The sequence below is a fragment of the Aquabacter sp. genome (genome assembly GCF_965279295.1).
Classification (GTDB): domain Bacteria; phylum Pseudomonadota; class Alphaproteobacteria; order Rhizobiales; family Xanthobacteraceae; genus Aquabacter.
On sequence record NZ_CBDIHQ010000013.1, the window covers coordinates 55,869 to 167,500 of the forward strand.

General features: G+C 63.7%; 108 protein-coding genes and 1 tRNA gene (2 of these 109 cut by a window edge). 81 read left to right on the forward strand and 28 right to left on the reverse strand.

Annotation, left to right across the window (positions count from 1 at the left end):
• On the forward strand, positions 1-131 hold the 3' portion of the coding sequence (locus tag ADADO0_RS07280; RefSeq protein ID WP_511304460.1) for an HNH endonuclease. It extends 427 nt beyond the left edge of the window; 131 of the gene's 558 nt are visible here — the last part of the coding sequence; its start codon lies off the left edge, out of view; it ends in the stop codon at positions 129-131.
• Positions 132-156: 25 nt separating this feature from the next.
• Here ADADO0_RS07280 and ADADO0_RS07285 read toward each other — a convergent pair whose 3' ends face one another.
• Positions 157-651: a disulfide bond formation protein B gene (locus tag ADADO0_RS07285; protein WP_511304461.1), complete on the reverse strand. Its 495-nt coding sequence runs from the start codon at positions 649-651 to the stop codon at positions 157-159.
• A 222-nt stretch (positions 652-873) separates the two neighbouring features.
• Between ADADO0_RS07285 and irrA the strand changes: the two genes are divergently transcribed.
• A complete protein-coding gene (gene irrA, locus ADADO0_RS07290) occupies positions 874-1,419 on the forward strand; it encodes an iron response transcriptional regulator IrrA (protein WP_511304462.1) in 546 nt (181 codons plus the stop codon).
• 412 nt (positions 1,420-1,831) lie between these two features.
• On the opposite strand, the gene ADADO0_RS07295 is transcribed toward irrA, so the two are convergent.
• Positions 1,832-2,356 (reverse strand): SH3 domain-containing protein, encoded by a 525-nt coding sequence (locus ADADO0_RS07295; RefSeq protein ID WP_511304463.1) that lies wholly within the window; start codon positions 2,354-2,356, stop codon positions 1,832-1,834.
• Between the two features lie 145 nt (positions 2,357-2,501).
• Here ADADO0_RS07295 and ADADO0_RS07300 point away from each other — a divergent pair, with 145 nt between their 5' ends.
• The 7 genes from ADADO0_RS07300 to ADADO0_RS07330 all read left to right on the forward strand — a co-directional run bounded on the left by ADADO0_RS07300 (position 2,502) and on the right by ADADO0_RS07330 (position 8,584).
• On the forward strand, positions 2,502-3,503 hold the full coding sequence (locus tag ADADO0_RS07300) for a 2-hydroxyacid dehydrogenase (RefSeq protein ID WP_511304464.1): 1,002 nt from the start codon (positions 2,502-2,504) through the stop codon (positions 3,501-3,503).
• A 129-nt stretch (positions 3,504-3,632) separates the two neighbouring features.
• Positions 3,633-4,484, forward strand: a complete 852-nt coding sequence (kdsA, locus tag ADADO0_RS07305; RefSeq protein ID WP_511304465.1) for a 3-deoxy-8-phosphooctulonate synthase — start codon at positions 3,633-3,635, stop codon at positions 4,482-4,484.
• Positions 4,481-5,242 carry a 3-deoxy-manno-octulosonate cytidylyltransferase gene (locus ADADO0_RS07310; RefSeq protein WP_511304466.1) on the forward strand — a complete coding sequence of 254 codons (762 nt, stop codon included), beginning with the start codon at positions 4,481-4,483 and terminating at the stop codon, positions 5,240-5,242. The genes kdsA and ADADO0_RS07310 overlap by 4 nt, the downstream gene beginning before the upstream one ends.
• Before the next feature lie 93 nt (positions 5,243-5,335).
• Complete coding sequence (locus ADADO0_RS07315; RefSeq protein ID WP_511304467.1) at positions 5,336-5,779, forward strand: hypothetical protein; 444 nt, start codon at positions 5,336-5,338, stop codon at positions 5,777-5,779.
• A 28-nt stretch (positions 5,780-5,807) separates the two neighbouring features.
• A complete protein-coding gene (locus tag ADADO0_RS07320) occupies positions 5,808-5,957 on the forward strand; it encodes a DUF5989 family protein (RefSeq protein ID WP_511304789.1) in 150 nt (49 codons plus the stop codon).
• Positions 5,958-5,965: 8 nt separating this feature from the next.
• On the forward strand, positions 5,966-7,795 hold the full coding sequence (locus tag ADADO0_RS07325) for a carbamoyltransferase family protein (protein ID WP_511304468.1): 1,830 nt from the start codon (positions 5,966-5,968) through the stop codon (positions 7,793-7,795).
• 408 nt (positions 7,796-8,203) lie between these two features.
• A complete protein-coding gene (locus ADADO0_RS07330; protein ID WP_511304469.1) occupies positions 8,204-8,584 on the forward strand; it encodes a DoxX family protein in 381 nt (126 codons plus the stop codon).
• Between the two features lie 723 nt (positions 8,585-9,307).
• Here the strand turns inward: ADADO0_RS07330 and ADADO0_RS07335 are convergent.
• A complete protein-coding gene (locus ADADO0_RS07335; protein WP_511304470.1) occupies positions 9,308-10,072 on the reverse strand; it encodes an SDR family NAD(P)-dependent oxidoreductase in 765 nt (254 codons plus the stop codon).
• Between the two features lie 467 nt (positions 10,073-10,539).
• On the opposite strand from ADADO0_RS07335, the gene ADADO0_RS07340 reads away from it, so the two are divergent.
• The 15 genes from ADADO0_RS07340 (at position 10,540) to ADADO0_RS07410 (ending at position 27,165) form a co-directional block, all read left to right on the forward strand.
• Entirely contained in the window at positions 10,540-10,866 is a 327-nt protein-coding gene (locus ADADO0_RS07340) for a YtcA family lipoprotein (RefSeq protein ID WP_511304471.1), read from the forward strand.
• A 3-nt stretch (positions 10,867-10,869) separates the two neighbouring features.
• Positions 10,870-11,916, forward strand: a complete 1,047-nt coding sequence (gene mdtN, locus ADADO0_RS07345) for a multidrug transporter subunit MdtN (RefSeq protein ID WP_511304472.1) — start codon at positions 10,870-10,872, stop codon at positions 11,914-11,916.
• On the forward strand, positions 11,900-13,771 hold the full coding sequence (locus tag ADADO0_RS07350; RefSeq protein ID WP_511304473.1) for an FUSC family protein: 1,872 nt from the start codon (positions 11,900-11,902) through the stop codon (positions 13,769-13,771). The genes mdtN and ADADO0_RS07350 overlap by 17 nt, the downstream gene beginning before the upstream one ends.
• On the forward strand, positions 13,768-15,306 hold the full coding sequence (locus ADADO0_RS07355) for a TolC family protein (protein WP_511304474.1): 1,539 nt from the start codon (positions 13,768-13,770) through the stop codon (positions 15,304-15,306). Before ADADO0_RS07350 ends, ADADO0_RS07355 begins: the two co-directional genes overlap by 4 nt.
• A 672-nt stretch (positions 15,307-15,978) precedes the next feature.
• On the forward strand, positions 15,979-17,310 hold the full coding sequence (locus tag ADADO0_RS07360) for an LLM class flavin-dependent oxidoreductase (protein WP_511304475.1): 1,332 nt from the start codon (positions 15,979-15,981) through the stop codon (positions 17,308-17,310).
• A 43-nt stretch (positions 17,311-17,353) separates the two neighbouring features.
• A complete protein-coding gene (locus tag ADADO0_RS07365; protein ID WP_511304476.1) occupies positions 17,354-18,697 on the forward strand; it encodes an LLM class flavin-dependent oxidoreductase in 1,344 nt (447 codons plus the stop codon).
• Positions 18,681-19,466 (forward strand): ABC transporter ATP-binding protein, encoded by a 786-nt coding sequence (locus ADADO0_RS07370; RefSeq protein WP_511304477.1) that lies wholly within the window; start codon positions 18,681-18,683, stop codon positions 19,464-19,466. The genes ADADO0_RS07365 and ADADO0_RS07370 overlap by 17 nt, the downstream gene beginning before the upstream one ends.
• Before the next feature lie 31 nt (positions 19,467-19,497).
• A complete protein-coding gene (locus ADADO0_RS07375) occupies positions 19,498-20,487 on the forward strand; it encodes an ABC transporter substrate-binding protein (protein ID WP_511304478.1) in 990 nt (329 codons plus the stop codon).
• 133 nt (positions 20,488-20,620) lie between these two features.
• On the forward strand, positions 20,621-21,367 hold the full coding sequence (locus ADADO0_RS07380; RefSeq protein WP_511304479.1) for an ABC transporter permease: 747 nt from the start codon (positions 20,621-20,623) through the stop codon (positions 21,365-21,367).
• Complete coding sequence (locus tag ADADO0_RS07385) at positions 21,357-22,211, forward strand: ABC transporter permease (RefSeq protein ID WP_511304480.1); 855 nt, start codon at positions 21,357-21,359, stop codon at positions 22,209-22,211. Before ADADO0_RS07380 ends, ADADO0_RS07385 begins: the two co-directional genes overlap by 11 nt.
• A 332-nt stretch (positions 22,212-22,543) precedes the next feature.
• Complete coding sequence (locus ADADO0_RS07390) at positions 22,544-23,446, forward strand: ABC transporter permease (RefSeq protein ID WP_511304481.1); 903 nt, start codon at positions 22,544-22,546, stop codon at positions 23,444-23,446.
• Positions 23,443-24,228, forward strand: a complete 786-nt coding sequence (locus ADADO0_RS07395) for an ABC transporter permease (protein WP_511304482.1) — start codon at positions 23,443-23,445, stop codon at positions 24,226-24,228. The genes ADADO0_RS07390 and ADADO0_RS07395 overlap by 4 nt, the downstream gene beginning before the upstream one ends.
• Before the next feature lie 19 nt (positions 24,229-24,247).
• Positions 24,248-25,297 (forward strand): ABC transporter ATP-binding protein, encoded by a 1,050-nt coding sequence (locus ADADO0_RS07400; RefSeq protein WP_511304483.1) that lies wholly within the window; start codon positions 24,248-24,250, stop codon positions 25,295-25,297.
• Between the two features lie 15 nt (positions 25,298-25,312).
• Positions 25,313-26,341: an ABC transporter substrate-binding protein gene (locus ADADO0_RS07405; RefSeq protein WP_511304484.1), complete on the forward strand. Its 1,029-nt coding sequence runs from the start codon at positions 25,313-25,315 to the stop codon at positions 26,339-26,341.
• Positions 26,342-26,406: 65 nt separating this feature from the next.
• Positions 26,407-27,165, forward strand: a complete 759-nt coding sequence (locus tag ADADO0_RS07410) for an SDR family oxidoreductase (protein ID WP_511304485.1) — start codon at positions 26,407-26,409, stop codon at positions 27,163-27,165.
• Positions 27,166-27,182: 17 nt separating this feature from the next.
• On the opposite strand, the gene ADADO0_RS07415 is transcribed toward ADADO0_RS07410, so the two are convergent.
• Entirely contained in the window at positions 27,183-28,220 is a 1,038-nt protein-coding gene (locus tag ADADO0_RS07415; RefSeq protein WP_511304486.1) for a ketopantoate reductase family protein, read from the reverse strand.
• Between the two features lie 350 nt (positions 28,221-28,570).
• Between ADADO0_RS07415 and ADADO0_RS07420 the strand changes: the two genes are divergently transcribed.
• Positions 28,571-29,269 carry a GntR family transcriptional regulator gene (locus ADADO0_RS07420; protein ID WP_511304487.1) on the forward strand — a complete coding sequence of 233 codons (699 nt, stop codon included), beginning with the start codon at positions 28,571-28,573 and terminating at the stop codon, positions 29,267-29,269.
• 14 nt (positions 29,270-29,283) lie between these two features.
• Here the strand turns inward: ADADO0_RS07420 and ADADO0_RS07425 are convergent, their stop codons facing one another.
• From ADADO0_RS07425 to ADADO0_RS07435, 3 genes are all read right to left on the reverse strand, one after another.
• Positions 29,284-30,042, reverse strand: a complete 759-nt coding sequence (locus ADADO0_RS07425; protein WP_511304488.1) for an SDR family NAD(P)-dependent oxidoreductase — start codon at positions 30,040-30,042, stop codon at positions 29,284-29,286.
• A gap of 283 nt (positions 30,043-30,325) precedes the next feature.
• Positions 30,326-31,156, reverse strand: a complete 831-nt coding sequence (locus ADADO0_RS07430) for a transglutaminase-like domain-containing protein (RefSeq protein ID WP_511304489.1) — start codon at positions 31,154-31,156, stop codon at positions 30,326-30,328.
• 196 nt (positions 31,157-31,352) lie between these two features.
• Complete coding sequence (locus ADADO0_RS07435; RefSeq protein WP_511304490.1) at positions 31,353-32,141, reverse strand: EAL domain-containing protein; 789 nt, start codon at positions 32,139-32,141, stop codon at positions 31,353-31,355.
• Between the two features lie 361 nt (positions 32,142-32,502).
• Between ADADO0_RS07435 and ADADO0_RS07440 the strand changes: the two genes are divergently transcribed.
• Positions 32,503-33,366, forward strand: a complete 864-nt coding sequence (locus tag ADADO0_RS07440) for a transglutaminase family protein (protein WP_511304491.1) — start codon at positions 32,503-32,505, stop codon at positions 33,364-33,366.
• A gap of 358 nt (positions 33,367-33,724) precedes the next feature.
• Positions 33,725-35,053: an LLM class flavin-dependent oxidoreductase gene (locus ADADO0_RS07445; RefSeq protein WP_511304492.1), complete on the forward strand. Its 1,329-nt coding sequence runs from the start codon at positions 33,725-33,727 to the stop codon at positions 35,051-35,053.
• A 25-nt stretch (positions 35,054-35,078) separates the two neighbouring features.
• Here the strand turns inward: ADADO0_RS07445 and ADADO0_RS07450 are convergent, their stop codons facing one another.
• Together ADADO0_RS07450 and ADADO0_RS07455 are read right to left on the reverse strand one after the other, a co-directional pair.
• Positions 35,079-38,039: an autotransporter outer membrane beta-barrel domain-containing protein gene (locus ADADO0_RS07450; protein ID WP_511304493.1), complete on the reverse strand. Its 2,961-nt coding sequence runs from the start codon at positions 38,037-38,039 to the stop codon at positions 35,079-35,081.
• A 246-nt stretch (positions 38,040-38,285) separates the two neighbouring features.
• Positions 38,286-39,491 carry a lytic murein transglycosylase gene (locus tag ADADO0_RS07455; RefSeq protein WP_511304790.1) on the reverse strand — a complete coding sequence of 402 codons (1,206 nt, stop codon included), beginning with the start codon at positions 39,489-39,491 and terminating at the stop codon, positions 38,286-38,288.
• A gap of 345 nt (positions 39,492-39,836) precedes the next feature.
• Between ADADO0_RS07455 and ADADO0_RS07460 the strand changes: the two genes are divergently transcribed.
• The 12 genes from ADADO0_RS07460 (at position 39,837) to ADADO0_RS07515 (ending at position 54,734) form a co-directional block, all read left to right on the forward strand.
• The gene (locus tag ADADO0_RS07460; protein WP_511304494.1) at positions 39,837-40,811 is read left to right on the forward strand and encodes a YihY/virulence factor BrkB family protein; all 975 of its coding nucleotides are present in this window, start codon (positions 39,837-39,839) and stop codon (positions 40,809-40,811) included.
• A gap of 224 nt (positions 40,812-41,035) precedes the next feature.
• On the forward strand, positions 41,036-42,259 hold the full coding sequence (locus ADADO0_RS07465) for an ABC transporter substrate-binding protein (RefSeq protein WP_511304791.1): 1,224 nt from the start codon (positions 41,036-41,038) through the stop codon (positions 42,257-42,259).
• A gap of 328 nt (positions 42,260-42,587) precedes the next feature.
• Positions 42,588-43,574: a Bug family tripartite tricarboxylate transporter substrate binding protein gene (locus tag ADADO0_RS07470; protein WP_511304495.1), complete on the forward strand. Its 987-nt coding sequence runs from the start codon at positions 42,588-42,590 to the stop codon at positions 43,572-43,574.
• Between the two features lie 421 nt (positions 43,575-43,995).
• On the forward strand, positions 43,996-44,244 hold the full coding sequence (locus tag ADADO0_RS07475) for a hypothetical protein (RefSeq protein WP_511304496.1): 249 nt from the start codon (positions 43,996-43,998) through the stop codon (positions 44,242-44,244).
• A gap of 192 nt (positions 44,245-44,436) precedes the next feature.
• The gene (locus ADADO0_RS07480) at positions 44,437-46,497 is read left to right on the forward strand and encodes a hydantoinase/oxoprolinase family protein (RefSeq protein WP_511304497.1); all 2,061 of its coding nucleotides are present in this window, start codon (positions 44,437-44,439) and stop codon (positions 46,495-46,497) included.
• Positions 46,494-48,494: a hydantoinase B/oxoprolinase family protein gene (locus tag ADADO0_RS07485; protein WP_511304498.1), complete on the forward strand. Its 2,001-nt coding sequence runs from the start codon at positions 46,494-46,496 to the stop codon at positions 48,492-48,494. The genes ADADO0_RS07480 and ADADO0_RS07485 overlap by 4 nt, the downstream gene beginning before the upstream one ends.
• A gap of 86 nt (positions 48,495-48,580) precedes the next feature.
• Entirely contained in the window at positions 48,581-49,498 is a 918-nt protein-coding gene (locus tag ADADO0_RS07490) for a LysR family transcriptional regulator (protein WP_511304499.1), read from the forward strand.
• 40 nt (positions 49,499-49,538) lie between these two features.
• Positions 49,539-50,705 carry an ABC transporter ATP-binding protein gene (locus ADADO0_RS07495; protein ID WP_511304500.1) on the forward strand — a complete coding sequence of 389 codons (1,167 nt, stop codon included), beginning with the start codon at positions 49,539-49,541 and terminating at the stop codon, positions 50,703-50,705.
• A 92-nt stretch (positions 50,706-50,797) separates the two neighbouring features.
• Positions 50,798-51,577 (forward strand): ABC transporter permease, encoded by a 780-nt coding sequence (locus tag ADADO0_RS07500; protein WP_511304501.1) that lies wholly within the window; start codon positions 50,798-50,800, stop codon positions 51,575-51,577.
• Positions 51,574-52,425 carry an ABC transporter permease gene (locus ADADO0_RS07505; protein WP_511304502.1) on the forward strand — a complete coding sequence of 284 codons (852 nt, stop codon included), beginning with the start codon at positions 51,574-51,576 and terminating at the stop codon, positions 52,423-52,425. Before ADADO0_RS07500 ends, ADADO0_RS07505 begins: the two co-directional genes overlap by 4 nt.
• 57 nt (positions 52,426-52,482) lie before the next feature.
• The gene (locus tag ADADO0_RS07510) at positions 52,483-53,670 is read left to right on the forward strand and encodes an FAD-dependent monooxygenase (protein ID WP_511304503.1); all 1,188 of its coding nucleotides are present in this window, start codon (positions 52,483-52,485) and stop codon (positions 53,668-53,670) included.
• 38 nt (positions 53,671-53,708) lie between these two features.
• Positions 53,709-54,734 (forward strand): extracellular solute-binding protein, encoded by a 1,026-nt coding sequence (locus ADADO0_RS07515; RefSeq protein WP_511304504.1) that lies wholly within the window; start codon positions 53,709-53,711, stop codon positions 54,732-54,734.
• Between the two features lie 219 nt (positions 54,735-54,953).
• Here the strand turns inward: ADADO0_RS07515 and ADADO0_RS07520 are convergent, their stop codons facing one another.
• Both ADADO0_RS07520 and ADADO0_RS07525 read right to left on the reverse strand, forming a co-directional pair.
• Positions 54,954-55,769: an ABC transporter ATP-binding protein gene (locus ADADO0_RS07520; RefSeq protein WP_511304505.1), complete on the reverse strand. Its 816-nt coding sequence runs from the start codon at positions 55,767-55,769 to the stop codon at positions 54,954-54,956.
• Between the two features lie 25 nt (positions 55,770-55,794).
• Entirely contained in the window at positions 55,795-56,589 is a 795-nt protein-coding gene (locus tag ADADO0_RS07525; protein WP_511304506.1) for an ABC transporter permease, read from the reverse strand.
• Positions 56,590-56,895: 306 nt separating this feature from the next.
• Between ADADO0_RS07525 and ADADO0_RS07530 the strand changes: the two genes are divergently transcribed.
• From ADADO0_RS07530 to ADADO0_RS07555, 6 genes are all read left to right on the forward strand, one after another.
• On the forward strand, positions 56,896-57,534 hold the full coding sequence (locus ADADO0_RS07530; RefSeq protein ID WP_511304507.1) for a cupin domain-containing protein: 639 nt from the start codon (positions 56,896-56,898) through the stop codon (positions 57,532-57,534).
• 225 nt (positions 57,535-57,759) lie between these two features.
• Positions 57,760-58,692 carry an ABC transporter substrate-binding protein gene (locus ADADO0_RS07535; RefSeq protein WP_511304508.1) on the forward strand — a complete coding sequence of 311 codons (933 nt, stop codon included), beginning with the start codon at positions 57,760-57,762 and terminating at the stop codon, positions 58,690-58,692.
• Between the two features lie 49 nt (positions 58,693-58,741).
• Positions 58,742-59,062 (forward strand): nitrile hydratase, encoded by a 321-nt coding sequence (locus ADADO0_RS07540; protein ID WP_511304509.1) that lies wholly within the window; start codon positions 58,742-58,744, stop codon positions 59,060-59,062.
• Positions 59,052-59,345, forward strand: coding sequence for an SH3-like domain-containing protein (locus ADADO0_RS07545; RefSeq protein ID WP_511304510.1), 294 nt, complete (start codon positions 59,052-59,054; stop codon positions 59,343-59,345). Before ADADO0_RS07540 ends, ADADO0_RS07545 begins: the two co-directional genes overlap by 11 nt.
• A 17-nt stretch (positions 59,346-59,362) precedes the next feature.
• Positions 59,363-60,031 carry a nitrile hydratase subunit alpha gene (locus ADADO0_RS07550; RefSeq protein WP_511304511.1) on the forward strand — a complete coding sequence of 223 codons (669 nt, stop codon included), beginning with the start codon at positions 59,363-59,365 and terminating at the stop codon, positions 60,029-60,031.
• 45 nt (positions 60,032-60,076) lie between these two features.
• Positions 60,077-62,419, forward strand: a complete 2,343-nt coding sequence (locus tag ADADO0_RS07555) for an amidase family protein (protein WP_511304512.1) — start codon at positions 60,077-60,079, stop codon at positions 62,417-62,419.
• 107 nt (positions 62,420-62,526) lie between these two features.
• Here ADADO0_RS07555 and ADADO0_RS07560 read toward each other — a convergent pair whose 3' ends face one another.
• A complete protein-coding gene (locus tag ADADO0_RS07560) occupies positions 62,527-63,567 on the reverse strand; it encodes an alcohol dehydrogenase catalytic domain-containing protein (RefSeq protein WP_511304513.1) in 1,041 nt (346 codons plus the stop codon).
• A 275-nt stretch (positions 63,568-63,842) separates the two neighbouring features.
• On the opposite strand from ADADO0_RS07560, the gene ADADO0_RS07565 reads away from it, so the two are divergent.
• Positions 63,843-65,111, forward strand: a complete 1,269-nt coding sequence (locus ADADO0_RS07565) for an amino acid ABC transporter substrate-binding protein (RefSeq protein ID WP_511304514.1) — start codon at positions 63,843-63,845, stop codon at positions 65,109-65,111.
• Positions 65,112-65,510: 399 nt separating this feature from the next.
• Here the strand turns inward: ADADO0_RS07565 and ADADO0_RS07570 are convergent, their stop codons facing one another.
• From ADADO0_RS07570 to ADADO0_RS07580, 3 genes are all read right to left on the reverse strand, one after another.
• Positions 65,511-66,425 (reverse strand): manganese catalase family protein, encoded by a 915-nt coding sequence (locus tag ADADO0_RS07570; protein WP_511304515.1) that lies wholly within the window; start codon positions 66,423-66,425, stop codon positions 65,511-65,513.
• 119 nt (positions 66,426-66,544) lie between these two features.
• On the reverse strand, positions 66,545-66,766 hold the full coding sequence (locus tag ADADO0_RS07575) for a hypothetical protein (protein ID WP_511304516.1): 222 nt from the start codon (positions 66,764-66,766) through the stop codon (positions 66,545-66,547).
• 76 nt (positions 66,767-66,842) lie between these two features.
• Complete coding sequence (locus ADADO0_RS07580) at positions 66,843-67,772, reverse strand: LysR family transcriptional regulator (RefSeq protein ID WP_511304517.1); 930 nt, start codon at positions 67,770-67,772, stop codon at positions 66,843-66,845.
• A gap of 177 nt (positions 67,773-67,949) precedes the next feature.
• On the opposite strand from ADADO0_RS07580, the gene ADADO0_RS07585 reads away from it, so the two are divergent.
• The 3 genes from ADADO0_RS07585 to ADADO0_RS07595 are packed head-to-tail and all read left to right on the forward strand — an operon-like array spanning position 67,950 to position 70,481.
• On the forward strand, positions 67,950-69,002 hold the full coding sequence (locus tag ADADO0_RS07585; RefSeq protein ID WP_511304518.1) for an LLM class flavin-dependent oxidoreductase: 1,053 nt from the start codon (positions 67,950-67,952) through the stop codon (positions 69,000-69,002).
• Between the two features lie 2 nt (positions 69,003-69,004).
• Positions 69,005-69,520: a flavin reductase gene (locus tag ADADO0_RS07590; RefSeq protein ID WP_511304519.1), complete on the forward strand. Its 516-nt coding sequence runs from the start codon at positions 69,005-69,007 to the stop codon at positions 69,518-69,520.
• A gap of 28 nt (positions 69,521-69,548) precedes the next feature.
• The gene (locus tag ADADO0_RS07595; RefSeq protein ID WP_511304792.1) at positions 69,549-70,481 is read left to right on the forward strand and encodes an NAD(P)-dependent oxidoreductase; all 933 of its coding nucleotides are present in this window, start codon (positions 69,549-69,551) and stop codon (positions 70,479-70,481) included.
• Between the two features lie 214 nt (positions 70,482-70,695).
• On the opposite strand, the gene ADADO0_RS07600 is transcribed toward ADADO0_RS07595, so the two are convergent.
• Together ADADO0_RS07600 and ADADO0_RS07605 are read right to left on the reverse strand one after the other, a co-directional pair.
• A complete protein-coding gene (locus tag ADADO0_RS07600) occupies positions 70,696-71,334 on the reverse strand; it encodes an NrsF family protein (RefSeq protein ID WP_511304520.1) in 639 nt (212 codons plus the stop codon).
• Between the two features lies 1 nt (position 71,335).
• Positions 71,336-71,872 carry a sigma-70 family RNA polymerase sigma factor gene (locus ADADO0_RS07605; RefSeq protein ID WP_511304521.1) on the reverse strand — a complete coding sequence of 179 codons (537 nt, stop codon included), beginning with the start codon at positions 71,870-71,872 and terminating at the stop codon, positions 71,336-71,338.
• A 187-nt stretch (positions 71,873-72,059) separates the two neighbouring features.
• On the opposite strand from ADADO0_RS07605, the gene ADADO0_RS07610 reads away from it, so the two are divergent.
• The 4 genes from ADADO0_RS07610 to ADADO0_RS07625 all read left to right on the forward strand — a co-directional run bounded on the left by ADADO0_RS07610 (position 72,060) and on the right by ADADO0_RS07625 (position 74,626).
• Complete coding sequence (locus ADADO0_RS07610) at positions 72,060-72,347, forward strand: BufA1 family periplasmic bufferin-type metallophore (protein ID WP_511304522.1); 288 nt, start codon at positions 72,060-72,062, stop codon at positions 72,345-72,347.
• 76 nt (positions 72,348-72,423) lie between these two features.
• A complete protein-coding gene (bufB, locus tag ADADO0_RS07615; RefSeq protein ID WP_511304523.1) occupies positions 72,424-73,323 on the forward strand; it encodes an MNIO family bufferin maturase in 900 nt (299 codons plus the stop codon).
• Positions 73,320-74,090 carry an HvfC/BufC family peptide modification chaperone gene (locus ADADO0_RS07620; protein ID WP_511304524.1) on the forward strand — a complete coding sequence of 257 codons (771 nt, stop codon included), beginning with the start codon at positions 73,320-73,322 and terminating at the stop codon, positions 74,088-74,090. Before bufB ends, ADADO0_RS07620 begins: the two co-directional genes overlap by 4 nt.
• Positions 74,087-74,626, forward strand: a complete 540-nt coding sequence (locus ADADO0_RS07625) for a DoxX family protein (protein WP_511304525.1) — start codon at positions 74,087-74,089, stop codon at positions 74,624-74,626. The genes ADADO0_RS07620 and ADADO0_RS07625 overlap by 4 nt, the downstream gene beginning before the upstream one ends.
• A gap of 474 nt (positions 74,627-75,100) precedes the next feature.
• On the opposite strand, the gene ADADO0_RS07630 is transcribed toward ADADO0_RS07625, so the two are convergent.
• Positions 75,101-75,175 (reverse strand) — tRNA-Gly (locus tag ADADO0_RS07630).
• Positions 75,176-75,315: 140 nt separating this feature from the next.
• On the opposite strand from ADADO0_RS07630, the gene ADADO0_RS07635 reads away from it, so the two are divergent.
• Both ADADO0_RS07635 and ADADO0_RS07640 read left to right on the forward strand, forming a co-directional pair.
• A complete protein-coding gene (locus ADADO0_RS07635) occupies positions 75,316-77,187 on the forward strand; it encodes an aminopeptidase P family protein (RefSeq protein WP_511304526.1) in 1,872 nt (623 codons plus the stop codon).
• A 118-nt stretch (positions 77,188-77,305) separates the two neighbouring features.
• A complete protein-coding gene (locus ADADO0_RS07640) occupies positions 77,306-77,461 on the forward strand; it encodes a DUF3309 domain-containing protein (RefSeq protein ID WP_511304527.1) in 156 nt (51 codons plus the stop codon).
• A gap of 119 nt (positions 77,462-77,580) precedes the next feature.
• On the opposite strand, the gene aptA is transcribed toward ADADO0_RS07640, so the two are convergent.
• The gene (gene aptA / locus ADADO0_RS07645; RefSeq protein WP_511304528.1) at positions 77,581-78,933 is read right to left on the reverse strand and encodes an omega-aminotransferase AptA; all 1,353 of its coding nucleotides are present in this window, start codon (positions 78,931-78,933) and stop codon (positions 77,581-77,583) included.
• A 346-nt stretch (positions 78,934-79,279) separates the two neighbouring features.
• On the opposite strand from aptA, the gene ADADO0_RS07650 reads away from it, so the two are divergent.
• Positions 79,280-80,995, forward strand: coding sequence for a hypothetical protein (locus ADADO0_RS07650; protein WP_511304529.1), 1,716 nt, complete (start codon positions 79,280-79,282; stop codon positions 80,993-80,995).
• A 61-nt stretch (positions 80,996-81,056) separates the two neighbouring features.
• On the opposite strand, the gene hslU is transcribed toward ADADO0_RS07650, so the two are convergent.
• The 3 genes from hslU to ADADO0_RS07665 all read right to left on the reverse strand — a co-directional run bounded on the left by hslU (position 81,057) and on the right by ADADO0_RS07665 (position 83,816).
• Positions 81,057-82,364: an ATP-dependent protease ATPase subunit HslU gene (gene hslU, locus ADADO0_RS07655; RefSeq protein ID WP_511304530.1), complete on the reverse strand. Its 1,308-nt coding sequence runs from the start codon at positions 82,362-82,364 to the stop codon at positions 81,057-81,059.
• Between the two features lie 46 nt (positions 82,365-82,410).
• Positions 82,411-82,953, reverse strand: a complete 543-nt coding sequence (gene hslV / locus ADADO0_RS07660; protein WP_511304531.1) for an ATP-dependent protease subunit HslV — start codon at positions 82,951-82,953, stop codon at positions 82,411-82,413.
• 68 nt (positions 82,954-83,021) lie between these two features.
• Positions 83,022-83,816 (reverse strand): alpha/beta fold hydrolase, encoded by a 795-nt coding sequence (locus ADADO0_RS07665; protein WP_511304532.1) that lies wholly within the window; start codon positions 83,814-83,816, stop codon positions 83,022-83,024.
• A 271-nt stretch (positions 83,817-84,087) separates the two neighbouring features.
• Between ADADO0_RS07665 and hisB the strand changes: the two genes are divergently transcribed.
• From hisB to coaA, 7 genes are read left to right on the forward strand one after another with little or no spacing between them, the layout of a single operon-like run.
• On the forward strand, positions 84,088-84,681 hold the full coding sequence (gene hisB, locus ADADO0_RS07670; protein WP_511304533.1) for an imidazoleglycerol-phosphate dehydratase HisB: 594 nt from the start codon (positions 84,088-84,090) through the stop codon (positions 84,679-84,681).
• An 11-nt stretch (positions 84,682-84,692) separates the two neighbouring features.
• The gene (locus ADADO0_RS07675) at positions 84,693-85,172 is read left to right on the forward strand and encodes a DUF2628 domain-containing protein (protein ID WP_511304534.1); all 480 of its coding nucleotides are present in this window, start codon (positions 84,693-84,695) and stop codon (positions 85,170-85,172) included.
• Entirely contained in the window at positions 85,169-85,816 is a 648-nt protein-coding gene (gene hisH, locus ADADO0_RS07680; RefSeq protein ID WP_511304535.1) for an imidazole glycerol phosphate synthase subunit HisH, read from the forward strand. The genes ADADO0_RS07675 and hisH overlap by 4 nt, the downstream gene beginning before the upstream one ends.
• The gene (gene hisA / locus ADADO0_RS07685; protein ID WP_511304536.1) at positions 85,804-86,544 is read left to right on the forward strand and encodes a 1-(5-phosphoribosyl)-5-[(5-phosphoribosylamino)methylideneamino]imidazole-4-carboxamide isomerase; all 741 of its coding nucleotides are present in this window, start codon (positions 85,804-85,806) and stop codon (positions 86,542-86,544) included. The genes hisH and hisA overlap by 13 nt, the downstream gene beginning before the upstream one ends.
• Positions 86,545-86,551: 7 nt before the next feature.
• On the forward strand, positions 86,552-87,328 hold the full coding sequence (gene hisF / locus ADADO0_RS07690) for an imidazole glycerol phosphate synthase subunit HisF (RefSeq protein ID WP_511304537.1): 777 nt from the start codon (positions 86,552-86,554) through the stop codon (positions 87,326-87,328).
• A gap of 18 nt (positions 87,329-87,346) precedes the next feature.
• Positions 87,347-87,670 carry a phosphoribosyl-ATP diphosphatase gene (locus ADADO0_RS07695; RefSeq protein ID WP_511304538.1) on the forward strand — a complete coding sequence of 108 codons (324 nt, stop codon included), beginning with the start codon at positions 87,347-87,349 and terminating at the stop codon, positions 87,668-87,670.
• 23 nt (positions 87,671-87,693) lie between these two features.
• The gene (coaA, locus tag ADADO0_RS07700; RefSeq protein WP_511304539.1) at positions 87,694-88,662 is read left to right on the forward strand and encodes a type I pantothenate kinase; all 969 of its coding nucleotides are present in this window, start codon (positions 87,694-87,696) and stop codon (positions 88,660-88,662) included.
• A gap of 318 nt (positions 88,663-88,980) precedes the next feature.
• Here coaA and ADADO0_RS07705 read toward each other — a convergent pair whose 3' ends face one another.
• Complete coding sequence (locus tag ADADO0_RS07705; protein WP_511304540.1) at positions 88,981-89,325, reverse strand: hypothetical protein; 345 nt, start codon at positions 89,323-89,325, stop codon at positions 88,981-88,983.
• Positions 89,326-89,338: 13 nt separating this feature from the next.
• Between ADADO0_RS07705 and ADADO0_RS07710 the strand changes: the two genes are divergently transcribed.
• The gene (locus ADADO0_RS07710) at positions 89,339-90,361 is read left to right on the forward strand and encodes an RluA family pseudouridine synthase (RefSeq protein WP_511304793.1); all 1,023 of its coding nucleotides are present in this window, start codon (positions 89,339-89,341) and stop codon (positions 90,359-90,361) included.
• 116 nt (positions 90,362-90,477) lie between these two features.
• Positions 90,478-91,383: an RNA polymerase sigma factor RpoH gene (rpoH, locus tag ADADO0_RS07715; RefSeq protein WP_511304541.1), complete on the forward strand. Its 906-nt coding sequence runs from the start codon at positions 90,478-90,480 to the stop codon at positions 91,381-91,383.
• 72 nt (positions 91,384-91,455) lie between these two features.
• Here rpoH and cpdR read toward each other — a convergent pair whose 3' ends face one another.
• Positions 91,456-91,821 (reverse strand): cell cycle two-component system response regulator CpdR, encoded by a 366-nt coding sequence (cpdR, locus tag ADADO0_RS07720; RefSeq protein WP_511304542.1) that lies wholly within the window; start codon positions 91,819-91,821, stop codon positions 91,456-91,458.
• Positions 91,822-92,018: 197 nt separating this feature from the next.
• Here cpdR and ADADO0_RS07725 point away from each other — a divergent pair, with 197 nt between their 5' ends.
• Both ADADO0_RS07725 and hisN read left to right on the forward strand, forming a co-directional pair.
• On the forward strand, positions 92,019-92,906 hold the full coding sequence (locus ADADO0_RS07725) for an N-formylglutamate amidohydrolase (RefSeq protein WP_511304543.1): 888 nt from the start codon (positions 92,019-92,021) through the stop codon (positions 92,904-92,906).
• An 838-nt stretch (positions 92,907-93,744) separates the two neighbouring features.
• Complete coding sequence (gene hisN, locus ADADO0_RS07730) at positions 93,745-94,530, forward strand: histidinol-phosphatase (RefSeq protein WP_511304544.1); 786 nt, start codon at positions 93,745-93,747, stop codon at positions 94,528-94,530.
• Here hisN and ADADO0_RS07735 read toward each other — a convergent pair.
• Both ADADO0_RS07735 and ADADO0_RS07740 read right to left on the reverse strand, forming a co-directional pair.
• Positions 94,527-95,534, reverse strand: a complete 1,008-nt coding sequence (locus ADADO0_RS07735; protein WP_511304545.1) for an alpha/beta fold hydrolase — start codon at positions 95,532-95,534, stop codon at positions 94,527-94,529. The two genes, hisN and ADADO0_RS07735, sit on opposite strands and share 4 nt — an antisense overlap.
• Positions 95,535-95,623: 89 nt before the next feature.
• Entirely contained in the window at positions 95,624-96,031 is a 408-nt protein-coding gene (locus tag ADADO0_RS07740; protein ID WP_511304546.1) for a hypothetical protein, read from the reverse strand.
• A gap of 245 nt (positions 96,032-96,276) precedes the next feature.
• Between ADADO0_RS07740 and ADADO0_RS07745 the strand changes: the two genes are divergently transcribed.
• The 14 genes from ADADO0_RS07745 (at position 96,277) to trmB (ending at position 108,631) form a co-directional block, all read left to right on the forward strand.
• Positions 96,277-96,762 (forward strand): Hsp20 family protein, encoded by a 486-nt coding sequence (locus ADADO0_RS07745; protein ID WP_511304547.1) that lies wholly within the window; start codon positions 96,277-96,279, stop codon positions 96,760-96,762.
• Between the two features lie 167 nt (positions 96,763-96,929).
• Positions 96,930-97,490 carry a NifU family protein gene (locus ADADO0_RS07750; RefSeq protein WP_511304548.1) on the forward strand — a complete coding sequence of 187 codons (561 nt, stop codon included), beginning with the start codon at positions 96,930-96,932 and terminating at the stop codon, positions 97,488-97,490.
• Between the two features lie 99 nt (positions 97,491-97,589).
• The gene (tsaB, locus tag ADADO0_RS07755) at positions 97,590-98,273 is read left to right on the forward strand and encodes a tRNA (adenosine(37)-N6)-threonylcarbamoyltransferase complex dimerization subunit type 1 TsaB (protein WP_511304549.1); all 684 of its coding nucleotides are present in this window, start codon (positions 97,590-97,592) and stop codon (positions 98,271-98,273) included.
• Positions 98,270-98,773 (forward strand): GNAT family N-acetyltransferase, encoded by a 504-nt coding sequence (locus tag ADADO0_RS07760; RefSeq protein ID WP_511304550.1) that lies wholly within the window; start codon positions 98,270-98,272, stop codon positions 98,771-98,773. The genes tsaB and ADADO0_RS07760 overlap by 4 nt, the downstream gene beginning before the upstream one ends.
• 100 nt (positions 98,774-98,873) lie before the next feature.
• Positions 98,874-99,326, forward strand: coding sequence for a Fur family transcriptional regulator (locus ADADO0_RS07765; protein WP_511304551.1), 453 nt, complete (start codon positions 98,874-98,876; stop codon positions 99,324-99,326).
• Complete coding sequence (gene olsA, locus ADADO0_RS07770) at positions 99,323-100,249, forward strand: lyso-ornithine lipid O-acyltransferase (RefSeq protein WP_511304552.1); 927 nt, start codon at positions 99,323-99,325, stop codon at positions 100,247-100,249. Before ADADO0_RS07765 ends, olsA begins: the two co-directional genes overlap by 4 nt.
• A 124-nt stretch (positions 100,250-100,373) precedes the next feature.
• Positions 100,374-101,765, forward strand: a complete 1,392-nt coding sequence (gene miaB / locus ADADO0_RS07775; protein WP_511304553.1) for a tRNA (N6-isopentenyl adenosine(37)-C2)-methylthiotransferase MiaB — start codon at positions 100,374-100,376, stop codon at positions 101,763-101,765.
• Between the two features lie 72 nt (positions 101,766-101,837).
• Positions 101,838-102,857: a PhoH family protein gene (locus ADADO0_RS07780; protein ID WP_511304794.1), complete on the forward strand. Its 1,020-nt coding sequence runs from the start codon at positions 101,838-101,840 to the stop codon at positions 102,855-102,857.
• Between the two features lie 2 nt (positions 102,858-102,859).
• Positions 102,860-103,366: an rRNA maturation RNase YbeY gene (gene ybeY, locus ADADO0_RS07785; protein WP_511304554.1), complete on the forward strand. Its 507-nt coding sequence runs from the start codon at positions 102,860-102,862 to the stop codon at positions 103,364-103,366.
• A 22-nt stretch (positions 103,367-103,388) separates the two neighbouring features.
• Entirely contained in the window at positions 103,389-104,369 is a 981-nt protein-coding gene (locus ADADO0_RS07790) for a hemolysin family protein (protein WP_511304555.1), read from the forward strand.
• A 32-nt stretch (positions 104,370-104,401) separates the two neighbouring features.
• The gene (gene lnt / locus ADADO0_RS07795; protein WP_511304556.1) at positions 104,402-105,979 is read left to right on the forward strand and encodes an apolipoprotein N-acyltransferase; all 1,578 of its coding nucleotides are present in this window, start codon (positions 104,402-104,404) and stop codon (positions 105,977-105,979) included.
• Positions 105,980-106,080: 101 nt separating this feature from the next.
• A complete protein-coding gene (locus ADADO0_RS07800) occupies positions 106,081-106,497 on the forward strand; it encodes a helix-turn-helix domain-containing protein (protein WP_511304557.1) in 417 nt (138 codons plus the stop codon).
• Positions 106,498-106,596: 99 nt separating this feature from the next.
• Entirely contained in the window at positions 106,597-107,790 is a 1,194-nt protein-coding gene (gene metK, locus ADADO0_RS07805; protein WP_511304558.1) for a methionine adenosyltransferase, read from the forward strand.
• Positions 107,791-107,890: 100 nt separating this feature from the next.
• Complete coding sequence (gene trmB / locus ADADO0_RS07810; protein WP_511304559.1) at positions 107,891-108,631, forward strand: tRNA (guanine(46)-N(7))-methyltransferase TrmB; 741 nt, start codon at positions 107,891-107,893, stop codon at positions 108,629-108,631.
• A 180-nt stretch (positions 108,632-108,811) separates the two neighbouring features.
• Here trmB and ADADO0_RS07815 read toward each other — a convergent pair whose 3' ends face one another.
• On the reverse strand, positions 108,812-109,492 hold the full coding sequence (locus ADADO0_RS07815; protein ID WP_511304560.1) for a Fe2+-dependent dioxygenase: 681 nt from the start codon (positions 109,490-109,492) through the stop codon (positions 108,812-108,814).
• A 130-nt stretch (positions 109,493-109,622) separates the two neighbouring features.
• Positions 109,623-111,632, reverse strand: partial view of a TonB-dependent receptor gene (locus ADADO0_RS07820; protein WP_511304561.1) — the 3' portion only. Its footprint extends 324 nt past the window's final position; only the last 2,010 of its 2,334 coding nucleotides appear in the window; its start codon lies beyond the right edge, outside the window — the gene reads right to left on this strand; it ends in the stop codon at positions 109,623-109,625.

Below are 111,632 nucleotides of genomic sequence, written 5' to 3' on the forward strand. Positions count from 1 at the left end.
TGTGGCCGGCACAGATGCCGTTCCAGCCCTCGGTGCACGACCTGCACCAGAACGGGCGGCACTTTCCGCCCAATTATCTCCACCAGAGCTGGCTCGACTATCTCTACTGGGACACCGAACTGGAACCGTAACCGGCCTGTGGTTTGGCCGGTGGGCTCAGGCGCGCTTTCGGGGTTCGGTGGCACCGGAGATGGCGACAACCGCCAGCGCCAGCGCGATCAGTGCGTTCCATCCCGCCATCGAAATCCCGAACAGGCGCCACGCTGCTTCATCGCAACGCGGGACATGGGCTGTCTTCAGGGCGGACATAATGTCGCTGACCGCCACGGGCGCGGTGCCGCTGCAGGTGGTCGGCCCCTGCCAGAAATGCCACTCTATGCCTGCGTGAAATACAGCAACGCCCACATTCACCACCATGAGCGCGGCGAGGAGCCACAAGCAGAGGCGCGCCGCGCCGGCGCTTCCGCGCGTGGCGAGCACAATGGCGATCACGGACACGGGTACCGCCGCGTAATAGGGCAGGCGCTGATCGAGGCAGAGCGGACAAGGGGATAGCCCGACCACGAGCTGAAAGTACCATGCCGCCGACAGCGCGAAGATGGCGCCCAGCAACACGAGCAGGCCGGCGGTCAGCGGGGCGCGAAAATCCATCACCATCTCAAGGTCCAAGCTAGATAGGGCGGCGATAGCGCGGGGCGCCGGGGCTGTCGTGTCACAAGTAAGGCATTGAGCGCGTTGAGTTACATTGCACTAACTACAATCTATAACGGTGGCAATCGGAGGGCCGTCGCGCTATACGTCATACCAGCGATGCAATGATTGCTTGGCGGCTCGCGCTGCTCAAGTTGCATGTAATTGAGATTGTGGAAGACGATGAGCGACTTCACACGTACCCGGACTGTCCTCGGCGATGGCATTTCCGTGCGCAGCATCACGGTCGAAAGTGAGGCTGTTCTGCCGGTGGCGCAATTGCGCGATGTGTCCACGTCCCGCCGCACGGGCTGTCCTTTCCATGACGTGCGCGAAATGCTGCGCGATGTGGGGCTGCGCCCGACCCGCCAGCGCCTCGCACTGGGCTGGCTGCTGTTTGCCAAGGGCGACCGGCATGTGACCGCCGAAATGCTGCATGAAGAGGCGATCCGCGCCCGCTTCCCGGTTTCGCTGGCCACCGTCTACAACACCCTGCACCAGTTCACGGAAGTGAGCCTGCTGCGTGAAGTGGCCGTGGACGGGTCCAAGACCTACTTCGATACCAACTCTTCGGACCACTACCACTTCTATGTGGAAGGCCATAACGAGCTGGTGGACATCCCCGAGCAGGACGTCACCGTGGATCGCCTGCCGATCGCGCCCGAGGGCTTCGAGATCGCCCGCGTCGATGTGGTCGTGCGCCTGCGCCGGAAGACCGGCAAGGCCTGAGGCACCCGCATATTCTGGAGTTCGGAAGGCCCTTCTGCCACGCAGGAGGGCCTTTTTGCATCAGGGCCTTTGTGTCAGGGGCCTTTGCATCAGGGTCTGAGGCTGGGTCGCAGGCCGCCCGCCAGATAACCGGCTGCTATGAACACCAGGGCGATTGTCAGCATCGCGGCGAGGGTAAAGTGGAGGCTGCGGTCCGCGCCCTGAATGCCGCCCCCGACCAGCCGGACCAGGGTGAAAAGCCCAAAAGCTCCAAAAGATGCGGCAATCCAGAAGCAGATCAGGGAAATCTGGAGCAGGCCTGCCTCCTATCCACGCACAGCAATTGCTATGCGCGATATGGTTGTGCAGCCGCGCCTGATTGTCCATACGTCAATGGAGGTATCCGCAGAAGAAAGAAGCCCGCCCGCCGGCGCTAGTCGACCTTCTCGCCGGGATAGACGCCCCAGAGCTGATTCTGCTCCACGAAGCCGTCGAAGCCGGGGCCGATGAAGCGGCACCATTGGCCGTCACAGGATTTCAGCCCGCCGAGCACGCCGTGCTCCAGCCGCGCGGAGATGGCGGCATCGGCGCTGGCCTTGTCGCGCAGCGAGACCGTGCCGGTCTTCAGCCAGGGTGCCACCAGCGCGGTGCGGCGGCCCGAGAGGAGCGAGTGGTAGACCCAGCCCTCGGCGCCTTCGGAATCGCGGATGCGGCGCCAGGTCTCGAACTCGGCGGTGATCTCCACCGGAAGCCCGGCGCGGGCAAAAATCCAGGACACGTCCTGGTCCCGGTTGGGTCCGTTGCGCACGTTCACCTTGTCCGCCTTCAGCGAGACGAATCGCGGCACCGGCAGGCCGGTACCGGCATCGTCGCTCGCGGCCAGCGCCGGTCCGGCGAACAGAAGAAGAAGGAGCGCGATCGCACCGGAATGAAGGCCATGACGTCCCGTCTTCCGCATGATCCGCTTCGTCCTTTGCACGTTTCGTGACTTTCGTCTGCGCCCGGGCTTCGGCCCCGTCAAGGCCTGCGGGGCGATGCCCATTGTGTTTCCCCGGCTCTCTGATAGACGGAACGACAAGGGTTAATAAACGGGGAACGGAGCCATGGTGCGTCGCAAACCGCTCGTCGTCGTCACGCGCAAATTGCCGGACACGGTTGAGACGCGGATGCGTGAGCTGTTCGATGCGCGCCTGAACGTGGACGACGTGCCGATGGACGCCGCCGCGCTCGCCGAAGCGGTGCGGGTGGCCGACGTGCTGGTCCCCACCGTCACGGATCGCATCGACAACGGTATCCTGTCCCAGGCGGGTGAGAACCTGCGGCTGATCGCCAGCTTCTCCAACGGCATCGACCATATCGACGTGGCGAGCGCGCTGAACCGGGGCATCACCGTCACCAACACGCCGGCGGTCCTCACGGAAGACACCGCTGACCTGACCATGGCGCTGATCCTCGCCGTGCCGCGCCGCCTCACCGAGGGCGCGCAGGTGCTGGCAGGCGGCGACGAGGAGTGGAGCGGCTGGTCGCCCACCTGGATGCTCGGCCGGCGCATTCTGGGCAAGCGGCTCGGCATCATCGGCATGGGCCGCATCGGCCAGGCGGTGGCGCGGCGCGCGAAGGCGTTCGGCCTTCAGATCCACTATCACAACCGCCGCCGGCTGCCCCACGCCATCGAGGAATCGCTGGAGGCGACCTATTGGGAGAGCCTCGACCAGATGCTCGCCCGCATGGATATCGTCTCGATCAACTGCCCGCACACCCCGGCCACCTATCACCTGCTTTCGGCGCGCCGCCTGAAGCTGCTGAAGAAGGACGCCTATGTGGTGAACACCGCGCGCGGCGAGGTGATCGACGAGAACGCGCTGATCCGCATGCTGGAAGCCGGTGACATCGCCGGCGCCGGGCTCGACGTGTTCGAGCACGAGCCGGCGGTCAGCCCCAAGCTGGTGCGGCTCGCCAAGAACGGCAAAGTGGTGCTGCTGCCGCACATGGGCTCTGCGACCCTGGAAGGGCGCATCGATATGGGCGAGAAGGTCATCGTCAACATCAAGACCTTCATGGACGGCCACCGCCCACCGGATCGCGTCCTACCCTCCATGCTGTGAGGCTGGTTCCGTATTGCCCCTTCCCGGTTTAAGAAGAGCGCGCCTTGAGGGCGCCCTCTTCGGGACGCCCGTGACCCGCGCAGCAAGTGACACGCTTGGCAGCGTGCGGTTCAGGAAAGGGATCAAGACGTGACGCTTTCCCCCAATCCGGTGGTCCAGGTCGGCCCGGTCTCGTTTGGCAACCACCTGCCGTTCGCGGTGATCGCCGGACCATGCCAGCTTGAAAGCCGCGCCCACGCGCTGGAAGTCGCCGCCGCGCTCAAGGAGATCGCGGCCCGTGTCGGCTTCGGGCTGATCTACAAGACCTCCTTCGACAAGGCGAACCGCACCAGCGCCTCGGCCCAGCGCGGCCTCGGCCTGGAGCAGTCGCTGCCGATCTTTGCGGAAATCCGCGAAAGCCTCGGCCTGCCGGTGCTCACCGACGTGCATGACGCGGCCCAGTGCGCCAATGTTGCGCAGGCGGTGGACGTGTTGCAGATCCCCGCCTTCCTGTGCCGCCAGACCGACCTGCTTCTCGCCGCCGCCGCCACCGGGCGGGTGGTGAATGTGAAGAAGGGCCAGTTCCTCGCGCCCTGGGACATGGAAAATGTCGTCGCCAAGCTGGTAGGCGCCGGCAATCCCAACGTGCTGCTGACCGATCGCGGCACCTCGTTCGGCTACAACACGCTGGTGAGCGATTTCCGCGGCCTGCCGATCATGGCGCGCACCGGCGCGCCTGTTGTGTTCGACGCCACCCATTCGGTGCAGCAGCCGGGTGGGCAGGGGGCAAGCTCCGGCGGGCAGCGCGAATTCGTGCCGGTGCTGTCGCGCGCGGCGGTGGCGGTCGGGGTCGCCGGCCTGTTCATCGAGACCCACCCGGACCCGGACCATGCGCCTTCCGATGGGCCCAACATGTTGCCCCTGAGGGAATTCGAGCCCCTGATGCGCCAGTTGGTGGCGCTGGACAGGCTCAGCAAGGCGCAGCTTTCAGGCGCGGCATGAACCCGGTCATCCTCATTCCCGCGCGCCTCGCGGCCACCCGCCTGCCCAACAAGCCGCTGCTCGACATCAATGGCGAGCCGATGATCGTCGCGGTCTGGCGCCGCGCGATGGAGGCGGATCTCGCGCCGGTGTTCGTCGCCACCGACAGCACGGCCATTGCGGACGCAGTGCGCGCCGCCGGCGGCGCGGCGGTGATGACGCGGGCGGACCACCCCTCCGGCTCCGACCGCATCTTCGAGGCGGTGACGACCCTCGACCCCGATGGCCGCTACGATGCCGTCATCAATGTGCAGGGCGATCTGCCCACGGTTTCCCCCGACACCATCCGCGCCACGTTCGCCCCGCTGTACGACGCGGAGGTCGCCATCGGCACGCCGGTGGCGGTGATTACGCGCGACGAGGAGAAGATATCTCCCAACGTGGTGAAGATGGTCGGCACCCCGCTCGGCACGGGCGGGCGCTTCCGGGCGCTCTATTTCACGCGCAGCCCGGCGCCCTGGGGCGAGGGGCCGCTCTATCATCATATCGGGCTCTACGCCTGGCGCCGCGCGGCTCTCGCGCGCTTCGTCTCGCTTCCGCCCTCTCCGCTGGAGCGGCGCGAGAAGCTGGAGCAGCTTCGCGCTCTGGAAGCAGGCATGCGGATCGATGCCGTTGAGGTTGCAGAAGTTCCGCTCGGCGTGGACACGCCGGAAGATCTGGAACGCGCCCGGCAAATGCTTGGCACGACGCTTGGTACGATCCATGGCACGCAGAGGTGACTTTCCCCGGCGTTGACCCCTTGCCGTGCCTTATGCTACCCGCCGAAGCATGCTGGCGCAGTATATCCGTCGCTGGCGACCTGGGGCGCACCAATGTCTGAGCGGGGCAAATCCGGCGCGTTCGAGAGCTACTCGCGGGACCCGGACAAGCTGAAGAGTTCAGACCGCTCATTCGGGCGGGTCATGGCGGTGTTCCTCGCCATCGTCAGCAGCTTTCAGTACTGGCACGAGCGCACCCTGATCGCGACCTGCCTGCTGGTTGCCGCGCTGATTTTTGCCGGGCTCTCCCAGGTGTGGCCGACCTCCCTGCACCGCCTGAACCTCTTGTGGTTCAAGCTCGGGCTGCTTCTGCACCACATCGTCAATCCGATCATCATGGCGGTGATTTTCTATGGAGCGGTGGCCCCGACCGGCCTGCTGATGCGCCTGTTCGGCAAGCGCCCGCTTCCTCTCCATCCCGACAAGGATGCGCAGACCTATTGGATCGCGCGCGTTCCGCCGGGGCCGACACCCGAAAGCATGAAGCGTCAGTTCTGACGCGCGCTCCCTTTCCTGCGAGGACATGATGGGCTTTATCGCCGAACTCTGGGAATTTCTTCGCGTCCGCAAGAAGTTCTGGCTGCTGCCCATGCTCGTGGTGATGGCGCTTCTGGGCGGACTGCTGATCCTCGCCAAGGGCTCCGCCGTGGCGCCCTTCATCTACACCATTTTCTGAGGTCGCCCGTGCGCATCCTCGGCCTTTCGGCGCTCTATCACGACAGCGCGGCCGCCCTCGTGGTGGACGGAGAGATCGTCGCTGCGGCGCAGGAGGAACGCTTCAGCCGCCGCAAGCATGACGATCGCTTTCCCAGCAATGCGATCGACTATTGCCTCGCGGCGGGCGGCATCACGCTCGCCGACATCGACAATGTGGTGTTCTACGACAAGCCGTTCCTGAAGTTTGAACGGCTGCTGGAAACCTACGTCTCGTTTGCGCCGAAGGGCTTCAAGTCGTTCCGCATTGCCCTGCCGCTGTGGCTGCGCGAAAAGCTGTTCCAGAAGGATCTTCTGGCGAGCGAGCTGAAGGAGATGGACGCAAGCTTCGATGCCTCGAAGCTGCTGTTCACCGAACACCATCTCAGCCACGCCGCCAGCGCCTTCTTCCCCTCACCGTTCGAGGAAAGCCTGGTGCTGACCCTCGACGGGGTGGGGGAATGGGCGACCACTTCGGCCGCCATCGGCAAGGGCAACACGCTCGACATCTTCAAGGAAGTGCATTTCCCGCACTCCCTCGGCCTGCTCTATTCGGCCTTCACCTATTACACCGGGTTCAAGGTGAACTCGGGCGAGTACAAGGTAATGGGCCTCGCGCCCTATGGCGAGCCGCGCTTCGTCCAGACCATCCTCGACAATCTGATCGACGTGAAGGACGACGGCAGCTACCGGCTGAACCAGGATTATTTCGACTATTGCACCGGCCTCACCATGACCAACGCGCGGTTCGACGCGCTGTTTGGAGCACCGCCGCGCAAGCCCGACAAAGAGTTACTGACCCCGTTCCACATGGATCTTGCCGCCTCGGTGCAGAAGGTCACGGAGATCGTGGTGGAGAAGCTGGCGCGTGGGCTCCAAAAGGAGACCGGGCAGCGCAAGCTGTGCATGGCCGGCGGTGTGGCGCTGAACTGCGTCGCCAACGGCGTCTTGCACCGGCTCGGCATCTTCGAGGACATCTATGTCCAGCCGGCCGCCGGTGATGCGGGCGGCGCCGTGGGCGGCGCGCTTGCCGGCTACTACATCCACCACGGCCGGCCGCGCGTGTCGGGCGTCGACCGCATGCGCGGGTCCTATCTCGGGCCGCAATATGCGCAGGACGACATCGAACAGCGCCTGACGGCGGCGGGCGCGGTGTTCGAGGTGCTCTCCGAGGAGGAGATCGTAAACCAGACCGCGCAGGCGCTGGCCGAGAGCAAGGCGATCGGCTGGTTCCAGGGGCGGATGGAGTTCGGCCCGCGCTCGCTTGGCGCGCGCTCGATCCTGGGTGATCCGCGGTCGCCCGACATGCAGAAGACCTTGAATCTGAAGGTCAAATATCGCGAGAGCTTCCGCCCGTTCGCGCCGTCCGTGCTGCGCGAGACTGTGGCGGACTATTTCGAGTTCGACACCGACAGCCCCTACATGCTGATGGTCGCGCCGGTTGTTGAAAGCCGGCGCCTGCCCATGACGCCGGAACAAGAAGCTCTGTTCGGCATCGATAAGCTGAATGTCCCGCGCTCGGACATTCCTGCCGTAACCCATGTGGATTATTCGGCCCGTCTCCAGACCGTATCGGCCGACGTGGCGCCGCGCTATCACGCGCTGATCTCGCGCTTCCGCGACCTCACCGGCTGCCCGCTGGTGGTGAACACCTCGTTCAACGTGCGCGGCGAGCCCATCGTCAACACGCCGGAAGACGCCTTCCGCTGCTTCATGGGCACCGGCATCGAGGTGCTTGCCGTGGGCAATTGCCTGATGCGCAAGGAACAGCAGGACCCTGCGCTGAAGCTCAATTACGAGACTGCGTTCGAGTTGGATTGAGGCGCGGAGCGCCTTCCGTGCGCATCTGAGCCGGCCCCTCCATCGTGGAGTTCGGCCTGCACGTCGCCGCCGTATTCGTTTTCCGGCTCGGCCCGCCAGGACGGAAACAGACAGCCCGTCTGGTTTGCGTTGGATGAGAGCCGACCGCTCACGTTCTTTGCCGAGTGCTGTCTCATTGATTGGCAGGGGTGCGGAAAATCAGTGAGGGTTGGATCACAACAGACCCTTACGCTTTCCTGACGAGAAAGCCGTCAGCAGGGTGAAGGCCATCCACCCTAAGGCACTGCCGGTCATCCTCACCACGGCCCTCTTTGCTGTGAACCTTGTTCAGGCTATCCGGTTGTCGCCGCTTCGCGCCGAGAGGCACTGTCTGCTTCGCCCGGCTCGGGAATGAGAGGAACCTCGGATATGTCGAGTGACGCAGGGCTTTGGATGCTCGCGGTGGGCCGGGTGCTGCTCGGAGGGCTTTTCGTGTACGGCGGCCTTCGGCATTTCTTCGTCCTGGAGATGATTGTTCCAGCTTTAGCCGCTAGGGGAGTTCCGTTTCCTCGATGTGCACTTATCATCGGGAGCGCCTTCGAACTCGCCGCAGGTGCATTTCTAGCTTTGGGCATCTTGGTTCTACCGGCCGCTCTCGGCTTAGTGTGCTTCACCGTCGCCGCATCGGTGTTGCTGCTAAATTTCTGGGACATGGGTGCTGGCGCCGAGCGAGACACAGCAAAAAGCTTTGTACAATCTAACGTCGCAATTATCGGCGGGCTGTTGATTGCCGCCGCGACAGCGCTATGAGCAATGCCGGCCTAGGTTTCGAACCTACGCCTTGGTAGAGGGCCCTATGGTTACAAATGATCTTCCCGCTTGGCGAACAATTCTCAAGCTGATCAGCGGGGGAAAATGCACCGGAGGCGGCTTAGGCACGGGGACGTTATTTTACGCGTAAAGCTGCGATTGGCGTGCCGTAAATCGAGCGGCGAAAGATGCGCGCGGCTTCAGCGCAAGCATTGCACTATGCCGCCAGCGTTGAGGCACCTCAATTTTCAAAATTTTCATTCCACTTTGTGAGGAGTACGGCCGCCGATCGTCGGAGCGTCCGATAGGTCGGGCTCCGGATATCGACAGGAATAATTGCGCTATTCGCCCTCGCCCGCTTTGATAACGCTTGCAGGCTATTGCCGCGCAGGGGTCTGGAGGCTCATGGTCGGTTTCAGGATCAATAGCCCTTAGATGAGACAAACATATGGTTCTGTGCGAATTCACTCAGCAGGGTGATAAAGAAAAAGTGCTTATCAACCCAGCGCACATCGTGTTTGTTCGGAGCGCCGATCCCGGCTCTTACATAGTCACAACGGCTCTGAATTCATCCGGACGCAACCAGTTTTTCCTCGTGGATGAAACCCTTCAACAAGTCCGAGAAGGTGTGAAGGTCCGCGTAAAAGCGGGATAGCGTCGAGCCAGTCACCGTAGACTGGCGTATCCCAACTGGGGGATACGGCACCCGATCGGCACACTGAGTTACATGCCTGCGGTAAAGCCCTCGTCGATGAGGACCGTAGATCCGTGCATTGCTTTGGCATGGTCGCTCACGAGGAACACGGCCAGGTTCGCAATGTCCTCGGGTGAGGAATAGGTTCGCGGGCTTGGCGTCCGCTCGGCGATCGCATTGAGGAACGAGGCGAGTTCCGGCTGAGTGCGAATGTCCTCGTTGATGGGCGTGGCAGTATTGCCCGGCGCGATAGCGTTCACATTGATGCCCAGAGGCGCCAGTTCAAGGGCCAGCGAGCGCGTCAGCATCGTGATTGCAGCCTTCGTGGCGCAATAGACGGAGTATGTCCTGATACCCATCATGCCCGCACACGACGAGATATTCACCACCTTGCCAAACCGCTTCTCCGACATGGACGGGGTAAAGGCGGCAATGGAAAAAATGGTGCCCTTGAGATTTATGTCGATCATTCTCCCCACGTCTTCCGCGGGCGCACCAATCGGTGTGGGATAGAAGACACCGGCCGAGTTGACGAGAATATCGGCCCCGCCACTTTCGTCCGAAACCCGCTGCGCGAGGCGCTCCAATTCATCTGGACTTGCAACGTTCGCGACCGCGGCAATTGCCTTCCCGCCTGAACCATTGATGCTGTCACACACCGCTTGGGCCTTCGCCAAGTGCGAACTGGCAACCACATAAACAGTGGCTCCCTCTGCTCCGAGCCGATGACAGATCGCGGCCCCGATGCCCTGCGATCCACCCGTCACAACGGCGATTTTCCCATCTTGGCGCATGTTCTCTCCGGAATGCTGCGCCGCCTTTCTACACAATCGCGCTCTTTGACGCGATGATGCGCCTGCTGCTTGGGAGCTATCATGAAAACGATCCTGGCCGCCCTCTCCACCGGCGTAGCAATGGCGGGTACCTGCTCTGCTACGTCCGCCTCGGAAAACCGCGCGGGCGTATCAAGACAAGCCTCATGACAAAATGCACCAAGAACGCAGTCGGAGCGCCATGACCAAAGCCCGACAGCCCACTGTTGATCTCGCTGGCCCTCAGGCTTTCTTCACGGGCGTCACGCCGTTGAGTCCATAGCATTCGTCGGCGAGCCCAAGCGATAACCACCGTTCCCCTTGTGGCGACTCGCATTTCTGGATATCCCCGAGATGAAGCTTGAGGTTGGCAGGCGAATGTCTTCACCAAATGTCTGCCGCGTCCATGAAAGCTTCGATAGGAGCCATTGGCCTGGAAGGACAACCGGTTGCTGAAGCGTGCCGCCCCGCGCGGGTCCACGAGCAAGGGTGCCGACCTGTTCACCGGGCTGGCGCGCCCGCGAAACCTGATGTTCCTCGCCGCCATGCCGCTGGCCGGATGCTCACCCGCCGGGGCGCCATCGCTGTTCTTCTTCGGCGCCTATTTCCCATCCTGGCTCGCCTGCGCTTTCATCGCGATCCTCGCCACGATCGTGATCAGGATGCTGTTCGTGCGCCTCGGCATCGACGATGTATTGCCCGCGCGCCTCCCGGTCTATGTGTGCATTGCCGCCAGCATCGGCTTTCTCATCTCCCTCATCGGTTTCGGGCGCTAGCCGATGGATCACGACCCTTCCCATCGCAAACGCAGTATCGGCGCACTCGTCACCCTCATCGTGGCATTGGCGGCGGTAGTCCTGGGGTGGCGTTATCTGCGCACAGCGGAACTCAACCCGCTATCCGACGATGCCGTCATCACCGCTGATACCGTGACCATCGCCCCCTCGGTCGCGGGACGCATCGAGCGGTTCGCCGTCAAGGACAATGGCGTCGCGCGCAAAGGCGAATTGCTGCTTGCCCTCGATCCTCTCACCTATCGGCTGGCGGTGGCCCAGACGGCCGCCGATCTCCAGATCGCCGAGGCCGCCCAGGCGGACAAGCTGCGCGCCGTCTCCGCCGAACGCTCAAATGCCGCCATCGCCCATGAACAGGTCACGCGCGCCAAACAGAACCTGGACCTTGCCAGCCAGACGCTGGCGCGGCTCGAGCCGCTGCGGCCGAAGGGCTATGTGAGCGCCCAGCAGGTGGACGATGCCGCCACCGCGAAGCGCGACGCCGAGGTGAGCCTGAAGCAGGCGGTGCAGCAGGAAGCCGCAGCCAACGCACTGGTGAGCGACACCGCCGCCGCCGCCGCACTGGTCGCCGCGCGCCGGGCGGCGCTGGCCATCGCCGAACGCGCGCTGGCGGAGACCGAACTCAAGGCGCCGTTCGACGGCAAGGTGGTGGGGCTGGAGGCGGCGGCGGGCGGATATGTGCTGCCCGGCCAGTCGGTGTTTACGCTGATCGACACCGGCGCGTGGTTCGCGTCCGCCGCCTTCCTGGAAACTGACCTGCCGAGCATCCGCATCGGCGATTGTGCCACCGTCTACACCCTGGCCGACCGTGGCCGGGCCATCAAGGGGCGGGTGGAAGGGATCGGCTGGGGCGTGTCGTCGGAGGAATTGATCGCCCTGCCCCGCAAGATGCCCATCGTGCCCAAGACCCTCGAGTGGGTGCGGGTGGCGCAGCGTTTTCCGGTCCGCATCCGCCTGTTCGATCCGCCCGACGACCTGATGCGCATCGGCGCGTCTGCCACCGCGACCGTGCATCATGGAACCGGCTGCTGAGGCGGCATGGCGGGGCATCGCCCGCCAGGTCGTCCTGGATCTCCAGCCCTTTCCCGGCCGGTTCGGCATGGCTTGGCGGATCGCGCTGCTATGCGCGCTGGTGGCCGGCACCGCCATGGTCTTCAAGGTGCCGGAATCCGCCATCGGTTGCTATCTCATCATCTTCCTCGCCCGGCCCAACGGCGCCGAATGCGTGGGGCAGGCCATCGGCATCATCCTGCTGGTGAGCATCGTCGTGCTCGCCATGGCACCGGTGATCCAGGCCACCGCCGATACGCCGTTGCTGCGGCTTTCCGTCATCGCCGGCGTGTCGTTCGCTTTCGTGTTTCTCGGTTCGGCCTCCAAGCTCGGCGAGCAAAGCTCCATCGTGGCCTTGGTGGTCGCCTTCATCCTGACTTTGGTGGACCGCCTCCCGGCCGGGGAGATCGCGACACGCGGCCTGCTCTATGCCTGGCAGATGGCGGTCATGCCCATGGCGCTGATGATCGCCTTCTATCTGGTGCTCGGCACCGGCCCGCACACCCTCTTGCGCCGCACCGTGGCCGAGCGGCTCGGACGCGGCGCCGATGTGCTCGACGCGCCGCGTGAGGGCGCGCTGGACGATGCGCTGGCTGAGGGGCGGGCGGACAGCGACAAGCAGGTGCAACTCGCGGGCCTGTTCCACACCGTGCCTAACACCGCGCTCAAGTGGCTCTCGGGGGCATCCGAGAGCAGCTACCGTTTCCTCCTGGCGGTCGCGGCCTTGCCCGCGAGCCTGGCACCCGAGGCGCGGGCCCGGCTCGCCCGGGAAGGCCGCACAGCAGGGGAAGCCATCGCGCGCGGGCAAAGCCCCGCACGGCATGAGGCGCCCTCGCCCTCTGGCAACGAGGCGCTGGATGCCGCCTGGGCGGCGCTGGCGGGGCTCGGGCGGGCGGACGGCGGCAGTGTCGCTGCCCCTCCCAAGGAACGCTTCCTCAAGCCGGACGCCTTCACAAATCCGGACCACCAGCGCTACGCCCTGAAGACCACCGCCGCCGCGGTGCTCTGCTATCTCATCTATTCGCTGATCGACTGGTCGGGCATCCACACCGCCATGATCACCTGCTACGTGGCCGCCCTCGGGACCACCGGCGAGACGGTGCACAAGCTCGCCCTGCGCATCTGCGGCTGTCTGGTGGGCGCGGCCTTGGGGGTGGGCGCCATCCTGTTCGTCATCCCGCATCTGTCCTCGGTGGGCGGGCTGATGGCGCTGGTGTTCCTCGGCATTCTGCCGGCAGCTTGGGTGTCCAGCGGCAGCGAGCGGATTTCCTACGGCGGGGTACAGATCGGCCTCGCCTTCCTTCTCACCATCCTCGACGGCTTCGCGCCGAGCCTGGACATGGGGTCGGCGCGGGACCGGGTGATGGGCATCCTGCTGGGCAATCTCGTCGTTTATCTCTTCTTCACCGGTCTTTGGCCGAAAAGCGCGATGCACGAGGTGCGCGCGCGCATGGCCGGTGTTCTCGCCGCATTGTCGCGCCTCGCGGCGCTGGACCCGCAGGCGCGGCAGAGAGCCATCAACCCTGCGGCGATGATCGCCAGCGAACTTCGCGCCATGGAGGACTTGCTTGCGCTGCTGCCGTTCGAGCCCGCCCGCCAGCGCCCGCCGGCCGCCTCGGTCGCGCGCATCGGGGCACTGATCGCGGAAGCCAAGGCGCTGCTTCCGCTGTTGATGTTTAGCCCCAACCACGGGGAAGAGGCCGCACGCCGGCTGCGCGCGGCGGCGGAGCAGGCAGAGCGAGGCCACGATGCCGCGACGCCGGACGCCGACGTCGCTCCTGCGGATGACGAGATTTCGCGGCGCACCCTGCGCATCGCACATCTGGTGGCGGGATGAACGGAGCCGTTCCCCGCCTCCTGGCCCGTTGCGGCCTCGCGCTTCTCGCCTGCACCGCGCTGGCGGCCTGCGCCACCCAGGCGCTGAACACAGCGCCCGCCGATCCCGCAGCCCCCTGGGTGCCAGCGGAAGCGCAGGCCGCCCCAACCGCCGAGAGCGCCGGCGCGGCGGTGGGTGCAAAGGTGTTCAGCGTGCCGCCCGAGCCTGAGGTGGCTGCACTCCAGCCGACCCCCGGCCTGTCGCCCACCAAAGCCTATGGCCTCGCTGAACTGATCGATATCGCCCAGACACAGAACCCGGCAACCCGGATCGCCTGGCAACAGGCCCGGCAGGCGGCGCTCGCCACGGGCATGGTGGAAGCGACATTCCTGCCGTTCATTTCGGCCAATGTGATCGGCGGATACCAGAAATTCTCGGCGCCGCTGCCGGTCGCCCTCCCCGGCGCGAGCGAGGTCAGCACCAGCACATCCGGCGTGTCGCCGCAGGTGGCGCTGCAATGGCTGGTGTTCGACTTCGGACAGCGGGGCGCCCTGCACGAGACCGCCCGGCGCAACGCCACCGCAGCCAACATCCTGTTCAACGGGGTGCACCAGAAGATCATCTATGACGTCACCCGCGCCTATTTCCTCTATGGCGCCGCCCGAAGCCGGGTCACGCTGGCCGAACAGAATCTCGCCAACAGCCGCAAGATCGAGGATGCCGCTCAGGGGCGCATAACCAACGGGCTCGGTACCACTGTGGAGGTGGCTCAAGCCCGGCAGCAGGTGGCGCAGGCGCGGTTCGGGCTGGTCCAGGCGCAGGGCGTGGAGCGAGACACCTACCAGGGTCTGCTCGCGGTCATGGGCATTTCGCCCTTGACGCAGATCCGCGTGCGCGAGGGGATCGGGCGTCCCCTGCCCGACAGCATCGGCACGCCCACCGAGCAGATGATCAAGACCGCTCTTGCCCAACGCCCCGACGTGCTCGCCAGCTTCTCCGCGATGAAGGGGTCCGAGGCGGGCATCACCGCCGCGCAGGCGGAATTCCTGCCCAAGGTCTTCCTCGGCGCGGTGGCGGCGAGCGGCAACACGAACCTGTCCGCCACCGGCCTACCCACCATCGGCCAGCAATCCGCCGCTTCGGGGGTGATGGTGGGTGCCACCATGCCGCTCTACGACGGTGGGCTGCGGGCGGCGCGGCTTAAGGCGGCGGAATCCGTGGTGGAGGTTTCGCAGGCGACGTTCCAGAAAACCCGCGACGCGGCGGCGCGTGAGATCGTCATCTCCGCGAACACCTTACGCTCCGCGCTCGCCTCCTACCGCGCCGCCACCGAACTCGCATCCGCCGCCGCGATCACATACGACGCGGCGCTCGACGCCTATAAGAGCGGGGTCGGCAACATCACGGTGGCGACCGCAGCGGACAGCGGCCTGCTCACCGCCCGCCAGGCGCAGACCGACGCCCATGCTGCCTCGCTGGTGGCTGCGGCCAACCTCGCCTTCGTGCTTGGCGCGATGACCTCGGCCGATACACCGTCCGGCCTTCTGGCGCGCTGAGGCGATCCCGCGCCCATTCAGATTCGGAGCCATGAATGCGGGATCGAGCGCGATTGCGACCGGCCGAGGCGATATTAATGGGCTCCTACAGTGCGCTCTCGTTCACCACGTCAGCTGTACTGGTCGCAGCCGCAGTCCCCATCGTCCATGATGCCGGCAAGGCTCTACGCCCTTGTCGTGATTGCCACCTTATCCAAATAATCGAATTCAGCTCGCACACTGTGCTGATCGGCTCGGTCGAAGGCTATCGCCCGGAACCTTTTGCATGCCGCTTCTGTTCGGGGGATGAGCGCTTAGCCGTCTCATGGCATGTCTACAGCGCTCGCGGATGGTCGCCGGCGGACGCTTCCCATGCGGCGCCTGGTAGGCTTAAAAAGTCACCAAACGTTGCTTTGATTAAAATTCAAGCACCTTGCCCATCAAGAAAGCGTATTGAATTTTAATCAAGCTACTTTCAGCTCCACTTTTGAGGGACGGGGCTGGCAGCAAATCTGCTCCGCACCGGTGCGAGAAGCCAGCTGGCAGAACTTTCTCGGCCCATCCGGCCCACCCGCCCGATCCGCCACATCCACCTGCTTTTCCGCCCTGGCACACAAATTGCTGAACCATGTGACGGGGCCGTTCAGGTCCCGGCGGGCGTTTCGCCGACTGCTTTCAGAGGATTCCTCCGTGATGACACGAGAGATCCATTTTGGCCTCTTCGTGCTCGGCACCGGCAATCACATTGCAGGCTGGCGTCATCCCGGCGCCGCCGACACGTTCCAAAGCCTACCCGTACTTCAGGAAATCGCCAGGATCGCGGAGCGCGGCAAGTTCGACCTGTTGTTTCTCGGCGACGGGCTTGCCGCCAACCGCAACCACCATCCATCATTCACTGTCCGCCTCGACCCGCTCTTGACCCTAGCGGCGCTCGCCGCGACCACCACGCATGTCGGGCTCGGCGGCACCGCGTCGACCACCTACAGCCATCCCTTCACCGTGGCGCGTGCGTTCGCTTCACTCGACCATCTCAGTGGCGGACGCGCCGCATGGAACGCAGTCACCACGTCGGGCGGCGATGCGGGGGGTAATTTCGGGCGCATCCATCCTCCCCACGAGAAGCGGTATGAAATCGCCGGCGAGTTCGTCGATGTGGTCAAGGGGCTTTGGGATTGCTGGGACGATGATGCCATCGTCGCCGACCGCGATACCGGGGTCTATATCGACTGGGACAAGGTATACGCCTTGCAGCACGAAGGCCTGCACTTCCAGGTCAAGGGGCCGCTCAACTCCGGCCGGCCGCCGCAGGGGCAGCCGGTCATTCTACAAGCCGGCGGCTCGAAGCCCGGCCAGGAATTGGCGGCGCGCACAGCGGACATCGTGTTCTCGGTGGTGCAGGATTTCGAAGAGGCCAAGCTCGCCTACACGTCGTTCAAGCAGATCGTGGCCCAGCAGGGGCGCTCGCCGGACGAGGTCTGCCTCATGCCCGGCGTCATGCCGATCGTCGGCGAGACCGACGCGGACGCGCGGGCGAAGCTCAACATCCTGCAAGGCTACGTCGACGACACCAGCGGCATCGGGTTGCTGTCGGCACGGCTGGGGCAGGATCTCAGCGGCTACGCGCTCGATCAGCCGGTCCCGGACCTTCCCTTGCCCGACAGTTCGCATGGCTTCGCCCGCGCCATGCTGGGGCGGGCGAAGCGGGAAAACATGACGCTGCGGGATCTCTACAATCAGACCGCGGCAGCGCGCGGCCACTGGGTGCTGTGCGGCTCGCCCAAGACGATTGCCGATACGCTCGAGCACTGGTTCCTGAACGGGGCGGCCGACGGCTTCAACATCATGCCGGCATTTTTTCCCGGTGCGTTCAATGACTTCGTGGACTTCGTGGTGCCGGAGCTTCAGCGGCGTGGCCTGTACCGGACCGATTACACCGGAACGACGCTGCGACACCATCTCGGACTGACGCGTCCCGAGCCTGTCCGCACGTCCGCTTCCGCCGCAAAGCGTATAGGCCTGTCGTGAAGACCTGCCGGTGTCGCGGCGCCCGGTTTGGGGAGAAGGTCAGATGAATCAGATGATGAAGCTGGCGGCATTTTCCCATGCGCCCGGCGTCCATCGCGCGGGATGGCGGCATCCGGATGCCGCCGCCAATGGCGACACTGATTTCTCGGTTTATCTGCATCTCGCGCAGACCGCAGAGCGCGGCAAGATGGATACGGTGTTCTTTCAGGACAGCGTGGCGGTCAGCAACAGCACCCCGATATTGAAGGGCAATCGCGCCCGCGGCCAGATGGCGTATTGCGTCAATCTGGAGCCGGTCTCGGTGCTGCCGGCGCTCGCCGTCCTGACCAAGAATATCGGCCTGATCGCGACAGCAACCACAACCTATAACGAGCCGTACCATATTGCCCGCAAGTTCGCGACCATCGACCATATCAGCAACGGCCGCGCCGGATGGAATTTGGTGACGTCGCAGACCGAGGATGAGTGCTTCAATTTCGGCCTGGAGGAGCATGTCGACCACGCCCTGCGCTATGAGCGGGCGTCGGAATTCTACGATGTTGTCACTGGCCTGTGGGACAGTTGGGACGCCGATGCTTTGCCGCGCGACAAGGAGAGCGGTACCTATTTCGATCTCGACAAGGTGCATTTCCTCAATCACCGCGGCAAGCACTTCACGGTGCGCGGCCCGCTGAACGTACCGCGCTCGCCCCAGGGCACGCCAGTCGTCGCGCAGGCCGGCTCGTCCGATGACGGTCGGGAACTAGCAGCACGCACCGCCGAGGCCATTTTCACCGCCCAGCTCGAAATGGCCGATGCCCTGGCCTTTGGCAAAGACGTGCGGTCGCGGGCCGAGCGCTATGATCGCGGACCCGACGAAATCAAGATCCTGCCCGGCATCCTGCCGATGGTCGGGGAAAGCGACGGCGAGGCGCAGGACAAGTTCGGCCAGTTGCAGTCGCTGGTCACAGACGACATGTGCCTCCAGGCCATCCAAAGGCTGGCCGGGGGCGTGGATCTGTCAAAGTTCCCAATCGGCGGGCCGCTCCCCGAGCTGAAGCCCACCAACGCCGCCAAGGCGCGTCAGGAAATCATGATCAATATGGGCAAGAGCGGCATGAGCATCCGGGAGATCGGACGCTATTTCTGCGGCGGCTCCGGTCATCGGCTCTTGATCGGCTCGCCGAAGACCATCGCCGACAATCTGGAGGAATGGTTCGTCAGCGGCGCTGCCGACGGCTTCACCCTGCTGTTTCCGTATTTCCCGGCAGCGGTCGATGACTGGGTGAACCTCGTCATCCCCGAATTGCAGCGGCGCAAACTCTTCCGCACCGAATATGAATCCAACACCCTGCGGGGGAATCTCGGTCTCAAGGTTCCGGAGAGCCGCTATGGCCGTGGGAATTGAAGCGGTGGCGGGGCGCCATGTCATAGAACTCAAAAACATCTGCCTGTCGTTCGGGACGGAGCAGATCTACGACAACCTGTCTCTGTCGGTTCGCGACGGAGAGTTCCTCTGCATCGTCGGGCCCAGCGGCTGCGGCAAGTCGAGCCTGCTGCGCATTTTCGGCGATCTTCTGCAAGCGCAGACAGGGAAGATTGACGTGGACGGTCGGGACGCCAGCGAAGCCTGGGACGAGATGGCCTACGTGTTCCAGTCGCCGCGCCTGCTGCCCTGGCGCAATGCGGAGGACAACGTCATTCTGGGCCAGCAACTGCGGTTCGGCCGCACCCGCAGCCGTGCCGTCATGCGCGAAAAGGCGCGGGCACTGCTGGATCTTGTCGGCCTCGGGCGCGACATGCACAAAATGCCGTCCATGCTCTCGGGCGGTGAGCGCCAGCGGGTGTCGATCGCCCGGGCGCTCGCAGTCGATCCGCGCATCGTGCTGATGGACGAGCCATTCTCGGCGCTTGATCTCAACACCCGCCAGCGCATGCGGAGCGAGGTCATCGATATCTGGCGAAAGACCGGCAAAACCATCGTTTTCGTAACCCACGAGATCGACGAGGCCGTGGAACTCGCAGATCGGATCGTCGTGCTGTCCCTGAAGCCGACCGTGGTGCGCGAGGTGATCGAGATCGAGGCTCCGCGTCCGCGCGATCTATCGGCAGACCCGGTGAAGACCGTCCGCCACCATCTGATCGGCCTGCTCGGGCAGGCCGCGAAGGCCATCTAACGCTTCACTCCATTCCACCGAAGGGAACGACATGCGCGCGACTTCGATATTTGCAGCCCTGGCATTGGCCACCGCCTTGATGCCGGGCGGCGCCTGGGCTCAGGAGAAGCTGACCCTCAACACCATTGAGGACCCGGCCTATGAATCGGCAATCTGGGCGCTGATGAACGGCAAGGTTAGCGATCCATCCGTAAGCATAGCGGTGACGCTCTCGCCGATCCCGCGCAACGCCGCCAATACCATGGCGCAGGCGTTCAACATCACCAGCACGGGGATCACGTTCGTGCCCCAGTTGGCGGAGCAGGGCATCAAGACCAAAATTTTTGCCTCCGCTTACAAGTACAATCCAAACGGCCATCCCCTGGATATCTGGGTGATGAAGGACAGCCCGTACCAGACGATCACCGATTTGAAAGGCAAGACCATCGCGACGCAGTCGCTGGAAAACCAGGGCACGACGTCGATCCGCGCGATCATGTCGCTCAAATACGGCCTCAACCCCGCAACAGTCGGTGGGGACATGCGCTGGGTCGAACTGCCGAACCCACAGCTTGAGCCGGCTTTGCAGGCTGGCCGGATCGATGCCGCGTTGATCGCCACCGTTCCGGCGTACAATGCGGTGAAACGCAACGCGTATCGCTCGGTGCTCCAAGGTTCCAAGGAATTGGAGGCCTTGTATGGCGGCGCCATGCCGACCACGGTGTTCGTCGGCTATGAGGCTGACATGGAACGCCGCCCGGCTGCATACGAGACCGCCGCGAAGCTGCTCAAGGCATCATCGGAATACATGCAGGCCCACCAGGCCGAGGTGTTCGCCGCCGTCGCTCCCAAATACAAAATGTCCGTTGAGGACATGACGGAATGGTTCAACACCTACGCCACCATGCCGTTCTCCATGAGCGAGACCGATAAGAAGATCTATATGAAGGCTTGGGAAGCCAGCAATAAAATGGGCGGGCTCGCCAAGGTTCCGGCCAGCGTCGACGAGTTCATCTGGTCGAAAGCCGTTGTTTCTCCGTGATGCCCCTTGGTTCCGCGAAGGTAACGGCATGAACAGCAGCCCACGCCCCGCGCCAGCGGGTCAGACGACCCCGACCGGCCGTCGAAGCCGGCTGGCGCGATTGTCGCCAAGGACCTGGACGATCAGCTTGCAGATGGCCAACCGCCTCACGGTGGTCGGCTTTCTGCTGGTGCTGCTGGTGGCATGGCAGATCGGCTCGGGGTTTCTTCCGCCGATTACCCTTCCGAGCCCAGCTCGGGTTGCCTTGCGCTTCGAGAGCCTGTTCGTCGATCCGGGGTTCCTGGATTACGCGATGGCGACGGTCTATCATGTGATCGCCGCGGTGCTGATCTCGTTCCTGGGCGGGGTCGGAATCGCGCTGCTGGCGTATTTTTTCCCGGTCCTGGACCGCGCGGTCTACGGGCGCCTGGCGCCGTTCCTCAACTCGTTTTCCGGTCTCGGCTGGGCGTTTCTCGCCGTCGTCTGGTTCGGCGTCACCCATAATGCCGTGATCTTCGCAGCCTCTGTCGCGCTTCTGCCGATCGCCATCATCAATGCCGGCACTGGGCTGCGCGAGTTGGACCGCGAGATGGTGGAAATGGCGGTCAGTTTCACCAGGCAGGCCAGGCGGCGCACCTGGCTTGTCATCCTGCCGATGCTGGTGCCGTACCTGTTCGCCACTTTTCGCCTGTGCTGGGTGATCGGCTGGCACATTATCCCAACCGCCGAGTTGCTCACCGGGTCCGGTGGCATCGGCTCTCTCATCAGCATCGCCCGCCAGCGCTTCTCGACTGACATGCTGATATCGATCGCCTTTCTCAACATTCTGATTGTCTATGTCAGTGACCGTCTGGTCCTGGCCCGGATCCAGACGTACATGAGGCGTGTCTATGGCCTCTGAGCTCGAAAACGCTGCGACCCAAGGATGGATCGCACGCTGGCTTTCGACCCAGGCGGTGGCGGATCTCCTGGTGGTCCTGGCGCTGTTCGCCTGGTGGCTGACCTCGCGCTCGTTTCCCCCCGAGATTTTTCCCTCGCCGGTCGCGGTCTTCAAGACCCTGCTGAACATGCCGTTCGAGCCGGGCTTTCTCTACAATGCGGCCATGAGCGCCTCGCGGGTCGTGCTCGCGGTTGTGATTGCGACGGTGCTCGGAACTGCGATCGCCCTCCTGCCGCGCTATTTTCCCTGGACCCGGATGCTGATCGAGCAGGTCATTGTCATCGTGCTCAATTCGGTGCCGGGGTCGATCTGGGCGATCCTGGGAGCGGTGTGGCTCGGACTGACCTACCACGCCACACTGGTGGTCCAGGTGCTCATCATCATCCCTTTCATTCTCGTGAATGTGTCCGAGGGCGTCAGGGCACTGAGTTCGGATGAACTGGAAATGGGCCGCAGCTTCGGCCGCCGCCCCTGGGCCATCCTCTGGCGTATCGAACTGCCGCTGCTGCGCCCGTTCATCATCGCCGGCGCGCGCATCGCCTACGGGGTGTGCTGGAAGGTCAGCCTGGTCGCCGAATTGTTCGGCGCGGATTCAGGTTTGGGCTATCTCATGCAGCATGCCCAGGATTTCGGGGAGGTGGACGAAATCATGGCCATCTGTTTGGTCATCGTCCTGTTCGTCGCCCTGGGCGAATGGCTGGTCTGGGCCCCCATCATCCGCCGTTTCGGCGTCGTGGAGATGGACCCGGCTCGTCCCGGCCGGCCCAAGCACACCATCGAGCAAGCGGCTGTCACCCCGCAATAGCCAACGCTGGGCAGCGATCCCAGCGCAGCCGATCAGCCACGCAGAAAGCATCGACCAAAGGCGTATTATATTCACGACGCGATATCGTCTTCCAACCCGAAGAATAGCTCAAAAAAGCGCCGCGGCTATTCATCGGGGGATGCTGTTCAATTTTGGCGAAATCCCCCGGCATCGCCACGGCGCTCACAGTCATACAGACTGTACATTCCGGCGCGAATGCAGGGAAGCAATATTGATATATAATATATGACGTGTATATTCCTTGCTGAGCGGTTTATCCGGGCGGATTCTGGAAGAATGCGATCTCCAGGGTCCCCGATGGAGGGTTCAGCGTGTACGTCGACTATCGGGAGACGGGCGAGCGGGTCCCAAAGCAACCTGCGCACCGACGACCGCTGATCAAGGGGCAGGCGCTGCCCTATCTCCTGATGGCGCCGAACCTCGCCTGGATGTTCGCCTTCCTCGCGGGCGCCCTGATCTTTCTCGGAATCACCAGCTTTCGCGGCTATGGTCCCCAGGGGATCATGGAGACCTGGGAACTCACCCATTATCGGGAGTTCCTCGAAGATCCGTTCTATCTGCGGATCATGTGGCGATCCGTCTATCTCTCCCTGATCACGGTCGGCTGTTGCGTGGTCATCGGGTTTCCCCTCGCGGTCCTCCTGTCGCGCCTGAAGGGCCTGCCGCGATCCCTCCTTTACATCTGCATCATCCTCCCCTTGCTGACGAGCACGGTCGTGAGGACCTTCGGCTGGACGGTGCTTCTCGCCAATAACGGCATCGTTAACCAGGCGCTGCAGGCGATGGGGCTGACCGACCGGCCAGTCGCGCTGATGTACAACGATCTCGGCGTCATTATCGCGCTGACGGAAGTCCTGTTGCCGCTCATGGTGCTGGCGCTAGACGCAGCACTGCTGAACATCGACAAGACCCTGTATGACGCCGCACGGAACCTCGGCGCGAGCGGCGCGCGGATCTTCTTCAAGGTGACACTGCCGCTGGCCATGCCCGGTGTGATCTCGGGATCCGTCCTGGTCTTCAGTCTTGCGATCAGCGCCTATGTGACGCCGACGCTGATCGGAGGGCGGCGCAATCCGGTGATGTCGACCCTGATCTATCAGCAGGGCGTGATGCAGCTCAACTGGCCGTTCGGCGCGGCGATCTCCTACATCCTGCTGTTCGTCGTCCTCGCGCTCGCGGTGCTTCTCTTCACGATCGCGGGGCGGCGGGCATGAAGGCGACCGTCCTGAAGACCGGCTTCATCGCTTTGAACGCCGTCATCGTTCTCTACATCGTCGCGCCGATCATCGTCGTGATCGGCTCGTCGTTCACCACCACAGGCTTTCCCACCTTTCCGCCGCGCGGGTTCACGTTTCGCTGGTTCCAGCGCATCCTGACGGCGGACGGGTTCACGGACGCGATATTGCTCAGCGCCCGCCTCGCCTTCTGCACCATGGCGGTCTCCTCGGTGCTCGGCGTTTTCGCGGCGCTGGGCCTTGGCCGCTGGAAGGTGCCGGGGCATGCCGCGATCTCCGCCTTCGTGATGCTGCCGATCCTGTTTCCGACCACGGTGCTCGGCCTCGCCCTGCTCGTCTTCTTCGCGAAGGGGGGGATTTCGGGCACGTTCTTCGGGCTCGTCGTCGCCCATAGCATTATCGCGACGCCGTTCGTGATCCGCATGGTCCTCGCGAGCCTTGGAAACTTCAATCCGGCCGTGGAGGAAGCCGCACGCAATCTCGGCGCCGGCTGGTGGCGAACCTTCTTCCTGGTCACGCTGCCCCTGATAAAGCCCGGGCTGCTCGCCGGCGCCATGTTCGCCTTTATTCTGTCGTTCGACGAACTGGTTGTGACGCTCTTTCTCACCGGGCCGCATCTCGAGACGCTTCCGGTGAAGATATTCACCTATCTCGAATTCAACAACGACCCGATGATCTCGGCGGTCTCGACCGTTCTGATCGTCATATGGGCGGCAGTTGGTGTTCCGCTCTACTGGCGACTTCTATCAGTCAAAAACTGAATAAAGCGGGTGTCTGAGGATGTACGATCTGGAAGTGGTCAGCCTGCACAAAATCTACAGCGGCGCGGCCGTCGTAGAGGATGTGAACTTCGCGCTTCCGCGCGGCGAGATGGTCGCCGTGCTTGGCCCGTCGGGCTGCGGCAAGACGACGACGTTACGCATGGTGGCCGGCTTCGTCACGCCGACTTCCGGGCAAATTCGCCTCCGCGGCCAGGACATCACCGATCTCGCGCCCAATCACCGCAACATGGGTATGGTGTTCCAGAGCTACGCACTCTTTCCGCACATGAACGTGTTCGACAACATCGCGTTCGGCCTGCGGGCGCATCAGGTCGCGAAATCCGAAATCCCCGCGCGCGTCGGGAAGTATCTCGACGTCGTCGGCCTCGGCGCGCTGCACCAGCGTTTCCCGAAGGAATTGTCCGGCGGCCAGCAGCAGCGCGTGGCGTTGGCGCGCGTGCTCGCGCTGCATCCCCAGATCCTGCTGTTTGACGAGCCGCTTTCGAACCTCGACGCCAAATTGCGGGTGCAGATGCGCGGAGAAATCCGGCGCCTGCAAAAGGCGTCAGGCATCTCCGCCCTATTCGTCACGCATGACCAGGAGGAGGCCATGGTCATCGCCGACCGGATCGTTGTGATGAACAAGGGCCGCATCGAGCAGATCGGCACGCCCGCCGAAATCTACGACGAGCCGAAATCGCGCTTCGTCGCGGACTTCATCGGCGCGGGAAACCTGATTTCCGGCGCGATCAACGACGGACGGTTCGTCACGGCAAAGGGGTTGGCGGTCGCGCTAAACCCGTCCCGCTCGTCGGGCCAGCGCGGCGAAGCCGTGCTCTCGATCCGCCCCGAGAAGATCTCGTTCGCCGGCTCCGCCGAAGAGAGTGTCTCGGGGGTGATCGTGAGCGCCGTCAATCTCGGCAGCATCCAGGAGACAGAGGTCGAGTTGCCCTCTGGCGACATCTTCAAGGTTCATGAGCAATGCCGGGCCGGCTTCAGGCGCCGCGAGGTCGGCGAGCAGGTCTCCATCGCCTGGCAGCCGGACGACGCCAAGCTTCTTTTCAACTAAACCAGGGGAAGACGAATGACCTTCATCAGCAGACTTGCGGGCGCGGCGCTCTGCCTCGCGGCCTTCACCGGCGGCGCCTCCGCTCAGACCGAATTGACCGTTATCGGATATGGCGGCTCCTTCCAGGAGGGCTGGCAAAAGGCGGTGATCGAGCCGTTCGAGAAGGCCAATCCCGGCATCAAGATCAAGGTCGTCACCGCCGGAACCGTCCAGGCCGCGAGCCTGATGCGGAGCCAGAAGGACAACGTCAAAGTCGACGTGATGATGATGGACGAGCAGGGGGCGGCGCAGATGGCCCGTGAAGGCCTCTATGAGCCGCTCAGCGCCAAGACCATCCCGAACCTCGACCACCTCCATCCGCAGTTCCGGCTGCCGGGGGATGTCTATGCGCGCTTCATGTATACCGTGCAGGTCCTGGTCTACAACAACACCAAGATCACCGATCGTCCAACCACGCTCGATGCCCTGTGGAACGACAAGTATCGCGGCCGCGTGGCGGTCGCCGAGGTCGGGACCACGCCCGGCATGTTCCTGCTGATGGCGATGATGGACAAGGCCGGGAAGGACGGCAAGCCGAGCGAGGATGGCGGCTTTGAACTGATGAAGCGCATCAAGCCGAACATCGTGACGATCTGGAGCACGATGGCGCAGCTCGACCAACTCTTCACGCAGGGCGACGTGTGGATCTCCACATGGCCGAACAACCGCGCACAGGGGGCGATCGACGCCGGTTCTCCGCTCACCTGGGTGGTTCCGCCCAAGGCCTATCTCAACGCCTCGACCATGGGCATCGCCAAGGGCTCGAAGAATGTGGCCGAGGCGCAGAAATATATCGACTTCGCGCTGAGCAAGGAGGCGCAGGCGGCCAACGCCAAGTTCTCCTACCTCAACCCGGTCAACAAGGATGTCGTCCTGCCGCCGGACGTTGCCGCCAAGCTTCCCGCGACGCCGGTCTCCGAACTCACGATCCCGGACTGGAACTATGTGCTGAGCCGCCTGCCGGACTGGACGAAGCGCTGGAGCCGCGAGTTCGCAAGCCAGTGACCCGGCCGGGCGGAGGCGCACGCCTCCGCCCGCTCCATCCTATTCCAGACCGAGGACGTGTGAGCATGACAGGTGTTGAAGGGCGCATCGCGCTGGTGACCGGAGCGGCCGGCGAGATCGGCAAAAGCGTGGCGCAGCGCCTGAGCGCGGACGGCTACCACCTGATCCTGCTCGACCGCAGCGAAGGCGTGCGGGAGGTCGCCGACGAACTGCGCGTTTCGGGACGGCTCAGTGAGCCATACGTCGTCGACATCACCGACGCGGCGGCGGTCGATGCCTGCTGCAAGGACATGATCGCCAAGCACACGCGCGTCGACATTCTCGTCAACAACGCCGGCGTCACGCTGCGCGAGCAGGGTAAAAAGCCGCCGGCGTTCAGCATCAGCACCGATCAATGGAAGCTGATGCTGGCGATCAATCTCACCGGCGCGTTCCTGTTCAGCCGCGCGCTCCTGCCAGCTATGACCGCGAACGGGTGGGGCCGGATCATCAACATGTCGTCGATGGGCGGGCGCATCGGCTCGCGCTTCAACGGCATGCACTATTCGGCGAGCAAATCCGCTCTGATCGGCCTGACGCGCACAATCGCGGTCGAGGCGGGAAAGGACGGCGTCACCGCGAACGTCGTCGCTCCGGGGCGGATCGCGACCGAGGCGAACAAGCGCGCCGGCACCGATCCGCGCGCGATCGAGGCGTTTATCCCGCTCCATCGCCTCGGCACCGAGGAGGAGGTGGCGGCGACGGTCTCGTTCCTCGCATCCGAGGGGGCAGGCTATGTCACCGGCGCGGTACTGGACGTAAACGGCGGCTTCCACATGGCGTAAGAAGAGAGCCCGACCCGTCAGGCGCTCTCCAGCGCGGTTTCGCGCAGTTCCATCATCAGGGCGCGGCTCGTTTCACGGGTGCGATCCTCCAATGCGCCGATGAAACTAAGCAGCCGGTCGGTAACCGGGATGGGAATGCCATGCTCCCGCGCGAGGCGCTGCATCGGTGCGAATTGCTCATGCAGTTCGCTTCTCAGCCCGAGATGAACGATCTGGTACCAATAGCCAGAATGCTGCTTGGCCGAATCCTTGAGAAGATCGAGAACCGTGTCGACGCATTTCTGCTGCAGGTCCGGATGGTCGCCAACGAAGGCATTCGGCTGGAACCAGTCCCGGTCGATCGCGGGATGGCCGTCCGCCTTCGACACCGCGACCACCTCGCGCATGAGCGCAACCAGCAGCGGCCGCAGTTCGGGATCCCTCAGGAACTTCCTTGTGAGCCCATCTTCCAGCACCGCGGCGGCAAGGAAGGCGCCGTAGGCCATTTTGGTCCAGATCACCCGATACACATCGTCGGCGATGTGCAGGTCTGGCGCGAGATGGCGCAGCAATTGCGCGATGGGCGCGATGGGCGGCCCCTTTTCGGGATCGACGAGCCCGATCGTCATGTTCGCCTTCGCGCCATAGGTCACATGGCCAGGTGAGGTGAGCGTCGCTGGCAGGAAGAAGGAGGCGACCACCGTGCGCTCCACCCCGACGATCTTGGCCACATCCAGCGAGGCCAGCCCGTTCTGGCAGGAGACGACGATGCCGCCGGGCGCCAGATGCGGCACCAGCCCGCTCATCGCCGCCTGTGTGCTGTACAGCCGGACGGGGAGGAAGGCGAGGTCGTAGGTTCCCGGCAGGTCCTGCGGAAGATAGGCCGGCGCACCGACGGTGAACTGGGCCACCGGCCCCTCGATATTGAGCCGGCCCGCGCGAATTTCGGCCACTTGTGCCGCATTGATATCGGCGAAGACGACCGGCACCCCCGCGCGAATGAGGTGGGAACCTATGATCGATCCGATCGCTCCCGCGCCCCAGATCAGGATCGGCTTACGGCTCTCTTCACCCATCCGCGTTCTCCACTCGACCAACACTTTGTAAATCGCAACAGTTTATCTATTTTATATTATATATGAATTTGCGCAAAGGCTTGTCGCGTGAGTTCGGCGCACGACGACAGGAGCGATAGCGCAGATAACGAGTAGGGGCGACCGGCTCTCGCGTCCACGCCGATCCCGCCGAAAACAGCCACAGGCGGGGTGCGCCCGGGCATTGAGATGATTGGTGGACGCCCCGGTCTATTCAACGGGTTGAAAAATCGCGGCGGCACTGCCTATTGCACTCACACGCGAGCTTCGCCCGTCGACGGGGCGGCGGGGCGGGATCGGAAGAAGACGGTCGCACAAGCGGGAGGACCAGAATGGAGACGCAGGCCAGAGGGAGGCAAGTCCACAGGACGAAAGCCGAACTCATCACCCATGAACTGCGCACGCAGATTTTCGCCGGGCATCTCGCGCCCGGTCAGCGACTTATTCTGCGGGAAATCGCCGAGGATTTTGGCTCCAGCGAAATCCCCGTGCGCGAGGCTCTGAACTCACTCGCCTCGCTCGGTCTGGTGACGATGATCCCGTACGAGGGCGCTCGGGTCGCAAAGCTCAACCTGACGGAGCTGATCGAACTCACCGAGGTGCGCCTCCTGCTGGAAAAGGAAGCGACACTGCAGGCGGTGCGCGACTTTCCCCCGGAGGCTCTGGCGACGCTCAAGGAGATCATCCAGCGGATGGAAAGGGCAAATGTGGACAAGAACACATTGGCCTATGGCGAACTGAACCGGGAATTGCACGATGCCATCATCTCGCATTGTCCTAACGTCAAGATGATCGCCTTCATCAGGGACCTGAGGAACAAGACCGAGCGCAGCCGCGCGGTCCACAGCCGCCTGCCGAGCCACACCAGCCGGTCGCTGAAGATTCACAAATCCATCGTTCGGGCGATCGCATCGGGCAAACACGATCAGCTCGCCACATTGCTGGACGAGCACAACGGCTACACCCTGATTGCACTCAAGGCTCTACCCGAGGAGGTGGATGCTCCGGCGATCCGCATAAGGCGTACCTGAGGCCCCGTGCGGGCTCAGGTCATGTACCAGCCGCCGTTCACGTCGAGGATCGCGCCGGTGACATAGGAAGCCGCATCCGAGACGAGGTAGTCCACCGCGCCGGTGACGTCAGTGGGCGTGCCGAGCCGCCCGGCCGGAATATAGGTCTCGATGAAGTCCCGATCCGTCCCCTCGGCCACATTGATGCGTGTCTCGATGCGCCCGGGCGCAATGACGTTCGCCGTCACGCCGTGGCGCGCCACCTCGAGGGCGAGCGTGCGCGTCATGCCGATAAGTCCGGTCTTGGTGGCCGCATAGTGCGCCCCGTTGAGCCGGCTACCGGTGCGGCCGGCGACCGAGGACATATTGATGACACGGCCCCATTTGCGCTCGACCATACCCGGCACAAATTCCTGCGTCAGCAGGAAGGCGCTGGTGAGATTGACGGCGATGATCGCATTCCAGTCCTCGAGCGTGATGTCGACGACGGGAACCTTCTGGCCGCTTTTGCGCATGGAGACGCCGGCGATATTCACCAGGATGTCGACACCGCCATGGGTCTCCTGAATCTGCTTCAGGGCTACGGCGAGAAGATCCTCTCGGCTGACGTCGACCACGACCGGCGTCGCCGCCAATCCCTTGGCCGTCAAGGCCGCGGCGAGGTCGGAGACCTTCTCCGCCATGTCGAGCATGAGGACATGGTTGCCGGCATGCGCGAGATGTTCGCTGACGGCCGAGCCGAGGCTTCCAGCGGCACCGGTAACGAGAGCTGTTCGGATTTTGGGAGCGGACACTTTACCGTGGCCTTCAGCTGGGTCACGACGCGAGAGCGCCATACCGTGATGATATGATATTATATATGATAGCTGTCAACTGCGGCAGGCATCGCGAGCTGAGGGTTGGCCGCTGGATCGCGGTGCTACGGCGGAATACTGCGTTCAGTAGTTCAGCTTCGGCACTCCGGGATGAAGCATGAGGCGGCTGAGGATCGAAAATTCGACCCATGCCCTAAAAGCACTCCTGCCCCAAACCAACGCCTAGGCGCCTTCGATGTGCCGCGCCCTGTACGCGGCGTGACTATTCGATAACGACCGCCTGAACCGTAGGTTCTTCGTTAGGCGTTGCATCCAGCGCCTCGATAGATACCGACATATTCTTCAGTTCGACCTCTCCATAGATGGTTGCGAACGCAGCGTCAGAGGCATCGCGTCCAACACCGATCCTCACAAATCCTTGCATCGCAGCGAGGCGCGTTGGATCAAAAAGATACCAATCGCCATCGAGATAGGCCTCGAATACGGCATGGAAGTCCGGCGGGTCGAGTTGCCACGAATAGCCACTCGTGAAGCGAGCGGGGATCGATAGCGCGCGGCAGAAAGCGATGCCGAGATGAGCAAAATCCCGACAGACGCCGGCCCTTAACACCATGGTGTCATAAGCGCTTGTCTCGGCATTACTTGACCCTCTGATGTAATCTACGTGCTCGTAGATCCAATTGCAGATTTGCGTCACACGCAGATGGCCGGGCGGCATATCGCCAAACTCCCGATGCGCGAAGCGGCCGAGCAGGTCGGATTGGCAAAACCGGCTGGGATTAAGGTATGGCATCACGCCAAGCGGCAATTCAGCCACAGGTGTCTCGGGGATATTGCTGGGGTCAGCTTCTAGTATGTTCAGCTCAACCTCAGCCCGATATGAGACCGAGAACGGCCCAGCTTCCACAGAGACCCGCATGAAGCGCGCACCGCCTTCATCCTCAGTGTATCTCTCCACCGGAACAGCAGGGGTTAGAAGCATGTTTTCAGACAGGATACGCTGACGCCTCAAAGTCGCTGCTTCGACGTTTAATATGAATACCGTTGGAGTCTTCACATCATATTCAAGGTCAGTAGCCACGGAAAAACGCACGATCTGCTCCCCTCTGTCTGAAGCGCTCCTGTAGCTGTGACTTCACAGTAAACGCGCGTGTCCCCTGAACACGCCCCAGCCCAATTGGTTCCCCTTCGCTATGCCAGCCGGAGAGATCAAATCCGGGGCAGCAATCCACCCGGCTACAAATAACCATTCGAATGCAGCTTCGGGTGCGGAGGCTTATATAGCGCCCTCAGAGTTCCACATTGACGATAGGGAAACATTCAAACTGCGGACGCGCTATGAAATAACCCTGCACAAGGTTGATTCCAATTGCCCGTATAGCGTCCAGTTCGGCACGGGTCTCCACGCCTTCGGCCACCAATGTAATTCCGAGGCGCTCCGCAAGGCTGGCCATGGCCCTTGCTATCTCGCGGCGGGCAAGACTTGCGTCGATCCCTCGGATTATCTCCATATCGAGTTTGATCACATCCGGCTGAAAGCGAGCGAGCAGGGTCAACCCAGCATGGCCAGAGCCAAAATCATCCAGTGCGGTGGCAAAACCCATCTGCTGATACCTCGCCACAATATTTGCGACGTGAGCAGGGTCCGTCATCTCCTCAACTTCGGTAAATTCGAATATCAGCCGGTTCGCTGGGACGTCGAATGCAGACGCGGTCTTGAGAGTGAGTTGAATGCAGGCCTCTGGAGAATAGACTGCATTCGGCAAAAAATTGATCGAGAGCCGCGCGTCCGTCTCAAGTAGGCCCGCGGCAACCGCCCGTTCGATCGCGACGACCCGGCACCTCTGATCGAAGACATACAGATTTTCGGCGTTAACCTTCGCCAGGACGCTTTGGGCAGAGGATCCATCTGTTCCCCGAACCAGCGCCTCATAGGCCCAAGGTCGGCCGGTGGTGAGATTGACGATGGGCTGGAAAGCCATCGAAATCTCAAAACCCAGATCCTGCCCTTCTCGACACGCGGCGCACGCTCGCGCTTGAACGACGTTTTTTTCCATAATCGCAGAGTTCAATTCCATGGCCGTTTGTGACGCTAACGCTAGGCACCAACGTTTGTTGCGCGCAATTTAAGGTGCAAGATGAACCGCGCAAAACCTCAGAAATCTCGGATTTTCCAGGATACCACAAACAGGGTGCACTCTGAGCCTGTGGGCATTCTCGGGATACATTAAAATTGTGCGCCTCATGCAATCGCCACGCTTCCTGTCTTGCGACACTCACTTATCGCGGCGAGCATGTTGAAATGATTATGCACGGATGGAGCGGGAGATCCGGAAAAATCACGTTTCCCACGGGTTCGCGGGCCGGTGAGATACCGCGTTATTGCCACCTGGGAATGCACTCCATAGGCTAGGGATAGCGAGAAGAATTGGAATTCCGTTGGTCAGCCTCACGATTCGTCACAAGACGACCTATCGCTTTCACCGCCCCGTCGCCTTCGGGCCGCACCGCTTGATGCTTCGCCCACGGGAAAGTCGCGACGTTCGAGTGGTGTCCAATGTCATCACCGTTACGCCGCGTGCGATCGTCACTTGGGCGCACGACATCTTCGGCAACGCCGTTGCGACGGCGTCGTTTGAAGAAGGCGGAGTGAAGCTAGAAATTGCAAGCCAGACGGAGGTTCAGGCGGAAGCGGTCGCCTGGCCTATTTTCGACATTGCCGCTTCGGCCATTTCCTTCCCATTCCGCTATTCGGACGATGAATGGACAGACCTTGGCCCCTTGGCGGTCCAGCAGTTTCCGGACCCCACAGGCGGGTTGAACAGCTGGGCGCAGGGTTTTGTTCGCGGCGCGCACACCGACACACTGTCCCTACTGAAGGATTTGAGCGCAGGCGTTTCGCAGAGGATTAGCTATCAGAGCCGGGAAGAAGTCGGCACGCAGGCACCTCTAGAGACCCTGCATCGCGGGTGGGGATCGTGCCGCGATTTTGCCGTCCTGTTCGCTGAAGGCTGCCGCAGCCTTGGCTTCGGCGCACGAATTGTGTCGGGCTATCTCTACAATCCGGTCGGGAGCCTTACGGGGACGGCTGATGCGGGATCGACCCATGCCTGGGCCGAAGTCTTCGTGCCCGGGGCCGGTTGGATCGCCTTCGATCCGACCAACCGTAGCGTGGGCGGACTAAATTTGATTCCAGTTGCGGTGGTTCGCGACATCCGCCAAGCCATCCCCGTTTCGGGCAGCTTCATTGGAGACAGCGGCGCATTCCAGAATATGACAGTCGAGGTCCGCGTCGAGAGCTGACCACCAAAGCGCCCTGCGACCTTAATTCTCGCATCGCGCTCGCCCCCTCGAGCCCCGCCAAATTCCGCGTGAATGCGCCTACGATCAGGTCAGGATAAGACCCGACGGCGTCAGCCGGGCATTCTTATGAATGTTCATCCGGGAAGCTCCGGCTCAGGGTTGGTTGGTTCGCAACCCCAACGTCTCAGCCAAGCCCTGGATGAACAACCTTCATAGCTTCGCCACTTAGGCCAGGGAGGCATGCGAGATGTGGAGATAAAAGCTTGGCCAACCGTCTGGCGGTTGGCTTGGCAGTAGTTACCTGATGATGACCACGGCCGCGGCACTTCCGGTCCCGGCCCCGCTAGCAGAGGTTTGCATGGCCCATCCGCGTCGACTGCATCTAGGCGCCTTCATGCGTCCGGTCAGCATCCACACTGGCGCCTGGCGCTTTCCCGGGGCCTACCCTGACTCAAACTTCAATTTCAGCCACATCAAGCGGTTCATACAGAAGCTCGAGCACGGCAAATTCGATGCGTTCTTCATGGCCGACCATCTCGCCGTGCTGAACATGCCGGTGGAGGCGCTCAAGCGCAGCCACACCGTGACGTCGTTCGAGCCATTCACCCTGCTTTCGGCGCTCGCCGGGGTGACTGAGCGCATCGGCCTGATCGCCACCGCCTCGACCACCTTCGATGCCCCGTTCCACATCGCCCGGCGTTTCGCCTCGCTGGACCACATCAGCGGCGGACGCGCGGGCTGGAACATCGTCACCACATCCAATCCGGACGCGGCGCTGAACTTCGGCCTCGACGAACACATGGACCATGGCGAGCGCTACGACCGGGCGCGCGAATTCTACGACGTCGTCACCGGGCTATGGGACAGCTTCGCCGACGATGCCTTTATCCGCGATCAGGAGAGCGGGCTCTATTTCGACCCAGAGAAAATGCATGTGCTGAACCACAAGGGGGAATACCTCTCGGTGCGTGGGCCGCTCAATATCGCCCGCCCGGTTCAGGGCTGGCCGGTCATCGTCCAGGCGGGCGCGTCGGACGACGGGCGCCAACTCGCCGCCGAGACTGCGGAAATGGTGTTCACCGCAGTGAATTCTCTGGAGGCTGGCCGCGCCTTCTATGCCGATGTAAAGGGCCGCATGTCGCGGATCGGGCGCAACCGCGACCATCTGAAAATCCTGCCGGGCGCGCTGGTGGTGGTGGGCGACAGCCTTGAGGAGGCGCGTGAAAAGCGGGCGCAGTTGGACAGTCTGGTCCACTATGCCAATGCCATCGGCTCGCTTTCCATCGCGCTTGGGGTCGATGCGTCGGCGTTCGATCCGGAAGGCCCCCTGCCCGACATCCCGGAGACCAACGCCAGCAAGAGCGGACGCGACCGCGCCATCGCCCTTGCCAAGCGCGATAACCTCAACGTGCGCCAGCTTGCCCAGCGGCTCGGCGGCTATGGCGGGCTGTCATTTGTGGGCACCGCACGGAGCATCGCCGACGAGATGGAGGAATGGCTGGTGAGCGAGGGGTCTGATGGCTTCAACATCATGTTCCCCTATCTCCCCGCCGGGCTCGACGATTTCGTCGACAAGGTCGTGCCCGAACTCCAGCGGCGCGGCATTTTTCGCCAGGATTATGAAGGCACCACCTTGCGCGACCATCTCGGCCTGCCGCGCCCGGAGAACCGCTTCTTCGTGAAATGAGCGGCCTCCCAGGGCGAAGCGCCGCTCAGAAGTTCCAGGTGACGCTGGCCTTCACCGCGTTCTGCTGAGCGCCGTCGGCGAGTTCGCCGACATAGGACACGCCCAGCTTCATCGCCGCGTTGACCCGCAGCGCGGCGCCAACATCGAGCAGCACGGAATTGGCGGCCAACGGCACCCCGGTGACCGAGAAGACGGAACTGGCGATGCCCGAAAATGCCAGGGTCTCCGCGGGCGTCACGTCGCCGAACGCATATTGCCAGGCGACCGAGGCGTGCGGCACCAGCACCATCCCGTTGGGCAACGCCACATCGGTGGCGAGCCGCAGGCCGATGGTGGTGTAGCCCACGTCGGAGGTGGCCCCGCCGCTGGTCAGGCCGACAGCCGCGCCGGTCTCGGTGAAGCCCTGGGTGTCGAGATGGGCCCAGGCCAGGCCAGCGAAAGGCTCAATGGCGAACGTGCCGAACGCCATGCCGTAGCCCACTTCGCCGAACATCTGGAACAGGCCGGCATTGTACTGGCCCTGGGCGATTTCGCTCACGCCGGGGTAAATGACGGTGCGCGTGGTGTCGACCTGGGAGAGGTTGTAGCTGATGCCGCCGCGCACGCTCCAGGCGCCGAAGCTGCTGCCGACATAAGCAGCGATGAGACCGCTGTCCGCCTGCGCCGAACTCCCCAGAGTGCTGACCGAGGCGGTGGACTGGGAGTAACCAAGCGCGACGCCCAGATAGGTGTCCGCGCCGATGCGCTTGTCGAAGCCGGCAACCACGCCACCCAGGGTGGTGCTGACGCTGGAGGCGTTGCTATTGCCGTCGAAGCTGCCCCAGCTGCCATAGCCTTGCGCCCACATGGCGAGGCCCGGAGTCTGCTCATAATTCGTCGGCGCCTTCACCGCCTTGGCGATGGAAGCGCCGGCGCTGTTCGGCGCCGCTGCCTGTTCGGCGCTGTAGGACAGCCTCTCCGCATTATAGCCGAGCGCACCCATCGGGCCTGACGTTCCGCCGTAGGACAGCTGGCGCAAGCGGCTGAGCACAGCGTCGCGCGTGAACAGGCCGTCATTGATCAGGGTCGATTGCTCGCTGGCATGCACTTCGCCCGACAGCATGCCGAGCGCCGGACCGAGTTGGGCCGCGCTCAGGCTATAGAGGCTGTTGAGCGCCACGGCGGTGGGATTGCTCGTGTTCTGGATGGCGCCGCTGTTGAAGGCGCTGTCCACCGCCCGGCCGGCCGCCGCTTCGTTGGGTGAGAAGCCGGCCTGCAGGGACATCTGCGAGGTCAGGTTCAGCGACACTTGAGTGCCGGAATAGGCCAGGGAGGCGCCAACATAGCCGGGCAAGCCGGGCGTGGTCAGCGTGGTGAAGGTGCCCGTCGTCCCCTCGGTGGCGGCGATCAGATTGTACGAGTTCAGCAGCGACGAGGTCAGGAATGGAACCTCCAGCGTGCCGGCGAGTCGCGCCACCCCCGCGATCCCAAACACGTCGTTGCTGCCGGCGAGCACCCGCATTGAAAGTGTACCCGCGGAGGTCTGGACAAAGGTGCCGCCGAAAAGATGGGTGATCGAGACGCCGGTGCCGCTGACGCCGAGCCAGCCGCTGTTCTCGAACCGCTTTTCCAGCCCCGCCGTCGCGGCGATGCGCCCATCGATAATCCCGGTGTTCACAATCACGGTGCCGAAGCTGTCGAGCCCGGTGCGCAAGGCGTCGGCCTGGGCGGGTGCCTGGAGGGTGCCGTAATTCAGGAAGGTGCCGTAGACGCCGTGCAACTCCACCGTCGCGCCGGCGATGCCGGTGGCGAGGATACTGCCGGTGTTGGTGTTGGTCAGCACACCATAGGTTTCGCCGCGCATGCCGATGCCGCCGTTGCCGGAGACCTGGATGGTGCCGCTGTTGATGATGTCGTCGCCCACGCCGCCGGACAAAGCGGCCGCGTTGGTGGCGCCGGATGTCAGCGTTCCAGTGTTGCGCATCGGGTTGTAGATGCCCTCGATGGTCGCGACATAGCCATTGGGCACAGACGAGCCAGGCAGCAGATAGATGCCGACCACCGTGTCGCCATAAGCCGAGTTCGAGGACACCAGCTCGGCACCGGGAATGTCGATTTCGTACCAGGTGGGAATGCCCAGCGCGTCCACATGCAGGACGCCGGCGTGGACCTTCAGGTCCGGCGTCACCCAGTCGGCGACCATATTGTATTCGCCGGTGCGCCCGGCGCCGGTGATGCCCTCAAGATGGGTGACGATGGCGTCGGGATGATCGTATGTCCGCCAAGTGTCGGTCGTGGTGTTGTAGAGATAACCGTGCTCGAACCCGATGCCACCACCGGGTCCTACATTGGCGTAGCCGCCGGCAATCATGTTGCCATAAACGCCATAGGCGGTGGTGCTGACGGCACCGGGCTTGTTGTTGGTGGCGTATGTGCCGGTGGAGATCGTGTAGATCATCGCATTGCCGGTCGCGAGTTGGGTGTCGTAGTTGCCAATCACCGTGTCGCCGAACGTGCTGTGGGCGATGGTGAACAGGGTCGGGTTGCCGGACGCGCTGGGGTAGGCCAGCCCGGTCAATTGCTGCCCGGGTGCGGCTGCGGCGTCATAGAGATAGCTCAGATCATACGGTGAGGAGGCGGTGGTGATGTAGCTGCCCACCGTGCGCAGGACGCCGCCCTGATTGCCGAAGCTCGGCCCGTAAGGCGAGGAGCCGATGGCGTCGGGATAGTTCACGCCGTTGGCGGTGGCGACGGGCATGGCCGACCACTGATTGGTCATCGTGTTGTAGAGCAGCCCGCCGGTGGCGGTGGTGCCGGGCACCACATAATTACCGACGATGGTGTTGCCGCGAATGCCGGTGAGGAAGGTGCCCGTCGTCCCGTAATTCAGCGTCGTATAGGGGGTTTGCGCGTGGGCGCTCGGAGCCAGGCCGCACAGCCCCAGGCCGACAAACGAAAAATAGGCGCAGGAGGACAGCAGGTGCCTGGGATTAGTTGCCTTTTTCATCACAAACCAAGCCTATTTTTCAACGCAACAATCCAACTCACTAGCAGAGCCGTGGACGGGCGCCAGCCGAAGTGGCGCGGATTCGTCTCGAATGAGGAGGGCTCTTGTAGAACGAGCGCCTGCGTGATCTTTTAAACACAGTGGAGATGTAAAATAATGGCTATGCGGCCATTTTTTTCCATTGCATCTCATCTTCGGGATGCATGCATCGCACCCTGCTCCCGGCGAAGAGCTTAACCTTGACCGCTATCGCGCCGTGCTCATCGACTGCAACACGGCCTCGCTCGGCCAGCAATCCACCTTCAGCCCTGCGGACTTCTGGTAGGCCCCCAGCGCGGCGCGGGTGAGCATTCCGGCCTTGCCGTCGATCTTGTCCTTGTAGAGACCGGCGCGCGTCAAATGCTTCTGCATCGCCTCCACCGATTTCGTGCGGAGCTGCGTCGAGGCCGACCAGGGTGTTGCGAAGGGCTGCGGGTTTTCCATACGGTCGGACATATGGCCGACGAACAGCACGTAGAGATCGGAAAAATTATATTCCTTGAGCACGAAATAATTCTTCGTGGTGAGGAATGAGGGACCATAGATGCCCTCCGGTTGCAGCAGCGATGCCGGCTGCGCCTGCTCGGCGGCCGAAATCGGCTGCACCGGCACAAAGCCCGCGCGCAGCCAGTCGCTGATCGGCCTCTGGACCTCCGGCACGCCCATGGTGCAGTCGACATTTGCGGGCGCGCGCACCTCATAGGCCCAGCGCACGCCGGGCTGCCACCCCTTGTCGGCAAGCTGCTTGGCGGCGGATGCCAGCGCATCCGGCACCGAGGTCCAGATATCGACGCGGCCATTGCCTTCGAGATCGACGCCATGCGCGTAATAGTCGGACGGCAGGAACTGGGTCAGGCCCGTGGCGCCGGCCCAGGAGGACAGAAACGCCTTTCGCGCCACCGTGCCTTCATCGAGGATCTTCAGCGCCAGAATGAATTCCGTGCGGTACTGGTCCTTGCGGCGGCCGACATAGGCTTGGGTGGCCACCACACGCAGCGTATCGTAGCGGTTAGTGTAGCGGCCATAATCGGTCTCGCGGCCCCAGATCGCCAGGACCACGCTCGCCGGCACGCCGAATTGCGCCTCGATGCGCTCCAGCGCGGCGCGATGCTTCTGCATCAGCCGCTGCCCCTCGCTGGCGAGGCGCGCGATGGTCGTTTCCTTGACGTAGTCCGCAGGCACCTGCACGAACTCGGCCTGAGACGATGCACCTGTTACAGGACGCCCAGGCAACGCCAGATCGGGCAGCTTATAATCCGGTTCAAGGCCGCGCGTTTCGCGCTCGAACGTTTCGCGCGAAACACCGGCCGCCTGCGCCTCCGGCCAGAGCGACGCGATGAACTGGGTGAAGGCGGCGTCCGCTGCGCGGGCGGGGGCCTGAAAGGCCAGAGCCAGCAGCAGCGCGAACGCGATGGCGCGGAAACCTGATCGCAAGGAACCGCTCACGCTTTGATTTCTGAATGATGCATGCCGGACGCTAACACACGGCGGCGCTGGCGGGAACGCGCTGCGCCTGCCCGTGCGAGGCATCGCAAAGACTTACCTTGTCCTAAGGCCCGCTTGAGGAAACTCTCTGCGGCCTCGCTTGTTGTGTGCCTGCAACAAGCGGAGGTGACGATGTCGGCCAGCGCATGGGCCCGGACCACATGGCGCCTGATTTTTTGGGGCTCCATCGTCGCGGCTGTCTCCTTCGAGCCCAGGCGGCAGCGCATGCCCCGCGATAGGGAAACCCACCCGCATGAGCCTGACGAAGATGGCTTGTCCGCTTCCCCAGGAGAGGCTCTCCGTCAGCAGGGCCGAGGGCGCAATGCCTCGACACCGGTGCATATTCCCGCCCTGGGCTGGCGCGATATCCTGCTGCGAACATTCAAGGAATTCTTCGCCGACCGCGTTCTCAGCCTTGCAGCCGGGGTGACGTTCTACGCCCTGCTTGCGGTCTTTCCCGCCATCAGCGCACTCATCTCCTTGTATGGGTTATTCCTCGATCCCACCGTACTGCGCGAGCAATTGGACGCTGCGTCCTGGGTCCTGCCATCCGGGGCGATCGAGGTGATGCGCGACCAGGCGCTACGCGTCATGGCGCACGGGTCGGCCACTCTCAGCTTCAGCTTCGCTATAAGCCTGGGCGTCGCGCTCTGGAGCGCCAATGCGGGCACCAAGGCCATGATCGAGGCGCTGAATATCGCCTATGAAGAAAATGAGAGCCGGTCGTTCGTCACGCTCACGCTGCTGACGCTCGGCTTCACCCTGGCCGCCATTGTGTTCGCGGGCGTTGCACTGGCGGCGGTGGTCGCGCTTCCGATCGTCCTGAAGCTGCTTTATCTCGACACTGGCACCGAATGGCTGATTTCGCTGCTGCGCTGGCCCTTGCTCGCGATCGCCGTCGCCGGGGTGATCACGATCGTCTACCGGTACGGCCCCTGCCGCGAGCACGCCAAATGGAAATGGGCGAGCCTGGGCAGCTTGGTGGCAGCGGTTCTCTGGTTGGCGGTCTCGGCTGGGTTTTCCTGGTACGTGAGCCACTTCGGCACTTACAACGAGGCCTATGGCTCGCTTGGCGCCGTGGTGGGCTTCATGACCTGGATGTGGCTCTCCATCACCGTCATCCTGCTGGGCGCCGAACTGAACGCCGAGATCGAGCATCAGACCGCCGTGGACACCACGACAGGTCCGGCCCTGCCGATGGGTGCGCGCGGCGCACGCATGGCGGACACCCTCGGGGCGCCGCAATAGGCCCCATCCCGTCCCCGCCGACGACACGGCTACATCCCCGCAAAGTGATCTCGCAGACAACAATTGTAGTCAAAAAATACACTTTTATACCAAACCACCACGGCAGCATTGACCGCCAATACTGGCATGCCACTTGCGGAAGCAGGAACGTCGATGTTGGCCTCGGGGTAATCCTTGGCCGCATCCGCCAAAAGAACATCTTTGGAGGATCTGCCGTGAAGGCCCTGAATGAAAGTCGCTTTCTGAGCGCGGTCGCTGCCGGCCTCGCGCTCCTCGCCGGTTCGGCGTCCGCTTCCGCCCAGGGCATGAGCGCCGACAAGCTCGCGATCGGTGCCATCGTCGACATGACCGGCGTCTATTCGCGCCACGGCGGTCCCGGCGTGGTCACCGCAGTGCAGATGGCGGTGGACGATTTCGGCGGAAGCGTCAACGGCAAGCCGATCAGCGTGGTCTCGGCTGACTATCAGGCCAAGGTGGACGTGACCTCCACCATCGCCCGGCGCTGGATCGACACCGAAAACGTCGACATGATTATCGAGTCCACCGATTCCGCTTCCGCCCTGGCGCTGTGGCGCCTTGGTTCGGAAAAAAAGAAGGTGATCATCGGCGCGGGCTCCGCCACCACCGCACTCACCAATGACGGCTGCATGCCTTACGGCATTCACTATGTCTACGACACCTACGCGCTCGCCACCGGCACCGGTTCCGCCATCGTTCAGGAGGGCGGCAAGACCTGGTACTTTATCACCGCCGACTACGCCTTCGGCCATGCGCTCGAAGCCGATACCAGCCGGGTGGTCGAAGCCCTCGGCGGCAAGGTCATCGGCCGCTCGCGCGCGCCGCTTGCCACCAGCGACTTCTCCTCATTCCTGCTTCAGGCGCAGTCTTCCAAGGCGCAGGTGATCGGGCTGGCCAACGCTGGGCTCGACTTCGTCAACTCGGTGAAGCAGGCCTCTGAATTCGGCATCACGCAGGGCGGGCAAAGCCTTGCGGCCATGCTCGTGTTCGACACCGACGTGAAGGCGTTGGGCCTGAAAGTAGCCCAGGGGCTGAAGTTCACGACCGGCTATTATTGGGACCGGGACGACGCCAGCCGCGCGTTCGGCAAGAAGTATTTCGCCAAGACCAATGCCATGCCGTCGATGGTCCAGGCCGGCGCCTATTCCGCCACCATGCACTATCTCAATGCGGTGAAGGCGACCGGCACGGATGATGCGGAAGCGGTCTCCAACTGGATGAAGGCCAACCCCGTCAACGACTTCTTCGCCAAAAACGGCCGCATTCGGCCCGACGGCCGCATGGTTCACGACATGTATCTCGCGGAAGCCAAGAAGCCTTCGGAATCCACGAGCGACTGGGACCTGATGAAGATCCTGCGCACCATTCCCGGAGACGAGGCCTACAAGCCCCTGAGCCAGTCGACCTGTCCGCTGGTGAAGAAGAGCTAAGCCCATCAAAACGGCGCGTGTCCGTATCGGCCTGTGAGGCCGTCGGGCACGCTCCAAACAGCAGCCGAACCTGCTTCCATTTGCACGCCATCCCAGGATATGACGCTACGTTATTCATGCGGTGCGTCGCCCGCGAACACAGGGTGAGGAATCGCGTGAAGACCGAGTGTGTGGATACCGGCACTGCCGACGCATCGCGGAAGGTGTGCTGGGCGTGATCGAGGGGGCTCAGCCTCCTCCGAAATCAGCGCCCCATCGCTCCCATCCATCAACTGCGTTAGCCGGAAAAACCAAGCCGCATCAAAGTGCGGCATCCTGGAGGAAGAAAATGATCAAAGGGTCGAGCCTGTTCTCGAAAATTTCCGCGTGCCTGTTTGGGACCACCTTAGCCCTTGGCATCGCCGCCACGGCGCCCGCAAAGGCCGCCGACTTCCCGACCCGCCCCATCCGCATGATCTGCCCCTTCCCGCCGGGCGCGTCCATCGACGTTCTGGCGCGCGCATATGCCAAGGAAATGAGTGAAACATTGGGCCAGCCGGTGGTGGTGGAAAACCGTCCCGGTGCCAATGGCGTCCTTGCCTCGACCATGGTCTCCAAAACGCCGGGCGATGGCTACACGCTGCTGTTCACCACCGGCTCCCATGTCTCCAATGCCGCCATGGCAACCACCTTGCAGTATCAGCCCGTGGAGGACTTCACGCCGATCTTCCTTGCGGCGCAGTCCTATGGGCTCGCGGTAGTCTCAAATAAGTATGGCTCCATGGCTGAGATGGTCGCCGCCGCGAAGGCCAATCCCGGCAAACTGACCTATGCAACGCTCGGCATCGGCAACGTCACGCATGTGGCGGGCGCACTGTTCGAGAAGATTGCCGGCATCGACCTGACCGACGTGCCCTACAATTCCCCCACCATCAATACCGACCTGATGGGCGGCCAGGTGGATATGGCCTTCTTATCGACGGTCTCCGCTGTGCCCTTGGTAAAGACCGGCAAGGTGAAAGCCCTCGCCACCACCGGCACAATGCGCCCGCCCACCCTGCCGGATGTGCCGACGCTGAAGCAGCTCGGCTACACGGACTATGACGTCACAGGCTATTTCGCGGTCTTCGGCCCAGCCAAGATGCCGGCGGATATCGTGGCCACGATCTATGCCGCGCTTCGCAAGGCGGGCGAAGCCAAGGACGTGAAGGCGCTGCTGGCGGAATCCAGCCTCTACCCCGGCGATCTGGACCCGAAGGGCTTCGACAAATATGTGCGCGACGACCTCGCCTACCAGACAAAACTGATGAAAGAACTCGGCATTCAGATGCAGTAAGCCGCGCGATCTTGGATGTGACGCTGCTGGGCGCTTTATGCGCCCAGCAGCGTCGATCAATACGGTCGCCACAGCCTCAACACCCGTTAGCACGGGTCTGTGGGGTGCACGGCGGACGCACTTCTGGCGATCCAAGTCATAAAGCGCACATGCCATGACATCGCCGGGCGAGGTCATGGCACTGTAACTGGCTTACCTATCAGTAGGCTTTGATAACTACGCCAGCCGTGAACGATCCTCGGCTGCAAGCGTCACAGATGCCTTACAAATCCCTTTGCGGATTGGAATTCCCGCATTCCCGCCTCGACCAAATTCAACGATATCGACCCCATTCAGGCGCAGATCGGCTCCCGTTTGCTGTATACGGACTTCCCTCCTCACTCCATTCCCTCCCCTTCACTCCATTCCAAGGAGCCGCGCCATGCGCGCAATCCTGTTTGCTGCCGTCTTTTGTCTCAGCGCCACCGCTGCCATGGCCCAGGTTACCAACCCCGACGCGACCTGCGCCGATTATCTCAAGGCCGCCGCCGCCAGCGGCCCCACGCCGAAGTCCGGCGACGCCACAGCCGATAAAATGACTGCCGATATGGATGCCAAGATGAAGGCCTATTGCACGGCCAACCCGAAGGAAAAAGCCATGGATGCGGCCATGAAAGTGATGAGCCAGTGACCAAGCCGGCCCTGGCGGAGCAACCGCCGGGGCCGGCCCTTTCGCCGCTGATGTGCATCGCAGCGCCTCGGTACGCGGATCAGGCCCCTCTGAAGCTCAAACAGCCGACGCTTCGCGAATAGCTGTTATGCACTCCACGGCCCCGTAAGGCGCCTCTAGCATCCCTCTCGATCAAGGGAGGGCCGGACGGCCATGGGCTACAGAGTTGGAGTGGATATCGGCGGCTCGTTCACCGATTTCGCCATTCTCGACGAGCATTCGCTGGAAGTGAAGACGCTCAAGGTCCTGTCTCGGCCCGACCAGCCTGGACAGGAAGTCATCACCGGCATTCTTGCCATCCGCGATCGCTACGGCATTGAACCGTCTGACGTGACGTATTTCACCCATGGGACCACCGTAGGCGTCAACACGGTCATCCAGCGCAAGGGCCTGAAGCTCGCTCTCTTCACGACGGATCAGTTTTCGGATGTGCTCGAACTCGGCCGTCTGAAGCTGCCAAGCATGTACGACCTGCTCTCCAAGCGCCCGGAACCGCTCATCGCGCGGGAACGCGTGTTCGGCATTCGCGAACGACTGGATTCATCCGGCGCGGTCGATGTCGCATTGGACCGGGCAAGCGTGGAGGCCGCGATCGACGGGGCTCTGGCGCGTGGCGCCGAGGGTATCGTCATCGCCTTCTTGAACGCCTACCGCAATCCGGTCCATGAACTTGCCGCCAAGCGTATCGTCGAAGAGCGCGCGCCGGGATTGCCGGTGTTCTCCTCCGCCGAGGTCTGGCCGATCATCCGCGAATTCGAGCGCACCAACACTGCGACCATTGGCGGATATGTGCAGCCTCGGGTCGCTCACTATCTGAGCGAACTGCAAAAGGCCTTGGCCGACGTCGGTGTGGCAGGAGAGGCACGGCTCACGAAGTCCAATGGCGGCGTCATGTCGGCCGAGCAGGGCAAACGCGAGTGCGTGCAGATGATCCTGTCCGGCACGGCGGCCGGCGTCATGGGTGCCGCTTACGTTTGCAGCATGACCGGCATCGCCGAATGCATGAGCCTCGACGTTGGGGGAACGTCGGCGGACGTTGCCTTCGTTCTTGATGGGCAACCCCAATATGGCATCGGCGAGTTTGTTGGCGAGCACCAGATCTTCATCCCCTCGGTGTCTGTGACATCGATCGGCGAAGGGGGAGGCTCAATCGCATGGGTGGATAGGCTCGGCGTGCTCAAGGTCGGGCCGGAAAGCGCGGGGTCCACTCCGGGGCCAGCCTGCTACGGACGCGGGGGTCTGCGCCCAACCATCACGGATGCTTTCGCGGTGTGCGGGATCATCGGACGCGACACGCTCGGCTACAACGCCATATCCGTGGACCGCGACAAAGCACGCACAGCCATGGCGCCGTTGGCCCTGTCCATCGGCAAGAGCGTGGAGGCAACGGCGGAGGCTATCATAGATGTCGCCATCTCCGGCATGAATGCCGACGTGGCGGCGCTGATGACACGTTTCGGCGGAGATCCCCGGAGCATGACCATGCTGGCGTTCGGCGGCGCGGGTCCCATGATGGGATGCCTGCTGGCGCGAGAACTCGACATGGCGGAAACGTTGGTGCCCATCGTGCCCGGCGTGCTCTCCGCGCTCGGCGGCCTCATCGCCGATCTCAAGAACGACTTCATCCGCTCGGTCTTCGTGGACCTGGATTTGCCCGCACTCTCGATCGTGCAGCGCGAGGCGCAAGAGCTGGGCGTTCGGGCACGCAGTTGGCTTATCGATGAGCAGGCGTATCAGGGTCCTTACGTGATCACCCTATCCGCCGATATGCGTTATCGCGGCCAATCCTTCGAGGTGGAGACCGTGCTGGACGAGAAAGCGATAGCGGCAGGCGATACGGTGGCCATCGCCGAGGCGTTCCACAGTACCCACGAACGTCATTACGGCCACGCTGATCGCAAAGCTCCGGTCCAGATCGTCAACCTTCGCCTCACCATTACGGGCCGGACGCCGAAACCATCGCTGCCGCGACTTCCCGAGGGCTCCGGAGAGGCCGTGCCGGCCGATGAGGTGGAGGCGTGGGTCGAGGGCGCCTGGCGTTCGGTGCACCTGTTTCGCCGCAAAGCCCTCTTGGCGGGCCAGCACTTCTCCGGACCGGCCATTGTTTCGCAAGATGACACCACTGTTTACGTGCCGCCAGAAACATACGTGCGGATCGATGAGTTCGGAAATTTACGTATCCGCAGATCTGGTCATGGAGATGGGGCACAATGATCGACCGTTCGATCCTGCAGATCTTTGCGAATTATTGCGCGTCTGCAACTGAAATCATGGCGCATGCGCTGATGCGCGCCGCGCATTCGTCTTTCGTGAAGGAGACCGAAGACTTCACGACCCAATTGGTGACCCCCGCCGGCCAGACCTTCGCCTCCCCCAAGACGCTCGGCGCCAATTGGTTCACCGGCCTGGATTACGGCGCCGTCATCGGCATGATTGCGGATTATCGGGAGGGCGACATCTGCGCCACGTCCGACCCCTATAGCGGCTTTCTCGCCACCCATGCCCCCGACCTCCATGTCTGGAAGCCGATTTTCCATGAGGGAGAAATCGTCTGCTTCGTCGCCTGCCATGTCCATCACACGGATGTCGGCGGCGCGGTGCCGGCTTCGCTTTCTCGCGCGCTGACCGAGGTGCACCAGGAGGGTCTGCGCATCCCGCCCATGAAGATCGTTGAAGGCGGCGCGTTTGACGAGAAGGTCATCGCCATCATCCGGTCGAACGTGCGCATGCCGGATCAGAACTGGGGCGATCTCAACGCCCAGATCGCCGCCGTGAACACCGGCGAGCGCAAGGTGCGCGAGATGATCCGCCGGTTCGGGATCGAGGTCTTCCGCGAAGGCCAGCTTGCCTTGCTTGACTATGCCGAGCAGCAGGCGCGAACCCTGGTGCGCAAGATTCCTGACGGTTCGTATTTCTTCTCCGACTATTCCGACGAGGATTCGGTTGGCGGCTTCCCCTGCCGCGTGGCGGTGACTGTGACGGTAGCAGGCGATGCGATCGTCATGGACTTTACCGGGTCCGATCCGCAGCTCTCCTCTGCGCTAAACATGCCGACCGGGGGTCATGAACAGCACGCCCTCGTCACCATCGCCCTCATCCTGACCCTGGCGACGCTGGACCCTCATTTGGTCCTCAATGCGGGGACCGCCCGCGTTGCCCGCGCCATCCTGCCGCCCGGAACGGTGATGAATGCGCAGGCGCCGGCGGCCGTGGGCATGCGCTCGCTTACGGTGGCCGTGTCCCAGCTTGCCCTTCTGGGCGCCTTTCAGCAGGCCCTTCCCGGCATCATGCCCGCCGGCCCGGCGGGTGGTGCGTCCATGATGAATGTGAAGACCAGCGACAGGCAGGGCCGCACCATCATGGCGTCCATCGGCCCGATCAGCGGCGGCGGGGGTGGCTCCCCCCTGGCGGACGGGGCGGAGGGAGCCGGCGGCAATCGTTCGTTCCTCAAGAACACCCCCGTGGAAATCATCGAGGCGGAAGTGCCCATCAAGGTCTTGCGCTACGGGCTGGTGCCGGATTCCGGCGGGGCGGGAACCTGGCGCGGCGGCTCCGCCATGGTGATGGAATTTCAGGTTTTCTCACCCAATTCCATGGTCACCGCGCGCAACCGCAACCGGACGCGGTTCGCCTCATGGGGGGTAGAGGGCGGAAAGGCCGGCGGAAACTCCAGATTTCTGCGCAACCCCGGCACGAACCGGGAAGTCGATCTCGGGAACATGGACGTCGTCCACTGCGAACCCGGCGATATCCTGCGCATTATCGGCCCCGGCGGCGGCGGACATGGCGACCCCTTCCTGCGCCCGACGGACCGCGTGTTGAACGATGTCAGCGCCGGCTTTGTCTCGCGGGAGGCGGCCGAGCGGCTTTACGGCGTGGTGATCTCGGAGGATCTCCTGATCGATGCGCAGGAGACCGCCCGCCTTCGCGAGGCGCCCCGTCAACTGGACACGCATTCTTTCGACTTCGGCACGGCACGGGAAGAGTTTGAGCAGGTCTGGACCCGCCAACGCTATGACCGTCTCACGGTCATCCTCGCTTCCATCCCCGTCAACTGGCGACACCATGTCAAGAATTGCATCTTTCGCGCGATTGGGGATGTACCGGGTGATGGTGAGGCAGACGCCGTGGACGAGGCATTCGCCGTCATTGTCGCGCAGCACCCGGAACTTGGCTCTCTGGCGCAAGATAGGTGCTCCGATGCAGCCTGATCATACATTGGAGATATATAGGAGGGAGCCGGCACGGACCCGGCGCGTGCCTCAGTGTGGCACAGCTCTGCAGGAGACGAGTTCTCATGAACACCCGCACCCTGGCGCAGTTCCTCAAGGTGGTGGAGCTACGCAGCCTGTCAAAGGCGGCGGTGGTACTGGGTGTCAGCCAGCCGGCGCTCAGCCGCGCCATACGGGAGTTGGAATCCGATTTGGGCGTCGCCCTGTTCTATCGCGACGGCCGTGGTGTACGGGTGACGCCGGAAGGCCGGCGCTTTCGGATGTGGGCGCGGGCACTGGAAGACCAGATTGCGCAGATGCGTGTCGACGTGGGGCGCGGCGAGCAGGGACAAGTGCAGCGGGCCATCATCGGCGTGCTGCCCTCCATCGCCCGCTTCCTGGCGCTGCCGCTGACGCAAAGCCTGCGCAAGGCCTATCCGCAGGCGGAGCTGCGCATCGTCGAGGGTGCGAGCGCGCATCTCGTGGAATGGCTGGCGGACGGACGCATCGATTTTGCGCTGCTGTTCGACACGCCCGTGGTGCGGCGTTTCAATCCGGAGCCCATCATGGCGCACCCGCTCTATTTCGTGGGTGCGGCCTCACATGGCAGCATGCCGCCAGAGGTTCCTTTTGCCAGCCTCGCCGACAAGCCGCTGGTTCTTTCCAGCCGACAGTTGGGCAACCGGCGAGAAATCGAAGCCATAGCGCAGCGCCAGTCGGTGTCGTTGCAGGTGGTGATCGAGGCGGACAGCCTCACCTCGCTGATCCAGCTCGTCGCGACGGGTCAGGCCTTCTCCATTCTCCCGATCTTTGCGATCCACGAGGAAATTCGCGCGGGGCGCCTGGTGGCCTCGCCACTGGTCAATCCCAGCATCGACCGCACGCTCGTTCTGGCCATGCAGCATTCCAATGTGCCGATCGCCGGGGCTCTCGAATTCGTCCGCGATATCAAAATACGCCTCAAGGCACTGGATCCTGGCGCGGCGGTGCGCAAGCACGCCTGAGATCGAATGGCCGGCGCCCGGCGGACGGGGGGCGCGCATCATGACCGACGCAGGAACCCTTCTGAAGAACGCTCTATCGCGCTCATTTGCGCCGGCCCGGCGGGTTAACACGTCGGAAGGCCCGGTGTCCGTGACCCTCGAAGACGTCAGCAAGAGCTATGGTGACACGACGGCACTCAAGCCGCTGAGCCTTGCCGTACACGCCGGTGAGTTGGTCTCCCTTCTCGGCCCCTCGGGCTGCGGCAAGACCACCACGCTACGCATCCTCGCCGGCTTCATCCGTCCCGACACCGGTCGCGTGCTGCTCGGCGCGCGGGACGTGACCGAGGTGGCACCGAACCAGCGGGGCCTCGGCATGGTGTTCCAGGCCTACAGCTTGTTTCCGCACATGAGCGTCGCCGAGAACGTGGCATTCGGCCTGAAAATCCGCGGGATCAGCCGAGCGGAGCGGACCGCGCGTGTCCGCGAAGCTCTCGAGACCGTGCGCCTTGGAACCTATGGCGATCGCATGCCCCAGGCGCTGTCCGGCGGCCAGCAGCAGCGCGTCGCCCTCGCCCGTGCCCTCATCACCCGCCCGGCGGTGCTGCTGCTCGATGAGCCGCTGGGCGCGCTGGACAAGAACCTGCGCGAGCGGATGCAGTTCGAAATTCGGGACCTTCAGCGGCGCCTCGGCATCACCACCGTCCTCGTGACGCATGACCAGGAGGAGGCGATGATCATGAGCGATCGCGTCGCCGTCATGTCTGAGGGGGCGCTGGTCCAGATCGGTTCACCCACCGAGGTCTATCTACGGCCGCGCACCCGTTTTGTCTCGGAGTTCCTTGGAACCTCGAACCTGTTTCAGGCCATCGTCGCGGGTGAAGCCACGGGCGGCTCCGTTCCGCTTCGCATCGCAGGCGCCACCGCAATTCTGCCGGCGGAGCTGCCGATACGACCCACCGAAATGGGGGCACAGGTGACGGTGGCGCTGCGGCCGGAAAAGCTGCTCATCGAGGCCCCCGGTGGCCTCGGCGTCGATGCCCAAGTGAAAAGCATCGCCTTTCGGGGCAGCTATTATGTTTACGAACTCGACGTGCTCGGGCGTCCCGATCCCCTGATGGCGATCCGCCAGACACCGCTTGAGGTCGCGCTGCCTGGTTCCCAGGTAACCGTACGCTGGGATGAGGGCGCGGTAATCCTAGAAGATGACGCGGAGGTGGCGCGATGAATGCCACCACCCCAAGCCAGCCGCACGCACTGAGGCGCCGCCCAAATTTCACACTGTCGAAGCCGCTCTGGGTTCTTCCAGCGGGCTTGTTGATGCTGGTCTTCTTCTTGCTGCCGCTGCTGCACAATGCAGCGCGCAGCTTTTCGGAGGAAGATGCAGCCACGGATGCCATCTTCTATTATCGCAAGCTCCTGACAGATGAATATTACCGGACAGTTCTATACAATACGCTGACGCTCAGCTTCTTCGTCACACTGATTTGCCTCGTCCTGAGCTATCCGGTCGCGCTATTTCTGGTGCGGCATGCGGGGCGCCTGCGCACGGTGATCGTGTTCTGCCTGATCGCGCCGCTGCTCACCTCCGTCATCATGCGCACGGTGGGCATCCAGCTCATTCTGGCCCGGCGCGGCGCGCTCAATGCCCTGCTCGGAGCGTTCGATCTGCCGCTCATCCCCTCGGGCATGTCCTCCGGTGTGTTCGCGGTCTATGCGGGCATGATCCAGGTGCTCGTTCCCTTCATGGTTCTGTCCATCGCGCCGGTAATCCAGCGCATAGACCTGACGCTGGAGGAATCGGCCCAGGTGCTCGGGGCGGGGCGGCTGCGGGTGTTCCTCAATGTGACGCTGCCGCTCAGCCGGGAGGGCATTTTCACCGGCTGCATCCTGGTCTTCATGATGGCGAACGGCAGCTTCGTCACCCAGCTCCTGCTGGGCGGAGGAAAGCTGGTGACGATGCCAGTGCTGATCTTCCAGCAGTTCAACATCACGCACGACACGGCGTTTGCTGGTGCCATGGGCAATGTGCTCCTGGTCCTCTGCCTTGCCTGCCTCGCGGTGCAGTTCGTCCTGATGGCGCGGAGCGAGCGCACATGAGCGAGGCAAAGACACCTCCGGCGCCGGCGCGCGCCTCGCTCATCGCACGCATGCGGCGGATCGATCTCGGCCGGTTGGCGCTCGGGCTTTACACCGGGTGCTTCCTGCTCCTCGTGATCACCCCCATCGCGCTTGTGGTGGTGGCGTCTTTCGCGCCCACCCCCTTCATCACCTTTCCCCTGCGTGGGGCATCATTCCAGTGGTACGTCCGTGTCCTGGAATATCGACCATTCATGCATTCGCTCGGTATCAGCGTGGTGGTCGCGGTGGTTTCGGCGCTGATCGGGGCGGTTTTTGCGGTGCCTGCGGCCCTGCCGCTCGCCCGTTCGCGCCATCCCCTGAGCCACGCTTTCGTCGGCTTCCTGCTGTCGCCGATTTCGATCCCCGGCATCGTGTTCGGCTTTTCCCTGCTCTATTTCCTAGCGGCCCTTTCCATCGGCCCGGGGATGCTCGCGCTGCTGATCGCCCATTCCATCGTGGCGATACCCTACATCCTGCGCACCGCGCTCAGCGTCTACCGCACGATGCCGCCCGACACCGAGGACGCGGCCGTCATCACCGGAGCATCACGGCTCCAGGTTCTCTATTATGTGACGCTGCCCCAGATGCGCGCCGGTGTCTTTGCGGGAATGCTCTTTGCCTTCCTGATCTCGCTCGACAATCTGCCGGTGTCCTTCTTCTTCGGCACCGCCACCACGAGCACCCTGCCCGTGGTGATGATGAGCTACCTGCAGAACCAGTTCGATCCGTCTGTAGCGGCCATCGCGACCATCCAGATGCTGCTCGCCGTCGTGGCGCTGCTTGCCGTCGACCGCTTCTACGGCGTCGGTCGCCTCACCTCGGCTTGATGACCGCCGGTGCCTTTTGGGAACGAGCGCCCTCGCGGCGCGGAAAGGATAGATCTGATGGAGAACGGGCGTAGCGGACCTGTGGTCGTGGTCGGCGGTGGGATTGGCGGCACTTCAGCGGCGCTCGCGCTGGCGCATAAGGGAATCCGCGTGCTGCTGCTGGAGCAGGCGCCGGAATTGCGCGAGGCCGGCGTCGGCATCCAGATGCCGCCAAACGCCTTCAAGATGTTCGAGCGTCTCGGCGTGCTGGACACCATGCTCAAGAAGGCGGCGCTGCCGAAGAACCTCATCTTCATGGATGCGGTGACCGGAGGGCAGATCCTGCGCATCCCCGTCGGGGAAGCCTTCGTCGGCCGCTTTGGCCACCCTTATGCGGTGATGCATCGCGGCGACCTGCTGGCCGTGCTGGCGGATGCCTGCCGCGCCGAGCCCCTGATCGAGATCCAGACCGCGGCACGGGTCACCGGCTTCATCGAGACCGAGGAGGGCGTGCGCATCCTTGTGGAAGACGGCCGGGTGTTCGAAGGTGTTGCCGCTATCGGCTGCGATGGTCTGCGATCCACGTTGCGCAAACAGATTATCGGCCCGACATCGCTTCGGACCCAGCGATACGTCATTTTCCGAGGCGTGGTGCCGGTGGAAGAGATGCCGCCGCTTGAACTTGCGGAGGCGGTTGTCATGTGGGGCGGACCCCAGTGCAACTTCTCGCATTATCCGGTGCGGGGCGGCACTCACTATGCGCTTGGTGCCAGCACGCTGAGTTCTGTGATGGATGATGCCGCCTATGATGCATTCACTGCGGAACAAGGGGCTGGCGAACTGCTGAAGGCATTCACCTGCGTCTGCGAGCCGGTGAAGCGGCTGCTGGACAAGATAGATCTGACACGCATGTGGAAGCTCTATGACCGCGAACCCGAGCGCAACTGGACCCAGGGGCGCGTGACGCTTCTGGGCGATGCCGCGCACCCCACGTTCAATTACATGGCCCAGGGGGCGTGCATGGCGCTCGAGGACGCAGTGAACCTCGCCGATGTGGTTGCGGCTTCGCGGGACTTCCCGGAGGCTTTCGCGGCCTATCAGGAGGGTCGCTACGTGCGAACCGCGCGGGTCCAAATCACGTCGCGACTTTATGGCGACCTCTACCACGCGAGCGGCGTCGCGGCTGAGGTTCGCAACCAGACGCTCGGCAAGCTGAGCGTGCCCGAACTCTATGACCATCTCGCCTGGCTCTATGACGGGATCTGAGCCGCCACCGACACACATCCATAAACGAGAGGAACGGTATGTCTAAAATGATGCGCCTGGCGCGTTTCTCGGTGCTCTTCAGCATCCTTCCCGGCCTTGCCTGCGCGGCTGACATCGTCGCCGCAACCAACGGAGGCATTTGGGAAAAGGCGACGCGCGAATGCTTCGTCGCGCCGTTTCAAGCCAAGACCGGCAAGACTGTGGAGTTGGTGCTTGGCACGCCGGCGCAATGGACCAACCAGATCGTCGCCAACCCGGCGTCTCCACCCATCGACGTCATCATCAGTTCCGTGGATGGCGTGGTCGATACGGTCAAGCGCGGCATCGTGGACCCGATGACGCCGGTACAGGTTCCCGCGCTCGCCGACATGGACCCACGCCAAGTGGCGCTGGGTGGCGGCTATGGCGCCGTAATGGCCTATTCCTCGCTTGGTCTTGCCTACAACAAGGACGCGGTCAAGAAGCCGCCGGCCACCTGGAAGGAATTCGTCGACCGCACCATTGCCGGCGATTGGAAAGCCGCAATTCCAAGCATGCGCCAGGGCTCGACGCCGTCCGCCGTCCTGTGGATGTTCGCCAATCTCTATGGCGGCGGGGTCGATGACATCGCCAAGGGTTTCGACATCATCAAGAAGATGAAGGACAGCGGAAACCTGCGGGTCTGGAACGACATGAACGAATTCCTCTCGCTCATAAAGACCGGGGAAATCGATATCGGCATGTATTGGGAAGGCCGCACCTGGTCGTTCCACGATGAGGGAAATCCTGAAATCCTCTTCATCCGGCCCAAGCCCGGCGTGGTCGTGAACAATGCGATCATCCAGAAGGTCAAGAACGGCAAGCCGCTGGCCTGGGACTACATCAACATCGTCCTCTCCCCCGAAGGCCAGAGCTGCTTCAGCGAGAAGATCCAGTACGGCGTTGCCAATCAGAAGGCGAAGATCAATCCCACAATCGCCGAGCGCATCGCCAAGGTCGATGAAATCATCTGGCCGCCCTACGCCGAGATTTCAGGGAAAGTGCGCGAATGGGTGGAGCGTTGGAACAAGGAAATCGACCGATAGATTGGTTCCTCAAAGCGTTGGAGCGCCCCACGTCAAAGGCACTCCAACGCGGCGGTGGCATTGCGGTTCAATTCTCCATCGAAATGAAAATGGAGCGGGCAGCGGGAATCTCACTATCAAATAAATGCCCGCATTTCTCGAGCCTGTTCACGCGCACGCAAAGCGCCTCCAATAAGCTGTGCCCGCGGGCTCACAATCCAATCACCGGCCGGTCCTCACTCATCCGGCCGAGTTCCGCGCGACTTCCCGGCGGAAGACGTCGAGGCAATGCCCTCTGATGGCGACGAAGTCAGGGTCTGACAGCACGCCCGCGTCGCGCGGCCAGGGGATCTCCACGGGGACGAATTCAGAGACGCGAGTGGGCCTGCGGGTCAGCAGAAGTACGTGTGTCGCCAGTTGCACCGCCTCCTCCAGATCATGTGAGACCAGGATGGTGGTCGTGCCCCGGCTCATGAAGATGCGCTGGATGCGCTCGCGCATAAACAGGGTCATCTCATAGTCCAGCGCCGAGAAGGGCTCGTCCAGGAACAGCACCTCGGGATCGGTGATGAGGGCGCGCAGAATGCTGACGGTCTGCTGCTGGCCGCCGGAGAGTTCATAGGGGTAGCGCTGCAAATCGATGCGCACGTCGAACTCGGCCAGAAGTTTATCCACCCGGCGGGTGCGCTCGGCTTTGGGAACACCGCGCAGCACCAGCGGATAGAAGATGTTGTCCAGCGCGCGCATCCAGGGGAACAGCGCTTCGCGGTAATTTTGAAACACGTAGGAGATATTGGTCTCGGCGATGGTCTTGCCGTCATACAGGACCGTGCCGGCATCCATCGGGAGAAGGCCGGCGATCATGTTGATCAAAGTGCTCTTGCCGCAACCATTCGGGCCGAAGATGGAGATGAACTCCCCCTCCATCAGCTCCAGGTTGAAGTCGCGGTAGACGTCCTGGCCGGCGAACTGCTTGCTCAATCCCCGGATCTCGATCTTGCCCCTGCGCTGGGGCCGAGCGTCTTCACCTGCGGCAGCGACGTTCAGGAGGGTCATGACGGCGGTCTCCCCGGTCGCGCGGTCAGCGCCCGGCCCAATGGATGAAGCGCTTCTCGGTGAGGATGAAGAACAGGTTCAGCGCGTAGCCGAGCACGCCGGAGATCAGGATCGAGGCGTACATGTTCTTGAGGTCGTAACCCATCTGGGCATCGATGATGCGGTGGCCGATGCCGTTGGTGGAGCCGATGAACATTTCCGCCACGATGATCACCACCAGCGCGAGGGAAATGCCGGTGCGCAGGCCGATGAAGGTCTGCGGCAGGGTCTCGAAGAAGATCACATCCTTGAACAGGCGCCAGCGCGATGCGCCGAGCGAGCGCGCCGCAAGGATGCGGGTCTGCCGTGCGTTGAGCACGCCGTAGGCGACGTTGAAGATGATGATCAAGCAGGCGGAAAAGGCGGCGACCGAGATTTTGGAGAAATCGTCGAGCCCGAAGATCAGCATGAAGAGCGGAAACAGCGCCGTGGCCGGCGTGGACCGGAAGAAGTCGATCAGGAACTCCGCGCGGCGGTAGATGGCCGCCGACGCGCCGAGCACCAAGCCGACCGGAACGCCGATCACCGAACCAAGAACGAACGCGTAAAGCACGCGCCAGAGGGTGCAGCCCACGTCATAGAGCATGGTGCCGGTGGTGACGGAGGTCCACAGGGCGACGAGCGTTGCCTGGGGAGACGGCAGCAGCTTGGCATCCACCAGATGCCACAGGTTTGCCAGGTACCAGACCGCAAGCAGAAGGACAGGCCCGGTCAGGACTTGGATCGCCCGCCCGATGCGGGCCCGCGTGGCTGATGCGGAAAAGCTCAAGCCAGCTGCCATGGTCCACCTCGTACATCGGTGCGCTCTCACCCCCTCCTGTTAGCAATGGCTGTGCCACCCACCGGTTCACGCCGCCGCCGCCCGCGCGTCGATGGAAACACCGGCCCGCGCTTGGTTTTGCGCGCGCGCATCTGGGGTGGTCGGCACAGCCCGGACGCAGCTTGCCGCATCGACGTGCGGTTCCTGGCGCAAAATTAGTCAAGTGACTTGTGTAAAATCGCCATGTCTTGACCACCGCCTTCGGATCGAGGGTTGCGAGCGCGCAGGATAAAGCTTTCAATCAGGCGAAACGGGGAAGGCAAGACGATGACGGCGGGGACGATGACGGCGAGCGCGACGAAGCGACGGCCCGCAGCGGCGATGATTTATGATGCGGATGGGTCGCCCGACGCCGCAGGTCCCGGCATCGGCAGGCATCTGCGCATGGCGCGCATGGCGCGGGGCTTCCGCCTCAAGGACGTCGCAGACGCCGCCGGCTGCTCGGAAGGGCTCTTGTCGAGGATCGAAAACGACAAGGCCGATCCCTCGCTGAAGCTGCTCCAGAAGGTCTGCGCGTTTCTCACCATGAAGGTGGGAGACCTGATCTCCTGGGCGGAAAAGCGCGACGCCGTGGTGATCCGCGCAGCCGACCGCGCGGCTGTGCATTTCGGTAATCATGGGGGGCCGGGCACCACCATCGAGCACCTCTCCATGGCCGGTCATCTGATCACCGGCTATATCAACCGCCTGGCGCCCGGAGGCTCCACCGGGGATCCATTGTCCCATGTGGGGGAGGAGCTAGGCATCGTCACGCGCGGTGATCTGGAATTGCTGATCGGGGAGACCGTGCACCAACTCTCCACCGGCGATTCCTTCTGTTTCCGCTCGGACATTCCGCACAGCTATCGCAACACATCCTCCATCGAGGCGGAGGTCATCATCGTGAACTCTCCCCCTTCATTTTGAGAATTAAAATAAGAGACTTGCGTATCATGCAAGTCTCTTGCATTAATTTATGACGCCTCCTCGAAGAGGGAGGGTAGGTCCGGCGGCAATGGGGGAACATCCCGCGCTTCTGGACCTCGGGAGGGACTGCTCGCCGGTAAATGCCTTTTCAGGGGAATGACCATGCGAGTAAGCTTCCTTCGATCTCTACGCGCCGTCGTCGCGGCCGGTGTTCTGACAGCCGCAATGGCGGTACCCGCGCTGGCGGCGGAGAAGGTGACATTCTCCTGGCTGCCAACCAGCGATTCCATGCCGTTCTTCGTGGCGATGGAAGAAAAGATGTTCGAAGCCGAAGGCATCGAGGTGGAGGCCTACAAGTTCCAGGCGCCAAGCCAGGTGGTGGACAGCTTCGTCTCGGGCCGCTCCGAGGTCGGGCCGTCCGGCACCGCCGCCGGCATCGCCCTCATCGCCGAGGCGCAGCTCCCCGGCACGCTGCGCTTCTTCGGCTTCACGGGCGGCGAGAACCAGCCCACCTTGATCATGAACAATGCGTTGGTGGTGGCGAAGGGCAGCGCGATCCAGGGCTTCGCCGATCTCAAGGGCAAGAAGCTCGGCACCCTTCCCGGCATCCAGTGGCGCACCATATCGCGCTACATCGTCCGCAAGGCCGGGCTCGACCCCGACAAGGACATCCAGCTGGTCGAACTGGCGCTGCCGCTTCAAACCCAGGCTCTGATCGCCGGTACGGTTGATGCGCTGTTGTCCATCGAGCCCATGGTCTCCATCGCGCTGGCGACCGGCGAGGTGAAAATCCTCATGGAAAACCCGGCGCAGCGTTTCATCGGCGATCCCTTCTGGGGCGGCACCTCCGCCGTGACCGCCAAGTTCCTGAAAGAGCGCCCGGCCGTGGCGCGCAAGGTGATGGCGGTGATGAATGCCGCCACCGCCAAGCTCCAGGGGAATTTCGACAAATACCGCCCGCTGTTGAACAAATATGCCGGCGTGCCCGAGAATGCTCTGCCCCTGGTGAAGCCGATCCTGTGGCACAGTGAAAGCCAGATCACGGAGCGCGATCTCGACGGCTTCCAGGCTTTCGCCAATATGCTGAAGGACGAGGGCGCCATGGCGGCCGCGCTGGACGTGCGCAAGCTGATGGTGCGCATGAAGGACCTGCCGTGAGACGCGAACATGCGGGCATGCCCGCGAGCTTAGTGCCAGGAGGTGGACAATGGCGGACCGTCTGATCACCGATATCGGGGGCTTGCCCGCGGGTGACATCCCGAAGGAAGAGATGACCCAGCTTTACTGGGAAAAGCTCATGATGGCGATGTTCAATGTCCTGTGGAATAAGGGCATCTTCAATCTCGATGAGTTCCGCCGGGCTGTGGAGCAGATGCCGCCCGATGAATACAAGGCATCGAGCTTCTATGGCCGCCGCCTCGACGCCATGACGGTGCTGCTGGTGGAAAAAGGCTTGGTGAGCCGTGAAGAACTCAGCAGCCGGACCGCCCAAATCCTCGCGTCCGGCAGCCGCGACCATGTCCGCTGAACCCGCCCGCTTCGCCCACGGCGCGCGCGTGCGCATTCTCGACCTCGGCAAACCGGGGCATGTGCGCACGCCGTTCTATGTCAGGGACAAAATCGGCGTCATCGACCATGTGTGCGGAGACTTCGAGAACCCCGAGGAGCGCGCCTACGGCCATGTCGGGGGCGCGCGCATTCCTCTCTATCGCGTGCGTTTCATGCAGCGCGACCTCTGGGACGATTATGGCGGCGAGGCGCATGACAGCCTGGTCATCGAAATCTACAGCCACTGGCTAAGCCCGGCCTGAAATACTGGAGCGGAACCATGACGCAGCACGACGATCATGACCACGATCACGACCACGACCATCATCATGGCGAGGGCCACGCCCCCCATCCCAGCCGTGAAGACGACGACGTGGCGCTCTCTCCCGGAGAAGCCAAGTTCCTGGCGCTGAAGGGCCTGCTGGTGGAGGCGGGCCTCGTGACCGGCGATGAGATCATGCGGCGCCTGGAGGTCAACGACAGGGGCGGCGCCCACCAGGGTGCGCGGATGGTCGCCCGCGCCTGGGTCGATCCTGACTTCAAGACCCGCATGATGGCCAATCCCAAGGCGGCGGCGCTCGAACTGGACATCGCCGTCACCGAGGCGGAACTGATGGTGATCGAGAACACCCAGGATCAGCATAACCTCGTGGTCTGTACCCTCTGCTCCTGCTATCCGCGCTCGCTGCTCGGCGAGCCGCCAGCCTGGTACGTGAGCAAGGCGTATCGCTCCCGCGCGGTGCGCGAGCCGCGCAAGGTGCTGCGGGAGTTCGGCCTCGACTTCCCGGAGCAGGTGGAGGTGCGGGTGCACGATAGCAATGCGGACCTGCGCTACATGATCATGCCGCTCCGGCCGGAGGGCACGGAAGGCATGAGCGAGAGCGAGCTTGCCGCTCTCATTTCCCGCGACAGCCTGGTCGGCGCGGCTCTGCCGGGCCGGGCCGGCTGATCCATTTCGCTCAATTCCTTTGCCAATAACAAGAACAGGTCGGCCATGAACGCCCAAACCAATCCCGCCACCAAGACGTCGTTCCGCGTGGAAGAAGCGACCATCGGTGAGCTTCATGACGCGATCCGCAGCGGCGCCACCACCTGCCTGGACGTGGTGCAGCAGTATATCGCGCGGGTGCGCGCCTATAACGGCGTCTGCACGCGCCTGGTGACGGCCGATGGCGCGCCGGTGGCGCCCGCGCAGGGCACCGTGCGCGGCGGCAAGCCGATCGCCTTCCCGCAAGAGACGGTGAAGGCGTCCGACATCATGCCGGACCTGGACCGCTATGCCGGCCCGCCGCTCGAATACGGGCGCATGGAGACCACCGCCTCAGACCCCTCCGTGCTTCAGCAATATGGCTGGGTGACGGGGATCCCCAACGCCGGACAGGTCAACGCCCTCGCTACCCTCAACATCCGGGGCGAGCGCTCGGTCACCTGCAAGGGCGACTTCGACCTCCACCCCTCCAAGGGCCCTCTGCCAGCCGGCGCCCCGCCGATGTGCGAGGTGTTCCGCCAATTGCCGGACGCCCTGGAGCGAGCGGCGGCGCTGGACGCGGAATTCGGCACCAATCCCGACCTTGAGGCGATGCCCATGTACGGCGTCGTCTTCTCCTTCAAGGACGCCTTCGACGTAAAGGACATGCGCTCCACCGGCGGGGGCGATGCGGCCTACGACATGGACGCGCCGGCGCGCGACCATGTTCTGGTGGACCAGCTGCGCAAGAAGGGCGCCATCATCTTCGCCAAGGCGGTGATGACCGAATACAACGGCCGCGCCGGCAATCCCGGCGGCCGGAACTTTCCCGACAAGGTGCTGCCCTCGGTCCTGGGCTATCAGCGCTCCTCCTGGGGCGGCAATCCCGGCAATCCCTACGACACGACCCGGTCCGCCTCGCTTGGCTCCTCCTCCGGCTCTGCGCTTTCGGTCAGCACCAATCTCGTGATGGCGAGCCTGGGTGAAGAGACCCGTGCCTCGTGCCGAGGCCCCTCGAACCACAACGCGGTGGCGCTGATCCTGCCGCACAAATCCATGATCGGCTTCGATGGCGGGGCCATCGGCGCCGATATCTACGTCGATCGCACGGGCATCCACTGCCGCAGCGTCGTCGATTGCGCCAAGGTTCTGGACGGGCTGAAAGACCCGGAGGCTGGGTATTACGACCCGCGCGATATCTTCAGCACCGTGCCGCGCGCCTCGGTCCTGCCGGCCTATGCGAAGCACGCCAGCGCCCCCGCTTCGCTCAAGGGCCTGAGGTTGGGCATCATTCGCGAATCCATGATCATCCCGCCCGGCTCCAAGACCGAGGGGCCGATCGTCCAGGCGGCGGACCGGGAGATCAAGAGCATCCTGCGCGATACACTTGGCGCGCATCTCGTGGAATCCGCCCACGCCCACTGGACGCCCGACCCCGAGATCGAGCCCATGACGGTGGATTTCCGCACCGCGCTCGCCCGCCTCGTTCCGGTGCTGATGCCCGAGTTGCTGTTCCGCCTGAAGGTGGACGGCACGCCCCTGTTCGAGGACTTCGCCGCCGCCATCGTTCCCACGGAATTCATGCCGGGCAAGGTGTTCGGCTCAGGCCACATGACGCCGATCGACTATTTCGTCGCGTTGGCGGAAGGCAAGATCGCGCCGCCCGCCAATTTCGATCTCATGAGCGTGCAGCAGCAACAGCTCGCCAATGCGTTCCGCTTCCACATCCACCAGTATCTCGGCCGCCGTGCCGACGACTGGAAGGCGCTGGGGTTCGAGGAGACGTTGACCGACTTCGCCGCCCTCAACGCCCGCTCCAAATTCTGGGGCGACGACCAGCGCGCCGGTTTCCGGAACTGGGAGGAAATCACCGACATGCGCAACCGCTTCGACCAGCGCCAGGGCGTGAACGAGCGCATCATGCTGCGCGAGGTGCTGCGCCGCGCCGACATGATGGTGATCTACGAGAACAAGCTCGACGCCCTGGTCCGCCTGCACACGCCGTTTGTCCCCGCGAAGATCGGCGGCGCTGCGCAGCCCCGCACCATGGTCGGGCCCGACGGCACCAACGGGCAGAACCTGCTGCCGGAATCCTTCGACGGCCCGAACGCCGGCCTCACGGAAATCCTGATCCCGGCCGGCTACGTCACCACGGTCTACGACCCGGTGCACGCGCTCGCGCCCGACGGCAAGCGCTGGGTGTCCCAGCCGGCCGATGAGCCGACGCAGATCCCCACGCCGGGCCTGCCGTTCTCGCTGGTGTTCCGGGCCGAGCCCGGCAATGAGGACATCATCCTGAAGGTCGCGTCCGCCTACGAGGCCGCTTCCCACCGCCGCATCTCGCCACCGAATTTCGGGCCGCTGGCGTAGTCTGCGAGCAGCCAGCCGTTCGAAATATTCTCCGTGCTTTTGTTGATCGCACCCATCCGGCGGGCGCTGAATGGACAAAAACTGCATGCCCCCAGCACAAGGGGGCATCAGTTCTCAGAGACATCATCATAAGTCACGGCACCTCTGCCCAGCAGCGTCTCCGCTTTGAGGGCATCGAAAATTTTCTCGATCTGCGTGAAGTGTCGGCGCATGCCGATCACCGGCTTCACCACGCCGCGCGCCATCACCTCCATGCTCTCGATCAGTTCGGTGCGGGTAGAATGGCGGGAGCCGGTGATGGTCTGCTCGGTCTTCACCAGTTCGAACGGGTTAAAAGATACCTCGCCGCGCCCCACGCCGATTACCACCGCACGACCCGAGATGCCGAGGCTACCGACCGCGAGCCGGAAGGTGTCGCCATGGCCTACGTAATCGATTGCAGCATCCACGCCCTTGCCGCCAGACAGGCGCCGCGCCTCCTCGACGGGGTTCTCGACGCCGCGCACGTTGATGGTCTCGTCCGCGCCCCATTCGCGCGCGAACGCCAGCTTCTCATCCGACACGTCGGCAGCGATCACCCGCGCGCCGAACAGCTTGGCCACCTGCACGCCGTGGATGCCGACGCCGCCGCCGGCGCCAATGAGCAGGACGGTATCGTGAGGGTTGACCCGCGCCCTTTCGCGCATGCAGTGCCAATTGGTGTTCACCGCGTCGGCGGCGATAGCGGCAGCCTCATAGCTCAGCCCATCGGGAATATGCAGGAAGTTCTCCGCCGGGAGGCACACGAAGTCGGCGAAGCCGCCGTCACGGGCCGCGCCCACATAGCCGCTGAAGTTCTCGCACAGGGTTTCGCGTCCGCCCCGGCACCAGCGGCAGCGGCCGCAAGTCAGATAGAAATAGACTGTGCAGCGGTCTCCCACGGATAGGCCCGCCACGTTCTGCCCCACGGCGACGATATCCCCGCCCAGTTCGTGACCCATGATGCGCGGTACCGTTCCCCCAAGCCGGCCGGCACGCATGTTGAGCAGCGTGAGCCCGACACCGGCGGCACGTACGCGCATGACCGCCTCGCCCGGTCCCGGACGCGGGTCCGGACGCTGCTCCAGGACGAAAGGCTCGTTCCAATCCTTCATCACCATGGCCTTCATCGTTTCCTCCGCCTTTCGTCTTTCGTTTTTTCTGAATACAAAATACTCGATGCGCGTCGGTGAACACTCAGACAGCTGACGTCGAGATATTTATTTGACCTGAGCCACACCGCCCAATGAACACTTGATATTTCCCGCATGGCGTGCCCGAGACATGTCCACAGTCCATAAAACGAGAATTTAGCATTTGATAAATTAATTGACGATTGGAATTCGCGCTTCTAAATTTCAATCAACAACTATTGCCGCCAAAGGCAAAGTCCGGGGAGAGAAGCATGCCCAAGTTTTCAATGGGCGGGATCATGTCCCGATCCGCGCGAATAAATGCGCTCATTTTTCTGACAACACTGTTGACCTTCTGGAGCGCCTTCGCAAATGCGGCAGACCCGATAAAAATCGGATTTAGTACATCGCTGACGGGAGCGCTGGCGTCGTCCGGGAAGGCCAACCTGCTGGCGCAGCAGATCTGGGCGGAGGAGATCAATGCCAAGGGCGGGCTGCTCGGCCGGCAGGTGCAACTGATCTATTACGACGACCAGACCAATGCCGCGACCGTGCCTGGCATCTACGCCAAGCTGCTGGACGTGGATAAGGTCGACCTGCTCATGGGCGCGGCCACCAACATCATCGTCGCGGCCATGCCGACCATCATGCAACGGCAGAAGCTGGTGATGGTGTTGGTGGCGCTGGGCAGCAATGACGAATTCAAATACCCCCGCTACTTCCAGACTGCAGCATGGGGCCCCGACGCCAAGGGCGTAATCCCCAACGCCTTCTTCGACGTGGCGAAGACCATCCAGCCGCGCCCCAAGACCGTGGCGCTGGTGGGCGCCGATGCGGAATTTTCCAATAATGTCCTGATCGGCGCCCGCGCCGCCGCGCTGAAGAACGATTTCAAAATCGTCTACGACAAGAGCTACCCGCCAAACAACGTGGACTTCACCTCCATCGTCCGGGCGATTCAGGCGACCAAGCCCGACCTGGTGTTCCTCGCGGGCTACCCCATCGACTCCGCCGGCATGGTCCGAGCGGCGAACGAGGTAGGCCTGAAGGCCCAGTTGTTTGGGGGCGGCATGGTGGGCATGCAGTACGCCACCTTCATGCAGCAATTGTCCGACAAGCTGGACCGGGTGGTGAACTACACGCTGTACGTTCCGAGCCCGAAGATGAATTTCCCGGGCATCGAGGCGTTCCTGAAGACCTATCAGGCCCGCGCCCCGGCGCAGAACACGGACCCCCTCGGCTTTTACCAGCCGCCATTTGCCTACGCCGCTATGCAGGTGTTGGAGCAGGCCATCAAGCAGACAGGCGGCCTCGATGACGGCAAGCTCGCGGATTACATCCACAAGAATGCCTTCGAGACCATCGTCGGGCAAATTCGTTTCGATGAACGCGGAGAATGGGCGGATCCGCGTTTGCTAATGGTGCAGTTCCAGAACATCCAAGGAAATGGCCTCGATCAGTTCTTGAAACCAGGCAAGCAGGTGATCCTGTTCCCCCCGGAGTACAAGGATGGGGACCTCCAGTACCCCTACTCGAAGTAGCCGCCAGGGGCCTGACGCGGCCAGCCGCGTCAGGCCGGCTCGACTTTGCCTCACGCTTATCCACCCGAAGCGCGATAAAGATGGCGCGGGTAATTTCTGGTCGAGCAGGATGCCACACATCGGTTGTCTCGCTAGAGCCCCCACGTCGAAGCCGCAATAGACGAAGCCGAATACTTTAACCGCGCCCATGCCGGCCCACTTAGCGCCCTAATTGTTTAGCCTCACAGCGTGCTGGTGTATCGTTGTGCCATCGGAGAGGGGCGCGCTATGGGCCCGGAGAGCTTGAATCACGCCGCGATCACATCCGCAAATTTATGGGCCACGCCTAGTGCGATCGCCCTCGCTCACCAGGTGGGAAGCGAGGGCGATCTTTATTGCTCGTTGTTGAGCCCGCGGGGGTTAGCGGCTCTTTTTGTAAAGTTTGGCGGCTATCTCATACATTTCTTCGGGAGCATAGTTGGGGGCAAAAGCGGAAGGGGTGCCTTCAAGGTCGGGGATTTTCCCGCCATCGGGCATTCCCTCTACCACTTGCAAGTCCCCCGGAGGGTCACCGGGTAGAGCCTTCTCGCCCTTACCCCAAATCAAAGCCATGTCGCGATAATCGGACTCGCTGAAGCTATACAGTCGGCGGTGAGAGCCCTCAGCAAGATACTTCTGCGACTCCGGAATACGATCGAGATTGATATTCGGCACGGGAAGCATCTTCTCGATTTCGACACCCGTCAGCTTCTTAAGCGCCAGTGCATAGGCATGTGCATGGACGCTGCCACGAACGAGAAGATAGCCGCACACCTCTCGGCCGGTTGGCTCGGTCATGGTCTCGTAAACGCGCAATTTGTGAAGCCGCGCGCCGCACTCCAGGTGAAAATTATGGAGAAGATCGAAAATGACATTTCCGGTCGTCGTAACGAAGTCCATATTCCAGGACGTGCCGTTGCTGTTCATGGGCATGGCGCCGCCCCCATTTGAGAAGAACGAAGCGGCGAGCCGGATATCCTGCATATCGGCGAAGGGAGCGTCTCCGATGTCGACGTCTTCGGTCGGATCGCCCGGACCATTGCTCAAAAGCGCGACGCCGTTGCTGACCAATTCCACATGCCCAAGCTCCTCCGCCGTGATGGCCGCGACCAAGCTGTAAAACGGTTTAAGCTTGGTCTTATTGCGAAAGTTGAAGCTCTGAAACATATAGTTCCCGAGCGTCGACATCTCCCCGTACTTTCCCCCCAAAAGTTCTTGAAGCGCAGATCCAGCATTTGGATTGGGGGCGGCTGGAATAGGTAGTTCAGCTTGCAATTTATCAACGCGCATAAACATAGATTAATCTCCGCCGTCGTAATGACACCACAGAACAGCGGGAAGTAAAATTAGTTACAACTTGAGCTAAACCGCATATTAATCAATTAAATTGATTTTTTATCCTTTATCAATCAGCTTTAAAATTTAACAGCCAGTGTCCTAGCTGGACAAACCGCCTCAGCTAACGGTGTACAGTAAATATTGATGAAGAGGTTGATGGCGGCGATTACGGTGCCGGACGCATCGAGCAACGAGGCAACGCTGCCCTGGAAGTTTGCGAGGGCACCGTGCTCGACATTGAACCGTCCGGCGCCTCGGGTCAGGTCCTCCACCATAATCGGGAAGAGTGCGCGGAACATCGTCGGGCTCCGCGCACTCTGGGCTAATCCGAGCAACAGACCACTGCCCCTTGGACGGTGACAGTCGTCGTAAGGGTTACCCGAGCCGCGAAGAATGTAAGGGTGGTGCGCTATCGAAATCGGTGCGTGCGAACTCCTCGGCAAGATAGTCCACGAGGGCACGCACTTTTCGTGACAGCAGCCGATTATGGGTGAAGACGGCGTTGATCGGAAGCGGAGGCAATTGGTGGTCAGATAGGACCACCTTTAATTTCCCTGCCTCGATCAACCTCATAACCGACCAAGCCGGTGTGTAGACGAGCCCGGCCCCCTCTACTGCGGCGGCGACAACGCCATCGACGGTGTTTGAACGCATCCGCACCGGCACCTGGACTTGCGTGGGTTTGTCTCCGTCGAGCAATTGCCATTCCGAACTGATGGCGTGCTCGGTGTAGATGAGGCAGTCGTGATCGGACAAATTGGCGAGCGAACGCGGCGTGCCGCGTTGCTCAAGATAAACCGGTGCAGCGCAAACGATCCATCTCAGCGCTCCGAGCTTACGAATGATGAGGCTCGAATCGACCATCGGGCCGATACGGACCGCGACATCGATACCTTCATCGATAAAGTTGAGCTGTCGATCAGCCAGGATCACGTCCAGGGTGATTTTCGGGTACATCACGGCAAACTTGGCGAGCAGCGGCAGCATGAAGAACCGGCCAAAAAGCGTGTGTCCGGAAACGTGAAGACGGCCGACCGGCGTTTCCGCGTCCGTCAGCAGTTCGGCCTCCATCTCGTCGATCTCGGTCAGGATGCGCTTCGACTTATCATAGTAGCGCTGGCCGGCCTCCGTGAGCGCCAGCGCTCGCGTGGTTCGAAGCAGAAGCTTTGTTCCCACGCGCTCTTCGAGCGCCGACAGGTGCCGGCTGACTGAGGACAACGAAACGCCGGTCTTTCGCGCAGCACCCGAAAGGCTCCCCGTATCGATTGCTGCCACGAAAAGGGCCATCGTGTCCGTCCGATCCACGAAATCTCTCCTTCTCGTTCAGCGCCACCCGGCAGCATGGCGATTAACGTCAAATCTGCAAGGGTCGTTGCCAGATTTATCGACTTCCAAGAAGGGTCGCGATCCGTACAATCAGCTCCAAGCAAGACGAAGAAGGCGCCTGGACTCCATGCCGGTCGCCTGCAAGAGGAGGCAACAATGCGTTTTGGCTTGTTCGGGAGCGCCCAGTCAGACAGCGCCAATCTTGGAGCCGGGATCGGGCAGGGATTTCACGACTTTATCGATTTCAATGTCGAAGCGGAGCGGCTCGGCTACTACAGCACATTTCTGGTGGAGCATCATTTCACCGGCTGGGGCCAGGTGTCATCCACGCTGAACCTGCTGACCTGGCTCGCCGCACGCACGACGTCTCTGCGCGTCGGCACGGCCACCATGGTGCTGCCGTGGCACAATCCGGTGTTGCTTTCCGAGCAGGTCGCCACGCTCGAACTGCTGTCTGGCGGCCGCCTGGATTTGGGTGTCGGCAAGGGCTATCGCCACACCGAGTTCAACGGCTTCAATATTCCGATCGAAGACTCCGAGGCGCGTTTCGACGAAGCCCTGGATGTCATGCTCAAGGCATGGGGCGCCAAGGCGCGCTTCTCGCATCACGGTCGGTTCTGGACGTTCAACGACGTCATTGTCGAGCCGAATATCCCGGCGCGGCCGGCGATGTGGATGGGCGCGGGCAGCGAACCGTCCATTCGCAAGGTCGCCGGGCGCGGGTTCAACCTGCTCCTGGACCAGTTCGCCGATGCCAAGCTCATCGGCCAGCGCATCGACATATTCAAGAATACGATCAAGGAGCTGGGGCGCGCCTACAATCCCCGCGAGGTCGCTGTGGCGCGCGACCTGTACATCGCCAAGGACGAGCAGGATAAGCAGGCCGCGCTCGAAAGGCTGAATGGGGCTCGTCGGCGCACGATCGATCAGTCACGCGCGCCGAACCAGGCGAAAGGCTCGCACATCCTGTCTTATGCTGACAGGGGCGGGCTGCCCTCGACCGAGAGCACGCTGATCGGAACCATCGAGGAAATCCGCGACAAGGTTGCGGCGCTGCGTGAGGCGGGAGTCGAGTACCTCATTGTCACCATCCTTGGCGGCTCCCGACACACGCTGCATCGGTTCGCCACCGAGATCATGCCAGAATTCGGGCGCGATCCGCTCAAAGAGCTAGGTCCCGCCGAGTTCGCTGGGGTCCGGGGAGAGTAAAGATGACTGTTCTCCGCCAGGAATACCGCGACGGGATGGCCCAACTTGGTGCCGCCGTGAACATCATCACGACAGACGGCCCGGCCGGCCGATCGGGAATGACGGCAAGCGCCGTGGTCAGCGTCACTGACGATCCGCCCACGCTCGCCGTTTGCATCAATCGATCGAGTCGCAACAACCAGATCATGAAGCTCAACGGCGTGTTGGCGGTGAACACGCTCGGCTCCAACCAACGCAACGTCTCGAACATCTTCACCGGTGTTACGGGCTGTGCGTACGAAGAGCGATTCAAGACCGGCGTATGGCACGCCCTCGCAACCGGAGCGCCAATTCTGAAGGGTACGGCCGTTTCCTTCGACTGCCGAATCACCGACGTCATCGAGAAGGGAACCCACACGATCTTCTTCGCTGAAGTCGAAGCCGTCCAAATTGATGGGGAGAGGGAAGGCCTCATTTACTTTGGCCGGAACTATCATCGGGTCGGAAACGCCACTCAGGCCGTTCGGCAAGGCGTTTGAGTAAAGCGGGCGCTAACCATTAGGTCATATCTCCGCGTTTGAGAATGCGTTCAGCCCGCAAAGGAACATAACAATGAATGTCGGTGTCATCGGTCTCGGCATCATGGGCAGCGCCATGTCGGTCAACCTTGTGCGCTGCGGCTTCAAGGTCGTCGGATATGATCCGGCGGCATCCGCCGTCGCCCGCGTGCAAGCCGCTGGTATTGACACGGCTTCGTCGGCGGCGGAGGTCGTAACGCAGGCCGATCTGGTGTTGACGAGCCTGGCCTCGCTCGCAGCCGTGCGGGAAACGGCATCCATCATTCTTGAGCATGCGTCTTCACCGCGGATCGTCATCGAGACGAGCACGTTGCCGCTTTCGGATAAATTGGCCTTCCGCGATGCTCTTGCGGCGGGCGGCCACATGGCGCTGGATTGCCCGCTGCTCGGCACCGGGCCCCATGCCGAGCGCGCCGAGCTTGTGATCTATGCGAGCGGCAATACAGCGGCGCAGTCCTTCGCCCGACCGGTGTTTGACGCCATTGGCAAGAAGACCTTCGACCTCGGCGCTTACGGCAATGGCACGCGCATGAAGCTCGTCAACAACCACATGATCTCGATCTATAACGCGGCTGCCGGCGAGACGATGGTTTTCGGCATGCAGGCCGGTCTCGACCCGCAGATGATCATCGATGTGATCAATGCCGGCGTGACAACCAAGGTGTTCGAGTTCCTTGCGCCAATGGTTGCAGCGGACCGCTACGACCCGCCGACCATGAAGATTGCGGTCTGGCACAAGGACATCGCAGCCATCGGCGCCCTCGCGCACGACGTCGGCGCGCCGCTTCCGATGTTTGACGCCGCGCGCCCGCTCTACGCCGCGGCTCTTGCCGCCGGGCAAGGCGATCTCGACAAGGCCTCGACGGCCCGGGTCATCGAGCGAATGGCGGGGATCACGCGATCGCCGAAAGCATCAAGCTGAAGCTGGGATTCAAGAAGGGCGAGCATGACGACGCGATTTGAGTCGTGAGCGCGGGCGCATAGGCGTCTCCAGCTTGAAACTTATCAGCAATCGTCTGCCGAACGCGAGGCCCGGCCCGCTAGACATAGGGCGGAGGTCGCACTGGCGATTAATGTCAATCCAATGCGGCTTGTGACATTGGCGAATGAAATCAAAGCAGGTGGACGATCATCATCTACCAGCGCACGATGCGGGGGGCGAGAACGGCACCTGTCGCGGCGAGGCCCAATATCGCGATGCTGTACCAGGTGGCGACGAAGAGGGGGGAATCGTCCGGGCAGTGTGCGGCATAAAAGGCGGCCGCCAATGCGCCGGCCAGCAACCCGCCCACCGCCCCGGCCAGGAGTGGCCGTGTGGGCGCACCATGGCGCAGGGTCAATAGAAAGACCACCAGCGGCGCGATGCCCATGAGGGGAATGAATGTCAGGCATAGCATGCTGTTGACGCCCATGAGGCGCGCAGCCCAGTCTGCCGGCGGAACCGCGAAAAGCTCAAGTCCCACGGCAGCGATCAGAAGCAGCGGTGCCGTCAGCAGCCATGGCAGCAACGCGCGGACATTCCCGCCGGGACGCGCCAGGGCGCACAGAAGGCCGAAAGCGCTGGCCGCGAGCGCCAAGGTCACCACGAACTTGAATATGAAACGTGCCGTTTCCAACGAGGCGAGGGCATCCGGGCGTGGGCCGAGCGTGACAAAGAACACTGCGCCGGCGAGCACGACGGCCAACCCGCCAGCGAGCCGCCACGCGGTGGCCAACGGCATGGGCCTGCGCCCGGTATCCGCCGCCATCACCCTGATGAGATCGTCAGTCTTCATCTCAGTCCCGTCCAAAGCGCCGCGCGATCGCGGCCAGTCCACGATGTAAGGCGACCCGCACCGCCCCTTCGTTCATGCCCAGTTTCAGCGCCGCCTCCTCGATCGAACAGCCTTCGACCGAAATGGCGGCAACCACGGAGCGCTGTCCCGGCGCCAGCGCATCGAGCGCGTGGCCGATATCACGATCGCTTGCCGTCTCGGCCTCCGGCTGCGCATAGGTCTCCGCAATATCGTCGACATCGATCTCCACCCGCCGGCCGCGCCGCCGGAAGGCGTCGATCAGCTTGAACCGCGCGATGGCGTAGACCCAGGGCAAGACCGCCGAATCGGACATCCATGTGTGGCGCTTCAGGTGAATTGCCAGCAGCGTCTCCTGCACCACATCCTCAGGGTCGACCCCGCCATGCGAAATTCTCCGGCGGACATAGGACCGAATAAAACCCGAGACCCGGTCGAGAAACAGGGCGTAGGCGCGCTGATCGCCCGCAATCGCGGCCCGCAGCAAATCGGCAAGTTCGTTTTCGGTCTTGCCGTTCAACGCGGGTATCTCCCATTCGCGCGTTCGCGCCCCCTTGTTACGAGGGCGCGAAAATATTGTCCAAGCGGATGACTGATCTCATCACAACTTCGTGTCGAACAGCCATGTAACACGCCCTCGTCTCGCATCGAATGACCCTCCGTAGAGCCGATGACGGCCTGCGGCTGATATCAACTGGAGACGACCCATGACCCGCACAACCCTTGCTTTCGCGCTCGCCGGCTCGCTTGCCACCGCGCTCGCAGGCGCCGCTTTCGCCGCCCCGCTCGCGCCGGAAAAGATGGTCGGCAACGAGAAGTGCTACGGCGTCGCCCTGAAGGGCCAGAATGACTGCGCGGCGGGTGCCGGCACCACCTGCGCCGGAACCTCGACCTCGGATTACCAGGGCAATGCCTGGAAAGCGGTTCCCAAGGGCACCTGCGTCTCCATGAAGGGCGGCATGAATATGGGCTCGCTCACCCCGATCAAGGCCTGATCCGGCACGGGGGGTCCGCGTCGCGGGTCCCCCTTCCCGCTCAACGTTCCACCTCATATCGGCCGGGAGTTCGCAAATGATCGCCGCTGTTGCCACGCCAGAACGCCTGCCGGCTCGCGCCGGCCTCGGCCTCAAGCCCGAGCATTACGGCTATGTGCTGGACCAGCGGCCCGATGTCGGTTTCTTCGAGGTTCACGCCGAAAACTACATGGGCGCCGGCGGGCCGCCGCATCGCTATCTGGAAGCCGTCGCGGGGCTCTATCCGCTCTCCCTTCATGGCGTCGGCCTGTCGATCGGCGCGGCGCGCCCGCTCGACACGGCGCACCTGTCGCGACTGCGCGCACTGGTTGAGCGCTACCGACCGCGGAGCTTTTCCGAACACCTCGCGTGGTCGACGCATGACAGCGGCTTCCTGAACGATCTGCTCCCGCTGCCCTACACGCACGAGACGCTGGCGCGGGTCATCGACCATGTCGACGCGGCGCAGCAGGCCATCGGGCAAAGGCTGCTGCTAGAAAACCCCTCCACCTATGTGCTGTTCGAAGACAGCACCATCGATGAGATCGACTTCCTGGAAGCGATTGCCGCGCGCACCGGCTGCGGGCTGTTGCTGGACGTCAACAATGTGATGGTGTCCTGCGTCAATCACCGGCTGGAGCCTCACGCCTATATCGATCGCTTCCCGGTCGAGCATGTCGGCGAAATCCACCTCGCCGGTTATGACGAGACCACCGACGGGGTCGGCGACCGGCTGCTGATCGACGCCCACGGTTCGCCGGTGAAAACCGATGTCATGGCTTTGTACGCCTACACCCTGGGACGCACCGGGCCGGTGCCCACGCTGATCGAGTGGGACAATGACGTGCCGGACTTTGCCACGCTTCACGCCGAGGCCGTGCGGGCCGATGCGCAGATCGCCCGCGAGGCGGCGCGGCGGCGCGGCGGAACCTCCAGATACGGGCGGCGTAAGCCATGAGTTTCTCGTCCAGCCAGGAGGATTTCGCACAGGCGCTGCTCCATGCCGAACGCGCGCTGCCGGCCGGCATTACCACAGCACGCGGGACGGCCGATGCCGCCCGCTTCGCGGTCTATCGCAACAATGTCCACGTCGGGCTGACCAAGGCGCTGGCCCAGCGCTTTCCCGTCGCGGAGCGGCTAGTGGGCACCCAGTTCTTCGCGGGAATGGCGCGCGCCTATGTGCAGGACAACAAGCCGGCCTCGCCGCTGATCATCGCGTATGGCGACGATTTTCCTGACTTCATCGCGGCTTTCCCGCCCGCGTGCGAGGTGCCGTATCTGGCGGATGTCGCACGGTTGGAGGCGGCATGGACCTGCGCCTATCACGCGGCGGACGCGCCATTTCTCGGGCTTGCCCGGCTCGCGGCCCTTCCGCCGGAGGTTCTGCCCACCGTGCGGCTCGCTGCCCATCCGTCTGCGGCTCTCGTCCATTCGCCTTATCCGGTTGGGTCGATCTGGGCGGCACATCAGGAGGCCGACGTAGCGGCGGTGAGCGAATGGCGGCCCGAGACAGTACTTGTGGTGCGGCCGGACATGACCGTGATGCTCCACATGCTGCCATTTCAGGACGGCGTCTTCGCACACGAGGTGTTGGCGGGGGCGACCCTTGGCGCGGCCGCCGAAATCGCGCTTGCCCGGCAGGCTGCCTTCGACTTCGGCGCGGCGCTCGTCGGCCTCCTCGCGCTCGGCGCCTTTGTGGACATTCTTGAAGGGGACGCCCCATGAACACTGAAACCATTCACATTCCGCACCGCAGGATTTCTCCGATCCCGCGTGTCATCGGGCGGGCGGATGATCTGCTGGCCTCAATCCCGAAGGCGCTGCCGCTGCTGGTTTTGCGTGTCGCTCTGGCGGTTCCGTTCTTCATGTCGGGCCTGACCAAATGGGAGGGTTTCCTCACCCTTTCCTCTGGCGCGCGCTTTCTGTTCGAGGAGGAATTCCGGCTCCATCTTTTCGGCGCCGAATTTCCCTATCCCTTCCCTTTGGTTATGGCGGCGGTGGCCGGGGTCGGCGAAATCCTGCTGCCGATCCTTCTGGCTCTCGGCTTCGCCACACGCTTTGCGGCGCTGGGCCTGCTGATCATGACCATGGTCATCCAGATCACCATCCCCGAAGGTTGGGCGAATTTTCATCTGCCTTGGGCGGCGATGTCGTTTGCCCTGGTGGTTTTCGGCGGCGGCACGCTCGGGGTGGACACGCTCTTTCGCAGATGGGACACGGCGCCCTCAACGGAAGAGATGAATCCAGCCAAATCTACTTAAGGAAAGTGCATCCGAGCGTGAGAGGTGAACCTTCTCGGCTCCATCGGGCCAATAGGTTGAACGGTTATGTGCGCGCCGAACAACATTTGGCTCGACGTCCGCAAGGGCGGTCTCGATCACATCCACTGAGTAGCTCCGCTGGTTCAAAATCGAACTGGCAGAGGCGCGAAACCCATGTCACGTCATCTGCTCCTGCGCGAAACCCATTCGCCTGTGGAACTGTTAAAGGCGTTCTCGCTGAGCATCTTCTTGTTAGAGCGGACCGAGGAAAACACGCGTTCGCTTGTTCCCGTGGCTTGGCATTGAGAACAGCGATATCGGTCAGTTGCATTTGTAGGCATCTCAAATCAGCGAATAGCGAAATGCCTACATTTTCGTGAGATGCAACGACACGCCTGCCCACGCGTGAGACGCCGCGATCTTGGAGTCCTTTTTCGGACACCGAAGCCCAAGCCATTGATTTTAAGGATGAACTGGAGCGGGCGGCGGGAATCGAACCCGCGACATACAGCTTGGGAAGCTGTCGTTCTACCACTGAACTACGCCCGCGACGGCGCGAACAATAGCCAAGGGCAGGCGCTCACAGCAAGTGCCATCTGGCGCCGTCCACGGGGGATTGCAACCGCCCCGTGGTGTTGAAGGCGTACCGCCGCTTCCAACCGAAGGGGCGGCGCTTTAAGGTTGGGCTTATGCATGAGCACTCCCTTCCTGGCAGCGTGGTTGCGCCGCCGCCCGCCCAGCCCCGTTTCAGCTCGGTGTTCCAGAGCTTCGAGACCAGCGCCGCCGGGAGCACGGGTCCCGCCCGGCTCGCGGCACTGCGGGCGGAATTGGGCGCACGCGGCGTGCAGGGCTATGTGATCCCGCGCGCGGATGCGCACCAGAACGAATATGTCGCCCCCGGCGAGGAACGCCTCGCCTGGCTTACCGGCTTCACCGGCTCTGCCGGCCTGTGCGTGGTGCTTGAGAGCCATGCAGCCCTCTTCGTGGATGGGCGCTACACGCTGCAGGCGCCCGCCCAAGTGGACACGGAGGCTTTCACCATCGTTCCGCTGGCGGAAACGACGCCGGAACGATGGATCGAAGCTCACCTTCCGAAGGGTGCGACCCTCGCCTTCGATCCCTGGCGGACCACCCTCGATGGGCGAGAGAAGCTTGCGGGAGCCGTGGCAGCGATCGGCGGCATACTGGTGGCACTGGACGAAGACCCCCTTGCCGCCGTGTGGACCGACCGCCCCCCGGCGCCCGCCGAGCCGGTGCGTCTGCTGGATCCCGCGCTTGCCGGCGAAGCGACAGCAGCGAAGCTGCTGCGGGTCGGGGCGGCGCTGCGCAAAGAGAAGGTGGATTTTGCGCTGATTTCAGATGCCCATGCAGTTGCATGGCTGTTCAACATACGCGGGTCGGATGTCGCCCACACCCCGATCCCCCTCGCCTGGGCCATCGTTCCGGCGGAAGGACGCCCCACTTTGTTGCTGGGAGCCTCCCAAGCCTCTCATTCCGTGCGCGCGGTGCTTCTCGACATTGCCGACATCGCGTCCTCCAGCGCGCTTGAGGAGACGCTGACCCGTCTCTCCCCCGGCCGCACAGTCCGCCTCGATCAGGCCACGGCGCCGGTGCATCTTGCCTTCGTCATCGAGCGCGCCGGAGGCACGGTGTCGAAGGGCGCGGATCCCATCGCCCTTCTCAAGGCCGTCAAGAATCCCGCCGAAATCGCAGGGATGCGCCTCGCCCATATGCGCGACGGGGTTGCGCTGGCGCGCTTCCTCCATTGGTTCGCGACGACGGCGCCGGGCGGCCTCAGCGAAATCGATATGGTGGAGGCGCTGGAAACCTTCCGGCGCGAATGCGGCGGGCTGAACGACGTCTCGTTTCCGACCATTTCCGGTTCGGGTCCCAATGGCGCCATCGTCCACTATCGGGTGAACCGGGACTCCAATCGCGCGCTCGGAACAAATGAACTGTTCCTGTTGGATTCCGGCGCCCAGTATGACGAGGGCACCACCGACGTGACGCGGACCCTCGTTGTGGGGACGCCGACGCAGGAGATGCGGGAACATTACACTTTGGTCCTCAAGGGCCATATCGCGGTGTCCCGCGCCGTCTTTCCGGAAGGCACGAGTGGCGCGCAGATCGATCCGTTCGCGCGTCAGTTTCTCTGGGCGCGCGGGTTGGATTTCGAGCACGGAACCGGCCATGGCGTCGGCGCCGGCCTCTCGGTGCATGAAGGGCCGGCCCGGATCTCGAAGCTCGGCCATGTGGCGCTGAAGGCCGGAATGATCCTCTCCAACGAGCCGGGCTATTACAAAACCGGCTCCTATGGCATCCGGATCGAAAATCTCGTTTTGGTGGAGCCGCGCGCGCCGGGTGGCGACCGCCCCTCGCTGGGCTTCGCCACGCTGACCCTCGCGCCCTATGAGCAAAGGCTCATAGACACCGCTTTGCTCACGTCGGAGGAGCGGGACTGGATCGACCGCTACCATCAGGATGTCGCGGCAATCATCGGCCCGCGCGTGGAGCCGCCGGTGCGGGATTGGCTGATATCGGCCACCGCACCGCTGGTTTGAGCAATCGGTCAATAGTTACGCTGCGGAAGCACGAATCGCGAAGACTGTGTTCCAATGAAGGAACCTTTGCTGTGGCTCAACGTTACCTTGACCGACACAAATCGGGAGGACTTGAACCATGTTGTCGACCATTCTCGTAGTCGTGCTTGTTCTTCTTTTGGTGGGTGCGTTGCCGAACTGGGGCTATAGCCGCAGTTGGGGCTACGGACCGGGTGGCATACTCGGCGTGCTGCTGATCGTTGTGATCGTGCTGGCGCTCACTGGCCGCGTCTAGCCAGAAGAACCGCACACCTTCCGACTCATCCGGAATCAGGAAAGTGTGTCGGCCGACGCCGGCACATACGTAACGGCCCGCCCCATTGCTGGGGCGGGCCGTCGATTTTTCCGTCGCGGTCACGCGGTCGCGGTTATGACCCGACCGACCTTCTCGATCAGTTCACCGATCTGATCTTCCGAGATGATCAGCGGGGGGCTCATGGCGAGCGTATCCCCGGTGGCGCGGATCATGATGCCCTGCTCGTGGAAAGCATTCTCCAGGGCTGCGTAACCGCGCAAGCCGGGTTTCCCGTCGGTGGATGCCAGATCGATGCCCACCGTGATGCCGACAGTGCGGATATCCAGCACACCCGGCTTTTCCCGAAGCGACATCACAGCGTCAGCCCAGATGGGCTCCAGTGCCTTCGCTCGGGCGAACAGGTCTTCCTTGGCATAGAGATCCAGCGTCGCGAGGCCCGCCGCGCAGGCCAGCGGATGCGCCGAATAGGTATAGCCGTGGAAGAGTTCGATCACATGCTCGGGTCCACGCATGAAGGCATCGTGGATTGCGCCACGCACCAGCACACCGCCCATGGGCACAGAGCCCGAGGTGACGCCCTTGGCGAAGGTGATCATGTCGGGAATGACACCATAGCGTTCGGCGGCGAAGGCGTAGCCGAGGCGGCCGTAGCCGGTGATGACCTCGTCGAAAATCAGCAGGATGCCGTGCTTGTCGCAGATGTCGCGCAAGCGCTGCAGATAGCCCTTGGGACACGGGATCACGCCCGTGGAGCCGGCCATCGGCTCGACGATCACCGCTGCGATGGTGGAGGCGTCATGCAGGCCGACGAGACGCTCAAGTTCGTCCGCGAAGTGCGCGCCGTATTCCGGCTCGCCCTTGGTGAAGGCCTGCTTGCTGCGGTCATAGGTGGCAGGAAGATGGTCCACGCCCGCCAGCAAGGTGCCGAACGCCTTGCGATTGGGGACGATGCCGCCCACGCTGATGCCGCCGAAACCGACGCCGTGATAACCGCGCTCACGCCCGATGAGGCGCGTACGGGACCCCTGCCCGGTCACATTGTGATAGGCGAGCGCGATTTTCAGCGCCGTATCCACCGCTTCCGACCCGGAATTGCAGAAAAACACATGGTCCAGATCGCCCGGCGCCAGCTCCGCGATGCGGCTTGCCAGCGTGAAGGCGGACGGATGGCCGTATTGGAACGTCGGGGCGAAATCCAGTTCGGTCGCGGCGGTGCGGATCGCCTCCACCACCGGCGCACGATTATGCCCGGTGTTGGTGCACCAGAGGCCGGCGGTGCCATCGAGAATGGCCCGGCCTTCCGGCGTAAAATAGTGCATATCCTTGGCGCGAGACACCAAACGGGGCCGCTTCTTGAAGGAGCGGTTCGACGTGAAGGGCATCCAGAAGGCTTCCAGGTCATTCGGGACCAAGTCAGCCGCCGTCCGGTCCAACACCTCATCCAAAGCCATGTTCTTCTCCTCGTCGCCTTATCGGGGCGATCCTGCGCGGCCTCACATTCGCCGCTCTCCTCGGAAGGTTATCAGCGCACACGTCGGGAGGAAACAGCCGTTGAACATCAGCACCTCTTGCGCGAGAGGCCCATGTGGCCGAAAACAGGATCTGACTTAAGGTCAATTCGCGCTGATACCTCCACCTGGGCGCCTTTACTCCAAGCCACCGACGAGACCCGTGACGATCCTTTCCCTGGAACCCGCAAGCCCAAACGTTGAAACCCTGCCGCCAGCAAAGCCGGCGGTCGCGGCAGAAGCGGACGTGCGCGCGGCTTTGGGTCGGGTATTGGCGGCAGAGGAATTTGTGTCCTCTCCCCGTTTGGCGGACTTCCTGCGCTTCATCGTCGAAGCCACGCTTTCGGGCCGCGCCGAGGAGATCAAGGGCTACACCATTGCGGTCGAGGCCTTGGGCCGGCCATTCTCCTTCGACCCACAGAGTGACCCGATCGTACGGGTAGAGGCAACGCGGCTGCGCCGTGCCCTCGAACGCTATTACAGCACTGCCAGTTCTGACGAGACGCTCGAAATCGTCGTGCCCAAGGGCAGCTATGTGCCAAGCTTCCGCGCCCGCGGCACAGCGGTCGAAACGCCTCCGGCGGCGCTCCCACCGGCCGTGGTGCCTCTCCCGCACCCACCGGCGCGCCGGTCCGGTGCCTGGGCGGCGGTTGCCGGCCTTGCGCTCCTCGTCGGCGGTCTCCTGGCCTGGCTCGGGCTCGCAGGCTTCGAGATCGGGGTTGAGAACGGGCCGAACACGGTCACGGTGACCCTCGGGGGGCGTCCCACCACCGCTGCCGAGCTGGCTGACCGGATGGGCATGCCCATCCTTGAGGTGCGCCCGTTTGAACTCGCCGGAGCCTCAGCGCCGGGGCAGGATGAAATTCACACACTTGAAGTGCGCCTGCGCGACGCGTTCTCGCGGTTTGACTTCGTGGACGTCATGGCGGCCGGCCCCGAAGCTTCGCAGCGGGAATGCCGGGGCGCGCCGCCGCGCTCGATATTCTCCCTCGGCGGCCTCGCCGAAGGTCACGCGGACGGAACATTCTCCCTTCTGCTGCGGGTGTCCGACCGCTGTGGCGGCAACATCATCTGGTCCAAAGAGCTGGAAGGCCTGAAGCGCGGGCCGGAGCGCTCTGCCACCGAGCAGCGGGTGGTTCGCGACGTCGCCTCCTCCCTCATGGAATTCTATTCCGCGCTCCCAACCCGCTCCCGCGCCCAGGCTCGGGCGGAAGCGCCCGAATCAGGTTTCGGCTGCATCTCCCAGGCCTTCGCCGTGCAGCGCGGCGATGAGACCGCATCCGCTTCCGCGGCGCGGGCTTGCCTCGACCGGCTGGTGGCGCGGGACAACGGGTTCGGCATCGTTCATTCGGTCAAGGCAATGATGCTTCTGGACGAGGCGCGCGCTGCCATCGACCGCGATCCAGACCTCGCCGTGCTCAAGCAGATGCAGCACGAGGCGGAACTCGGCGCCGATCTCTCGCCGACCAGCGCCTTTGCCGCCAAGATTCTCGCAAACGTGGATTTCTTCCGTGGCGAGCGTGAAGCGGCGCTGGCTGCCGCCGAGCGCGCCGTGGCCTTGAACCCTCTGGATTATGATGTGGCGGCCGCAGCCGGAAGCATCATGATCGGCCTTGGTAAGGCGGATCAGGGGGAGGCACTTCTCTCGTATGCGCGCGAGCACGGTGCGGCGCAGACCCAGCTCCAGAACATCTATCTCGCGGTCGCCGCTTTCCTGCGCGCGGACCAGGTCGCCGCCGGCAACGCGCTGCCGCCGCTTGAGGTGCGCCCCACCACAGAGACCCGCATCGCGCTGGCGCTGGCGCTGAATGTTCTTGGCCGACCTGACGATGAGCGCCGCGTCGTCGCGGCCCTGGTTCACGACACGCCGGGCGGCCTTGCCGGGGTCCAGCGCGTGGTACGCCGCATGCTGCCCTGGAACGAAAGTGCGATCCGCGTGCTGGGCGAACTGGAAGCGGCAGGTCTGGCCCGCGACCTGCGCGCGCCCCTCGCCTCCAAAGGCTGAAACACCAATAGCTTCGCTCCCCCTCGCCCCTCCGGGCGAAAGGGAGACAAGTCGAATGGTCCTAAAGGATGTATCGGCTCAGGTCGGCGTTCTTGGCGAGGTCCCCCACCCGGTCGCGCACATAGGCGGCGTCGATGGTCACGGTTTCGCCGGCACGGTCGGTGGCGGAGAAGGACAGGTCGTCCAGTACCCGCTCGATCACGGTTTGGAGGCGGCGGGCCCCGATATTCTCCACCGAGCCATTCACCTCCACCGCCACATCGGCGATCGCCTCGACCGCGTCGCTCGTCACCTCGAGCGTAACCCCTTCCGTGGCCATGAGGGCAATGGACTGCTTCACGAGGCTGGCTTCGGTTTCGGTTAGGATGCGCACGAAATCGGAGCGCGTCAGCGCCTCCAGTTCCACGCGGATCGGCAAGCGGCCCTGGAGTTCCGGCAGCAGGTCCGAAGGCTTGGAGACGTGGAAGGCGCCGGAGGCGATGAACAGAATATGGTCGGTCTTCACCGGCCCGTGCTTGGTGGAGACCGTGGTCCCTTCGATCAGCGGCAACAGATCACGCTGCACGCCCTCGCGCGAGACATCGGCGCCGCTCCGGCCCTCCCGGCCGGCGATCTTGTCGATCTCATCCAGAAACACGATGCCGTTGTTCTCAACCGCATAGATGGCTTCAAGCGTGATGGCATCCTGGTCGATCAGCTTGTCGGCCTCTTCCGTGACCAGCAGCGGATGCGCGTCCTTGACCAGCACGCGGCGGGCCTTCGTACGCCCGCCGAACGCCTTGCCCAGCATGTCGCCCAACGAGACCGCGCCCATCTGAGCGCCCGGCATGCCGGGGATTTCGAACATGGGCATGCCCTGCGCCCCGGCTTGCACCTCGATCTCGACTTCCTTGTCGTCCATCTCCCCGGCGCGCAGTCGCTTGCGGAAGCTCTCGCGGGTGGCGGCGGAAGACCCCTGCCCGACCAGTGCGTCGAGCACGCGCTCCTCGGCGGCGAGATGGGCCCGTGCCTGCACTTCCTTGCGCTTCACATCCCGCACCAGGCCGATGCCGACTTCGACGAGATCACGCACGATCTGCTCGACATCGCGGCCGACATAGCCGACCTCGGTGAACTTCGTCGCCTCCACCTTCAGAAACGGCGCGCCGGCGAGGCGCGCGAGGCGGCGCGAAATTTCCGTCTTGCCGACGCCGGTGGGGCCGATCATCAGGATGTTCTTGGGCAGAACTTCCTCGCGCATCTGCCCCTCCAACTGCTGGCGGCGCCAGCGGTTGCGCAGCGCAATGGCAACGGCGCGCTTGGCCTTCGACTGGCCGACGATGTGGCGGTCCAGTTCGGACACGATCTCACGGGGGGAAAAATCGCTCATAGCGCGGGAAATCTCTTCTCAGGTCTTCTGAGGGGAAAGGGTCGGCTCAGCCGACCGTCTCGACGACGATGTTGCGGTTTGTATAGACACAGATGTCCGCGGCGATCTCCAGCGATCGGCGCACGATCACCTCCGGATCTTCTTCCCGGTCGAGCAGGGCGCGGGCGGCCGCCAGCGCGAACATTCCGCCCGAGCCGATACCTGCGACGCCCACTTCAGGCTCCAGCACGTCGCCGGTGCCGGTCAGAACCAGGGAAACATTCGCGTCGGCAACGATCATCATCGCTTCGAGGCGACGAAGATAACGGTCGGTGCGCCAATCCTTGGCGAGTTCCACGGCGGCACGCTGAAGCTGGCCGGGATACTGCTCCAGCTTCGCTTCAAGGCGCTCAAACAAGGTGAAGGCATCGGCGGTGGCGCCGGCAAAACCCCCGATGACGTCACCTTTGCCCAAGCGCCGCACCTTGCGGGCATTGGACTTCAGCACCGTCTGGCCGAGCGTGACCTGCCCGTCGCCGGCGATGGCGACGCGGTTGCCCTTGCGCACTGTGACGATTGTGGTGCCGTAAATGGTATCGGGGGAATGCATACGAGGCTCCATGACGGTGCCTTACTTAAGTTCTTCCCGGCGCCGCGCAATGTTTGTCGTCAAGCTTGTCATGCGCGAGGAAGGAAATCGCACACCGCCTTGGCAAAGACATCCGGCGTCTCGACCATGGGGCAATGGCCGGCATGTGGTATTTCATGCAGCCGCGCGCCCGGAATGGCCGCCGCAATCTCGTGGGCGAAGGGCGGCGCGAAAAACCGGTCGTCCTTAGTGTAGAGCACCAGAGTGGGCGCGCGGATCACGCCGATGCGGTCGAGTGTGTCCACGTCGGCACACGCGTCCGCCTGCCGCTCGAAGGCTGGGATTTCCTGGAGCGGGCTGATGGCCAGCGCCTGCCGGGCGATGGTCTCCAGCGGGACGCCGGCCAGCGTCGTCCGACCCAGCGTGAACGTCGCGAGGGTCGACACGAAAGTGACGGGGTCCGCAATCTCCAGCCGCAGCCGCTTGAGCAGAGCGAGCAACGCGATGGTGTAGCCGTCCTGTCGGGCGAGCGTATTGGCGAGGATGAGGTGATCCACACGGTGCGGCGCCAGCAGCGCTAATTCCTGCGCGATGGCCCCGCCCATGGAATGGCCGAGCACATGCACCCGCTCGATACCGGCTGCATCCATCACCGCCAGCGCATCTCCGGCCATGCCGGCAACAGAATAGGGCGCCAGCGCCCGCCCGCTCGCTGCCATGTCGCGATTGTCGAAGCACAGCGTGGTGCAGCCGGTGAGCAGTGGGCGGCTCAAGCCCCAGAAGGTGCGATCCGCTGCAAGCCCGCCGATGATCAGCAGCGGATGGCCCTGACCTTTCAGATCGTACGCAAGCCGAATGCCGTCATGGGAAGCGAACAGGTCCATCGGGCACCTAAGCCGTTAGCAGAGAATACATTAAAGCACGCGAGGGGCATCGGCAGGCGCATTACCCTCCGCATGCCGGTTTGAAGTTCACGCCGGGAGACAAGGTTGGCGCGCTGCCGTCATGCAATCGCCATATGGCGTTGCAGCACACGAACTGCTAGAAGGCCACCGCCTTGGAGCGTGGCCGCGCGCGACCGCGCGACCGGTATCCGGCTGCGCTTGCGCTCCCAGGTGTCATGTCCGGGCCGCACGCGCGGCCCTGGAGGGTGAAATGCGTAAGGCGGAAATCGTTCGCGAGACCAAGGAAACGAAGGTGCGCCTCGCCGTCAATCTCGACGGAACGGGTGGCGGCACCGTGTCCACCGGCGTCGGCTTCTTCGACCACATGCTCGACCTTCTCGCGCGTCATGCCCGTTTCGACCTCGACGTGGAGGCGAAGGGTGATCTGCATATTGATTTTCACCACACGGTGGAAGACGTCGGCATCGTGCTCGGCCAGGCGGTGCGGCGGGCGCTCGGGGAGATGCGCGGCGTCACCCGCTATGCCGATGTCCACCTGCCGATGGACGAGACACTGACCCGCGTCGCGCTGGACATTTCCGGTCGTCCGTTCCTGGTGTTCCGCACCAGCTTTCCCACGGCAAAAATCGGCGAATTCGATACTGAACTGGTGCGCGAGTTCTTCCAGGCGTTTACCTCGAACGCCGGCGTGACGCTGCATGTGGAGACGCTCTACGGCGAGAACAGTCACCATATTGCGGAGAGCTGCTTCAAGGGCCTCGCCCGCGCACTGCGCGCTGCGGTGGCCATCGATCCCGCTGCGGCGGGGGAAATTCCCTCCACCAAGGGCGCCCTCGGCGTCTGAAGGAGGCCGGCATGGCCATCTGGAACGTGCTCATCAAGAACCCGTCGGGCGAGAGCGAGGCGCGTCGCGCCGAACGCGCCGTGTTTTTGCGTGAAAAATTCTCGTTCGCTGCCTTCCTGTTCGCGCCATTGGCACTCTTACGCTTCCGGCTTTGGCTTGCGTTTGTGTCCTATCTGCTCGTGCTTGCGGTGATCGCCCTCGCGGAATGGCGCGTGGGCCTGCCGGAAATCCTGAAAGTGGCGATGGTCGGCGGCCTGCATGCGGTGGTGGGCCTGGAACTGCCGGCCCTGCGCGCCTGGAAGCTTCGTCGCGTCGGATTTTTCGAGGCGGGCGCCGTGGTTGCAAACAACCGCGACGACGCGGAGCGGCGGTTCTTTGCCGGCTATGAGCCGGCTGCCGAATGGATTGCGCCGGAGACGCCTCATCGGCGCCCGTCCTATACCGCGCCGGGTCCGGTGATCGGTTCCTTCCCGGAGCCGCGCGCGTCATGATCCTCGCCATCGTCGATTACGGCTCCGGCAATCTCCACTCTGCAGCCAAGGCGCTGGAACGCGCGGCAGCGGACGTAGACGATACCAAGATCATCGTGACCAGCGACCCGGATGTGGTGCGCGGTGCCGATCGCGTGGTGCTGCCCGGCGTCGGCGCCTTCGCCGATTGCAGGCGTGGGCTGGACGCCGTTGAAGGCATGGTCGAAGCACTGGACGAAGTGGTTCACGGCAAGGGCCGGCCATTCCTCGGTATCTGCGTCGGCCTGCAATTGCTGGCGGAGAAGGGGCTGGAGCATGGCGAAAGCCCTGGCCTTGGCTGGGTCAAGGGAGAGGTGGACCGGATCGAGCCGTCCGATCCCGGCCTTAAGATCCCGCACATGGGCTGGAACACGCTCAATTTGGCGCGGCCGCATCTCTTGCTTGACGGCATTCCCACAGGGGAAAAGGGGCTGCACGCCTATTTCGTTCACTCCTACCACATGCGTCTCGCCGACCCGGCCGATCTGGTCGCCACCACCGATTACGGTGGCACCGTCACGGCGGTTGTTGCGCGGGACAATGTGGCTGGAACTCAATTTCATCCCGAGAAGAGTCAGAAGCTGGGGCTCGCCCTTCTCGCCAATTTCCTGAAGTGGCACCCGTGATCCTGTTTCCTGCCATCGACCTTAAAGACGGCCTCGCCGTGCGCCTGGAACAGGGCGACATGGCGCGGGCGACCGTGTTCAATCGCGACCCCGCCGCACAAGCGGGGGAGTTCGAGAGCCTGGGCTTTCGCTACCTCCATCTCGTGGACCTCGACGGCGCGTTTGCCGGCCGCCCGATCAATGCGGCGGCGGTGGATCGCATCCTCGAGACCGTTTCGGTGCCGGTGCAGCTTGGCGGCGGCATCCGCGACATCGCCACCATCGAGGCGTGGCTGGAGAAGGGCGTGACCCGCGTAATTCTAGGAACCGCAGCGGTTCGCGACCCGCAACTGGTCAAAGATGCCGCCCGGGCGTTTCCGGAACGGGTGGCGGTGGGACTGGATGCGCGGGATGGGAATGTGGCGGTGGAGGGGTGGGCGGAGACGTCGAATCTTCCGGCGATAGACATTGCCAGGCGCTTCGAGGATGCTGGCGTCACTGCCCTCATCTACACCGACATCGCCCGCGACGGCCTGCTGAAGGGGCTGAACCTGGAGGCCACCATCGCGCTGGCGGATGCCGTGAGCATCCCGGTGATCGCATCCGGCGGCCTTGCCTCGCTGGCGGACGTGGAAGCCCTCATCGAGCCGCGCGCGAAGAAGTTAGCCGGCGCCATTACTGGTCGCGCGCTCTATGACGGCCGCCTCGATCCCCGCGCCGCTTTGGCGCTGGTGGCCGGGAGGGGCTGACGCTAAGATGCTGAAAGTCCGCGTTATTCCCTGCCTTGACGTCAAGGATGGCCGTGTCGTCAAGGGCGTCCAGTTCGTCGATCTGCGCGACGCCGGCGACCCGGTGGAGGCCGCGCGCGCCTATGATGCCGCCGGTGCGGACGAGCTGACCTTCCTCGACATCACCGCCAGCCATGAGGATCGGGGCACCATTCTCGACGTGGTCCGGCGCACCGCCGAACAATGCTTCATGCCGCTCACGGTGGGGGGTGGCGTGCGCACGGTGGAGGATGTCCGGACCCTGCTTCAGGCTGGAGCGGACAAGGTTGCGATCAACACCGCCGCCGTGAACCGCCGCGCGTTCGTGGGCGAGGCGGCGGAGAAATTCGGCGAGCAGTGCATCGTAGTCGCTATCGACGCCAAGCAGATCTACACGCATGACGGTACCCGACGTTGGGAGATCTTCACGCATGGTGGACGCAAGTCCACGGGGATCGATGCCATCCAATATGCCCGCGAAGTGGTCGACCTCGGCGCCGGTGAAATCCTCCTGACCTCGATGGATCGCGACGGAACTGGCATCGGCTTCGACACTGAGCTGACCCGCGCGGTTTCAGATGCGGTGCATGTGCCGGTGATCGCCTCGGGCGGCGTCGGCAGTCTCGATCATCTGGTGGACGGCATCCGGGAGGGTGGCGCCTCGGCGGTGCTCGCGGCCTCGATTTTCCATTTCGGCACTTTCACGGTGCGCCAGGCAAAGGAGCGCCTCGCGGAGGCGGGCCTGCCGGTGCGGCTCGATACCTGAGCGGCGAAAGAGACAGGCATGTCAGAAGACCGCGTCACGCTTCTCGACCTCGAACGCATCGTCGCCGCGCGCGCCGGGGCGGAGGCGGGCGCGTCCTATACCCGCTCGCTGCTGGACAAGGGCGTCGCCAAATGCGCCCAGAAGCTGGGTGAGGAGAGCGTCGAGACGGTGATCGCGGCGCTCTCGGGCGATCAGGCCGAGCTGGTCGCGGAGGCTTCTGACCTGCTGTATCATCTCGCCGTTCTGCTGCATGCGCGCGGTGTCACCCTCGACGAGGTTCATGCCGAGCTGGCGCGTCGCACGCGACAGTCCGGACTCCAGGAAAAGGCGTCGCGGGGCTGAGCGGGATGCCGGGGAAGACCACAATGGACCAGCGCGTCGACCATGGCCTGTCGCCCTACCGCACCTTCGCGCGCGAAGAGTGGGCCGTGCTGCGACAGGACACGCCCATGCCGCTGCGCACCGGCGAGATCGTCCGCCTGCAGGGCCTCAATGACCGGCTGTCGCTGAAGGAGGTAGAGGAAATCTACCTTCCTCTCTCGCGCCTGCTGTCGCTGTATGTCGGGGCGACGCAGAAGCTGTTTCGCGCCATGAGCCACTTCCTGGAGCATGCCGGCCACGCCAATGGCGATGGCAAGATGCCCTATATCATCGGCGTCGCCGGGTCGGTGGCGGCGGGCAAGTCGACCACGGCCCGTGTGCTTCAGGCGCTGCTGGCGCGCTGGCCCAACACCCCGAAGGTGGATCTCGTGACCACCGACGGTTTTCTCCTGCCCAATGCCGTGCTTCAGCGCGAGGGGCTGATGGAGAAGAAGGGCTTTCCGGAAAGCTACGACCTTCCCCTGCTGCTGCGCTTCCTGACCGATATCAAGGCCGGCCGCCGGCCGGTGCGCGCGCCGCTCTACAGCCATTTCTTCTATGACGTGATGCCCGACCAGACCATCGAGGTGGACCGGCCGGATATTCTCATCGTCGAGGGGCTGAACGTACTCCAGACCGGCCGCCTGCCGCGCGACGGGACCGGAATTCCCTTCGTCTCGGACTTCTTCGACTTTTCGGTCTATATCGATGCCGACGAGGATGTGCTGGTGCGCTGGTATGTTGAGCGGTTCATGCGCCTGCGGGAAACCGCCTTCCGCGACCCGCTCTCCTACTTCCACCGCTATTCCGAGCTGACCGAGACCCAGGCGCGGGACACGGCTTTGTCGATCTGGAACAGCATCAACCTGCCCAACCTCCAGGAAAACGTGCTGCCGACGCGGCAGCGCGCCGACCTGATCCTGCGCAAGGCGGGGGACCATGAGGTGGCGGAAGTCAGCCTGCGGAAGCTCTAAGAGGTGGCTCTCCTTACCGGACCGCCGCTTTATCCCCTATGCCGCAGGCGAGAGCCTTGCCAAAGAGATTTTGCAAATTCCTGCGGGTCGTTAAGTGCAGAGGCTGGGCTGTCACCTCTCCCCGAGGGGGAGAGGTCGGCTGCGGAGCAGCCGGGTGAGGGGGCTCCGACATCTGAGGATGGGAGAGGGTTGCCCCCCTCACCCCGACCCTCTCCCCCTCGGGGAGAGGGAGCATTGCGCGGTCTCTTGAGATGCACCACCAACCCCAGCCACTCGTTTCGCAGAGCCCCTGCGAGCGGGAGGGGGCCTAACGCCGCCTTACGGCTCGATGACGAACCGCAGACGGCCGGCCGGGGCGAGCGTATCGAGGTGGAAGGTTCGCACTTCCACAGCGCCGCCCGTGTTAAGGGTAAGCACGAGCAGGTCGCCGGAGATCGCGGTCGAGACGATCTGGGTGCCTTTCGGCAGGGTGGCCATCATCTCGCCCGGCGATACCGATTTGTTGCGCAGCAGACGATAACCGATGACGCTCAGGACAGAGGCGACACCCAGCACCATGACCAATATGGAAACCGAGGAAATGCGCCGGGCCCTGCGGAGCACCCGCTCCTGCTCCGGCGAGAGGGGCTCCTGAGTGTCGGGGTCGGACGGACTGAAGAACATGGCGCAACCTGACATGGATGAAGACGAGGTCCTCGACCTCGCCGTCAGCACGGACGAAGTCCATACCATCGCCGTCGGCACCGAGGAGACTGGGGAGCGCATCGATCGGCTGCTCGCCGCCCGCCTCGCGCCCCTGAGCCGCACCCGCATCCAGCGCCTAGTGACTGAAGGGCGGGTCGAGAACGGCGCGAGAGTGGTAGGAGACACGGCCGAGCGGGTCAATGCCGGGGACGTATTGACCCTGCGCGTGCCGGCGGCCGCCCCTGCAGAACCGGTTGCCGAAGACATCCCGCTCAACATCGCGTTCGAGGACGACCAGTTGATCGTCATCGACAAGCCGGCCGGCCTCGTCGTCCATCCCGCGCCCGGCCACTGGAGCGGGACGCTGGTGAATGCCTTGCTGCACCATTGCGGGGACAGCCTGTCGGGCATCGGCGGCGTGAAGCGCCCCGGCATCGTCCATCGGCTGGACAAGGACACGTCCGGCCTGCTGGTGGTCGCCAAGACCGACCGCGCCCACAAGATGCTTGCCAAGCAGTTTGCCGACCACGGCCGCACCGGGGAATTGGACCGCGCCTATCTCGCCTTCATCTGGGGCGTGCCGGAGGCGCGCGGCTCGGTGGATGCGCCGATTGACCGGCACCCGTCGAGCCGCATCAAAATGGCGGTGCGCCAGAGCGGGCGGCAGGCCATCACCCATTGGCGGCTGAAGGAAACCTTCCCCGACATCGCCGGCGCCCCGCTCGCCTCGCTGGTGGAATGCCAGCTTGAGACCGGACGCACCCATCAGATTCGCGTCCACATGGCCCATATCGGCCATCCCCTGATGGGCGACGAGGTCTATGGGATGGGTTTTCGCACCAAGCTTTCACGCCTGCCGGAGGGCGCCCGCGCGGCGCTCGGCAGCCTCGGCCGACAGGCGCTTCACGCCGCCCGGCTGGGGTTCGCCCACCCCACCACCGGCAAGATCATGAGCTTTGAAAGCCCCTTGCCGCAGGCGCTCAGTGAATTGCGCACCGCACTCGCGTCGACGTGAGGGGATCGAATCTATCGCAAACCCGTTGCACGCTATAAGATGCACGGTTGCGGCTGGCGTATCGCGGCCGCGGATGCGGCTGCCGGATGCGGGGCCGCGAGGCAAGGAGGCCGAGGATGGCCCAATCTAGTCGCATGCCGATTCCCTCCGCGGAAGGCGGACTGAGCCGTTATCTCGAAGAGATTCGGCGCTTCCCCATGCTGGAGCCGCAGGAAGAGTTCATGCTCGCCAAAAACTGGCGCGAGCAGGGCGATAGGGATGCCGCGCACCGTCTCGTGACCAGCCATCTGCGTCTCGTGGCCAAGATCGCCATGGGATATCGCGGCTATGGACTGCCCATTTCCGAAGTGATTTCCGAAGGCAATGTCGGCCTGATGCAGGCGGTGAAGCGGTTCGAGCCCGACAAGGGCTTCCGCCTCGCCACCTACGCCATGTGGTGGATCCGCGCCTCGATACAAGAGTATATCCTGCGGTCATGGAGCCTCGTGAAGATGGGCACCACGGCGGCGCAGAAGAAGCTGTTCTTCAACCTGCGCAAGGCCAAGAGCCAGATTTCCGCGCTTGAAGAGGGCGACCTGCGCCCCGACCAGGTGAAGGTCATCGCCACCAAGCTCGGCGTCACCGAGCAGGAAGTGGTGGACATGAACCGCCGCCTCTCGGGCGACGCCTCGCTCAACGCGCCGCTGCGCGATGATGGCGAAGGCGGCGGCGAGTGGCAGGACTGGCTGGTTGACGACCACGACGACCAGGAAAGCAACCTTGCCGAAAGCGAGGAACTGGACAATCGCCGCAGCGCGCTTGCGGGTGCACTCACGGTGCTCAACGATCGCGAGCGCCGCATTTTCGAGGCACGGCGCCTGTCGGACGATCCGGTGACCTTGGAGGAATTGGCGGCCGAGTTCGGCGTCTCCCGCGAGCGGGTGCGCCAGATCGAGGTTCGCGCCTTCGAGAAGGTTCAGAAGGCGGTGGTCGATCGCATCCGGGCGCTCGAAGCGCCCGAGGTGGAAGCGATCACGGCCTGAGCCGAACGCCTCACTCTCATTTGTGGCTGAAAGCCGTCCGCGCAAGCGGGCGGTTTTTTGTTGTGTCGATGCTCAGGCTGCGACCGCCAGCATCTTGCCGACTTCCTGCACGAGATCGCGCAGGTGGAACGGCTTGGAGAGCACCTTCGCCTCGCAGGCCGCTTCCATATCGGCATTGAGTGCGACGGCGGCAAAGCCGGTGATGAACATGACCTTCAGGTCCGGGTCCAGTTCAGTGGCGCGCCGGGCGAGTTCGATGCCGTCCATCTCGGGCATGACGATGTCGGTCAGCAGCAACTCGAACGGCTCCTCGCGCATGCGCTCATAAGCGGAGCGCCCATTGTCGAAGGAGGCCACCTGGTATCCCGCATTCTGCAGGGCCTTCACCAGGAACCGGCGCATGTCGTTGTCGTCTTCCGCCAAAAGGATTTTCGACACGCTCTTATTCCTCATCTCGAAAAGCGCCGCCCGCCCGGCGAACACACAGGTTCACGCTGCGGCGGCGCATCCATAGGCTAATTGCCCCGGAACGGGTAAATTCGAAGTGAACCTGATGGCCCCTTCACAAGCGGGGCTGCTCTTGCGCATCATGTCGGCGGGCGGCTCGCGCCCTCGCTTAAGGATCTTTGGGCCCCGTGACAGCCTGCCTCGCCGATACCATCGATCCGCCATTCGAGATTCTTGCGCCCGACGAGGTCGCCGGACCCTTCGTTTTTAATTCTCCGCACTCCGGGCGAATCTATCCGCGCGCCTTCATGGAGCAGGCGCGGCTGGAGTTCGATGTGCTGCGGCGATCGGAGGACAGTTTCGTCGACGAACTGTTCTGCGACGTTGTCAGTGCTGGGATTCCGCTGATGCGCGCGCTGTTTCCGCGCGCCTTCCTCGACCTCAATCGCGAGCCTTATGAGCTTGATCCGCGCATGTTTGACGGGCGCCTGCCGGCGTTCGCGAACACCCGCTCGATCCGGGTCTCCGGCGGATTAGGCACGATCGCACGCGTGGTGGGGGATTCGCAGGAGATCTATCAGCGCCGCCTCAGCGTCGCCGAGGCGCTTGAGCGCATCGAAACCTTCTATAAACCCTATCATCAAGCTCTCCGGCGGCTGATGACCCGCACCCACCGGACGTTCGGCGTGGCGATCCTCGTCGATTGCCATTCCATGCCCTCGGCGCCGCTGCGGGACGATGGCGCGCGGGCCGATATCGTGCTGGGCGATCGCTATGCGACGAGCTGTGCACCCGTCATCACCGACATATTGGAGCGGGAGCTGGTGGCGCGCGGTTATGCCGTCGTCCGCAACAAGCCCTATGCCGGGGGCTACATCACCGAACACTACGGCAATCCCTCAGCCGGGCTGCATGCGGTGCAGATCGAGATCAATCGCGGTCTGTATATGCAGGAAGCGACCTATGAGCGGAACGCGGATTTTTACCGCGTGAGGGCGGACCTTGCAGAGGTCGCCGGGCGCCTGGTGGCAACGGCGGCCGAGGAACTCGCCCCGCCGCGTGCGGCCGCTGAATAGAGATCGCCTATGGGTTGAAAAACGTGCCTTGCGTTTTTCGAATAGCAGCTATACGAATTTGCCGGCGAGAGGTTCGTTAAGAACCCGCAACGCGCTGGCATTGGTTTTCCAGGCCCAAAAAAAGAAAGGGGCCGTCCGCAAGCGAACGGCCCAAGTCTAGGGAGGAAACGCCCAAGGAGGGCAGCGACACAGCGACGCCAATCGCCATGTCGCAGTGCAGCAATAGCCCATTGCGCTGCCGAAAATCAAGTGATGGTTTGTCGCACTTTCGTATACCAAGCTAATATTTTGAAAATGCAGGGAATTTTTCCCTGCCCCGCGCGGACAGCCAGAATGGCGCCGCCATTTTCAAACGAACAGCGCGACTCACCGTCCCGAAGGGGCGGCACGTAGGGTTGATTAGACTTAAGATGGGGAGCTGGCCGCGAAACCTGCCGCGATAGACGGCTGGGCGTGTGCCCAAAAAGAAAGGGGCCGCTCACGGTATGCCGGAGCGGCCCAAGTCTAGGGAGGAAACGCCCAAGGAGGGCAGCGGCATCGCGAGCGACGCCGCGCCTGATCAATATGGGCCTGTCCCAAGCCCCCCACAAGACGGGCACTCGCTGATAATTTGAGCATGCCTCAATTGTAGACTTTTGAGGGCGCCCAGCAGTTTGGAAGCGTTCCGCCTAGCCAACGGGCGCGCCACTCCCCCGCACTGCCGCAAGAAGCGCCTTTTGGCACTGACGTTTTAAAAGATCGCCCGCGTTTCCTGAAGGCGACCGGTCTGAAGGGGCGCTTCCCTCCGGTCCGCCGCCGCTTTACAGCAAGGCGCCGGCCTGCGGTCTTCGGAGAGATCATGTCACCCATTGCCCTGGACGATTTCGTCCACAAGCTCGCCACCATCTCGGGCGAGGCCATCCTGCCGTTCTTCCGCACCTCGCTGATCAGCGAGGACAAGAGCCACGGCCGGGCCTTCGATCCCGTCACCGAGGCGGACCGGGCGGCGGAACAGGTGATGCGCCATCTGATCAACGCGCACTTTCCCGACCACGGCATCATCGGCGAGGAATTCGGCGCCGACCGGCCCGACGCGCAATATGTCTGGGCGCTCGACCCGATCGACGGCACCAAGTCGTTCATCTCCGGCATGCCGGCCTGGGGCACGCTGATCGGGCTGCTGAAGGACGGGGCGCCGGTCTACGGCATGATGCACCAGCCGTTCATCGGCGAGCGCTTCTTCGGCGACGGCGCGAGCGCCCGCTACACCGGCCCGGCCGGCGAGCGCGCGCTGCATGTGCGCCCCTGCGAGCGCCTGGAGGACGCCATCCTCTTCACCACCTCGCCCCGGCTGATGGAGGGCGAAGATCGCACCGCCTTCGAGCGGGTGGAGGAGCGGGTGCGCCTCTCACGCTACGGCGGCGATTGCTACGCCTATTGCATGGTGGCGGCGGGGCTGGTGGATCTGGTGATCGAGACCGGTCTACACGACCACGACGTGATCGCCATGGTGCCGATCATCGAGGGCGCGGGCGGCATCGTCACGACGTGGGAAGGCGGCTCGGCCGCAGGCGGGGGACGGGTGGTGGCGGCAGGCAGCCCGGCGGTGCATGCGGCAGCGTTGGAGCTGCTCGCGGGGCGCTAACCGCTGCCGGGGATGAAGGCGTCGAACGCCGCCCAGAACTGCGCACGCAATGCGTCGCGCTCCATCATGATCTCATGCCGTGCGCCGGCGATGACCACATGGTCGCCGGCGATCAGGCGGGTGGACAGATGTTCGGTGGCGCGGGTCGAGACGATGCGGTCGCTGCCGGCGGCGATAATCAGCATCGGCTGGCGAATGCGCCGGATGGCCTCCGGCTGTGTCAGGCGGTCCATGGCATCGAACGCGGCGGCGAGCCAACCGATGGTCGGCGCGCCCATGGCGAAGCTCATGTGCGCCTCCACCAGTTCAGCAGCCTTGGCATAGCGGCGGGCATCGCTCGTCACCGGGTTCACGGCGAACGGGCGCCGCGTCACCGGCCGGTTGCTGCCGCCGGGAACATAGGCGCGCCCGAAGACGCGCCGCAGCAGCTTGGCGGCAACACGGATCGCGCCGGTGGCGGGGCCGAGATTGATCGACATCATGGGCGCCACCAGCACCATGCGGTCGAACCAGCGACGCCCCGCCAGCACCGATTCCAGCAGCACGACGCCGGCCATGGAATGGGCCAGCGCGAAATGCGGCGCGGGGCAATCCGGCAGCATCACATGCCGCGCGAAGGCGGCGAGGTCGCGCTGATAGTCGCGAAAATCCGGCACGTAGCCCTTGCGCGGGTTGCTCAGCAGCCGCTCCGAGCCCCCCTGCCCGCGCCAGTCGAACATGGCGACGGCAAAGCCGCGCGCGGTGAGTTCGCGCACCACCTCGTAATATTTCTCGATGAATTCCGTGCGCCCGGACAACAGCGCCACGGTGCCGCGCGCCGGCACGCCGGCATCCGCCGGCCACCGGGCATAGCGAATCTTCACCCCGTCATCCGTGGTCACGTAGCCACTGACGGCGCCGGCCGGGGTCGGATCGGTGGGGAGGTCGAACAGCGATGCAGCCTGCGCCGATTGGGGATCGGCAGCGGAAAGGCGACCGCGCGAAACAGTGGCGCCGATGGTCATGATCTCTGTCGTGATGAAGTGCCGCCCAACCCTGGCGAGGGTTACACCCTCAGCCGCGCCCGGGCAATGCGGCGGACAATACAGCGTGCTTAGTACCGCTTGTCCTCGAAGCCGATGACCTGGACGCCGGAGATTTCACCGCTGGTGGCATCCACCACCAGGCGAACGCGCTCCCGGCGCGGCCCGGTGGCCTCGCAGATATAGCTGCCGCCGCGCTGCTGAAGATTGGTGATGCCGGAGAACCCCCGCTGCCCCAGATAGGTCTCCACGGTGTCCCGCGTCAGCATCTTCACATCGTCCCGGCGCCCGGTATAGGGGCCATAGGCCGGCGCGATCTGAACCGCGCCTTTCACCGAACCCGGCGCGGTCCCCTCCGATGGCGTGAACGGGGCGCCGAGCGTGACGCCCATCACCTGGGCGCTGGGCTTTTCGCTGCCGTCGAGAGCGAGCACGGCGATGCCCACGCACGTCGCGATGGCGACAGGGGTGAGCCTCATGCTCCAGTCTCCTTCAAGATGAGACATCCGGACCGGCGTCATTATCGCTCCGGCAGGATGATCATATGGATGACCAGTGAATATCATCCGAGGCTGGCGTTCAGAGCCGGTTCATAAATCCAGGGAGGCCCCTTGACGGCCTAAAACACCATTCCCACATCAAAAACGGCGCCGGTCATAACGACGGCGCTATCTCGCGGACCCGGCTTCGGCGGGTCCTGCATGTCGCTTAGGAAGGATATGCCATGCGTAGCTTTGATCTGACCCCGCTCTATCGCAACACCGTGGGCTTCGACCGCCTGTTCTCGCTGCTGGATACCGGCACCAACGTCGATGCCGCTCCCACCTATCCGCCGTACAACATCGAGCGGACCGGTGAGAACGAGTACCGCATCACCGTTGCGGTCGCCGGCTTTACCTCGGACGAACTCACCATTGAGGCGAAAGAGAACACCCTGACCCTGCGCGGCGAGAAGGCTCCGGCCGAGACCGTCGAGCAGCTCCAGGTCCTGTATCGCGGCATCGCCGCCCGTGCGTTCGAGCGCCGCTTCCAGCTCGCCGACCATGTCGAGGTCAAGGGCGCGCGCCTTGAGAACGGATTGCTGCACGTTGAACTCATGCGCAACATTCCCGAGGCCAAGAAGCCCCGCACCATCGCCATCACCACGGGCGAGCCGGCCAACCAGCCGCAGATCGTGGATGGCCAGGTGAATGGGCAGGTAGCAGCCTGAGGCTTCGTTGCCTGAGGCTTGAACGCTGACTGATCCCAACGGACGCCCCGGCTTTGCCGGGGCGTTTTGCGTATCGAACGGGCTGGACCCTTTCCCTTATGCCGAGCGCTCCCTATCTTCAGTGCCTGAAGCGGCATCGCCGCTGCCCCCGCTCAGGGATGTGATCCATGTTCATCCAGACCGAGCCGACGCCGAACCCGGCGACGCTCAAGTTCCTTCCCGGCCGCAACGTCCTCAGCGACGGCACCCTTGAACTGCGCACCGCCGAAGAGGCCGTACGCTCGCCGCTCGCGCAGCGCCTGTTCGAGGTCAATGGCGTCAACGGCGTATTCCTCGGCTCCGACTTCATCACCGTCACCAAGACGGACGGCGAATGGATGCACATGAAGCCAGCCATTCTCGGCGCGATCATGGAGCATTTCATGTCCGGCGCGCCGATCCTGGCGGACGGCGTGGAAACCGATGAAGAGGATGGCGATGAATTTTTCGCCGAGAGCGACGCCGAACTCGTCGACACCATCAAGGAATTGATCGAGACCCGCGTGCGTCCTGCGGTGGCAAACGATGGCGGCGACATCACCTTCAAGGGGTTCAAGGACGGCATCGTGTTCCTCAACATGAAGGGCTCGTGCGCCGGCTGCCCGTCCTCGACCGCGACGCTGAAGAACGGCATCGAGAATCTGCTGCGTCATTTCGTTCCCGAAGTGCTGGAAGTGCGCCCGGTCTGACGGCAGGCGTCGTTCGCCAAGCGGCATTTTCATCCATCCCCTTTCGTCAAAGGGGTTTTCAGTGGAAGGTGGCCGCGGGATTCGGGCGCTGCGGGCATCATGTTCATTCTGGCAATCGATACGGCCCTCACCGCCTGTTCCGTGGCGGTGCTGGCCCTTGAAACCGACGCCATCGTGGCCGGCGACTCCATCTTCATGGAGCGCGGCCACGCCGAGGCGCTGATCCCGCTCGTGGAGCAGGTGATGCGGGATGCCCGCCTGGAGTTCGCCGATCTCGCGCGGGTGGCCGTCACGGTCGGCCCCGGAAGCTTCACGGGACTGCGCGTCGGAATTTCGGCGGCGCGGGGTTTCGCCCTCGCCACCAGCAAGCCCGTGGTGGGTGTGACGACGCTCGCTGCATTGACCGCCCCGTTCCTCGCGGCGGACGACAGCCTTCCCATTCTCGCGGCCATCGATGCCCGGCACGGCCACGTCTTCATGCAGATGTTCGGCGTCGGCGGGCGCACGCTCGTGGCGCCCCGTGCCGCCGCCGCCAAGGATGCTGCACGCGCCGCCGCCATCGGGCCGGTGCGGATTGTCGGGTCCGGCGCGATGATGGTGGCGGAAGCCTGGCCGCCGGGCGAACAGCTCCCCGTATCCACCGACGCCATCGCGGCGCCGGACGTCGCCTGGGTGGCGCGGCTCGGCGCGGTGGCGGAGCCGAGCACCGCCGAGGCAAAGCCGCTCTACCTGCGTGCGCCGGACGCAAAGCCGCAGGATGCGGCGCGGATCGCCCGGCGATGACTTTGCTCTCGCGGCTTCTTCCCCCACGGGGAGAACCGCAGATTCGCGACGCCACGCTTGCCGACGTCGCCGCGCTTGTCCGGATTCATGCGGCATCCTTCCATCGCGGCTGGGACAGCGGCGAGTTCGAGCGCCTGCTGAGCAACCGCGCGGCGGCCCATGCCCATGTGATGTGCAGGGGCGTGCGAGGATTGGGCGTGCGGGGCGAACCATTCGCCTTTGTCCTCTCTCATGTGGTGCCGCCGGAAGCGGAAATCCTCTCCATCGCGGTTGCTCCCGAGGCGCGGGGCAAGGGTCATGGCGCCATATTGCTCTCGCACCACCTCAGCCGCCTCGCCGTCGCGGGTGTGCGCAGCTCCCTTCTTGAGGTCGATGCGGGAAACGCACCGGCCGTTCGCCTGTACCGGAGCCTCGGCTATGTCGAGACCGGACGGCGCAAGGGATATTATGCGGCGGGCGGCAGCGCCGCCGACGCATTGGTCATGCGGCGGGATTTCTGACACCGCGACAGCGTTCGCGCACGGCTGGCACCAGCGGAAGCTTGGGCGCAACCGCGATGCTGCCTTGCAGCCGACACGGAGGGAGGCGATAAGCGAAAGGATGGGAGAAGGAGGGGATGGACCGTTGAGCGGCAACATCAGCGTGATCGAGGAAGCGTGCCATGCCAAGGGCATGCGCATGACCGACCAGCGCCGCGTCATCGCGCGCGTTCTGACCGCTTCGGACGACCATCCCGATGTCGAGGAGCTGCACCGTCGCGCCAGCGCCATCGACGATAATATTTCCATCTCGACAGTCTATCGCACGGTCAAGATGTTCGAGGACGCCGGGATTATCGAGCGTCACGAATTCGGCGACGGCCGCTCGCGCTACGAGCAGATGCCCGACGAGCACCACGACCACCTGATCGACATGCGCAGCGGGCATGTGGTGGAATTCCGTTCCGAGGAGATCGAGCGTTTGCAGGACGAAATCGCCCGCCGGCTGGGCTACCGGATCGTCGGGCACCGGCTTGAGCTTTACGTGGTGCCGCTCAACGAGAACGAGACATGAGCGACGACGCCTTCGGCTCCGCAGCGTCCGGCCGGCCGGTGAGGGCACCGGAAGACCCGGAACTCGCCGCCATCTTCCATTCCAGCCCCATGCCGGACCTGGGGCCTGAGCCCTCGCGCACCCGCGCCGTCCTTGATGGCATGCGCGTCGGCGTCTTGCTGACCGCCGTTGCGCTCGTCGCCCTTGTGGGCGTTCCGCTTCAGTGGATTTCGCTGAAGCTGAAGCTGCCGACCCGGCGCTATCTGCCGATGCTGTTTCATCGCATCGTCCTGTTTCTCATCGGCGTGCGCGTGCATGTCACCGGCGCGCCGTCCACCGGGCGCCCGCTGCTGCTGCTGTCGAATCACGTCTCCTGGCTCGACATTTCCGTGGTCGGCTCGCTGAAGCCGCTGTTTTTCGTCTCCAAGAGCGAAGTGGAGGGATGGCCGGTGATCGGCCTGCTCGCCTCGCTCCAGCGCACGGTGTTCGTGGACCGGGCTCGGCGCCAGGCAACCGGCGACGTGAACCGGGCCATCGCCGCACGCCTCGCCGAGGGCGATCCGGTTGTTCTGTTCGCCGAGGGCACCTCGGGCGACGGCAACCGGGTGCTTCCCTTCCGCACGGCGCTGGTGGGCGCGGTGCGCGAAGCGTTCGACGCCAAGGGAAAGGTGATGGTGCAGCCCATGTCCATCGCCTATGTGCGCCTGCAGGGCCTCCCCATGGGCCGCTCGCACCGCCATATCGCCGCGTGGATCGGCGCGTTGGACCTTGCCCCGCACCTTCTGGAAGTGGTGCGCCAGGGCGCCCTCGACGTGCACGTAACTTATGGGGAGCCCCGTGCGCTGGGCGGCGAGATCGACCGCAAGGCGATCACCCGCGCCTGCGAGGATGAAGTGCGCCGGCTCTCTCTGACCGCGCTGACCGGTCGTCCGTTGCAGCCTTGAGTTTCCAAACCGCCGGTTTGCCGATAAAACCAGTGGAACCGATTTGGACGATGGAGATCGGACCCGCTGACGTCACCGGCGCGTCGTGCAGATACGCGATGGTGAAGTTGGCAGAACAGGCAAGATGAACGCGCCCCGCAAGCTGTATGTGAAGTCGTTCGGGTGCCAGATGAACGTCTACGATTCCCATCGTATGGCGGACACTCTGGCCCGTGAGGGCTATGTGGAAACGAGCGATGCGGCGGACGCCGACCTCGTCATTCTGAACACATGCCATATCCGTGAAAAAGCGGCCGAAAAGGTCTATTCCGAGCTTGGCCGCCTGCGCAAAGCCAAGGCGGAGACCGGGCATCACACCGTGGTCGCCGTCGCCGGCTGCGTCGCCCAGGCCGAGGGCGCCGAGATCATGCGCCGCGCCCCGGTGGTGGATCTGGTGGTCGGCCCGCAAAGCTACCACCGCCTGCCGGAGATGCTCGCCAAGGTGCACGCCGGCCAGCGCGCGGTGGACACCGAATTCCCCATCGAGGACAAATTCGACCATCTGCCGGCGCCGACGCGCGAAGCGACCCGCAAGCGGGGGCCTGCGGCCTTTATTACTGTGCAGGAAGGCTGCGACAAATTCTGCACCTTCTGCGTGGTCCCCTACACCCGTGGCGCCGAAGTCTCCCGGCCGGTGGCCAAGATTCTCGCAGAGGCAGAGCGCCTTGCCGACCAGGGCGTGCGCGAGCTGACGCTGATCGGCCAGAACGTCAACGCATTCCACGGCGCGGGACCGGACGGGCGCACCTGGAGCCTCTCGGACCTGCTGTACCGGCTCGCAGAGATTCCCGGCATCGCCCGGCTGCGCTACACCACCAGCCACCCCCGCGACATGGACGAGGACCTGATCGCCGCCCATCGCGACCTGCCCGCGCTGATGCCCTATCTGCATCTCCCGGTGCAATCGGGTTCGGACCGGGTGTTGCAGGCCATGAACCGCAAGCATGGGCGCGGCCTGTTCATCAACATCATCGCCCGCATGCGCCAGGCGCGCCCGGATATCGCGCTCTCCTCCGATTTCATCGTCGGCTTCCCCGGCGAGACCGACGCGGAGTTCGAGGAGACCATGGCGCTGATCACCGATGTGGGCTTTGCCAGCGCCTATTCCTTCAAATATTCCCCCCGCCCCGGCACGCCGGCGGCGGACCATGCCCAACAGGTGGACGAAGAGGTGAAGACCGAGCGCCTGCATCGTCTTCAAAGTGCGCTGGAGGCGTCCAAGCGCGCGTTCGACAAGAGCTGCGTCGGCCGCACCTTCGATATCCTGCTGGAGAAGCCGGGCCGCCAGAGCGGTCAGCTGATCGGCCGCTCGCCCTATCTCCAGTCCGTGGTTGTGAACAATCCCCCCGCTGGCATCGGTGAGCTGCTTCGTGTCACCATCACCGAAGCGGGGCCGAACAGCCTCGCCGGCCAGTTTGACTCAGTTTCAGTTCCCGCGCCCGCGAGCGGACGTCCGCTCGCTGCCATGGAGGCTTGAGCGTTGCGCAGATCCGGCGTCGACAAAGATCGCCCCTCGCCTCCCCCGCAGCAAGGGCCCGCGCGCGCGGCCATCGCCGATCCCTGGGCCGTCCAGGGCGATGAGGGCCCGACCCAGGTGGTGCTGGCCTTCGACGACAATCGGCTGGCGACCCTGCTGTTCGGCCATTATGGCCGCAACCTCGCCCTGCTGGAGCGCAAGCTCGGGGTGAAGGCCGATTCGCGCGGCAACCATGTCACCCTCGAAGGCGGGCGCGATGGCTGCGAGCAGGCGCGCCGGGTGCTGGAGCATCTTTACGAGGCGCTGAAGCGCGGACGCGATGTCGGCCCCGGCGATGTCGAGGGCGCGATCCGCGAGGCGGTGGCGCAGGGCTCGCTGTTCGACTTCGATCCCTCCGAGGACCGGCAGCATTTTGACGAGATCCAGCTTCGCCGCCGGCCCGTGCGAGCCCGCACGGCGGCACAAGATGCCTATATCCGCTCGCTGAAGCGCAACACGCTGGTGTTCGGCACCGGACCCGCCGGCACCGGCAAGACCTGGCTCGCCGTCGCCTATGCGGTGCACCTTTTGGAACGGCGCATGGTGGACCGTCTGATCCTGTCGCGTCCGGCGGTGGAGGCGGGCGAGCGGCTCGGCTTCCTGCCCGGCGACATGAAGGAGAAGGTCGACCCCTATCTGCGCCCGATCTACGACGCGCTTCACGATCTGATGGACCGCGCCTTCGTGGAACGGGCGCTGCAGACCGGTGAAATCGAGATCGCGCCGCTCGCCTTCATGCGCGGCCGCACCCTCGCGAACGCCGCCGTGATCCTGGACGAGGCGCAGAACACCACCTCGATGCAGATGAAGATGTTCCTCACCCGTCTGGGCGAGAACTCGCACATGATCATCACCGGCGATCCCAGCCAGGTCGACCTGCCCCCGGGCCAGACCTCGGGCCTATCGGAAGCCCTGCGGCTGCTGGACGGCCTGGAAGGCGTCGGCATCAGCCATTTCAAGGCCGAGGACGTGGTGCGCCACGAACTGGTCGGCCGCATCGTCGCGGCCTACGAGACCAACGACGCCGCCCGGCTCGCGGCCAGGGGCACCTGACCATGGACGGCGCGCGAAGTCCCGGCATCGAGGTCGACGTCCTCATCGAGGCAGACGGCTGGGACGAGATCCCGCAGGCCGCGACCCTCGTGGAGAGGGCGGCCCGCGCCGCACTGGATGCCGCCGCCGATCTTGATGCCGACGCCACCTTCGAGATGAGCATCACGCTCACCGACGACGCGCGCATCCGCGTTCTCAACCGCGACTGGCGCGAGAAGGACAAGGCGACCAACGTCCTGTCGTTTCCCGCCGCAGAGGTGCCTAACGATGTTTCCCCCGTGCCGCTGGGCGACGTGATCGTCGCCCTCGAGACGGTGCGCGCTGAAGCTGCCGACGAAGACAAGCGCGTCGGCGACCATCTTGTTCATCTCATTGTTCACGGGACACTGCATCTTCTCGGCTTCGACCATCAGGACGAAGCCGAGGCCGAGGAGATGGAAGAGACCGAACGGCAGATCCTGGCAGGGCTCGGCATTTCCGATCCCTATGCCATGCCCGCCGAAACCTGACGGACGACCCCAAAGGGAGACCATGTCCAACATCGACCAGTCGAGCGACCCCGCCGCTTCGGAGCCGCAGAGTTTAATCGACCGATTGCGTGCCCTCCTCGGCACGTTCCGCCCCCAGGGCTCGCTGCGCACTGACCTTGTGGAGGTGCTTGCCGGGTCGGGGACGACGGCTGAGGAGGTCAGCGAATTCTCGCCTTCCGAGCGGAAGATGCTGCGCAACATCCTTCATCTGAAGGAGGTGGGCATCGGCGACATCATGGTGCCGCGCGCCGAGATCGTCGCGGTCCAGAAAAACGTGTCGCTGGCGGAACTGATGGTGGAGTTCGCCAACGCCACCCATTCGCGGCTCGTGGTCTATGACGACACGCTCGACGACCCCGTTGGCATGGTGCACATCCGCGACCTGCTCGCCTTCATGACCGGCGCCATGCCGGACCAGGACGAACTGGTGGAGGTGAAGAACATCAATCTCGCGGCGGTGGACCTCACCCAGTCGCTCACCGACGCTGGCCTGATCCGCCGCCTGCTCTATGTGCCGCCCTCCATGCCCGCCAGCGACCTGCTGGTGTCGATGCAGGCGGCCCGCGTCCACCTCGCCCTGGTGATCGACGAATACGGCGGCACCGACGGCCTGGTCTCGATCGAGGACGTGGTGGAAGAAATCGTCGGCGAGATCGAGGACGAGCACGACGACGAGGCCGCCCTCATCAAGGCCCAGCCGGACGGCAGCTTCCTCGTCGACGCCCGCACCCCGCTTCAAGACGTCACCCAGGTCCTGGGCTCGGATTTCGCCCCGGCGGAGGTTGCCGATGAGGTGGACACGCTGGGCGGTCTGGTCATCACGCTCGCCGCGCGCGTGCCGCTCACCGGGGAGATGATCTCCATGCCGGGGAATTATCGCGTCGAGGTGCTGGAGGCGGACCCTCGCCGGGTGAAGCGTCTGCGCATCCTGCCGCCGCAGAGTGACGCCGCCGCCGCCGAGGCGATCCGCGAGGGCGCGTGATCCCCTCGCGGCTCACGACGTTTGGATCATCCGTGAGCCGGCTTGATGGCTGGCGCCGTCTTGCCGCGGCATTCGGCGCCGGCGTCATTTCCGCTGCTGCGATGCCGCCGCTCGGGGCATGGCCGGTCCTGTTCCTGACCTTCCCGGTTCTGGTCCTACTTCTGGACGGCCTTCCGGCTCCCGGCTGGCGCACGGTGCGCACGGCGGCGGCGACCGGCTGGTGGTTCGGCTTCGGCTATTTTCTGGCCTCGCTCTGGTGGATCGGCGACGCGTTCCTGGTGGAAGCGGACGTGTTCGCCTGGCTGCTGCCGGTGGCGGTGATCTCGCTGCCCGCCGGGCTCGCACTGTTCACCGCACTGGGCATGGCGCTGGCGCGCCTGCTTTGGTCATCGGGGCCCGCGCGCATCTGCGCGCTGGCTGCCGGATTGACTGCCGGGGAGTGGCTGCGCGGCCATGTGCTCACCGGCTTTCCCTGGAACAGCTACGGCTATGCGCTCGCGGACAATCTCGCCTTGGCGCAGAGCGCGGCGCTGTTCGGCCTTTGGGGTCTGACCCTGGCGGCGGGGCTGGTTTTCTCGGCCCCGGCGCTGCTGCTCCAGCCTTACCCGCGCGGCCGCCTCCTGTGGCCGGCCATTGCGCTTTGTGCCTTGCTGCTCGCCTTCGCCGGCGGGCAAGTGCGCCTCGACCAGACCGTGGGAATGGTCGAGGGCGTGCGCATGCGCATCATGCAGCCCGCCCTGCCCCAGGACCAGAAATTCGCCTACGGCGAACGCCGCAATGTCCTGGAGGGGTATCTCGAACTCAGCGCGCGCCCCAGCAAAACGTATCCAGAGGGCCTCAAGAATGTATCCCTGCTGATCTGGCCTGAATCCGCTTTTCCCTTCGTTTACGAGCGCGAGCCGTGGGCCAAGGAGCGTATCGCTGCGACCTTGCCCGACAATGTGACCCTGGTGACCGGAGCGGCGCGATATGGCGCCCCGCCGCCCGGTCAGAGTTCGTTTTTCTTCAATTCCATCCGGGTGATCAACGCCGACGGCACGGTGCGCCAGAGCGCCGACAAGGTGCATCTCGTGCCGTTTGGCGAGTACCTGCCGTTTCAATCCGCGCTTGAAGCCCTTGGCCTCCAACAATTGACGCGGCAGCGCGGCGGCTTCGCTTCAGGCACCCAACTCACCGCCCTCGACATTCCCGGCGCGCCGCGCGCTGCACCGCTGATCTGCTACGAAGCGGTATTCCCCCATGCGGTTATGCCGGCGGGTGAGCGGCCGGGCTTTCTGCTGAATGTCACGAACGACGCTTGGTTCGGCGAAACGCCCGGGCCGTACCAGCACTTCTTGCAGGCGCGTCTGCGTGCGATCGAAGAGGGGATTCCCCTGGTTCGGGCGGCAAATACCGGCATTTCGGCGGTGATCGACCCTCTGGGGCGCATAGTCGCAGCTCTACCCCTCGGTGAAAAAGGCAACTTAGACGCGGGTCTACCTTTAGCTTTACAAGACCCGCCGCCGGCTGCGCGATACCGCTCTTGGCCTTTTACCGCCTTGTTTTTGCTCGTCCTGGCTGTCGCGGCATTTGCGAAGGCACGGCCGCTCACGGATGAAAAACACACGTAAAAGTTGATCGACGCTACATACACGAATGCGTATCTTGCGTGTGTCAGGGCAACCTTCGCTTCGCGAAGTAAAATTCTTTTCCGATTTCGTCCGGAGAGACCATGGTCAAGAAGGTGCCTAACCCTATCGACAAGCACGTCGGCAGCCGCGTTCGAATGCGGCGCATGATGGTAGGTATGAGTCAGGAGAAGCTGGGCGAGAGCCTCGGCATCACCTTCCAGCAGATCCAGAAGTACGAAAAGGGGACCAACCGGATCGGAGCCAGCCGGCTTCAGCAGATTTCGGTGGTTCTCGGCGTGCCGGTGGCGTTCTTCTTTGAAGGTGTGCCGTCTTATTCGCCCGATCAGGAGGGGTTCGGCGAAACCGCCTCTCCAACCTACGTCAACGACTTCCTCGCCACGTCTGATGGCCTGGCGTTGACGCGGAGCTTCCAGCGCATCACCGACAGCAAAGTGCGGCGCCGCATCGTCGAACTTGTCACCGCGATCGCCGGCGAGGAAGCCGCGCCGGAAGGGTGATGTTCGTTTTGGCAAACGCGTTCGACAGGCCGGTCTTGACCGGCTTGCGCACCTTTGCCAAAAGCATCCTGTTGCCCGCAGGGGGCTAGAGGGAAGCAGATGGCGCGGTCGTCCTACCTTTTTACCAGCGAGTCGGTTTCCGAAGGACACCCGGATAAAGTGTGCGATCGGATCTCGGACGAGGTGGTGGATGCCTTCTTCCGTGCCTCGCTGGAGCAGGGCTTCGACCCGAGCCAGGTTCGGGTCGCCTGCGAGACGCTGGCCACCACCAACCGGGTGGTGATCGCCGGTGAAACCCGCGGTCCCTCGGTCATCACCAAGGATCTGCTCTGCCACCTCGCCCGTCTCGCGATCCGCGACATCGGCTATGAGCAGGCCGGGTTCCATTGGGAAAACGCCAATATCGAAGTGCTGCTGCACGCCCAGTCGGCGGATATCGCCCAGGGTGTCGACATCGCCGGTGAGAAGGACGAAGGCGCGGGCGACCAGGGGATCATGTTCGGCTACGCCGTCCGCGAGACCCCGGAACTGATGCCGGCGCCGATCTTCTACGCCCATAAGATCTTGAAAGTGCTCTCCGAAGCCCGCCGCTCCGGCGAGACCGGCGTGCTTGGCCCTGATGCCAAGAGCCAGGTCACGGTGCGCTATGAGAATGGCAAGCCGGTGGGGGTGACGCAGATCGTTCTGTCCACCCAGCATCTGGACGAGCACCTCTCTTCCCACGATGTCCATTCCATCGTGGAACCCTATATCCGCAAGGCTTTGCCGGAGGGTTGGATCTCCCCCGAGACGGTCTGGCACGTCAATCCCACCGGCAAGTTCGTGATCGGCGGGCCGGACGGCGACTGCGGCCTCACCGGGCGCAAGATCATCGTCGACACCTACGGCGGAGCGGCCCCGCACGGCGGCGGAGCGTTCTCCGGCAAGGACCCGACGAAGGTGGACCGCTCGGCCGCCTATGCTGCGCGATACCTCGCGAAAAACGTTGTGGCTGCTGGACTTGCGGACCGCGCGACGATCCAGCTCGCCTATGCCATCGGCGTCTCGGACCCGCTCGCGGTCTATGTCGACCTGCACGGCACCGGGCAGGTGGAAGAGGCCAAGGTGGAAGTCGCCCTGCGCCAGGTGATGAACCTGCGCCCGCGCGGCATCCGCGAGCACCTCGACCTCAACAAGCCGATCTATGCCCGCACCTCCTCCTACGGCCATTTCGGCCGGGCGCCGGATGCGGATGGCGGCTTCTCCTGGGAGAAGACCGACATCGCCGACGCCCTCAAGACCGCTCTGACCTGAGCACCCGACACTGGATGTCAGCCCCCTGATACGGTTGATCAACAGCCGTATCAGGGGTGATCGACAGGCACGTCGGCAGTCGACAACCGGATGAAGTCCAATGTCCGTGACCTCAGACGCGGACGATAAAACGAACGCTCCCGCCGGTCCGCGTCGCGATCCCGAGACCGGACAGGTCGCGACATTTCATGGCCGGCGCATCGGCAAGGCGCTCCGCCCGCTTCAGGCGCGCACCTACGAGCGCCTAATCGGCCGCTATCGCCTCTCCCTCGACGCCCTCGCCGACCCGCACGCCTTGTTCCCGCGCCCGGTGGAGCGGCTGAACCTCGAAATCGGCTTCGGCGGCGGCGAGCATCTCCTCAGCGAGGCCGCCCGCGCACCTGAGGCCGGGTTCATCGGCGTCGAGCCCTTCATCAACGGCATGACCCGCGCGCTGATGGACCTGGAGGTCGGCGGCCAGGACAATGTGCGGGTGTTCGACGACGATGCGGCGCTGCTGCTCGCGCGCCTGCCGGCCGGATGCCTCGCCCGTGTCGATCTGCTCTATCCCGACCCCTGGCCCAAGCGCCGCCATTGGAAGCGCCGCTTCGTGCGCGCGGACAACCTTGACCTGATCGTGCGCGCGCTCACGCCCGGCGGTCTGTTCCGCTTCGCAAGCGATGTCCCGGAATATGTCGATTGGACTTTGCGCGAAGTGCGCGCCCACGGCGTGCTCGCCTGGACCGCCGAATGCGCCGACGATTGGCGCCTGCCCTTTGAGGGGTGGCCTGGCACCCGCTACGAAGCCAAAGCCATCGAAGCCGGCCGCTGCGGCACCTATCTGGTGTTCGCGAAACGCTGATTTCGGCTTTTCGCCCGGCGGAAACGCGGATGCCGCGGCCTGCCTGCCGGCACGGCATCCCGATCGCGCGCGCCCAAACATTTCATCAGCGACGGCACCGCACCTTAAACCGCGCCGACGATATCGTAACCGGCCACAAGGGCGGCATCGGCGGGCCTACGGCATCACCCGGAGGCGATGTCAGACCTCCGCCCACTGCCGCAGCAGGTTGTGATAGACGCCGGTGAGCTGGACCGCCGAGGTGTGGCCGGGGTGGTCCTGGTTGAGGCGCATGATCGCCATGTCCATGTCGAACAACAGGCTGCGCCGGCCCTCGTCGCGGATCAGGCTCTGGGTCCAGAAGAAGGACGAGATGCGCGCGCCGCGCGTCACCGGCGTCACATGGTGCAGCGAGGTCGCGGGATAGATGATGGCATCGCCCGCCGGCAGCTTCACCGCATGGGAGCCATACGTGTCTTCCGCCACCAGCTCGCCGCCGTCGTAATCCTCCGGGTCGGAGAGAAACAGCGTGGTCGAGACATCGGTGCGTAGGCTCTCGCCGGTGGCGCGGATGCGGCGGATGGAATTGTCGACATGCGAGCCGAAGGTCATGCCCTCGTCGTAGCGGTTGAACATCGGCGGCAGCACGCGGTGGGGCAGAACCGCCGACATGAACAAGGGCGTGCGATAGAGCGCCGAGACGATCATCTGGCCAAGCTCCAGGGCCTCGGGGTCGTCCTCCGGGATTTGGAGATTGCGCTTCACCGCATGGGCCTGCGCGCCGGCGGTCGTGCGCCCGTCCACCCAGGCGACACGGGTGAACATCTGCCGGCAGCGCAGCACCTGGTCCCGGTTCAGGACATTGGGAATATGGATCATCATGGGGCTGGCATCCAGAACGAAACAGACCCGCGCCGCCGGAGGTCACGGCAGCGCGGGTCGTCGCGAGAGGCGGAACCACCCAGGCTGAACAGCCTGGGCGAACAATCCGTCCCTAAACTTGGCGGGAGGCTCAGAACGTCGCGCGAGCCGTGAGCGAGGCGTAGCGGCCGGCGGCGGGAATGGCATGTCCGCCGTAATACTGCGCGTAATAAAGCTCGTTGGTCAGATTGTAGACGTTCAGCTGGAGCTGGAAATTCTTCGTCACCTGGTAGCTCGCCATGGCATCGAAGTTCCAATAGGACGGCACATAGACCGTGTTGGCGACGTTGGCGAACGTGTCGTCGTTGTAGGTCGCGCCGCCGGCCACGGTGATTTGGTCCGTGATGTCGTAGCTGGTCCACAGCGAGAACGAGTTCGGCGGGGCGTTCGGAAGCTGGTTGCCGACCGTCGCGAAATTCGTGAGCGAGGGCGCCGGCCCGACGCTGAGAATCTCGGTCTTCATATAGGTGTAGCTGGCGGTGAGGTCCCACTTGTCGGTGATGGCCCCGCCCGCGCCGAGCGAGATGCCGCGCACCCGCTGCTCGCCGCCCAGCACCTGGGGCGGCAGCCCGGCCACAGGGTCCGTCGGCACGCGAGTGTTGGTCTTCATGGTCTGGAACAGCGCGCCGGTGAGGATCACCCGGCCATCCAGGACCTCGGCCTTCACGCCCGCTTCCCAGGTGTTGTTGCTTTCCGGCGCCAAAGTCACCGTGCCGCTTTCGAGCACGCCATATTCCGAAGACGGGTTCGACGACGTGCCGTAGGACACATACAGATTGACCGTCTTGATCGGGGAATAGACGACGCCCAAGCGGTAGTTGAACAGGCTCTCGTCATTCACCAGCGTCGTCACCACGCCCGTGTTGGCCACCGAGACATAGTTGGTGTTGGCGATGTCCCAACGCATCGAGCCCATCACCTGCCAATGCTCGCCGATGGCGATCTGGTCGCCGGCATAGAAGGCGACGTCGGTCATATCGGTGTTGTTGGAGGTGGGCACGAAGTTGGAGAAACCGCCGATGCCCAGGCTCGCCGAATTGTTGTTCGGGTTCGCAAGACTCACGCGGCATGCGGCAACAGCCTGGTTGCACAGATTGATGCGGTTCTGATCGCGCGTTTCCTTGGTCAGCTCCATGCCCACATTCATGGTGTGCTGGAACATGCCGGTCTGGAACTTCGCCACCATGTCGGTGATGTTTGTGAGCTGGCTGTTGTCCGTCACCGTGTTGAACCGCTGCTGACCTATGGTCATGGCATCAACGGGGTAGTTGTAATAGGAGGCTTGGTTCGCGGCGGTGAACAAGGTGTTGTTGGCGGTGCCAAGGCTGCGCGGCGCGGTGACGGTGACGTTCCGGTCGTTCAGCGTGTAGCGCGTGCCGTTGCTGAGCGTGACGAAGTCGTTCAGCTCATGCTCGATATAGATCGTCGCCATATTGGTGTCGGTGGTGAGCTGATCGGCCCACGGGCCGTTCGAAACCCCGTACCAATTGGAGCGATTGACCGGCACGGGGCCCGTCGCCTTCCCGTTGCCGTAATAGCCGCCCACCGGCTGGGCGAAATTGCCGACGGCCAGGCTCTGCGTGGGTGCGGGCAGATACGGTACGCCGTAGTCCGGCACGCCGCTTTCATGCTGATAGTAGTAGGAGGCCGTGAACTTGGTGCGGTCGTTCAGGTTGATGGTGATCGACGGCGCGACGCCCCAGCGTTCGGAATTCACATTGTTGCGGTCGGCGGTATCGACGTTCTGCCCCATCAAATTGATGCGGGCGAAGACATTGTCATTGACCTTGCCATTGGCATCCAAGGTCGCGCGCACGCCGGTGCTGGTGTAGCCCGTGACGTCGCCGGTGACGAAGGTGGCATCCTTCGGCAGCTTCGAGACCATGTTGATCACGCCGCCCGTGGACCCGCGCCCGAAGGCAAACGAGGACGGCCCCATGAACACTTCCACCGCCTCGATATTGAACATATCGCGGGTGTACCAGCCGGTATCGCGGATGCCGTCGCGGAAGATGTCGCCACGCGCCGAGAAGCCGCGGATGATCGGGCTGTCCCCCTGCTGCCCGCCTTCGCCGGCGCTGAAGGTGATGCCCGAAATATT

Excerpts from the sequence above, each read along its gene's own strand:
- hslV (WP_511304531.1), bottom strand. The coding sequence starts at position 82,953 with ATGCATTCCCCCGATACCATTTACGGCACCACAATCGTCACAGTGCGC.
- ADADO0_RS07295 (WP_511304463.1), bottom strand. The coding sequence starts at position 2,356 with ATGCGGAAGACGGGACGTCATGGCCTTCATTCCGGTGCGATCGCGCTC.
- ADADO0_RS07525 (WP_511304506.1), bottom strand. The coding sequence starts at position 56,589 with ATGGCAGCTGGCTTGAGCTTTTCCGCATCAGCCACGCGGGCCCGCATC.
- ADADO0_RS07545 (WP_511304510.1), top strand. The coding sequence starts at position 59,052 with ATGTCCGCTGAACCCGCCCGCTTCGCCCACGGCGCGCGCGTGCGCATT.
- ADADO0_RS07400 (WP_511304483.1), top strand. The coding sequence starts at position 24,248 with ATGTACGATCTGGAAGTGGTCAGCCTGCACAAAATCTACAGCGGCGCG.
- ADADO0_RS07710 (WP_511304793.1), top strand. The coding sequence starts at position 89,339 with ATGGATGAAGACGAGGTCCTCGACCTCGCCGTCAGCACGGACGAAGTC.
- ADADO0_RS07740 (WP_511304546.1), bottom strand. The coding sequence starts at position 96,031 with ATGAGGCTCACCCCTGTCGCCATCGCGACGTGCGTGGGCATCGCCGTG.
- ADADO0_RS07550 (WP_511304511.1), top strand. The coding sequence starts at position 59,363 with ATGACGCAGCACGACGATCATGACCACGATCACGACCACGACCATCAT.
- ADADO0_RS07765 (WP_511304551.1), top strand. The coding sequence starts at position 98,874 with ATGGGAGAAGGAGGGGATGGACCGTTGAGCGGCAACATCAGCGTGATC.
- ADADO0_RS07540 (WP_511304509.1), top strand. The coding sequence starts at position 58,742 with ATGGCGGACCGTCTGATCACCGATATCGGGGGCTTGCCCGCGGGTGAC.
- ADADO0_RS07320 (WP_511304789.1), top strand. The coding sequence starts at position 5,808 with ATGGGCTTTATCGCCGAACTCTGGGAATTTCTTCGCGTCCGCAAGAAG.
- ADADO0_RS07815 (WP_511304560.1), bottom strand. The coding sequence starts at position 109,492 with ATGATGATCCATATTCCCAATGTCCTGAACCGGGACCAGGTGCTGCGC.
- ADADO0_RS07760 (WP_511304550.1), top strand. The coding sequence starts at position 98,270 with ATGACTTTGCTCTCGCGGCTTCTTCCCCCACGGGGAGAACCGCAGATT.
- ADADO0_RS07495 (WP_511304500.1), top strand. The coding sequence starts at position 49,539 with ATGACCGACGCAGGAACCCTTCTGAAGAACGCTCTATCGCGCTCATTT.
- ADADO0_RS07565 (WP_511304514.1), top strand. The coding sequence starts at position 63,843 with ATGCCCAAGTTTTCAATGGGCGGGATCATGTCCCGATCCGCGCGAATA.
- ADADO0_RS07745 (WP_511304547.1), top strand. The coding sequence starts at position 96,277 with ATGCGTAGCTTTGATCTGACCCCGCTCTATCGCAACACCGTGGGCTTC.
- ADADO0_RS07530 (WP_511304507.1), top strand. The coding sequence starts at position 56,896 with ATGACGGCGGGGACGATGACGGCGAGCGCGACGAAGCGACGGCCCGCA.
- ADADO0_RS07315 (WP_511304467.1), top strand. The coding sequence starts at position 5,336 with ATGTCTGAGCGGGGCAAATCCGGCGCGTTCGAGAGCTACTCGCGGGAC.
- ADADO0_RS07575 (WP_511304516.1), bottom strand. The coding sequence starts at position 66,766 with ATGTTCCGCGCACTCTTCCCGATTATGGTGGAGGACCTGACCCGAGGC.
- ADADO0_RS07570 (WP_511304515.1), bottom strand. The coding sequence starts at position 66,425 with ATGTTTATGCGCGTTGATAAATTGCAAGCTGAACTACCTATTCCAGCC.
- ADADO0_RS07445 (WP_511304492.1), top strand. The coding sequence starts at position 33,725 with ATGGCCCATCCGCGTCGACTGCATCTAGGCGCCTTCATGCGTCCGGTC.
- ADADO0_RS07750 (WP_511304548.1), top strand. The coding sequence starts at position 96,930 with ATGTTCATCCAGACCGAGCCGACGCCGAACCCGGCGACGCTCAAGTTC.
- ADADO0_RS07355 (WP_511304474.1), top strand. The coding sequence starts at position 13,768 with ATGAACGGAGCCGTTCCCCGCCTCCTGGCCCGTTGCGGCCTCGCGCTT.
- ADADO0_RS07695 (WP_511304538.1), top strand. The coding sequence starts at position 87,347 with ATGTCAGAAGACCGCGTCACGCTTCTCGACCTCGAACGCATCGTCGCC.
- ADADO0_RS07790 (WP_511304555.1), top strand. The coding sequence starts at position 103,389 with ATGTCCAACATCGACCAGTCGAGCGACCCCGCCGCTTCGGAGCCGCAG.
- ADADO0_RS07705 (WP_511304540.1), bottom strand. The coding sequence starts at position 89,325 with ATGTTCTTCAGTCCGTCCGACCCCGACACTCAGGAGCCCCTCTCGCCG.
- ADADO0_RS07395 (WP_511304482.1), top strand. The coding sequence starts at position 23,443 with ATGAAGGCGACCGTCCTGAAGACCGGCTTCATCGCTTTGAACGCCGTC.
- ADADO0_RS07505 (WP_511304502.1), top strand. The coding sequence starts at position 51,574 with ATGAGCGAGGCAAAGACACCTCCGGCGCCGGCGCGCGCCTCGCTCATC.
- ADADO0_RS07375 (WP_511304478.1), top strand. The coding sequence starts at position 19,498 with ATGCGCGCGACTTCGATATTTGCAGCCCTGGCATTGGCCACCGCCTTG.
- ADADO0_RS07410 (WP_511304485.1), top strand. The coding sequence starts at position 26,407 with ATGACAGGTGTTGAAGGGCGCATCGCGCTGGTGACCGGAGCGGCCGGC.
- metK (WP_511304558.1), top strand. The coding sequence starts at position 106,597 with ATGGCGCGGTCGTCCTACCTTTTTACCAGCGAGTCGGTTTCCGAAGGA.
- ADADO0_RS07380 (WP_511304479.1), top strand. The coding sequence starts at position 20,621 with ATGGCCAACCGCCTCACGGTGGTCGGCTTTCTGCTGGTGCTGCTGGTG.
- ADADO0_RS07490 (WP_511304499.1), top strand. The coding sequence starts at position 48,581 with ATGAACACCCGCACCCTGGCGCAGTTCCTCAAGGTGGTGGAGCTACGC.
- hslU (WP_511304530.1), bottom strand. The coding sequence starts at position 82,364 with ATGAGCGATTTTTCCCCCCGTGAGATCGTGTCCGAACTGGACCGCCAC.
- ADADO0_RS07625 (WP_511304525.1), top strand. The coding sequence starts at position 74,087 with ATGAACACTGAAACCATTCACATTCCGCACCGCAGGATTTCTCCGATC.
- ADADO0_RS07560 (WP_511304513.1), bottom strand. The coding sequence starts at position 63,567 with ATGAAGGCCATGGTGATGAAGGATTGGAACGAGCCTTTCGTCCTGGAG.
- ADADO0_RS07675 (WP_511304534.1), top strand. The coding sequence starts at position 84,693 with ATGGCCATCTGGAACGTGCTCATCAAGAACCCGTCGGGCGAGAGCGAG.
- ADADO0_RS07370 (WP_511304477.1), top strand. The coding sequence starts at position 18,681 with ATGGCCGTGGGAATTGAAGCGGTGGCGGGGCGCCATGTCATAGAACTC.
- ADADO0_RS07475 (WP_511304496.1), top strand. The coding sequence starts at position 43,996 with ATGCGCGCAATCCTGTTTGCTGCCGTCTTTTGTCTCAGCGCCACCGCT.
- ADADO0_RS07405 (WP_511304484.1), top strand. The coding sequence starts at position 25,313 with ATGACCTTCATCAGCAGACTTGCGGGCGCGGCGCTCTGCCTCGCGGCC.
- ADADO0_RS07300 (WP_511304464.1), top strand. The coding sequence starts at position 2,502 with ATGGTGCGTCGCAAACCGCTCGTCGTCGTCACGCGCAAATTGCCGGAC.
- ADADO0_RS07285 (WP_511304461.1), bottom strand. The coding sequence starts at position 651 with ATGGATTTTCGCGCCCCGCTGACCGCCGGCCTGCTCGTGTTGCTGGGC.
- ADADO0_RS07335 (WP_511304470.1), bottom strand. The coding sequence starts at position 10,072 with ATGCGCCAAGATGGGAAAATCGCCGTTGTGACGGGTGGATCGCAGGGC.
- ADADO0_RS07500 (WP_511304501.1), top strand. The coding sequence starts at position 50,798 with ATGCTGGTCTTCTTCTTGCTGCCGCTGCTGCACAATGCAGCGCGCAGC.
- ADADO0_RS07350 (WP_511304473.1), top strand. The coding sequence starts at position 11,900 with ATGGAACCGGCTGCTGAGGCGGCATGGCGGGGCATCGCCCGCCAGGTC.
- ADADO0_RS07665 (WP_511304532.1), bottom strand. The coding sequence starts at position 83,816 with ATGGACCTGTTCGCTTCCCATGACGGCATTCGGCTTGCGTACGATCTG.
- trmB (WP_511304559.1), top strand. The coding sequence starts at position 107,891 with ATGTCCGTGACCTCAGACGCGGACGATAAAACGAACGCTCCCGCCGGT.
- ybeY (WP_511304554.1), top strand. The coding sequence starts at position 102,860 with ATGGACGGCGCGCGAAGTCCCGGCATCGAGGTCGACGTCCTCATCGAG.
- coaA (WP_511304539.1), top strand. The coding sequence starts at position 87,694 with ATGGACCAGCGCGTCGACCATGGCCTGTCGCCCTACCGCACCTTCGCG.
- ADADO0_RS07600 (WP_511304520.1), bottom strand. The coding sequence starts at position 71,334 with ATGAAGACTGACGATCTCATCAGGGTGATGGCGGCGGATACCGGGCGC.
- hisB (WP_511304533.1), top strand. The coding sequence starts at position 84,088 with ATGCGTAAGGCGGAAATCGTTCGCGAGACCAAGGAAACGAAGGTGCGC.
- ADADO0_RS07365 (WP_511304476.1), top strand. The coding sequence starts at position 17,354 with ATGAATCAGATGATGAAGCTGGCGGCATTTTCCCATGCGCCCGGCGTC.
- rpoH (WP_511304541.1), top strand. The coding sequence starts at position 90,478 with ATGGCCCAATCTAGTCGCATGCCGATTCCCTCCGCGGAAGGCGGACTG.
- ADADO0_RS07420 (WP_511304487.1), top strand. The coding sequence starts at position 28,571 with ATGGAGACGCAGGCCAGAGGGAGGCAAGTCCACAGGACGAAAGCCGAA.
- ADADO0_RS07435 (WP_511304490.1), bottom strand. The coding sequence starts at position 32,141 with ATGGAATTGAACTCTGCGATTATGGAAAAAAACGTCGTTCAAGCGCGA.
- olsA (WP_511304552.1), top strand. The coding sequence starts at position 99,323 with ATGAGCGACGACGCCTTCGGCTCCGCAGCGTCCGGCCGGCCGGTGAGG.
- ADADO0_RS07485 (WP_511304498.1), top strand. The coding sequence starts at position 46,494 with ATGATCGACCGTTCGATCCTGCAGATCTTTGCGAATTATTGCGCGTCT.
- ADADO0_RS07555 (WP_511304512.1), top strand. The coding sequence starts at position 60,077 with ATGAACGCCCAAACCAATCCCGCCACCAAGACGTCGTTCCGCGTGGAA.
- aptA (WP_511304528.1), bottom strand. The coding sequence starts at position 78,933 with ATGGCTTTGGATGAGGTGTTGGACCGGACGGCGGCTGACTTGGTCCCG.
- ADADO0_RS07510 (WP_511304503.1), top strand. The coding sequence starts at position 52,483 with ATGGAGAACGGGCGTAGCGGACCTGTGGTCGTGGTCGGCGGTGGGATT.
- hisF (WP_511304537.1), top strand. The coding sequence starts at position 86,552 with ATGCTGAAAGTCCGCGTTATTCCCTGCCTTGACGTCAAGGATGGCCGT.
- ADADO0_RS07470 (WP_511304495.1), top strand. The coding sequence starts at position 42,588 with ATGATCAAAGGGTCGAGCCTGTTCTCGAAAATTTCCGCGTGCCTGTTT.
- ADADO0_RS07450 (WP_511304493.1), bottom strand. The coding sequence starts at position 38,039 with ATGAAAAAGGCAACTAATCCCAGGCACCTGCTGTCCTCCTGCGCCTAT.
- ADADO0_RS07635 (WP_511304526.1), top strand. The coding sequence starts at position 75,316 with ATGCATGAGCACTCCCTTCCTGGCAGCGTGGTTGCGCCGCCGCCCGCC.
- hisH (WP_511304535.1), top strand. The coding sequence starts at position 85,169 with ATGATCCTCGCCATCGTCGATTACGGCTCCGGCAATCTCCACTCTGCA.
- irrA (WP_511304462.1), top strand. The coding sequence starts at position 874 with ATGAGCGACTTCACACGTACCCGGACTGTCCTCGGCGATGGCATTTCC.
- ADADO0_RS07585 (WP_511304518.1), top strand. The coding sequence starts at position 67,950 with ATGCGTTTTGGCTTGTTCGGGAGCGCCCAGTCAGACAGCGCCAATCTT.
- ADADO0_RS07515 (WP_511304504.1), top strand. The coding sequence starts at position 53,709 with ATGTCTAAAATGATGCGCCTGGCGCGTTTCTCGGTGCTCTTCAGCATC.
- miaB (WP_511304553.1), top strand. The coding sequence starts at position 100,374 with ATGAACGCGCCCCGCAAGCTGTATGTGAAGTCGTTCGGGTGCCAGATG.
- ADADO0_RS07415 (WP_511304486.1), bottom strand. The coding sequence starts at position 28,220 with ATGGGTGAAGAGAGCCGTAAGCCGATCCTGATCTGGGGCGCGGGAGCG.
- ADADO0_RS07620 (WP_511304524.1), top strand. The coding sequence starts at position 73,320 with ATGAGTTTCTCGTCCAGCCAGGAGGATTTCGCACAGGCGCTGCTCCAT.
- ADADO0_RS07385 (WP_511304480.1), top strand. The coding sequence starts at position 21,357 with ATGGCCTCTGAGCTCGAAAACGCTGCGACCCAAGGATGGATCGCACGC.
- ADADO0_RS07610 (WP_511304522.1), top strand. The coding sequence starts at position 72,060 with ATGACCCGCACAACCCTTGCTTTCGCGCTCGCCGGCTCGCTTGCCACC.
- ADADO0_RS07360 (WP_511304475.1), top strand. The coding sequence starts at position 15,979 with ATGACACGAGAGATCCATTTTGGCCTCTTCGTGCTCGGCACCGGCAAT.
- ADADO0_RS07590 (WP_511304519.1), top strand. The coding sequence starts at position 69,005 with ATGACTGTTCTCCGCCAGGAATACCGCGACGGGATGGCCCAACTTGGT.
- ADADO0_RS07310 (WP_511304466.1), top strand. The coding sequence starts at position 4,481 with ATGAACCCGGTCATCCTCATTCCCGCGCGCCTCGCGGCCACCCGCCTG.
- ADADO0_RS07480 (WP_511304497.1), top strand. The coding sequence starts at position 44,437 with ATGGGCTACAGAGTTGGAGTGGATATCGGCGGCTCGTTCACCGATTTC.
- ADADO0_RS07800 (WP_511304557.1), top strand. The coding sequence starts at position 106,081 with ATGGTCAAGAAGGTGCCTAACCCTATCGACAAGCACGTCGGCAGCCGC.
- ADADO0_RS07735 (WP_511304545.1), bottom strand. The coding sequence starts at position 95,534 with ATGACCATCGGCGCCACTGTTTCGCGCGGTCGCCTTTCCGCTGCCGAT.
- tsaB (WP_511304549.1), top strand. The coding sequence starts at position 97,590 with ATGTTCATTCTGGCAATCGATACGGCCCTCACCGCCTGTTCCGTGGCG.
- ADADO0_RS07535 (WP_511304508.1), top strand. The coding sequence starts at position 57,760 with ATGGCGGTACCCGCGCTGGCGGCGGAGAAGGTGACATTCTCCTGGCTG.
- mdtN (WP_511304472.1), top strand. The coding sequence starts at position 10,870 with ATGGATCACGACCCTTCCCATCGCAAACGCAGTATCGGCGCACTCGTC.
- bufB (WP_511304523.1), top strand. The coding sequence starts at position 72,424 with ATGATCGCCGCTGTTGCCACGCCAGAACGCCTGCCGGCTCGCGCCGGC.
- ADADO0_RS07330 (WP_511304469.1), top strand. The coding sequence starts at position 8,204 with ATGTCGAGTGACGCAGGGCTTTGGATGCTCGCGGTGGGCCGGGTGCTG.
- ADADO0_RS07640 (WP_511304527.1), top strand. The coding sequence starts at position 77,306 with ATGTTGTCGACCATTCTCGTAGTCGTGCTTGTTCTTCTTTTGGTGGGT.
- ADADO0_RS07520 (WP_511304505.1), bottom strand. The coding sequence starts at position 55,769 with ATGACCCTCCTGAACGTCGCTGCCGCAGGTGAAGACGCTCGGCCCCAG.
- hisN (WP_511304544.1), top strand. The coding sequence starts at position 93,745 with ATGTCACCCATTGCCCTGGACGATTTCGTCCACAAGCTCGCCACCATC.